The sequence below is a fragment of the Pyrococcus sp. genome (assembly GCF_030153625.1).
GTDB lineage: Archaea > Methanobacteriota_B > Thermococci > Thermococcales > Thermococcaceae > Pyrococcus > Pyrococcus furiosus.
Map to the genome: position 1 here is coordinate 1 of NZ_JASKLM010000001.1, position 88,079 is coordinate 88,079.

General features: G+C 40.6%; 92 protein-coding genes, 1 tRNA gene and 1 pseudogene. 38 read left to right on the top strand and 56 right to left on the bottom strand.

Annotated elements, in window-relative coordinates; genetic code table 11:
- The 4 genes and pseudogenes from PWP39_RS00005 to bpsA all read left to right on the top strand — a co-directional run.
- Positions 1–88 (top strand): annotated as a pseudogene (locus PWP39_RS00005) (IS6 family transposase); the annotation flags it as partial.
- Positions 89–252: 164 nt separating this feature from the next.
- Positions 253–396 (top strand): hypothetical protein, encoded by a 144-nt coding sequence (locus PWP39_RS00010; protein WP_223208968.1) that lies wholly within the window; start codon positions 253–255, stop codon positions 394–396.
- Between the two features lie 6 nt (positions 397–402).
- Positions 403–1,227 (top strand): hypothetical protein, encoded by an 825-nt coding sequence (locus tag PWP39_RS00015; RefSeq protein WP_011012251.1) that lies wholly within the window; start codon positions 403–405, stop codon positions 1,225–1,227.
- 144 nt (positions 1,228–1,371) lie between these two features.
- Positions 1,372–2,421 carry a N(4)-bis(aminopropyl)spermidine synthase gene (bpsA, locus tag PWP39_RS00020; RefSeq protein WP_288071747.1) on the top strand — a complete coding sequence of 350 codons (1,050 nt, stop codon included), beginning with the start codon at positions 1,372–1,374 and terminating at the stop codon, positions 2,419–2,421.
- A gap of 35 nt (positions 2,422–2,456) precedes the next feature.
- On the opposite strand, the gene PWP39_RS00025 is transcribed toward bpsA, so the two are convergent.
- From PWP39_RS00025 to PWP39_RS00035, 3 genes are all read right to left on the bottom strand, one after another.
- On the bottom strand, positions 2,457–5,243 hold the full coding sequence (locus tag PWP39_RS00025) for a CARDB domain-containing protein (protein ID WP_288071749.1): 2,787 nt from the start codon (positions 5,241–5,243) through the stop codon (positions 2,457–2,459).
- 73 nt (positions 5,244–5,316) lie between these two features.
- Positions 5,317–6,531 (bottom strand): alpha/beta hydrolase-fold protein, encoded by a 1,215-nt coding sequence (locus PWP39_RS00030; RefSeq protein WP_011012247.1) that lies wholly within the window; start codon positions 6,529–6,531, stop codon positions 5,317–5,319.
- A gap of 23 nt (positions 6,532–6,554) precedes the next feature.
- Positions 6,555–6,632, bottom strand: a tRNA-Tyr gene (locus PWP39_RS00035).
- Positions 6,633–6,724: 92 nt separating this feature from the next.
- Here PWP39_RS00035 and PWP39_RS00040 point away from each other — a divergent pair.
- Both PWP39_RS00040 and PWP39_RS00045 read left to right on the top strand, forming a co-directional pair.
- Entirely contained in the window at positions 6,725–7,165 is a 441-nt protein-coding gene (locus PWP39_RS00040) for an HIT family protein (RefSeq protein WP_011012246.1), read from the top strand.
- The gene (locus tag PWP39_RS00045) at positions 7,155–8,135 is read left to right on the top strand and encodes an AI-2E family transporter (protein WP_011012245.1); all 981 of its coding nucleotides are present in this window, start codon (positions 7,155–7,157) and stop codon (positions 8,133–8,135) included. Before PWP39_RS00040 ends, PWP39_RS00045 begins: the two co-directional genes overlap by 11 nt.
- On the opposite strand, the gene PWP39_RS00050 is transcribed toward PWP39_RS00045, so the two are convergent.
- On the bottom strand, positions 8,122–8,658 hold the full coding sequence (locus PWP39_RS00050) for a nicotinamidase (protein WP_011012244.1): 537 nt from the start codon (positions 8,656–8,658) through the stop codon (positions 8,122–8,124). The two genes, PWP39_RS00045 and PWP39_RS00050, sit on opposite strands and share 14 nt — an antisense overlap.
- Positions 8,659–8,765: 107 nt before the next feature.
- Between PWP39_RS00050 and PWP39_RS00055 the strand changes: the two genes are divergently transcribed.
- Positions 8,766–9,728 carry a homoserine dehydrogenase gene (locus PWP39_RS00055; RefSeq protein WP_011012243.1) on the top strand — a complete coding sequence of 321 codons (963 nt, stop codon included), beginning with the start codon at positions 8,766–8,768 and terminating at the stop codon, positions 9,726–9,728.
- Here PWP39_RS00055 and PWP39_RS00060 read toward each other — a convergent pair whose 3' ends face one another.
- The 5 genes from PWP39_RS00060 to PWP39_RS00080 form a co-directional block, all read right to left on the bottom strand.
- Positions 9,729–10,562 carry an NAD(+) kinase gene (locus PWP39_RS00060; RefSeq protein ID WP_288071756.1) on the bottom strand — a complete coding sequence of 278 codons (834 nt, stop codon included), beginning with the start codon at positions 10,560–10,562 and terminating at the stop codon, positions 9,729–9,731.
- Positions 10,563–10,625: 63 nt separating this feature from the next.
- Positions 10,626–11,648, bottom strand: coding sequence for a polyprenyl synthetase family protein (locus PWP39_RS00065; RefSeq protein ID WP_288071758.1), 1,023 nt, complete (start codon positions 11,646–11,648; stop codon positions 10,626–10,628).
- A gap of 13 nt (positions 11,649–11,661) precedes the next feature.
- On the bottom strand, positions 11,662–12,981 hold the full coding sequence (locus tag PWP39_RS00070; protein WP_011012240.1) for an RNase J family beta-CASP ribonuclease: 1,320 nt from the start codon (positions 12,979–12,981) through the stop codon (positions 11,662–11,664).
- A gap of 96 nt (positions 12,982–13,077) precedes the next feature.
- Complete coding sequence (locus PWP39_RS00075; protein WP_223208967.1) at positions 13,078–14,004, bottom strand: hypothetical protein; 927 nt, start codon at positions 14,002–14,004, stop codon at positions 13,078–13,080.
- A 493-nt stretch (positions 14,005–14,497) separates the two neighbouring features.
- On the bottom strand, positions 14,498–15,379 hold the full coding sequence (locus PWP39_RS00080; protein ID WP_048059052.1) for an acetamidase/formamidase family protein: 882 nt from the start codon (positions 15,377–15,379) through the stop codon (positions 14,498–14,500).
- 49 nt (positions 15,380–15,428) lie between these two features.
- Here PWP39_RS00080 and taw3 point away from each other — a divergent pair, with 49 nt between their 5' ends.
- The 3 genes from taw3 (at position 15,429) to ileS (ending at position 20,468) form a co-directional block, all read left to right on the top strand.
- Positions 15,429–16,031, top strand: a complete 603-nt coding sequence (taw3, locus tag PWP39_RS00085; RefSeq protein ID WP_011012237.1) for a tRNA(Phe) 7-((3-amino-3-carboxypropyl)-4-demethylwyosine(37)-N(4))-methyltransferase Taw3 — start codon at positions 15,429–15,431, stop codon at positions 16,029–16,031.
- 42 nt (positions 16,032–16,073) lie between these two features.
- Positions 16,074–17,138, top strand: a complete 1,065-nt coding sequence (locus PWP39_RS00090) for an AAA family ATPase (RefSeq protein WP_011012236.1) — start codon at positions 16,074–16,076, stop codon at positions 17,136–17,138.
- Positions 17,139–17,267: 129 nt separating this feature from the next.
- Positions 17,268–20,468, top strand: a complete 3,201-nt coding sequence (gene ileS / locus PWP39_RS00095; RefSeq protein ID WP_011012235.1) for an isoleucine--tRNA ligase — start codon at positions 17,268–17,270, stop codon at positions 20,466–20,468.
- Positions 20,469–20,661: 193 nt separating this feature from the next.
- Here ileS and PWP39_RS00100 read toward each other — a convergent pair whose 3' ends face one another.
- Together PWP39_RS00100 and PWP39_RS00105 are read right to left on the bottom strand one after the other, a co-directional pair.
- A complete protein-coding gene (locus PWP39_RS00100) occupies positions 20,662–20,973 on the bottom strand; it encodes a hypothetical protein (RefSeq protein ID WP_011012234.1) in 312 nt (103 codons plus the stop codon).
- Positions 20,970–21,251 carry a hypothetical protein gene (locus PWP39_RS00105; protein WP_011012233.1) on the bottom strand — a complete coding sequence of 94 codons (282 nt, stop codon included), beginning with the start codon at positions 21,249–21,251 and terminating at the stop codon, positions 20,970–20,972. Before PWP39_RS00105 ends, PWP39_RS00100 begins: the two co-directional genes overlap by 4 nt.
- A 216-nt stretch (positions 21,252–21,467) precedes the next feature.
- Here PWP39_RS00105 and PWP39_RS00110 point away from each other — a divergent pair, with 216 nt between their 5' ends.
- From PWP39_RS00110 to PWP39_RS00150, 9 genes are all read left to right on the top strand, one after another.
- A complete protein-coding gene (locus tag PWP39_RS00110) occupies positions 21,468–21,743 on the top strand; it encodes a hypothetical protein (RefSeq protein ID WP_011012231.1) in 276 nt (91 codons plus the stop codon).
- Complete coding sequence (locus PWP39_RS00115) at positions 21,740–22,870, top strand: hypothetical protein (protein WP_048059051.1); 1,131 nt, start codon at positions 21,740–21,742, stop codon at positions 22,868–22,870. The genes PWP39_RS00110 and PWP39_RS00115 overlap by 4 nt, the downstream gene beginning before the upstream one ends.
- A gap of 1 nt (position 22,871) precedes the next feature.
- Entirely contained in the window at positions 22,872–23,300 is a 429-nt protein-coding gene (locus tag PWP39_RS00120; RefSeq protein WP_011012229.1) for a hypothetical protein, read from the top strand.
- The gene (locus tag PWP39_RS00125) at positions 23,297–23,905 is read left to right on the top strand and encodes an ABC transporter ATP-binding protein (RefSeq protein WP_014835326.1); all 609 of its coding nucleotides are present in this window, start codon (positions 23,297–23,299) and stop codon (positions 23,903–23,905) included. Before PWP39_RS00120 ends, PWP39_RS00125 begins: the two co-directional genes overlap by 4 nt.
- Before the next feature lie 60 nt (positions 23,906–23,965).
- Complete coding sequence (locus PWP39_RS00130) at positions 23,966–24,472, top strand: hypothetical protein (protein WP_014835325.1); 507 nt, start codon at positions 23,966–23,968, stop codon at positions 24,470–24,472.
- Positions 24,472–24,774, top strand: coding sequence for a transcriptional regulator (locus PWP39_RS00135; protein WP_011012226.1), 303 nt, complete (start codon positions 24,472–24,474; stop codon positions 24,772–24,774). The genes PWP39_RS00130 and PWP39_RS00135 overlap by 1 nt, the downstream gene beginning before the upstream one ends.
- A gap of 33 nt (positions 24,775–24,807) precedes the next feature.
- Positions 24,808–25,146, top strand: a complete 339-nt coding sequence (locus PWP39_RS00140) for a DNA-binding protein (protein WP_011012225.1) — start codon at positions 24,808–24,810, stop codon at positions 25,144–25,146.
- Between the two features lie 23 nt (positions 25,147–25,169).
- On the top strand, positions 25,170–25,592 hold the full coding sequence (locus PWP39_RS00145) for a DUF371 domain-containing protein (RefSeq protein ID WP_014835324.1): 423 nt from the start codon (positions 25,170–25,172) through the stop codon (positions 25,590–25,592).
- 133 nt (positions 25,593–25,725) lie between these two features.
- On the top strand, positions 25,726–25,923 hold the full coding sequence (locus PWP39_RS00150; protein WP_394295153.1) for a hypothetical protein: 198 nt from the start codon (positions 25,726–25,728) through the stop codon (positions 25,921–25,923).
- Here PWP39_RS00150 and PWP39_RS00155 read toward each other — a convergent pair.
- Entirely contained in the window at positions 25,910–27,238 is a 1,329-nt protein-coding gene (locus PWP39_RS00155) for an acetate--CoA ligase family protein (protein ID WP_011012222.1), read from the bottom strand. The two genes, PWP39_RS00150 and PWP39_RS00155, sit on opposite strands and share 14 nt — an antisense overlap.
- Positions 27,239–27,284: 46 nt before the next feature.
- On the opposite strand from PWP39_RS00155, the gene coaD reads away from it, so the two are divergent.
- Together coaD and PWP39_RS00165 are read left to right on the top strand one after the other, a co-directional pair.
- Positions 27,285–27,767 carry a phosphopantetheine adenylyltransferase gene (coaD, locus tag PWP39_RS00160; RefSeq protein WP_288071779.1) on the top strand — a complete coding sequence of 161 codons (483 nt, stop codon included), beginning with the start codon at positions 27,285–27,287 and terminating at the stop codon, positions 27,765–27,767.
- Positions 27,764–29,005: a phytoene desaturase family protein gene (locus tag PWP39_RS00165; RefSeq protein WP_011012220.1), complete on the top strand. Its 1,242-nt coding sequence runs from the start codon at positions 27,764–27,766 to the stop codon at positions 29,003–29,005. The genes coaD and PWP39_RS00165 overlap by 4 nt, the downstream gene beginning before the upstream one ends.
- A 699-nt stretch (positions 29,006–29,704) precedes the next feature.
- Here PWP39_RS00165 and PWP39_RS00170 read toward each other — a convergent pair.
- Both PWP39_RS00170 and PWP39_RS00175 read right to left on the bottom strand, forming a co-directional pair.
- Entirely contained in the window at positions 29,705–30,067 is a 363-nt protein-coding gene (locus PWP39_RS00170; RefSeq protein WP_011012218.1) for a hypothetical protein, read from the bottom strand.
- A 4-nt stretch (positions 30,068–30,071) separates the two neighbouring features.
- Positions 30,072–30,788: a hypothetical protein gene (locus PWP39_RS00175; RefSeq protein WP_014835322.1), complete on the bottom strand. Its 717-nt coding sequence runs from the start codon at positions 30,786–30,788 to the stop codon at positions 30,072–30,074.
- Between the two features lie 377 nt (positions 30,789–31,165).
- Between PWP39_RS00175 and PWP39_RS00180 the strand changes: the two genes are divergently transcribed.
- Positions 31,166–32,353, top strand: a complete 1,188-nt coding sequence (locus tag PWP39_RS00180) for a TIGR00529 family membrane protein (RefSeq protein ID WP_288071784.1) — start codon at positions 31,166–31,168, stop codon at positions 32,351–32,353.
- An 18-nt stretch (positions 32,354–32,371) separates the two neighbouring features.
- Here PWP39_RS00180 and PWP39_RS00185 read toward each other — a convergent pair whose 3' ends face one another.
- The 10 genes from PWP39_RS00185 to PWP39_RS00230 form a co-directional block, all read right to left on the bottom strand.
- A complete protein-coding gene (locus PWP39_RS00185; RefSeq protein WP_011012214.1) occupies positions 32,372–33,694 on the bottom strand; it encodes a TldD/PmbA family protein in 1,323 nt (440 codons plus the stop codon).
- A gap of 11 nt (positions 33,695–33,705) precedes the next feature.
- Positions 33,706–35,127 (bottom strand): TldD/PmbA family protein, encoded by a 1,422-nt coding sequence (locus tag PWP39_RS00190; protein WP_011012213.1) that lies wholly within the window; start codon positions 35,125–35,127, stop codon positions 33,706–33,708.
- Between the two features lie 83 nt (positions 35,128–35,210).
- Entirely contained in the window at positions 35,211–35,933 is a 723-nt protein-coding gene (locus PWP39_RS00195; RefSeq protein WP_014835321.1) for a sulfite exporter TauE/SafE family protein, read from the bottom strand.
- Between the two features lie 35 nt (positions 35,934–35,968).
- Complete coding sequence (locus tag PWP39_RS00200; protein WP_011012211.1) at positions 35,969–36,613, bottom strand: DUF4097 family beta strand repeat-containing protein; 645 nt, start codon at positions 36,611–36,613, stop codon at positions 35,969–35,971.
- A gap of 1 nt (position 36,614) precedes the next feature.
- The gene (locus PWP39_RS00205; RefSeq protein WP_288071787.1) at positions 36,615–37,916 is read right to left on the bottom strand and encodes a hypothetical protein; all 1,302 of its coding nucleotides are present in this window, start codon (positions 37,914–37,916) and stop codon (positions 36,615–36,617) included.
- Entirely contained in the window at positions 37,900–38,313 is a 414-nt protein-coding gene (locus PWP39_RS00210) for an ArsR/SmtB family transcription factor (protein WP_288071788.1), read from the bottom strand. Before PWP39_RS00210 ends, PWP39_RS00205 begins: the two co-directional genes overlap by 17 nt.
- A gap of 126 nt (positions 38,314–38,439) precedes the next feature.
- The gene (locus tag PWP39_RS00215) at positions 38,440–39,855 is read right to left on the bottom strand and encodes a DUF7411 family protein (RefSeq protein WP_011012208.1); all 1,416 of its coding nucleotides are present in this window, start codon (positions 39,853–39,855) and stop codon (positions 38,440–38,442) included.
- Between the two features lie 85 nt (positions 39,856–39,940).
- Positions 39,941–40,363: a desampylase gene (locus PWP39_RS00220; protein ID WP_011012207.1), complete on the bottom strand. Its 423-nt coding sequence runs from the start codon at positions 40,361–40,363 to the stop codon at positions 39,941–39,943.
- On the bottom strand, positions 40,341–40,724 hold the full coding sequence (locus PWP39_RS00225; RefSeq protein WP_011012206.1) for a 30S ribosomal protein S8e: 384 nt from the start codon (positions 40,722–40,724) through the stop codon (positions 40,341–40,343). The genes PWP39_RS00220 and PWP39_RS00225 overlap by 23 nt, the downstream gene beginning before the upstream one ends.
- Before the next feature lie 650 nt (positions 40,725–41,374).
- Positions 41,375–42,535 carry an aminotransferase class V-fold PLP-dependent enzyme gene (locus PWP39_RS00230; RefSeq protein WP_014835319.1) on the bottom strand — a complete coding sequence of 387 codons (1,161 nt, stop codon included), beginning with the start codon at positions 42,533–42,535 and terminating at the stop codon, positions 41,375–41,377.
- 56 nt (positions 42,536–42,591) lie between these two features.
- Here PWP39_RS00230 and PWP39_RS00235 point away from each other — a divergent pair, with 56 nt between their 5' ends.
- Positions 42,592–43,350: a Nif3-like dinuclear metal center hexameric protein gene (locus PWP39_RS00235; RefSeq protein ID WP_011012202.1), complete on the top strand. Its 759-nt coding sequence runs from the start codon at positions 42,592–42,594 to the stop codon at positions 43,348–43,350.
- Here PWP39_RS00235 and PWP39_RS00240 read toward each other — a convergent pair.
- The 4 genes from PWP39_RS00240 to PWP39_RS00255 all read right to left on the bottom strand — a co-directional run bounded on the left by PWP39_RS00240 (position 43,345) and on the right by PWP39_RS00255 (position 45,342).
- A complete protein-coding gene (locus PWP39_RS00240) occupies positions 43,345–43,746 on the bottom strand; it encodes a hypothetical protein (RefSeq protein WP_011012201.1) in 402 nt (133 codons plus the stop codon). The genes PWP39_RS00235 and PWP39_RS00240 overlap by 6 nt on opposite strands.
- Positions 43,709–44,743, bottom strand: coding sequence for a diphthamide biosynthesis enzyme Dph2 (gene dph2, locus PWP39_RS00245; RefSeq protein ID WP_011012200.1), 1,035 nt, complete (start codon positions 44,741–44,743; stop codon positions 43,709–43,711). Before dph2 ends, PWP39_RS00240 begins: the two co-directional genes overlap by 38 nt.
- A gap of 31 nt (positions 44,744–44,774) precedes the next feature.
- On the bottom strand, positions 44,775–45,017 hold the full coding sequence (locus PWP39_RS00250; protein ID WP_014835317.1) for a TRAM domain-containing RNA chaperone: 243 nt from the start codon (positions 45,015–45,017) through the stop codon (positions 44,775–44,777).
- Positions 45,018–45,138: 121 nt separating this feature from the next.
- Entirely contained in the window at positions 45,139–45,342 is a 204-nt protein-coding gene (locus PWP39_RS00255; RefSeq protein ID WP_014835316.1) for a MoaD/ThiS family protein, read from the bottom strand.
- A 71-nt stretch (positions 45,343–45,413) separates the two neighbouring features.
- On the opposite strand from PWP39_RS00255, the gene PWP39_RS00260 reads away from it, so the two are divergent.
- Positions 45,414–46,037, top strand: a complete 624-nt coding sequence (locus PWP39_RS00260) for a ZPR1 zinc finger domain-containing protein (RefSeq protein ID WP_011012197.1) — start codon at positions 45,414–45,416, stop codon at positions 46,035–46,037.
- On the opposite strand, the gene PWP39_RS00265 is transcribed toward PWP39_RS00260, so the two are convergent.
- From PWP39_RS00265 to PWP39_RS00315, 11 genes are all read right to left on the bottom strand, one after another.
- The gene (locus PWP39_RS00265) at positions 46,006–47,181 is read right to left on the bottom strand and encodes a class I SAM-dependent methyltransferase (protein ID WP_011012196.1); all 1,176 of its coding nucleotides are present in this window, start codon (positions 47,179–47,181) and stop codon (positions 46,006–46,008) included. The genes PWP39_RS00260 and PWP39_RS00265 overlap by 32 nt on opposite strands.
- The gene (locus tag PWP39_RS00270; protein WP_014835315.1) at positions 47,174–48,442 is read right to left on the bottom strand and encodes a bifunctional L-myo-inositol-1-phosphate cytidylyltransferase/CDP-L-myo-inositol myo-inositolphosphotransferase; all 1,269 of its coding nucleotides are present in this window, start codon (positions 48,440–48,442) and stop codon (positions 47,174–47,176) included. The genes PWP39_RS00265 and PWP39_RS00270 overlap by 8 nt, the downstream gene beginning before the upstream one ends.
- Positions 48,443–48,497: 55 nt before the next feature.
- The gene (locus tag PWP39_RS00275) at positions 48,498–49,730 is read right to left on the bottom strand and encodes a phosphoglycerate kinase (RefSeq protein WP_011012194.1); all 1,233 of its coding nucleotides are present in this window, start codon (positions 49,728–49,730) and stop codon (positions 48,498–48,500) included.
- A 206-nt stretch (positions 49,731–49,936) separates the two neighbouring features.
- A complete protein-coding gene (gene asd, locus PWP39_RS00280; protein WP_288071797.1) occupies positions 49,937–50,941 on the bottom strand; it encodes an aspartate-semialdehyde dehydrogenase in 1,005 nt (334 codons plus the stop codon).
- Entirely contained in the window at positions 50,938–52,122 is a 1,185-nt protein-coding gene (thrC, locus tag PWP39_RS00285; RefSeq protein WP_011012192.1) for a threonine synthase, read from the bottom strand. Before thrC ends, asd begins: the two co-directional genes overlap by 4 nt.
- Positions 52,113–52,991: a homoserine kinase gene (locus PWP39_RS00290; protein ID WP_011012191.1), complete on the bottom strand. Its 879-nt coding sequence runs from the start codon at positions 52,989–52,991 to the stop codon at positions 52,113–52,115. Before PWP39_RS00290 ends, thrC begins: the two co-directional genes overlap by 10 nt.
- A complete protein-coding gene (locus tag PWP39_RS00295) occupies positions 52,942–54,021 on the bottom strand; it encodes an aspartate kinase (protein WP_288071800.1) in 1,080 nt (359 codons plus the stop codon). The genes PWP39_RS00290 and PWP39_RS00295 overlap by 50 nt, the downstream gene beginning before the upstream one ends.
- A gap of 10 nt (positions 54,022–54,031) precedes the next feature.
- A complete protein-coding gene (locus PWP39_RS00300) occupies positions 54,032–55,153 on the bottom strand; it encodes an aspartate kinase (RefSeq protein WP_011012189.1) in 1,122 nt (373 codons plus the stop codon).
- 139 nt (positions 55,154–55,292) lie between these two features.
- A complete protein-coding gene (locus PWP39_RS00305; protein ID WP_011012188.1) occupies positions 55,293–57,893 on the bottom strand; it encodes an ATP-dependent helicase in 2,601 nt (866 codons plus the stop codon).
- Between the two features lie 27 nt (positions 57,894–57,920).
- Positions 57,921–58,271 (bottom strand): DUF192 domain-containing protein, encoded by a 351-nt coding sequence (locus PWP39_RS00310; protein ID WP_014835314.1) that lies wholly within the window; start codon positions 58,269–58,271, stop codon positions 57,921–57,923.
- Positions 58,272–58,276: 5 nt separating this feature from the next.
- Entirely contained in the window at positions 58,277–59,290 is a 1,014-nt protein-coding gene (locus PWP39_RS00315; RefSeq protein WP_011012186.1) for a radical SAM protein, read from the bottom strand.
- 101 nt (positions 59,291–59,391) lie between these two features.
- Here PWP39_RS00315 and PWP39_RS00320 point away from each other — a divergent pair, with 101 nt between their 5' ends.
- A complete protein-coding gene (locus PWP39_RS00320) occupies positions 59,392–60,516 on the top strand; it encodes an alkaline phosphatase family protein (RefSeq protein WP_011012185.1) in 1,125 nt (374 codons plus the stop codon).
- Here the strand turns inward: PWP39_RS00320 and PWP39_RS00325 are convergent.
- The 3 genes from PWP39_RS00325 to PWP39_RS00335 are packed head-to-tail and all read right to left on the bottom strand — an operon-like array spanning position 60,496 to position 63,290.
- Positions 60,496–60,795, bottom strand: coding sequence for an FUN14 domain-containing protein (locus PWP39_RS00325; RefSeq protein WP_011012184.1), 300 nt, complete (start codon positions 60,793–60,795; stop codon positions 60,496–60,498). The genes PWP39_RS00320 and PWP39_RS00325 overlap by 21 nt on opposite strands.
- Before the next feature lie 37 nt (positions 60,796–60,832).
- Positions 60,833–62,590 carry a tRNA guanosine(15) transglycosylase TgtA gene (gene tgtA / locus PWP39_RS00330; protein ID WP_011012183.1) on the bottom strand — a complete coding sequence of 586 codons (1,758 nt, stop codon included), beginning with the start codon at positions 62,588–62,590 and terminating at the stop codon, positions 60,833–60,835.
- Positions 62,591–62,627: 37 nt separating this feature from the next.
- Positions 62,628–63,290 carry an adenylate kinase gene (locus PWP39_RS00335; RefSeq protein WP_011012182.1) on the bottom strand — a complete coding sequence of 221 codons (663 nt, stop codon included), beginning with the start codon at positions 63,288–63,290 and terminating at the stop codon, positions 62,628–62,630.
- 59 nt (positions 63,291–63,349) lie between these two features.
- Here PWP39_RS00335 and PWP39_RS00340 point away from each other — a divergent pair, with 59 nt between their 5' ends.
- Positions 63,350–63,796, top strand: coding sequence for a DUF2258 domain-containing protein (locus tag PWP39_RS00340; RefSeq protein WP_011012181.1), 447 nt, complete (start codon positions 63,350–63,352; stop codon positions 63,794–63,796).
- A 2-nt stretch (positions 63,797–63,798) separates the two neighbouring features.
- Here the strand turns inward: PWP39_RS00340 and PWP39_RS00345 are convergent, their stop codons facing one another.
- Positions 63,799–65,019 carry a V4R domain-containing protein gene (locus tag PWP39_RS00345; RefSeq protein ID WP_011012180.1) on the bottom strand — a complete coding sequence of 407 codons (1,221 nt, stop codon included), beginning with the start codon at positions 65,017–65,019 and terminating at the stop codon, positions 63,799–63,801.
- Positions 65,020–65,104: 85 nt separating this feature from the next.
- Positions 65,105–65,707, bottom strand: a complete 603-nt coding sequence (locus PWP39_RS00350; RefSeq protein WP_011012179.1) for a ferritin family protein — start codon at positions 65,705–65,707, stop codon at positions 65,105–65,107.
- 98 nt (positions 65,708–65,805) lie between these two features.
- On the opposite strand from PWP39_RS00350, the gene PWP39_RS00355 reads away from it, so the two are divergent.
- Complete coding sequence (locus PWP39_RS00355; RefSeq protein WP_014835312.1) at positions 65,806–67,614, top strand: PINc/VapC family ATPase; 1,809 nt, start codon at positions 65,806–65,808, stop codon at positions 67,612–67,614.
- On the opposite strand, the gene PWP39_RS00360 is transcribed toward PWP39_RS00355, so the two are convergent.
- Together PWP39_RS00360 and PWP39_RS00365 are read right to left on the bottom strand one after the other, a co-directional pair.
- Positions 67,568–67,996 (bottom strand): GIY-YIG nuclease family protein, encoded by a 429-nt coding sequence (locus PWP39_RS00360; protein ID WP_011012177.1) that lies wholly within the window; start codon positions 67,994–67,996, stop codon positions 67,568–67,570. The two genes, PWP39_RS00355 and PWP39_RS00360, sit on opposite strands and share 47 nt — an antisense overlap.
- A complete protein-coding gene (locus PWP39_RS00365) occupies positions 67,993–68,748 on the bottom strand; it encodes a phosphoglycerol geranylgeranyltransferase (protein ID WP_011012176.1) in 756 nt (251 codons plus the stop codon). The genes PWP39_RS00360 and PWP39_RS00365 overlap by 4 nt, the downstream gene beginning before the upstream one ends.
- A 70-nt stretch (positions 68,749–68,818) precedes the next feature.
- Between PWP39_RS00365 and PWP39_RS00370 the strand changes: the two genes are divergently transcribed.
- Positions 68,819–69,436, top strand: coding sequence for a hypothetical protein (locus PWP39_RS00370; protein ID WP_011012175.1), 618 nt, complete (start codon positions 68,819–68,821; stop codon positions 69,434–69,436).
- Here the strand turns inward: PWP39_RS00370 and PWP39_RS00375 are convergent.
- From PWP39_RS00375 to PWP39_RS00385, 3 genes are all read right to left on the bottom strand, one after another.
- Entirely contained in the window at positions 69,425–69,643 is a 219-nt protein-coding gene (locus PWP39_RS00375; RefSeq protein ID WP_011012174.1) for a hypothetical protein, read from the bottom strand. The genes PWP39_RS00370 and PWP39_RS00375 overlap by 12 nt on opposite strands.
- 97 nt (positions 69,644–69,740) lie before the next feature.
- Complete coding sequence (locus tag PWP39_RS00380; protein ID WP_011012173.1) at positions 69,741–70,103, bottom strand: RNA polymerase Rpb4 family protein; 363 nt, start codon at positions 70,101–70,103, stop codon at positions 69,741–69,743.
- Between the two features lie 6 nt (positions 70,104–70,109).
- Positions 70,110–70,403: a 50S ribosomal protein L21e gene (locus PWP39_RS00385; protein WP_011012172.1), complete on the bottom strand. Its 294-nt coding sequence runs from the start codon at positions 70,401–70,403 to the stop codon at positions 70,110–70,112.
- A gap of 198 nt (positions 70,404–70,601) precedes the next feature.
- On the opposite strand from PWP39_RS00385, the gene pyrE reads away from it, so the two are divergent.
- The 4 genes from pyrE (at position 70,602) to cutA (ending at position 73,484) form a co-directional block, all read left to right on the top strand.
- Positions 70,602–71,150 carry an orotate phosphoribosyltransferase gene (gene pyrE / locus PWP39_RS00390; protein WP_288071819.1) on the top strand — a complete coding sequence of 183 codons (549 nt, stop codon included), beginning with the start codon at positions 70,602–70,604 and terminating at the stop codon, positions 71,148–71,150.
- Between the two features lie 134 nt (positions 71,151–71,284).
- Entirely contained in the window at positions 71,285–71,935 is a 651-nt protein-coding gene (locus PWP39_RS00395; RefSeq protein WP_011012170.1) for a peroxiredoxin, read from the top strand.
- A gap of 68 nt (positions 71,936–72,003) precedes the next feature.
- Entirely contained in the window at positions 72,004–73,167 is a 1,164-nt protein-coding gene (locus PWP39_RS00400; protein ID WP_014835310.1) for a 60S ribosomal export protein NMD3, read from the top strand.
- A 5-nt stretch (positions 73,168–73,172) separates the two neighbouring features.
- A complete protein-coding gene (cutA, locus tag PWP39_RS00405; protein ID WP_011012168.1) occupies positions 73,173–73,484 on the top strand; it encodes a divalent-cation tolerance protein CutA in 312 nt (103 codons plus the stop codon).
- On the opposite strand, the gene metG is transcribed toward cutA, so the two are convergent.
- Genes metG through PWP39_RS00420 form a run of 3 tightly spaced genes read right to left on the bottom strand, consistent with a single transcriptional unit; the run spans position 73,477 to position 77,542 of the window.
- Positions 73,477–75,690 carry a methionine--tRNA ligase gene (metG, locus tag PWP39_RS00410; RefSeq protein WP_288071836.1) on the bottom strand — a complete coding sequence of 738 codons (2,214 nt, stop codon included), beginning with the start codon at positions 75,688–75,690 and terminating at the stop codon, positions 73,477–73,479. The two genes, cutA and metG, sit on opposite strands and share 8 nt — an antisense overlap.
- Before the next feature lie 36 nt (positions 75,691–75,726).
- Positions 75,727–76,575, bottom strand: coding sequence for a helix-turn-helix transcriptional regulator (locus tag PWP39_RS00415; protein WP_011012166.1), 849 nt, complete (start codon positions 76,573–76,575; stop codon positions 75,727–75,729).
- A gap of 4 nt (positions 76,576–76,579) precedes the next feature.
- Entirely contained in the window at positions 76,580–77,542 is a 963-nt protein-coding gene (locus PWP39_RS00420) for a hypothetical protein (protein ID WP_011012165.1), read from the bottom strand.
- 103 nt (positions 77,543–77,645) lie between these two features.
- Here PWP39_RS00420 and PWP39_RS00425 point away from each other — a divergent pair, with 103 nt between their 5' ends.
- The 3 genes from PWP39_RS00425 to PWP39_RS00435 all read left to right on the top strand — a co-directional run bounded on the left by PWP39_RS00425 (position 77,646) and on the right by PWP39_RS00435 (position 81,267).
- Positions 77,646–78,767, top strand: a complete 1,122-nt coding sequence (locus PWP39_RS00425; protein WP_011012164.1) for a TRM11 family SAM-dependent methyltransferase — start codon at positions 77,646–77,648, stop codon at positions 78,765–78,767.
- Between the two features lie 46 nt (positions 78,768–78,813).
- On the top strand, positions 78,814–80,121 hold the full coding sequence (locus PWP39_RS00430; protein WP_011012163.1) for an NAD(P)-dependent malic enzyme: 1,308 nt from the start codon (positions 78,814–78,816) through the stop codon (positions 80,119–80,121).
- A gap of 87 nt (positions 80,122–80,208) precedes the next feature.
- Positions 80,209–81,267, top strand: coding sequence for a hypothetical protein (locus PWP39_RS00435; protein WP_011012162.1), 1,059 nt, complete (start codon positions 80,209–80,211; stop codon positions 81,265–81,267).
- Here PWP39_RS00435 and cysS read toward each other — a convergent pair.
- A complete protein-coding gene (gene cysS, locus PWP39_RS00440; protein ID WP_014835307.1) occupies positions 81,264–82,697 on the bottom strand; it encodes a cysteine--tRNA ligase in 1,434 nt (477 codons plus the stop codon). The genes PWP39_RS00435 and cysS overlap by 4 nt on opposite strands.
- Before the next feature lie 112 nt (positions 82,698–82,809).
- On the opposite strand from cysS, the gene PWP39_RS00445 reads away from it, so the two are divergent.
- Complete coding sequence (locus PWP39_RS00445; RefSeq protein WP_011012160.1) at positions 82,810–83,037, top strand: Lrp/AsnC family transcriptional regulator; 228 nt, start codon at positions 82,810–82,812, stop codon at positions 83,035–83,037.
- Positions 83,038–83,043: 6 nt separating this feature from the next.
- Here the strand turns inward: PWP39_RS00445 and PWP39_RS00450 are convergent, their stop codons facing one another.
- The 3 genes from PWP39_RS00450 to PWP39_RS00460 all read right to left on the bottom strand — a co-directional run bounded on the left by PWP39_RS00450 (position 83,044) and on the right by PWP39_RS00460 (position 85,680).
- A complete protein-coding gene (locus PWP39_RS00450) occupies positions 83,044–83,712 on the bottom strand; it encodes a TIGR00153 family protein (protein WP_288071828.1) in 669 nt (222 codons plus the stop codon).
- A 4-nt stretch (positions 83,713–83,716) separates the two neighbouring features.
- A complete protein-coding gene (locus PWP39_RS00455; RefSeq protein ID WP_011012158.1) occupies positions 83,717–84,955 on the bottom strand; it encodes an inorganic phosphate transporter in 1,239 nt (412 codons plus the stop codon).
- A 71-nt stretch (positions 84,956–85,026) separates the two neighbouring features.
- Positions 85,027–85,680, bottom strand: coding sequence for a metallophosphoesterase (locus PWP39_RS00460; protein ID WP_011012157.1), 654 nt, complete (start codon positions 85,678–85,680; stop codon positions 85,027–85,029).
- Between the two features lie 409 nt (positions 85,681–86,089).
- Between PWP39_RS00460 and PWP39_RS00465 the strand changes: the two genes are divergently transcribed.
- Together PWP39_RS00465 and PWP39_RS00470 are read left to right on the top strand one after the other, a co-directional pair.
- Entirely contained in the window at positions 86,090–86,878 is a 789-nt protein-coding gene (locus tag PWP39_RS00465) for a nitrilase (protein WP_011012155.1), read from the top strand.
- Positions 86,879–86,883: 5 nt separating this feature from the next.
- The gene (locus tag PWP39_RS00470) at positions 86,884–87,567 is read left to right on the top strand and encodes a fumarylacetoacetate hydrolase family protein (RefSeq protein WP_011012154.1); all 684 of its coding nucleotides are present in this window, start codon (positions 86,884–86,886) and stop codon (positions 87,565–87,567) included.
- Positions 87,568–88,079 lie beyond the last annotated feature (512 nt).

The window sequence follows — 88,079 nt, forward strand, 5'->3', positions numbered from 1 at the left end:
TAATTTTGTTAGGTTTCATTCTCGGTTTGGTTGTCCGCCTGGTGATGTGACTGAGTGGCTTCAAGAGGTGATGCCCCAGTTATCCTGACAGTATCTCCACGTGGAGAGAAAATTTTATAAATAATAAAATTTATTTCAATTGTGACAAATTTATGAGGGAAAAATACAAATGCACTAGCAACAGGCAATATTCTCTCAATGGCAATAAAGGAGAATAAAGTTATTGTAGTTTCTAGTCTTAATAATCAAACTATGATGTTAGAAGGAGAAGTCAAGAAAGTAGAGGATTTCAAATTTAAAGCACTCTACAAATTTGCAGTAGAAAATGGAGTCGACATAAAGAAGTTTATGGAATATTTAAGTAATTATTCATGGAACAATATAGGAGGTAGGTGATTGGTGGTGAGGTATCTTATTTTTACCTTAACTGTTTTTATTTTTATAGTGGGGATAACCTTAGCTTTTCTCTACACCGCTTATCATTCTCAACCCCCTGCACAACAAAAAGAAGGGTGTCTTATAACTAGTGATTCTCGTGTTTTCACTCTCGACTGGGGTTCAGTTGTTCTTCAGGAAGTGAACGATACGAAGGAAGTTCCTTTAGTGAAGTTTATCGTTGACTCCCAAGGCAAGACAAACATCACAGTTGAGAACGTCACAGCTAAAGTGCCAGTTGTCGTTTTGAAGGCTTGTAGCAAGGATGGGGAGCTTCTATGGAGGATGGAGTTTCCAAGTTATTTGTGGGCTTATGAGGACAGCTACGGGAAAGAGAACGGAACTGCAGTTCCAAAAGTTCTAGCAACTCACTCCTATACCTATCTCTACATCATCGTGTATCAGACTGCTCCTCGAGCATATCAAGAATTTAGGGCAAAAGCTCCAAATGACTACCTCTACATCCTGGGAGAGAATGGAACTGTTAAGGTTATTGACTTGGGTAGTAACGTTGTCCCCATTAGAAACGTCTTTCTAACTTCTAATGGCAATTACGTACTAATAGGATTTGAAAAGCCTCAACCCGATGGCTCACCCTATTCTGGTGAAATTATAATCTTAAACAAGACTGAAGTCCTCTTTAGAAAGACCTTCTTCATAAAAGATCCATCCTGCCTCTGTAACATTATACCCGGATGGGGAAGAATAAACAGAGATGGGTGTGCTGTCTTTGGGCTTTATAATGGAAGAGGAGAATACTGCAATGGAAAATTCACATACAAAGAGAGATAGCTCCAGTTTTGTTTTTAATTTTATTCATATGTTTTCTAAAATCGTTTTTTCTAGAGGGGAGATATCTTTAATAGAGTATTCAGAAACCTTTAAAAAGAGGACAGAAAAAGTAAACTAAAAAAGCATTTTTGGAGGTGTTTGGGGATGAAAGAAATTGTAGAAAGGGTAAAAACAAAAACTAAGATCCCCGTTTATGAGAGAAGCGTTGAAAACGTTCTATCGGCAGTTTTGGCAAGTGACGACATATGGAGAATCGTGGACTTAAGCGAAGAACCACTTCCCCTTGTCGTTGCAATTTTAGAGAGTCTTAACGAGCTTGGATATGTAACTTTCGAGGATGGAGTTAAGCTTACGGAAAAGGGAGAAGAGCTAGTGGCGGAATACGGAATTGGAAAGAGGTACGACTTTACTTGTCCTCACTGTCAGGGTAAGACCGTCGACCTCCAAGCCTTTGCCGACTTGCTTGAGCAGTTTAGGGAGATAGTTAAGGACAGGCCGGAACCGCTCCACGAGTTCGACCAAGCTTATGTAACACCGGAGACTACAGTAGCAAGGGTAATTCTAATGCACACTAGGGGAGACTTAGAGAACAAGGATATCTTTGTTCTGGGCGATGATGACCTAACAAGTATTGCTCTAATGCTCTCAGGCCTTCCAAAAAGGATTGCTGTGCTGGATATAGATGAGAGGTTAACGAACTTCATCGAGAAGGTTGCCAACGAGATCGGGTATGAAGACATAGAGATCTTTACCTTTGACTTGAGGAAGCCCTTGCCAGACTATGCCCTCCACAAGTTTGACACCTTTATTACCGATCCCCCAGAGACCCTCGAGGCCATTAGGGCCTTCGTGGGTAGAGGAATTGCCACCCTTAAAGGCCCAAGATGTGCAGGATACTTTGGAATAACGAGGAGAGAGAGTTCCCTAGACAAGTGGAGGGAGATACAAAAGTTGCTCTTAAATGAATTTAACGTTGTTATAACGGACATAATCAGAAACTTCAACGAGTATGTGAACTGGGGTTATGCCGAGGAAACTAGGGCATGGAAGCTAATTCCAATTAAGAAGCTTCCCGATTACAACTGGTATAAGAGCTACATGTTCAGAATTGAAACCTTGGAGGGATCAAGAGGTTACGAAGATGAAATTCCAGAAGAGGACATATATAACGACGAAGAGTCCTCTACAACTTAGCCTTTTCTTTTAAAATTTTAAAAAAAGAAAAGAAATCACTTAATTAGGACTTCTGCAAACTTTGTGAACTTATCAACATCTCCCCACTCGTTGTCGCTGTCCTTGACTGCATCCTGAAGTGGTAGTGAATCCACTGCTGAATCTCCTGCTCCCTGTCCGGTTATGTAGACAACAATTGCTATCTTCTCTGGCTTTCCACCAAGTACTTCCCATGGAACTGCAATTTCCAAGCTCTGGAGTCCATTGCTTCCTCCCTTGTATGCATAGAATCCAACTTTGTCAAGTTGCATGTACTCCCAGGTGCCGTTCTTCCATAGTATTAGGTCGGCAGATGTTATACTGTCCGTTCCTGGGTTTCCAAAGAATTCTCCGTTCCAGAAGAAGTACAGCTGTGCATCAATTCCTCTCTCGAATTCCACTTTTCTCTGCCATCCATCCTGTCCGGTTGTGTATCCCCCCTCCTTGTAGTCCAAGGCAACTCCATATGCTATTCTCCATGATGCTTTGTTGTCCGTTGTGAATGCTATGTAGAGGAAGTTGTCGTCGTAGTCCACGTACAACTCCTTAAGGTTTGCACCATCCTGACCGTACCCTTCTGTATCTACGGCAACTGGATCAACGCTCCAGTCTGAGAGATCTCCGTCAATTGTCTTTGTGAGCTTGCCCCTCATCTCCTCCAACCACTTCTGTCTCTCGAGCTCTCCAGAGGCTATTGCCTGGATGATTTCCTTAAGCCTCTGATTAACCTTTATCATTCCTGTATATGCCCTGTATAGCTTAATTGCATCTGCTAAGCTCATCATTCCCTCCTCTGCAACTTCCTTTCCTTCCTTGTAGAGGGAGAACAGCTCGTCAACCTTCTTCCTTATCTCAATTATCTCTTCCTTGAACTCTTCTGGGATATCCATGTTCGTTATGTTGTTCATGAGCTCTAGATATGTGGCGTATTCTTTCTTGAACCTTGGAATTCCGTAATACTTGGAGATCGTCATGAAGGACTTCACTGCGGCTTGTTGTTGCATCATTATTCTCTCTTCTCTGTAATTAATGACGTCTGCCCCTTCAACTAGATATGTGCCTAGCAGTAGCTTTACATAGTAGTCTGGGATGTTGTCTGAAAGCTCTTCCTCAGTGCCAGCCTCGCTTATCGTGTCCACTATATCGCTCACATCATCGTTTGCAAATGGATCTCCAAAGTTCCATACTGCTGGCCCATAGCTGAAGCCAGTGGCAAGCTGAAGCCTTATCTCATCAGAATTCTCAATGAAGCTTAGTGGAATTCTGACCTCTACTGTGTTGGCATCGAGGTTCACTCCCACCATTGCGTCATCACTTGTAATGAAACTTCCGTCAGCGGATAGAACGTAGAAGAGTGATTCATAGCTTGAACCAGCTTTTGTTGTTGCAACCCTCTCACCACTGAACTGGCTTGAGGCTAAGTTGACTACAACTTGGATGTCCCATTCTAGTATGCTCTTAGTATCCATCTCGCCAGCAAACTCTGTTGCTCCTCCTTCCTTGAAGTCAATTGGAACTGCTATGAAGGTTGCTCCGTTATCTCCGATCTTTATGTTGCTCATGTTCTTGAAGACGAAAAGGAAGTACAGATATCTCTCGTCTTTTGCCACGCCAAATTTAATTAAGTCTGCATGAGATGAAGTTCCTCCTGGGAGGTAGGGATCCTTCTCCGTTCTCTGATCATCTGGAGCATCGCTCCATATGAATACTCCATTCTGTAAGGTAAAGGTGTTGTTGTTGAGGCTTACTTCCGGCCAGTCGCTTGGATCTCCATCGACGCTTATCTTTCCAACCCAGACAACACTAACATCAAATGTTGCAACGTTATTGTTTTCGTTGAGCTCAACGACGGTATTTTCTTCATCTACAGTGGCGTTGATTCTGTACATTCCTTCCTGAGTTGGTGTCCAGTTAAATGTTAGAACTTTCTCTTCTTTTGGTCCAAGAGATACTGTCCAGTTCTTATAGAGTGTTCCGTTTATGTAAACCCTAACTTTTGTTGAAGGAACTCCTATTCCACCAAGGTTCTTCACATGCACCTCATACTCTGCAAGCTTATTCACTCCAACAACATCTGGACCCTTAATCTCGACAGTCAAGTCAGGGAACTCAAATGTTGTTGCCAAGTTAGAGAGCTTGTCATAATCTGTCCATGAGTCTCCTGGAGGCACTTCGGAGTCTGAGGGAGCTGTGTCAACTGCGCTACTTCCATCTCCACCAGCAATCCAAGCAATTATGGCAAATTTTCTTGTAATTCCACCCAATGCGTCCCATGGTATTGCTATTTCTAGGGTTTGTAGTCCTTGGCTTGTGTCTCCAGTGTATGCGAAGCTTCCTCCGACATCACTAATGCTCTTGTAGTCCCATCCTGAGCCAGTCCAGTTTATGAAGTTGTCAGCAGTAATTCCACTACCACCACTCCACCAGAAGTAAATCTCATAATCTATGGCATAGTTGTTTCCAAAGGCTATTTTTCTTCCCCATGCGTCTGAGTCTCCGGTGTATCCGTTTCCACTTCCTGGGTCTACGTCAATTCCAATTCCATAAGCTAGGTCCCAACTCTGGGTATTGTTAGTCTTTATGGCAATGTAAAGATAGTTGTCATCCCAGGCAATGTACAATTTGTCAAGGTTTGCTCCTGGAAGGCCGGAGTCTCTTCCATAAGCAATAGCATCTGCTTTGATCCATTCCTCTAAGTTTCCATCTATTGAAAACGGTGTTGGAGTGTACAGTGCAAGCGCCTTGGGAATTCCTGAAAGTACTAATAAGAGCACCATAGCAAAGACCTGGGCATTCCTTCTCATGGTGTCACCTCAAGTGATATTTAGTCACTGAGAAGTTTAAATATTTTGTTGGGTCTAAATATGTGCATAAAAGCTACTCTTCAAAGAGCCACAGAACGGCTTGAGGGAATCTCTTTCCCCAATAGTACTCGTTATGTAATCCTCCTTTGTCAATCACAACTTTAAGGTTGAATTCCTCCCTATAACCCTTCTCTTTTAAGATTTTGACCATTTTCTCATTGCTTTCAGAAAATGCCTTTGGGTTTCTCCCTTCATTCGTTCCCCAATCAATGTAAATTTTTTCTGGCCCTTTCTTTGCTTCTCTCACGAAGTCATATATCTCGGGATTAAACCAGAATGCCGAGCTCATTGCTCCAACGTATCGGAAGACTTCTGGATATGAAAAGCCTGCATATATAGCCATTAGTCCACCTAGTGAAGATCCCATTATTCCAGTTTTTTCTGGATCTGTCCTATAGTGAGCATCAATATAGGGCTTTAAAGTCTCTACTATGAACTTCACCGTAGCGTTTCCAAGTCCTCCCCTTCTATAATCTCTATTTACCCAGGGAGCATATTCGTCTATTCTCCTATCTCCTCCATTGTCTATCCCAACTACTATGATTGAGAAGTTCTTTTCTTTGTATAGCTTTTCTAAGGCTTCATCAACTCCCCATTCTCCAGCAAAAGAAGTAGCAGCATCAAAAAGATTTTGACCGTCGAACATGTACAGTACGGGATACCTCTTGGTTGAATAGTTATAATCCGGAGGTAAATATATCCATATTCTTCTTGTCGTGTTTAATTGAGGAATAAACATTTCAAAAGTTATCACATTTCCAGTTATGGTGTGCTTTACGTTTTTCTCCACAAAATCTCTCCAGTTATGAACTTTAAACTCGTAAGTTCCAGACTTGGTAAAGGTGAATCGTCTATTTGGTATTTCTTCTCCATTTATTCCTTTTTCCACAGTTTCCCACGAGCCACGGGTAAACTTAAATTGTATCGTTTTTCCATAGGGAAATGTTAAAGTTATTTTCCATCGTCCATCTGGAAGTTTGACGAGCTTATATCTTTCGTCTTTTGGGTTCCAGTTGTTAAAGTCTCCAGCTATGTATATGGAATCATTTTCAGGTGTATATTCTGGAACAGAGACTATAAAAGTGACCGTTATCTGTGGAGAAGTTGTGGTTGTTGTTTGTGTAGGAGAATTTGATTCTAAAGTTTGGGTTTGAGTTTGTTCACTTATACACCCACTCACCACAGCTATCAAAAGAACTGTCGAAAGATACATGATCATTCTCTTCATCTAATCACCGAGAATAATTTTGGTGGTCCCGCGGCCCGGATTTGAACCGGGGACCTGCGGATCTACAGTCCGCCGCCACTACCAGGCTAGGCTACCGCGGGACCCTACTGTGAACCCCAATGGATTTTCATCAGATATGGATTTATAAACTTTTCGCGATGCCTATTTAAGCATATTCACATCTAATCCTTTCATGCCGTGTCCATTTTGCAATCCTCCAGCCGAGAACATTGTCTATGAAGATGATAAAATAAGAATTCTCTTAGACAGCTTTCCCGCTAATCCTGGACATCTTTTAGTCGTCCCAAAGAGGCACATAACCAACATTGAGGGGCTTAATGAGGAGGAAAAAGTTATGCTTATGAAGGGAGTTGAGATGGCAATCAAAGCCTTGAAAGAAGCATTAAATCCAGATGGATTTAATGTGGGAATAAATTTGGGAAAGGCTGCTGGCCAAACGGTTTCTCATCTTCATGTCCATGTTATTCCCAGGTACAAGGGAGATTGTAAGCATCCTGAGGGTGGTATCAGAAAGGCCGTTTTAAATGCGAAGGATGAGAACTTAGGAAGGCAGGATAAGAGGCTTGAAAGTAAGTACGTCGAAATCCTGAGGGGGCTACTTAATGAGAAGTAGCATAGTTTTTGGAGCTCTAGGGGCTGTAATCTTGATTTTAGTTAGTCTAACAGTTAAGCCGTTCTTCTCTTCCTTTTTCTTTGCATTTGTAACAGCTTATGTTCTCTCCCCACTCCACACAAAGCTTTCGGGGAGGTTTGGAGAGAGGCAAAGTGCACTACTTCTCATTTTCGTTCTCCTAGCTGGGGCGGTTGTATTGATGATAATTCTCATATACACCTTAAATCCCGTGCTGAATCAAGCATATGTGTACCTTCAAGATATAGATTCTCTGATATCCCGTGCTCCTCTCCCAAAATCAATATCCGATGCCTTCTTGGGAATCTACCATCAATTAGCACCTAGAGTTCAGGAGTACATCCTTTCTTTCACTTTCTCCATTCCAAAGTACATTCTCCAAGTTGCCGCATACTTGGCATTTGTCTACTACTTCCTTCTTCACGAGAAAGATATTGCTAAATTAATTCCCTTTGAAAGTGATGAAAAAATGAAGAAAATTCTATACAGGGGGAACTTAACGCTCCAGGCTTTAATAAAGGCGTGGCTTCTTCTTAATATTGCCAAGGGGATACTCATGACGATTGGCTTCATAATATTTGATGTTTCCAGTTTACCAACTGCCATACTTGCAGGGATTGTTACGATACTATTTTCTTTTATCCCACTCTTCGAAGGATGGATGGTTTGGCTGGCTGGGTCAATTTACCTCCTTAATTCAGGACATTTTATTAGAGCTATACTTTTGGCTGCATATGGAGCTGCTCTAGTTTCTCCCTTGCCAGATTTCACAATTAGACCAAAAATAGTTGCGAAAGAGGCAAAGTTCGATGAAACTCTCGTGTTGATTGGAATGATTGGAGGAGTATGGGCCATGGGATTAAAGGGACTAATTATAGGCCCAATAGTCCTAAACGTTGCAGTGGAAATGCTGAGGGAGTGGCAAAAACTAAATAGAGCTAGAGAATCTTAACTCCTTTCTCCTCTAACTCCCTCAGGACTTTCTTTTCGTCTTCGGGGTTTATTCCCTTCACGGCATCTTTGAGAAGATAAACTTCGAAACCATGCTTTAGGGCATCTAAGGCCGTAGCTCTCACACAGTATTCAGTTGCAACACCGCAGATGTAAACCCTCTTTACGCCATTCTTCTTGAGGATCTCAGCTAAGTTAGTCCCCTCAAATCCTGAATACGCCTCCTTATCTGGCTCAGTGGCCTTTGAAATTATTATTGCATCCTCCGGAAGATCGACCACTATCTCCGCTCCTGGGGTATTCTGAACACAGTGCTTTGGCCATGGTCCACCTCTTTCCTTAAAGCTTATATGATTTTCAGGGTGCCAGTCTCTCGTCGCAACTATCAAAGCTCCCTTCTCCTTGAATTCTTTTATGTAGTCATTTATTCTGGGAATTATTTTGTCACCTTCAGGTACTGGAAGAGCCCCACCGGGCATGAAGTCTCTTTGCATGTCAACAATAATGAGGGCTTCCTCTGGCATTATGACCACCTCATATGCATTTACCTTTTGTTCTATTTTTAGTTTATGGTCACGGCATCCAAATTATTCCCTAAACATTTTTATTTTTGCTTTGCCACTCTCCATTCATGAAGGAGGTCAAAATTTCTATTTTCGGTTTTGGAACAGTTGGCAGGGCTTTGGCTGAAATAGTTGCCGAAAACTCAGAAGTTTACGGGATTAAGTTGAAGGTAGTCTCAATAACTGACAGGAGCGGGACTCTCTGGGGGGACTTTGACCTACTTGAGGCCAAGGAAGTTAAGGAAGCAACTGGGAAGATAAGTAACATAGGAGATTACGAAGTCTATTATCTTAAGCCAGAAGAGATAATTGAGGAGATAAGACCAGATATCTTTGTTGATGTCAGTAGTTGGGATGATGCGGCGAGGGTTTATGAGTTCGCATTAAAGGAGGGGGTAAGCGTAGTAACAAGCAATAAGCCACCTATTGCCGAAAGTTATGATAAGTTGCTAAAAGCTTCCCAAGAGGGGAATGCTGGATTATTCTTCGAAGCTACCGTGATGGCAGGAACGCCGATTATAGGACTTTTGAGGGAGAACCTGCTCGGAGAGAAGATAGAGGAGATCAAGGCAGTTGTTAATGCAAGTACAACTTTTATTCTCACAAGAATGGAGCAAGGAAAGACATTTGAAGAAGCTTTTAATGAAGCTAAATCCCTGGGAGTGTTAGAGGAGGATCCTTCTAAGGACATAGATGGAATTGATGCCTTCTATAAGGCAAAGATTCTTCACTGGGTGTCATATGGAGCTCCTCCAGAGTTTGAGGAAAGAGTTGGGATTCGAGAAGTTAAGGATGCAAGAAATGTTAGATTGGTGGCTCAAGTCTCTGAAGGAAGAATAAGTGTGAAGCCCATCAAACTCCCGGAGAATAGCCCATTATTGGTTGAAGGAGTACAAAATGCTGCAATAATAAAGACGGACAATTTGGGGGAAGTTGTTCTTAAAGGCCCAGGGGGAGGAGGAAGAGTTACTGCGAGCGGAGTTTTCACAGATATAATCAAAGCTGCCCTAAGGTTTCCAAAGGCTAGGTAATTAATGCCTCTCCTTTATTTTCATCGTGTACTTAGGGTATATCTCTTTTGTAAACCTAACGAACTTTGTTTTCCTGGGGCTTTTTACTACCGTTATCTCAACATCTGGGGGTAAGTATTCGTAGTACTGGCCATCTATAGCAAGTATTATCTCCCTGTCACTAACCACTGTAATGTCGACCCTTGAGCTCCCTGGGATTACCATTGGGACTGAGGTTTTAGGGAGGGGGAGAAGAGGAACCACGAGGATTACATCGAGCCTTGGATCTACAAATGGACCTCCAGCGGACATTGCATAACCAGTAGAGCCGGTAGGAGTTGAAACAACTAATCCATCTGCCCTAACTTCATCCGCTAATCCTCCGTCTACGTAATACTTTAGGTGAATTATCTTTCCTGGGATTCCAGTTAATATTGCAACTTCATTTAATGCATCAGGAACTCTGTTTTCCCCGTTTATATAAGTTCTGACCTTAATTCTCTCATCTATGTAGTATTCTCCTTCTATCAGCCTGCTTAATGCAAAAAAGGTGTCTGAGGGCTCAACTTCTGTAAGAAAGCCAAGAGTTCCCATATTTACGCTCAATATTGGAATATCTTTTTTTGTCATGTGTTCTATTCTGAGTATCGTTCCATCTCCACCAATCGCTATTATGAAATCTACATCGAATTCTTCCAGAGGTATTACGTCTCTCTCATTAAAATATGGGAAATGCTCGTAAGTATCTTTGTCTACAACTACATCATATCCACTAACTTTAAGAAAATCATAGACCCTGTAGGCGAGCTTTAGAGCCTCCTCTTTATCCCTCCTTGCAACTATTCCAAACTTCATGAGAATCGTTTATTTAAGAAATCTTAGACTTAAAAAGATTTATGGAACGTGCAAAAAGGAAAGTTAATACTCCCTTTCAACAATGAATCTAGCTAGCAGTTCTAAATCTTTCCTAGCCTCACTCTCAGGAAGAACCTTAAGGGCTTCATTTGCCTTCTTTACCATCTCTCTAGCAATGTTGGCGGCATAATCTATACTTCCATATTTCTTAAGCAAATCTATTGCCTCCATGACTTCTGCCTTGATGTCTTCCTCTATTATCCCCTCCCCCTTTACATCTCCAGCGTACTTTCCGAAAACTTTCAGGAACTTCTGCTTATCTTTTTCATCGGCGTTTTCGAAGAAGTGGGCAACTATTAGGGTTTTCTTGCCCTTTCTAATATCGCTCCCCACAGGCTTTCCGAGCTTCTCCTCGTCGGCAATCAAGTCAAGGACATCGTCCCAAATCTGAAAGGCTATTCCAACGTTTCTTCCCCAAGTTGATAGTGCATTAATGTATTCTTCGTTGTCAGTCCCAACTATTCCTCCAACCTTTGCAGATGCATCAAACAGAGCCCCCGTCTTCCCGCTTATCATCTTCATGTATTCCTCTATTGTTACGGTGTCCCTATTCTCAAATTCTAGGTCCATTGCCTGGCCCTCACAAAGCTCATTTGATGCCTTTACAACTGTTTCAAGAACTCTTGCCTTCTTTTCCGGTGGTATCTCTGCCCTCGAAATAGCCTCAAAGGCCTTGCTGAAGAGCAGATCTCCAGCTAATATTGCCATGTTGATTCCCCAAACCTTATGAACTGTGGGCCTTCCCCTCCTAGTTTCATCCATATCCATAATATCGTCATGCACTAAGGAGTAATTATGAATTAGTTCTATAGCTACAGCTGGGTATATTGCCTTTTCCCACTCTCCCCCCACAGCTTCAGTTGCCGTTAAAACAACAAATGGCCTAACCCTTTTTCCACCAGCCAGGGGATAGTGCCTTGCGGCTTCATAAAGAATCTTTGGTTCCTTTTCAGGGATTAGAGAGAGCAGTTTTTCATCAACAAACTTAGCCTTCTCCTTTATCTTTTTAAAAAGCTCATCATACATCTAATTCACCCCCCTAAATTGTTATTGCATGACCGTTTCTTGAAATGAAAACATCCTTGCCAATCATATATCCTTCCTCTTCTGCCAATTCTGCATAGTGCGTGAGCATCCTGAACTCCCCATGCGCGGGAACTATGTTCTCTGGGTTGAGCATCCTTATTAAATACCTGTGATCCTCCTTGCTTGCATGACCACTTACGTGCAAATTCTTTATCATTCTTACCCCTTTCATCCTTAACTTTGTCTCTAGGGCATACCTCTGAGCTATATTTAAGGGGTTCGGTATGACTCCTGCCGAAAAGACAACTGTATCCCTCGGCCCTATATCATAGAGCTCTCCGTTAGCCATTCTTGTTAGTATTGCCCCCGGCTCACCCTGATGACCAGTTACCACGAGAAGATAATTTTCTCTCGCCTGTGAAACTTCCTTTAAAACCTTGCTTATTGCATTTGGGCTCCTCAAAACTCTGGAACCTTTCATCTTTATCAAGCCCAACTGCTTTGCTATTCCAGTATACTTGGCTAGAGACCTTCCTATGAATACAGCTTGCCTTCCCATCTTATTTGCTATCTCTATCAGCGCTTGAAGCCTCGTTATGTGGCTCGCAAAGGTTGTAGCTATAAGTCCATCGGCCTCCATCCCCTCATATAGGAAGAAGTCTTCGAGGAGCATCTTCGCAACGGCCTCGCTTGGAGTTTTTGTTTCTTCAGCGACCCTCGTTGATTCAGCTATTAAAACCTTAACTCCTTCTTTTCCAAGCTCTTTTAGCCTTTTGTAGTCGGGTTTCTCCCCGTAGGGGTGATTGTTGTCAAATTTGTAGTCGCAAGCGTAAACGACAGCTCCCTCTGGGGTGTGGATTACAACTATCGAAGAGTGAGGAATTGAATGGGTTATCTGGACAAATTCTATGGCCAGATTCTCGCTTACTTGGACAATCTCCCCATAATTGGTCTCATAGAGTGGGTTTGTGACCTCAAAATACTCTTCTCCCTTTATTTCGCTCTTCGCTAACCTAATCGTGTAGGGGGTTCCATATATTGGAACGTCAGGATAGTGGGGGGCTAGCTTTCCCACTGCCCCTATGTGATCCAAGTGCCCGTGGGAGAGTGCTATTGCAACCACTTTCTTATCCCTGATTGGCCTGTCGTCCGGTATTGCTCCAAGCTTCCTTAGCTCTTTTGAGCTCATCTTCTGGAACTCAACGTCTTCGTGAATCAAAACCCTGTCGAGCCTTATTCCCATGTCTATTATCACTATCTCCCCTTCGTATTCAACAGCAGTCATGTTCTTTCCGACTTCCTCGTAACCCCCGAGAGTGTAGATTTTTATCATGCTCTCTCCTCCCTTATCTCCCCGAGCCACTTGGGCACGGGGAAGAACTGAATTGTTGTTTGAGTTTTGGTTTAAAAAGATGTGGGAGAAAAAGTTTCACTCTCTTGGGATATACTTAAAGGTGCCATTGTAATAAACTCCCACTCCTTCGAAAAGTCCAAACTCCACGTACCCATTGGGAAGAACTTTAGCCTTTCCTGTAAGTAAGTCCATAAGGACAGAGGGATTATCTCTCACAAAGCTCTTTCTAAAGATAATCTTGGAACCTTGGAAAATTAACACTTCGGCATAGTGAGGAGTATTATCTCCGTAGGGAATTTCTATACCAAAGGCCGTGTAATTTCCTGCTGAAATTAGAAAGACGTCCGTTGCCCTATATAGGTTAGAGAAAACAAACTTTTGGATTAATCCCCTTTCTCCGTAGACATACAAGCAGTTTTGCGTAACATTTCTTAGGAGGGGTGGGAGATCGGGGGACTTTCCCCCAATTCCTTGAGGGATTTCAGCTATAAAGAACACTTCGCTATTGTTGGAGAAAAGTATGCGAGGGTAATGTAAAATAGCTCTCCACTTATACGGTGGTTGAGGTTTGTGCTCCCACAAGAGACTCCCGTTGTAGCTGTACGCTTTAATCTTTGTTACCTCGACAACTTCAGTTACGTTCTCAACTCCTTCCTTAATAACTACTTCTACACCTTTGATTGTATCATTTGAGCCTTCTATCCTTCTATAGGTCGTTGTAGTTGTTCTTGTGTAGATGTAAACTGGAATGGTCAAATTTTCATAAGTTTTTTCAATTACTACAAACCCCCAGGGGAAGAAATAAGCCTTTGAAGCGTTGAGGAAGAATCTAGAGTTATTTATGTATATTATATATCCCCGAGTAGCTTTTGCCACTTTAACATTTCCATACTCTCCAATAAGCCCCGTTTCATTTACATCTTCCGGAATTTTCGAAAGAATGGTAATAGGTGTTTCGTGATTCCTGGTATTTGTGTGAGGAGCATTAATACAGCCTAGCAATAAAGGAAAAAAGAAGAGCAGTGTTAATAAAATACTGATTTTTTTATTGATTTTTTTCATGACCACCAGTCCCCCAATCCATGTAACAATTCTTGATGCCAAATATGGGAGCCTAAAGTTATGGTTAGCCCAGTTTCACTCGTCGAACCAAAACTACGAGTTGCAAACATTGGAAATGGTGTATAGAAAGGATATCCAGTTGCTGTTATACTAGCTAATATTACAATTATAATTATTCCTACCTGGAAATATTTTATTCATTGTTAAGTCACCATTATTTATTGAATTTGTAAAATTATATAAAAACTTATTGTTTAAGTTTTTGAATTTTTGTCATATTGAAGTAGGATTTCTATGGCTCTTCTCATAAGTCTTAAAGGTTTAGCTCTGGGGCTTATATTGGGATCGAAAGCTTGTTCTGAATAAGACTAAAATAGAATTGAAAAATGCAATCTCTCTCACCTGTTCTATAAGAGTATAAAAGAACAAAGAACTAGAATAAGGACATCTTAAGATATTGCTTTGGAATTCTAACCCTCACTGTTTTTCTAGGATCAACAAGCTGACTTATTTGGACATCCATAATTAAGCTTGCTAACATATAAGCCTCATCCCAGCTTAGTTCATTTGCTCTTCTCAGAATATCAACGCCCTGCTTTACCGCTTCCCTAACAGCATCTTCAAGGTCTTCCTCTGAAACCAGGATATAGTAAGCATCACTAGTTTCCACTATCGGCCACTCTATGCTCCCACTTAAAACTTCAGTCTTAACTGTAACCTTTCCACTAACTTCACATGCAGAAACACAAACCTCTCCATCGGCCATAACTGCATGTAAGTCACCTAATGCCAAATAAGCTCCATCTTTAAAGATCGGGAAGTAAACCGTTGAGCCCTCAGTTATTAAGTTCGTGTCCATATTTCCCCCATGCCTTCCTGGGGTTCCGGTTGGTATTTCTTCTGGAGAAGCAACGCCTATGACTCCTATCATCGGTCTTACGGGAATCTTAAACTCTCCAAACTGAACAAAGCCATTAGCAATTCTGCATACCTTTGTTTTTGGGGCTTTTACAAGATCTCCAAGAACTCCAGCTCCTGGGGCTGTGACTATAACTCCTCGATCATTAACTTCAATTTCAAGAATCTTAACCTTCAAAATCTTTCCTTTTTCAGCACCTTCAATGTACACTGGCCCTGTGGCAGGATTAACTCTCGAAAAATCTATCTTCTCAACAGTATCTTCTTCACTCCTTATTTGCCCACCAAGTGCATCGAGGGTTTCAAACACTATTATTTCTCCAGGCTTAGCTCTGGCAACTTCCTTCATATCTGGGCCGAAAGAGTACACATGCTTTTCCTTTGGGATAAATATCATGGCTTTCACCATAAATGCTAGGTAGGTTATCTTTAAAAGCTCCGCCTGAATGCTTTTATACATGCAGTTTAGTGAGAACTTCGAAAGGGCAAAAAAGGAGGCTTTAATAAGCCTTGAAATTGCCCTAAGAAAAGGGGAGGTTGACGAAGACATAATCCCTCTTTTAAAGAAAATTAACTCTCTAGACAACTATTTCACTACCTCATCTTGCTCTGGAAGAATCTCCGTAATGGAGATGCCTCATTTTGGAGACAAGGTGAACGCCAAGTGGCTTGGGAAGTGGCACAGAGAGGTTTCCCTCGATGAAGTTTTGGGGGCTATTAAAAAGCATAGGAGTGGACAGCTGTGGTTTCTTGTGAGAAGTCCCATTCTTCACGTTGGGGCTAAGACTCTGGAAGATGCAATAAGGCTTGTAAACTTGGCCGTTTCCTGCGGATTTAAGTATTCTAACATAAAGAGCATAAGCAACAAAAAGCTAATCGTTGAAATTAGATCTACGGAGAGAATGGACGTTCTCCTAGGAGAAAATGGAAGAATACTCGTTGGAGAAGAATATTTGAGGAAGATAGTTGAGATAGCTAATGCCCAGGTGAGAAGGTTTAAGGAGAAGTTAAAGAGACTTGAGTCAAATATTGATGCGCTAAATCGATAAGTATATAACTTACGCCCCCATAAGTTACTTATGGTGGCATAAGTGCTTTTTGACTTAAGACCTAAAGAGAGAAGGGAGGACATCTTTGACAGAGAAAAAGAATTCAAAAAACTTGAGAAAAGTATTGAAGATTACTCAATGACTCTTCTCCTGGGAATTAGGAGGGTAGGTAAAAGCTCCCTTTTAAAAGCTTATCTATCCGAAAACCCAGGAATTCTGATAGACTGCAGAGAGCTCTATGGGGAAAGGGGCCATATTACAAGAAATGATTTAATAAGAAAGCTTCAAGAGAGAGGTAATCTTCTTCAAAAATTACTCTCAAAGTTTAAAGTGTCCTTTGATCTTAAGTTCCTAAAAATTGAGCCCAAAGAAGTTTCCCTTCTGGATATATTTGAGAGTCTTAATGAAGTGGGAAAGAAGATGGGAAAGTTTGTTTTAGCCTTCGATGAAGCTCAATACTTGAGATTTTATGGTTCCAGGGGAGGAAGAGATTTGCTAGCCCTTTTTGCTTATGCATATGACAATTTAGAGAATCTCAAAATAGTGCTCACAGGGTCTGAAGTTGGCCTTCTTCACGATTTTCTTGGTATAAGTGATTATGAAAGCCCTCTATACGGGAGGATTGCAGGAGAGGTCTACGTGGAGCCATTTGATTCTCACTTATCCAAAGAATTCTTAAAGGCAGGATTTAGGGAAGTTAACCTAAACGTTGAGGATGAAATCATAGAAAAGGCAGTCGAAATGTTAGATGGAATTCCAGGGTGGCTTGTCCTCTTTGGAGTGGTGTATATGAAAGAGAAAGACTACGAAAAAGCCATGAAGAGAACTTTTGAGATTGCAAGGGGACTAATACTCGGAGAACTCAAAGAGCTCGAGAAAAGAAGTCGTCGCTATCTTGAAATTTTAAGAGGAATAGCATTGGGTTACAACAGGTGGAGTCTTATCCGTGATTACCTTAGCGTTAAAGGAATTCCCACTCCCGAGCCAAGGCTTTACGAACTTCTCAGTAACCTCAAGAAGATGGGGTGGATCAAGGAAGTTGAAGGTAAATACATGCTGAGTGATCCTCTCGTTAAGGTTGCCTTGAGTGAACGGAAAACCTTATAAAGTAGGATGAGTGAAGGTTAGGCGATATCGATGAGGGGGGATTTATTTATCTCCAGCTCAAATGTTGCCTGAGCTTTCTACACGCTGTTCTAGGTTATTCTTCAATATAAATCCCAGGAGGGTTCTGAGATGATAAAGGAGCCAGAGTTTAGAGACTACACTCCGGGAAAGCTTGAAGAAAAAATAGAGCAATTCTGGAAGGAGAGCAACATATACCAGAAGGTTAAGGAGCTAAGAAAGAACGGACCAAAGTACTACTTCTTGGATGGGCCTCCGTATGTAAGTGGAGCAATTCACTTAGGCACTGCTTGGAACAAGATAATCAAAGATATGATAATAAGATTCAGAACAATGCAGGGCTATAACGTTTGGAGGCAGCCCGGTTACGACATGCACGGGCTTCCAATTGAGGTAAAGGTTGAACAGGCTTTGGGGTTAAAGACGAAGAAGGAGATAGAAGAAAAGATCGGAGTTGAGAACTTCATCCAGAAGTGTAAGGAATTCGCATTAAACAATCTCAGGATAATGACAGAACAATTCAAGATGCTGGGCGTTTGGATGGACTGGGATAATCCCTACATGACCATAAAGAATGAGTACATTGAATCAGCATGGTTCACGCTAAAGAGGGCTTGGGAAAAGGGTTTGCTGGAGAAGGACAAGCGCGTCCTTCACTGGTGTCCCAGATGTGAGACGGCTTTAGCTGAGCACGAGGTAAGGGGAGAGTACAAGCTGAGAAAGGATCCAAGCATCTACGTGAAGTTCCCAGTTGAGGGGAAGGAAAATGAGTACTTGCTAATTTGGACAACCACCCCATGGACCCTCCCAGCGAACTTAGCTGTTTCCGCCCACCCAGATTACGATTATGTAAAGGTGAGGGTTGATCTTAACGGTAGGGAGGAGTACTGGATATTGGCTAAGGCATTAGTAGAGAAGGTTCTGGGAGATATTGGTGTCAAAGGTGAAGTTGTGGAGGAGTTCAAGGGTAAAGAGCTTGAAGGTTTGAGATACGTCCATATCTTAATGGACGAGTACCCAAGGCAGAAGGAGTTCAGGGAGAAGTACGAGTGGGTCCATAGAGTAATACTAGCTGACTTCGTGACGTTGGAGGAAGGTACTGGGCTTGTCCACACAGCTCCTGGGCATGGTGAGGAAGACTTTGAAGTTGGGCAGAAGTATGGACTACCAGTTTACAGTCCGGTAGATGACCAAGGAAAGTACGTGGAGGGCAAGTGGAAGGGAGTATATGTTAAGGAGGCAGATCCTCAAATAATAGAGCATCTCAAAGAGAAGGGCTACCTAGTTAAGGCTGGAGAAATAGAGCACAAGTACCCCCACTGTTGGCGTTGTAAGACGCCACTAATCTTTAGGGCCACAGACCAGTGGTTCCTCAAAGTTAGCAAAGTTAAGGAGAAGATAATCAAGGAGAACGACGAAAAAGTAACTTGGTATCCTGAGTGGGTTAAGATAAGGTTCGACAATGGAGTAAGGGACAGCGGTGACTGGGTGATAAGCAGGCAACGTTACTGGGGAATCCCACTTCCAATATGGCAGAGCGAGGACGGAGAAATATATGTAGTCGGCTCCTGGAAGGAGTTGGTTGAGCTGGCTGTTGCAATAGAGGTCAACGGTGAAAGAATAGACTTGCCAGAGAGCTATGAGGAGAAGCTCAAGGTTATAGAAGAGAAGCTGGGCCCAGAAGACCTCCACAGGCCCTACGTTGATGCATTCATAATAAAGGTCAACGGAAAAGAGATGAGAAGGGTAAAGGATGTGGTTGACGTTTGGTTCGACAGTGGAATAGCGAGCTGGGCCTCCCTGGGATATCCCAGGAACAAGGAGCTGTTCGAAAAGCTTTGGCCTGCTGATTTCATAGTTGAGGGTGAAGATCAAGTTACAAAGTGGTTCTATTCTCAACAAGCTGCCTCAGTGATAGCCTTCGACACAGTCCCATATAGGGCAGTTGCAATGCACGGTTACGTTCTTGACGAGAAAGGAGATAAGATGAGTAAGAGCCTTGGGAACATAATAAGGCCTGAAGAGGTAGTTGAAAAGGCTGGAAGAGATACATTTAGATTTTACATGCTCTGGGCAACCAACCCCTGGGAGAACCTCAAGTTCAGCTGGAAGGGTGTTGAGCAGGTAAGGAGGATGCTCAACATACTCTGGAACGTTTACGTTCTCTCAGCAACTTACATGAGCCTAGACAACTTTGATCCAAGAAATGTTAAGGTAGAGGAACTGGAATTCAGAGAAGAGGATAAGTGGATACTGAGTAGGGTCAACAACTTGATAAAGGAAGTAGAGAACGGAATAGAGACGTTCTACCTAACGAAGGCTACAAGGGCATTATACAACTTCGTGGTTGAGGATTTGAGCAGGTGGTACGTGAGGCTGATAAGGAAGAGGCTCTGGGTTGAGGGTGATGATCCAGATAAGCTGGCAGCGTACTACACTCTCTGGAAGGTCTTTGATGTTCTGCTAAGGCTTATGGCACCGTTCACTCCCTACATAACCGAGGAGATCTACCAGAATATAATGAGGCCATTCACCGGCATCGAGAGCGTTCACATGCTTGACTGGCCAAAGCCAGATGAGAGTGCAGTAGATGAAGAGCTTGAGAGGGAGATGGAATTCATAAGGAGAATCGTTGAGGCGGGCTCAGCCGCAAGGCAGAAGGCCAAGATAAAGTTAAGGTACCCCGTCAGGAAGATAATAATTGAGACCCAGGACGATACTGTAAAGAAGGCAGTGGAGAGGTTAAACTACATACTTAGGGATCAGCTCAATGCCAAGGAAGTCGTCGTTGGAAATGTTGAGAGAGAAATTACCGTTAAACCGAACTTTGCCAAGGTTGGTCCAGAGTTCAAGGGAGATGCAAGGTTGGTGGCTAAGTGGATAAGCGAGCACGGTCTTGAGCTCTACGAGAAGGGAGAAGTCGATGTTGAGATAGAGGGCAAGAAGTTCCACTTAACAAGGGAGCATATAATTGTGGAAGAGAACATCCCAGACTTCCTCGTTGCAGAGGACTTCGAGGGAGGAAGGGTCTACGTCGACAAGACCCTTACAAGAGAATTGCTCGCTGAAGGATTGGCTAGGGAGTTCGTTAGAAGAATTCAAGAGATGAGAAAGAGGCTCGACCTTGACGTCAATGATAGAATTGTTGTCACAATAGAGACCACAGAGGAGAACCGCGAACTCTTGCAAGAGAATCTAGAGTATATAATGCGTGAGACTAGAGCTATCGAGGTTCGCTTTGAAGAGGCCAAGGGTTACGTTGTGGAGTGGCCAGAGGTTCAGGCAAAGATAGGAATTGAGAAGATTGAATGATTTTTTCCTCTTTTCTGTCCTCTAAAAATATTTTAACATCAGCCCGAATTGAAAGAGAAAAAGCTTGAATTAATTGAGTTGAATCTCAAGGATATTTGCTATAGGGCAATAGAAGAATTCTATCTGAGGCAAGAGTAATAGAGGAAGTGAAAAGAACAACCATTTATTTCAGGTAAAGTTAGAATCTCTCGGATTATTGTCCAAGGATAAGGCCTATTAGCGAGATTATAATTCCAATGAGAGATATTTTAATTAGTGATATTGCTTTCTTCTGTTGATCTTTTCTAAGCTTTGAAACTAGTTCCTGCTCCAAAGAGTTAGCAATACGTCCAAGATCTTCTGGAAGGGTGGGAGGAATTTCTCTCTCACTTACTTTGTCGGGGTTTAAAATAACGACTCTCATGGTTTTGTGAATCTTTGGCTTCGAATAGTACCTATACACTCCAGTGGTAAATAGAGATAGAGACAAACCCAGGAGAGAGGCAAATATAGCTGAGAGATTCATTTTCTTTCACCTCTTTGCTCCATAGTTAGACCAATGACCGCTGTAATTACAACTACAATTAACCATGTCCAGGCCACAATTCCCAGGAATGTGGGGGCTCTTTCACTACGAGTTAAGGCTAGGGAGGCAATTAGTATCATAAAGAGTGCCATCTCAAGCTGGAGTATCCATGAAATTTTCCTGCGGTTTGTAAGGACATTTCTAAAGGCTAATAGAATCATGAGGTATACAATCCCTCCAATTATTCCCGCATATGCTCCATCCTCCAACAAAGACATATTTATTCCTCCATTTAATTCTCAAATTGCCCGATTTCTTTCTAACTATATCTGCCATTGTCATTAACGTTAGTAAAATATTTAAAGTTACTTCTTATAAAATAACCAAACAACTGACAAAATTTATTGCAATAATTTAAGGCGCAACTTTTTAAAAGTTACTTATGATAATGTAATTAAAGTACTATTGGAAATTAAAGGAGGGGGTGTTAATTAATGAACTTAAAAATCATCTTGGGGATCATTTCTGTTGTATTGGGCGGAATTGCTTTGGGTTATATGATAAGAATGGCGATATTATATGGTCTAGCGACTTTGATAATAGCAACAAAAAGCGTTCCTCCTGGAAATGGGATATTATTTGAGGCTTCATACTCCATAGAAAGACTATCAATAAAACTAACGCCTCTCACAATCTCTTTATCCTTTGCCTTAGGATTTATTATTGCATGGAGGCTTTTCAGAAAGTACTATGGGGGATTAAGAAAATGAAAGCACTAGGAGGTGTGATTTGGTACCACGTTAACCTTACCATGAGGAACATTAGGTACTGGATAACTACCCTTACCTTCGCTATTTTTATCTTTTATTTGTGGCATAAAGGGGCAATTTTTGATGATCCATCTGTTTTCGTAACATTGGGAATTGCAGTTCTAATGTATTCCCACCTATTCAACCCTGTTAAAATCGGAAAATTGCTCTATTATAAGCCGAATTCGGGTGCTATTGCAATTCTTATCTCAATTATAGCGACTTTTCCCGTGATATTTATGTTTAGCTATGTATATCCTAATTCCTTCTTATTGAACTTTGTAGTCTTTTCTTTGCTGGCTTTACTCCCACTTTCAACTTCCCTAAGGCTTAGAATGGGAATTTCTCTATTTGGAGCGTTTCTCCTACTAATCCTCGATAAGAAGAATATGTTAATTGGATATTTTGTGTTATTGGCACTATATCTAACTGTGATTGTGATCAAAAACAGAATGGTGGGAGTGTACTTTGTTGGAAGTTCATATATCTCTACATTATCTGCAGAAGTAAGGTTGTTGTTACTCATCTTTTCAGTTGCCTATATAGTGGTTGTAGGGTATATAGAAAGTCTTGGAATACCTTTCAGGTGTGGCTTCTGGGAATGTGAAACCAGGTGGCCTCCATGGGTAATTTTAGACCCAAGAAATTATATTTACGTAAAGATTACAGCAATCTTGGCTGCTATTTGCCTTTCTACGCCTTTGCTCTGGCCTTTCCTCCTGGGAATTGACTATTACATGGATTATCATCTTATCTATCTTCATTACCTTAGACCCGAGGGCTACCTAAGAAGATTATTTAAAGAGGTCGTGCTCTTTTCCCTTTCCCTAATCTTGCCAATTATCTTCTATTCTTCCTCTATATCTGTGAATACTCTAGCTGGATTGATTATTACATTTGGTTTTGCGAGAGTTGTGATGTCTCTGATCCTTACAAACTTCGAGGATAACGCTTTCTTAGTTCTATACTCAATCATCGTCGTAGCCCCTTTTATCTGGGCAAAATTCTTTAGTCCATGGCTGGCAATCATTGGAGTTTTTCTAGCCCCTCTTGCTTATAAAGTGAGACTTCAACTGGAGGGAGAGTGAAATGAAGCATTACGTAAGCTTTTTTAAGTCCCTAACATTTTTCACTATCTATCTGGCTGGTCTAATTACAGTAATACCTTTAGGGATCACATATATAGTTGGAGTTAGAACTTTAAGCTGCGTTCTCTCATTCATACTCAAAAATTTTACAATTCCAGTAATTGGAGCTGTTTATCTTCATGAAGTTGCTCAATACCTTCCGATATCCTCACCTGTAGAAGTGAGAATTGACTATAAAAAGTTAGCATTTATATGGATTCCTCAAACTGATATTCCAAACCAGAGATACATTATAGGATGGATCCTTGGATTTTTGTTGCCCTTTGTTTTTGGATTGCTACTTATAGAGATAGGATACGGACTCACTGGTATTATATTTTTGATAATCTCTCTTTCTGGCCTAAGAGGTCTTTGGGAGGGAGCAAAATGAAGCTTGAAATAAGAGAGCTAAGCGTTGGCTACAAGAGGCCCCTTCTAGAAGATATTACACTTGAGCTGGAAAATGGTGATGCAGTAAACTTCTATGGCCCCAACGGGATAGGGAAAACCACCCTTCTAAAAACAATAGCCACTTATCTAAAACCTCTAAAAGGGGAGATTCTCTACAATGGTGCTCCAATAAGGAAGGTTAGAGGGAAGATATTCTTCCTCCCCGAGAGTATTTTGGTCCCAAATAAGGTAAGGGCTAGAGACTATCTTAAGGCAGTAGCCAGTTTATATGGTGTAAACCCAAGTATGGAGGAAGTGGTAAGGGCTCTTGATTTGGTTGGTATTTCCGACGAGAATATAAAGTTTGAAAAATGTTCCCAGGGGATGAAGAGGAGAATTCAGTTGGCTTCAGCTCTACTCGTCAATGCCGAAATATTTGTTCTAGACGATCCGGTTGTAGCTATAGATGAAGACTCAAAGCACGAAATATTAAAGGGAATTGTTGATACTCTTAAGAAGAGGGGCATCGTAATCATATCTTCCAGAGAAAAACTTCCATACTTTCCCATTAATGAGGATGTTGTAAAGTACAAACCTAAGCTCTGAACTACAGAGTTTGACCTGAGTATAAATACCTCTACCTCCATTTAATTTTTGGTGGGATTTATGGAGGGGGTTAAAGAACTAAAAGAAGTACTTGACAAGGTTGAGAAGAAGCTTATGGCCACTTTTCATATATACACTGCCTTGATTTATTCAGCTTGGCTAGCGGGCATGGGAGGCTACCTTTTGGTATTTTTCCTGGCACCTAAATATACGGGCATTTACTGGCCTATCACAATAGCCCTAATAATTCTTGTAACTGTGAAGGTTTACAACAAATATCTAAAAGTTGAGGCCAGTGAGGGAAAAGTAAGCTACGGTTGGATAATTGGTTGGATAATTGGTGGCGTTGCCTTTGGCCTTCTAGGAGATGCAAGAGGGCTAGCCTCTATGATAGCACTTGGCCACCTGGGAATGTACATGTCCTTCAGAGAGAACAGCATGTTAATCCCTCTGTTGGTAATTTTAACGTTTGTAAGTCCCACTTGGGAACTTGCGACAGCATTAATAATCCTTACATACTCAGTTGTGACGTTAATTAACCTATACAAGACCTTTAGGGTGATCTAATGGAAGAAATCAAAGAGATCATGAAATCTCACACCCTGGGAAATCCTGTTAGGCTGGGAATTATGATATATCTCTTTCCCAGGAGGAGAGCTCCTTTTTCTCATATTCAAAAGGCTCTCGACCTAACTCCTGGAAATCTTGATTCCCACATTAAAGTGCTTGAGAAGCATGGATTCGTGAGAACATACAAGGTGATAGCGGACAGGCCTAGGACTATGGTGGAGATAACCGATTATGGCATGGAAGAAACCAGGAAATTCTTGAGTCACTTGAAGACAGTAATCGATGCAATACATTTTTAATTGTTGTTAACAATGTAGAGGTAGGTGAGAGAGATGGCTGAGGACATTGAGGAGATTAGGAGAAGGAAGCTCATGGAATTGCAGAAGAAATACTTAGAGCAGCAAAAGGCTCAAGAAGAAGCAGAGAGGCAACAGGCGTTAATTGAAGCTCAAATCCAGGCGATATTGAGGAGAATTCTAACTCCTGAGGCGAGAGAAAGGTTGGCCAGAGTTAAGCTCGTGAAGCCTGAGCTTGCGAGGCAGGTTGAGCTTATACTTGTCCAGCTTTACCAGGCAGGCCAGATAACCGAGAAGATAGACGATGCAAAAATGAAGAAGATTCTGGCCCAAATAGAGGCGAGAACAAGGAGAGAATTTAGAATTAAATGGTGAACCTTGATTTCCCTTTTTCGCCTATGATAAGGGAAATTATTATATGCAAAGGTCACAGAAACGTCAAGGCGACCCACCGCTCCACTTTTGAGATAACCAGAGAAGATTACCTAACGGAGAGGGGAGACTGTATTATCTGCATATCTGCAGATAAGGCTCTTAAAGATTTATCTCAGGAAGTTAAGGAGGCTATAAGGTCTGGAAAGAAAATTAAAATATTAATTAGAGTTGGCGAGCTTGTTGATGAGGTTACAGCCTATGGGGATCCCAGGCTAACTCTGGAAAGCGAAACTTCTATGGTTATAAGAAAAAGCAACTGGATAGATGGGAGAACGCTTGCAATTAAAGCCAACAAGGCTGCTAAAGATATAGATAGGAGGATCGTTGAAAGGCTTAAAGATCCAAACACCACTGCAGTTATAGAGATTATTGTGGATGATGAGTAGTCGGAAGGCTGAGTTGATGATGAAGGACGCCCACGCCTGACTCTTTTCTATATATTGCTATATAGACTATTGTCTATTACATATTCTATTTTCGAAATGTTTATATATGTATATGGTATCACTTCTAGTGGTGATGGAAATGGAGAGGTATGAGAGCAAAATAGTAATCCTACCACAGTTTTGGAGGATGCTCAACAAGTTCCTCCCAGGAAGAGAAGAGAAGGAAGAGCAAGAAGTAGCCCAACCAGTGGGGCCACCAAACGAAGTGGCAGTGGAATATGAAAAAGCAAAGGTAATGATAACCAGCGTCAACAAGTTCATTCGCTACTAGACCTTAGGCTGAGCCAATACAAAGCTTTTGCTGCCCTCTCTGGAGTTGGGAAGTTCTTTATTTTTTTGCTTTCTAAAATTTTTATTCCCTCCCTTACTAACTCCCCAGCCATGAAGTTTACTATTATTGGCTTATCACAATTTGCCTCGACAACAGCTCTTGCTATCTCCTCGCTGGGTATGAATATTGGTGGAACGCATATCACCAGAATGGCATCCACATTCTCATCCCTACACACAACTTCAATGGCCCTCTTATACCTTTCATAGTCTGCATCCGCTATCAAATCAACTGGATTCTTTACTGAGCACTGGGGAGGCAAAAAACTCCTTAATTCCTCCACTGTTTCTTCAGTCAGCTTGGCAATTTCTAACCCCAATCTCTCAAGCTTGTCAGTAGCCAAAACTCCTGGGCCACCTGAATTGGTTATAATTGCCACTCTCCTTCCAGCTCTTTCGTACATCTCAAAGGCCTTAGCTGCATCGAAAAGCTCTTCCATCTCCTCAACTTCTATTGCCCCAGCCTGCCTGAATGCAGCCCTGTATATTTCGTAACTTCCAGCAAGGGAGCCTGTGTGAGATGCGGCAGCCCTCGCTCCGGCCCTACTTTTTCCCGCTTTAAGGATTATGACGGGCTTTTTTGACGCTGCATAACGGAGTGCATCCAGGAACTTTCTTCCATCCTTTACTCCTTCAATGTAGAGACCAATAACCCTAGTATTTTCATCGTCGGCAAAGAACCTTAGAAAATCACTCTCATCAAGGTCAGCGGCGTTCCCATAGCTAACGAAGGCTGAAAATCCAATGCCTTCTTCATTCCCCATGGCCAATGCTGCTCCTCCAAATGCTCCACTTTGGCTTATCAGAGCTAGCCCTCCCGGATTAACGCGGACTTCAAAGGAACCGTAGAACTTTGCATGAACCCCGAAGATCCCCGCACAGTTTGGCCCTATCACCCTAATTCCAGCTTCTTTTGCAGCTTTTATTAGCTCTTTTTCAAGCTCCACATTTCCAACCTCAGAGAATCCAGCGGAGATAACTACAGCTCCTTTTGTAAGCCCTTTTAGTCCCCTTATCAATTCTGGAACGAGCTTTGCTGGTATGGCTATTATTGAAACATCAACTGGCTCATCGAGCTTCTCTTTTATGTTAAATTTTTTACCCGCCACTTCTACTTCTCCACCTTTGGGATTCACAGGAATTATCTTGCCCTCAAATCCTCCCTCAACTATGTTCCTCAGTATTTCCCTCGCTATTGCTCCCTCTCTGAATGAGCCAAATATGGCCACACTATTTGGGTAAAAGAAGTACCTCATTTCAACCCCCGAGAAGTTTTTATTTAATCAAGATAAAAGGGTAGCGATGAAAAAGAAGTACAAAAAAGTTGTCGTTGGTGGAACTTTCGATAGGCTTCACCTGGGCCACAAGGCCCTCTTGAGGAAAGCATTTGAAGTTGGTGAGACAGTCTACATAGGCTTAACATCAGATGAGATGATTAAGGAAAAACAATACTCCGAGAGAATTCTCCCCTATGAGAAAAGGCTCCTCGACCTCATCAAGTTCTTGGAGGTGAACAAATACAGGAACTATAGGATAATGAAGATTCACAATGCTATTGGATTTACAACTAAAATTAAGAGTTTAGAGGCTATAGTTGTTAGTGAGGAAACTTACAAGGGGGCTGTTCTCGTGAATAAGGCGAGGGAAGAGTTGGGCTTAAGGCCTTTGGACATAGTTGTCATTCCAATAATAAGGAGTAGACTCGGGTGTAAGATAAGCTCTTCCCTCATAAGGGCAGGACTTATAGACCCATTTGGCAACCCAATTAGGAGGGAAGAGAAGTGAGGGCAGTAGTTGTTGGAGCTGGGCTTGGTGGCCTTCTTGCTGGGGCATTTTTGGCGAGGAATGGACATGAAATCATTGTCCTAGAGAAGTCAGCCATGATTGGAGGAAGGTTTACGAATCTCCCCTATAAAGGCTTCCAGCTCTCTACTGGAGCTTTACACATGATTCCTCACGGCGAAGATGGTCCTTTGGCACATCTACTAAGAATTTTGGGGGCTAAAGTGGAAATAGTGAATTCAAATCCAAAAGGGAAAATTCTGTGGGAAGGGAAAATTTTTCACTATAGGGAGAGCTGGAAGTTCTTGAGCGTGAAGGAGAAGGCCAAAGCTCTCAAGCTCTTGGCTGAGATACGGATGAATAAATTGCCTAAAGAAGAGATCCCCGCTGATGAATGGATAAAGGAGAAAATAGGAGAGAATGAGTTCTTGCTGAGTGTTCTTGAGAGCTTTGCTGGGTGGGCAGATAGCGTTTCTCTTAGTGACCTTACAGCTCTAGAGTTGGCAAAAGAGATTAGGGCAGCTTTAAGATGGGGAGGGCCTGGGCTAATTAGAGGGGGATGCAAGGCTGTCATTGATGAGCTTGAAAGAATAATAATGGAAAACAAGGGCAAGATTTTAACGAGAAAAGAGGTCGTTGAAATCAATATTGAAGAAAAGAAGGTTTATACAAGGGATAATGAGGAGTATAGCTTTGATGTTGCAATATCAAACGTTGGTGTAAGGGAAACTGTAAAGCTCATAGGAAGGGACTACTTTGATAGAGATTATCTCAAACAAGTTGATTCCATTGAGCCAAGCGAGGGGATAAAGTTCAATTTAGCAGTCCCAGGAGAGCCGAGGATTGGTAATACAATAGTCTTTACTCCTGGGTTAATGATCAATGGATTTAACGAACCTTCCGCGCTTGATAAGAGCTTAGCTAGAGAGGGGTATACATTAATAATGGCTCACATGGCTTTGAAAAATGGAAATGTCAAGAAAGCGATAGAAAAAGGCTGGGAGGAGTTATTGGAGATTTTTCCCGAAGGGGAACCTCTCCTTGCCCAGGTTTATAGAGATGGTAATCCTGTGAATAGGACGAGAGCTGGCCTACATATCGAGTGGCCATTAAATGAAGTTCTGGTGGTTGGAGATGGGTATAGACCTCCTGGGGGAATAGAGGTGGATGGAATAGCTCTAGGTGTTATGAAAGCTCTTGAAAAGTTGAACTTGGGTAGCTTTTCGGAATGGTATCTATAGGTGAAAATTGATGAAGAATAAGTAAGATAGGTATTGCTTCTCTCCATATAGAATTATGTCATGAAGGTTTCCCACTCAGAAATACCTGTGGTTATCTCGTATTTCTTTGTAAATTCGAAATCTAAGAAGAAAAGAGATTAGAATAGGGGGTTTCACTAATTTAACAATTATAGAGCCCCTAAAGTGTTTAAAAAGCCTGATTATACTTTTCTTGCTATAATGGGGGAGGAAATAAGAGACAGGTAATTATTCCAGCTACAATGCTCATCGTATAGGCTAAATACTTATTAGATGTGTTTCGAGATAAAATGGTTCCAAGTTTATAATACGAGATAGCGAGAGCAACTAATAATACTCCTTGTTCGAGAATTATCCTGATTGTATAGCTTTCCGGAAATATAAGAGAAAGAAATCTTAAGAGGGATGTAATAACTCCATAAAATGTAGCAGGCTTAAAATACTCAATTGTATCAATTGTTAGGAGAGCAGTAGATCTCAAAACAGCGCTCAGAATAAAAATAGGAAGTAGTAAAAATATAATTCCTCGAATAGTATATCAAATACTAGAGACCAAGAATAGCAAGATTATTCCTGTGTACCCTAGTGATGCTCCCCACAGTGAAATAGAAAATATTTGGGGTAGATAAAACATCCAAGCATATAGTGAAATCTTGAACCATTTTGATCTTCTAATAAACATTAGGAACCCTCCATTACCCTATCCAGGATATAGAGACCGGGTAGAATAATAAACAGTACAATAAATCCAAGAGTAGGGTTCGTCCAGTAACTAGTCAGTGCAGGTAAAAGTGAAAGCATAGTTCCTGCACCCAATGTACCAATTACCTTGAGGAATCCCCTAAAGGCTTTTTTGGTCTCTTTCATTTTATGTTCATGAACTAGAGCGCTAAGCAAGATGAAAGACGCAACTCCTATTGGAATTATTAATGTGTACACAAAAGTATCAACAAAATCCGAAGGGAGATGTTGCTTCCAAGTTGATTCAATTAACAACGTCAGTGAAAGAAAAAAGTAAACAGAAAAGAATCTTAAAACTCTCATATACTCACCCCTCTACGTAAACAAATACAATATCTGCGTTGACTCCTGTTTCTATTATTGATACTATGAGTCTAATCAAATTTGAGTTTAATGCAAGGCGCTTAAGAGCACTTAAAGTAAATTTCTTCCCTAGGGATTCAACTAACTTCTTAATCCCATAGAAGGAGGTAACGAGTTTCCCTGCGTCACTGAAAGATGACATTGATGTTCCAATAGTTCCAACAATGGTCCAGCCTGTTTGTGTAAATCTCGTTGGGAGTCTAACTCCAACTTTCCATGTCAACCATCCTTCCTTTTTAAAGTGGAAAGAGTTTTTTGTAAGCCATGGACCAAGATACTCGACCTTTTTGTACTCATTTGAAAGTATTTTCTTCCCATCTAAATCAGTAGCCTCCTTAAGATTCACTTGAGCACTTTCTGGAAATATTACAACAAACTGATACTGGCTACTAAGTGGGATCCTATAGTATTTAACCTCTACTATATAGTCTTTTCCCCTCTGAACTTTCCAAATGTCTATCTCCCTAAGAGTAACTCCAACAGGTCCATAGAGTGGAACAGAGTAGTGTGTGGCTCCTACTATGGATATTGAGACATAAGAACCAAGACCTATGCCACTTTTAGGCTTTGTGTCATCTACTGGACGTGCTGCTACACTTTCGGTATTTGCCCCGATAATTAATAATCCGAGTAGGACTGCTATCAAAGACCTCAACTTCACTTTCACCCCCTCTTTAGTTTTTGTGAACTTTTCATAATATGGTTACGCTAATTATATTTATAAATCTTACTACTTGGATATATCAATGACATGTTATTCAATTTTAAATTTCTATACTTTTTGGATAAAATAGACAACAAAAACCTAAATTTAGTATTTTGACGAGCTTAAAACACATTAATTAACTGTAGCTGGAAATTATTATAATTGTTTTTATTATGAAAATAAAAAATTCTTCAGAAATGTTAAAACACTCAAACAAGATCTGGAAGGTTTCCCTGATGTTAAATTTACTGCTGACTTCTCTAAGATTCTACTGTGAAATTAGTTAGAGTTATAAATTCGACTCTACATACTCTTCGCCCGGTGAAAGAGGAGTGAACGAACTGCTTTATCTTTTACTCTCCTTTGCTATAATTATAGTGCTCATAAGGTTAAGGGTAAATGTAGGCCTATCTATCTTTATAGGCTCTCTTCTCCTGGGAATTCTCTTTAGGTTAACCCCTAAGGAGCTTTTATTGTCCCTGTACACTTCGGCAACAGAGTGGACAACTTTGAGGTTAATTATAATAATCTCCCTAATAATGGCCTTAACAAACGTTTTCTCCCAGATTGGATACCTAAGACTTATGGAAAAAGCTGTGAAAAACTTATTTCCTAGCGAGAAATACTCCTTAGCTGCCCTCCCAGCCCTAATAGGGTTAATGCCAATGCCCGCTGGAGCGCTAGTCTCTGCTCCAATGATAGAGCCAGTCGCAGACAAGCTTAAACTTTTGCCTGAAAGAAAGACCGTCATAAACTATTGGTTTAGGCACGTATGGGAGCTTTCTTGGCCCATGTATCAGGCAATAATCATAACCTCTGCAATCCTGGGAATTACGGTAAGAGAATTTAGCACCAAGATGTTCCCCTTGACTATCATAATGATAATGATTGGATATCTTATCTTTTTGAGACCAATAAAAGCCCAGGAAGACGAAAAAGGAGACTTTAAAGAGGGCCTATTCTTATTTGTAAGGAGCACATATCCAATCCTCGTGATAATATTAATCTCCGTAGTCCTTGGCTACGACATGGTTTATGGAGCTCTTTTTGGATTCCTCTCCGCACTAATTCCCAACTTTACTAGGGTTGACAAAAAGGAGATTGCAAAATATGCCCTTCAGCCAAAGATAGTCTTCCTTCTGATCTCGGTCATGTACTTCAAAAAGCTACTCGAAGTTACAGGAGTTGTTGAGGCATTGCCAAGGACAATTATTGAGCTTAATCTTCCCATAATCCTGATTATAACACTCACACCATTCATAGTTGGGTTGATAACGGGCATAAGCTTTGCCTACGTTGGAATGACATTTCCACTCTTACTTCCTTTCCTAACAGGTTTCGACAAGATAGCCCTTGCATACTTGAGTGGATACATGGGAATGCTATTCAGCCCAGTTCACCTATGCCTGATCTTCTCTGCTGAATACTATAAAGCTGAGTTAGGAAGGGTTTACAAGGTCTTGCTAGTCCCAGGAGTGTTACTGTTTGTCCTTGGTCTCCTATACATCCTACTCCTATAAAAAATAGAGAAAAAGGAATCACTTGGTTGCCCTTGTTATTCCAACATCTTTCACGAGGACGTAGGGTGTTGACACTGGTGTGCTAACTTCCCACCAGTGGATGTGGTATGACTCCCTGCTCAACCCTTGTATATTTGAAAGTATTCTGAGCATGTTATCGCTCACACGTATGTTCCTTATTGGTTTAAGCTCTCCGTTCTCAATTAGGAATATTCCATCTCTGGGTATAGTTGAGAAGTCTCCAGTCATGTAGTTCTGGAATCTTGTGTACCACACGTTTGTGATGTATATTCCCTTCTTTACCTCTTGGAAGAGCTCATCTTTTGTGTAATCACCCGGCTCAAGGACTATATTCCAAGCTCTTGGAGATATTAGCCCAGCATTTGCCGTGGTCTCTCTTCCGTATTTCCTTGCAAAGCTCGTGTTTAGTAGGTAGGTCTTCAGAACTCCCTTATCTATGAGAGTCGTTTCTTTAGTTGGAACTCCCTCGTCGTCAAACTTTCTTGTTCCATATCCATTGGGCAAGTTACCCACATCTTTTATTGTAACGATCTCCGGGGCAAGTTGTTGGTCGAGCTTGTTGGCGAAGTAGCTGAATCCAGCTTCAACAGCGAATGCAGAGAATGCCCATCCCATGTAGCTTAACAGATTGGCAAAGGCTAATGGATCAAATATAACGTCAAACCTTCCTTCTGGTCCTTGTTCTGGATTCTTTGCGAGCTTTGCAATTTCTCCAGCTTTTCTTCCTGCACTCTCTGGATCAAACTTCTTAAGAACCCTAACGGAATTAGTTCCATGACCGCTCTCTAACTCGCCCACAAAGGCTCTCACGCTTATCTCTATTCCAGTTCCCTCGTCAAAAGCCTCAACACCGTTGCTGGTGGTTAGATAAATTTTGTCGTGATCTGTATAAAGCACTCCAGCCACTCTCTTTGCTCCTTCCTCTAGAGCTGCGTTTATGGCAATTTCAACATACTCACTTGGATCATCTAACTCTACTATAGCTTTATCAAATGTCTCTGGAATGTCTTTGTACTTAAAGGGACCCTCGGCAATTCCATAGTAGTCTTCTTTTGGCTTCATCTTCTCTAGGTTTGCCTTTAGAACTTTTAACGTGGCTTCAATGTTTTCGGGGCTTAGCTCTGTAATCGTCGTTGAAGCTATCCTTTTTCCCATCTCAACGAATACCTCGACCTTCTGCTCATGCCAGTGCTTAGCTACAGTAACTTCATTGTTTGCAAATCTTATTTGCCTCCTGTTAGTTTCGTAACTGAGGACTACAACATCTCCAAATCCCATTTCCTTTGCCTTTTTAAGTATGAGCTCGTTAACATCAAACATTTTCCCTCACCTCAAGGCCTTCTTAGTGGAATATCCCTCAATCTCGCATGAGCTCCTCCCATCCACACTGGGACTCCCTGTCCTGGTTCTCCTTTTCCACATGTTCCTGGGAAGAACTCAACCTCCCTGCCAACGGCGTCAACACTGCTCCAGAGACCTTTTGTAGTAATCTCTAGAATGGGCCTCCTTACTGGATACTTTATCTCTCCATTCTCTATGAGATAGGCTTCCCTTCCAATGTATCTCTGCTGATATCTCCTATCATCGATGTTCCACTCGTTAAATGACACCATGTAAACACCGAGCTTTACGTCCTCGATTAGCTCCTCGAATGTGTAATCCCCAGGAGCTAGGTATGTGTTGGCCATTCTGATAATTGGCTCTCTATTGTAATTTATTGCTCTCGCAGCTGCATTTGACTTAAGGCCGAGCTTTGCGGCATATTCTCTGTTCATTAAAAACTCTGTTATAATTCCATTCCTTATCAAGTACCTGGGTCTTGCCTTAACTCCCTCATCATCATACAGATAGAATCCCCAGCTGTTTGGAATTGTGGGGTCTTCAATTACCGTAACCACGTCACTTCCGATTCTCTCACCCAGCATGTCTGGCTTTACGAAGCTCTCTCCTGCCTGTGCGGCTTCTCTTCCCATTATTCTGTCAAGCTCATACGGGTGCCCAACGCTCTCGTGAACTGCAATTCCAACGACTTCTGGTGCTAAAACTAGGTCTACTTTCCCCTCTGGGGGTCTTTTACCCTCTACTATAATTTTCTTTAGCGTCTCTACCTCTCTCCTAGCCCTTTCCCAGGGTTCGTCCTTCTCTATGAGTTCTAATCCTCCGGAGAATGCCCTCTGAACGAATGGGGCCTGCTCCATCTGGCCGTTCTCAAATACAACTAGATTATACATTACCGAGACCCTGGGAATTACACTCTCCACCAAAGCACCCTCGTTGTTCATGAATATCTTATGCCAAATGAAGTCATTGTATCTTAGGAATCTCATTGGTACGTTAGCGTTTGTTGATGTTACTTCCTCTTCTATTTTCTTCAGAATTTCCAACTTCTCCTCTGGCGGGACATCTCTTATGTCCTTTCTCATCTTTACCTCATAGTACACTTCGTGGAAGTCTTCTTCGCTAAATTTTATTGGCTCTTTTCTTAGCTTTGCTGCGGCCTTTGCCATCTTTATTGCTCTCTCCACAGTCCTCGCTATGCTCTCCTTTGTGAGCACATTTGTGCTGGCAAATCCCATTCCCCCATTTACTAGGACTCTCACTCCAATTCCCTTATCTGCTAGGATTCCTAGTCCTTCTGGATTTCCGTTTTTCATTGCAAGAAAAGTTCCCTGCTTTTCTTCGAACCTTGCTTCTGCATAATCGGCACCGAGCTCCAGAGCACGGTTAACGGCGAACTCAACTAGGTCATGCATGTCCTCAACACCTCCTTAATGCAATAATATTGATGAAACATAAGTATAAAAATCTTTTCGTTTCGATGTTTGTCTTATTGATACTAGACCAGCATCCTAACTCCGATTATCAGTAGAAGAGCGGAGAAGAGAACTCTAAGCTTGTCTGAGTGTATTCTATGGGAAACTATTGCCCCAACATAGGCTCCCACTATCAATCCCGGGGCCAAAGCTAGGGCAATGCTTAAGACAACGTTTCCTTCTTTCAGATGAGTTATGGCTCCTGCTAGGGCTGTAAAGAATAAAGCTAAGCTGGATGTTCCAATTGAGTACTTAATTGGTATTCCCACAAAGATTGTGAAAAGAGGGACGTTCAATATTCCTCCACTAATTCCCAGGAGGCCGGAGAGAAAGCCAGAAGCAACTCCCACAAGGGGTACTCTTTCATAGTGTATTTTTGCTTCTTTAGAATCTTTAGCTCTCCTCTTCACTGTTAACCTTACGGCAAGATAAAACAACAACATTGAAAACGCTACCCTTAGTATTTTCTCATTAATGTCATTCGTTAGATAAGCTCCAAGCACGGCAGCTGGAATTGAAAATAATTCTTTCAATATAACAACCTTGATGTGAACTTTTCCCTTTTTGAGATGTGTATAAGCAGAGGAGAAGGAGCTTATTGCTATACAAGCTAGGCTGGTTCCTATAGCTTCATGTATGGAAAGTCCCAAAATGGTTAGAATCGGAACTATTAAAAAACCACCTCCAACTCCAAAGAGCCCTGCAATGCATCCTATAAAAAATCCAAGGAAAGAATATTTAAGCATGAAAAAGATTATTCAGTAGCTTTTAAAGCCTTTTGTCAAAATCTTTCAACGTTGACCTTCCCATTTACACTCGTTATTGTTAAGGTGTATGGAGAGTTCTGGTTGATTAGTGGAATTGACCTTCCCCTCTTAACTGCAATTACATTGACATCACAAACGTCACTTATCCTTAAATGAACACCCCCGTTGACTGTATTAATAACACCATCTCCCTCCATGTCTAGGATGTCCAGCTTTACATACCCATTTACAGAATTGACAGTTAAATCTTCGGCCATTATGCTTCCTGCTATCATTCCGTTAACCGTTGAAATTGACTTAACGTGGGAATTCTTGAGGATTATCGGCCCATTAACTGAGTTTATGCTCTCAATGCTAACCTGGGATGCAGAAATTCCTGCATTGACCGAGGAGACTTCTAAGGTAACGCCCTCGGGAACCTTAATGTTCATCTTAACCTTGCCATCTGATTTCCATGCGAAGAGGTTTAGAAATCTTTTCTCTTTTCCCTTCGTCTCTATTATGAGCTCTGAATCCTCCTTTCTTATTTCAACTCTTGGCTCTCCCTCGAGAATGTAGTATTCAATGTACACATTATCGTCTTCACTCTTTTCTATCTTCAATTTTCCATTTACAATTCTTACATGAACCTTCTTTACGTCCTTAAAGACTTCCTTCATATCAATTCCCTCCCAAGTAGTTCATTAACTCCTCTACGAGTTCCTTAATCTTTCTCCGGACTCTTGTTCTATCAATCCCAAGCCCTTCAATCACCTCCTCACCCTCGATTTTCACAATATCCTTAGCTTTCTCAATGACTTTCTTGTATGCCTCTCTGCTGTTTAGTGTATAGGTCTTCCCTCCTATCCTAATCTTTACTACACCATTCCTTGCCGAAATTATGGAATCTTCGATTCTAAGCTTTGCATAGTCCTTTCCTACTGATACAGAGATTCCATTAGAGCTTATGGCAACGTAATCCTCAGCTATCGTTAATTTCTCTGAGCCACTCCTATAGGAAATCTTGTCATTCTCTATCTCTATGTCATAATCTTCAGTTTTTATTCTCAAATTAGAGCCAATTTTTGTTAGTCGGAAGCCATTTCTGAGTTCCTCGATCGTGACCATTTCCTCATCTATTTTCCTGGGCCTTCCATCCCTGATTTTGAGGGGTCCTATTTTTACCTCTGAACCTGAGGGAGTGTCAACAATTTCCAAGAATGGCATCTTGACGTAAGTATAATTATCAGAGTCGTACACCTTGAGTATTCCGAGGTCTAGGGCTACTTCGTCCTCTCTAACTCTTAGAGATTTTTGGTGTAGTAAAGCCTCTACTGTGCGAACAAAATTTTCATTGGCTGTAACTTTTCTCCCTTTTATATCCTGGGATGTCCAGATAACTACTGGGGAAATTAGTTTCCTTCTTATACTCCCTAAAGGAGTTTGAGCTTCAACTTCAACGCTTCCCTCTATTGCCCATCCGACTCTTTTCCTACCGAATTTTAGTGGATAGGCTTTTCCCTCTCCCCTAACTTTGACATCGCCAAAGTCGAGATCGTTGAATTCGTAAGCTTTCTTTTCTACTTTTGGAATTATGTCCTCTTTTTTCCTTATTCGGGGAGTTTCAATGCCTCCAACTAGAATGCCTGCAATTGAGAGAACTACAAAGTATGCAAATGCCATCTTTGAAGTTACTGGGAAGTCCTCGGGAATTCCAAGCCACTTTCCTACGAATAGGAACAGGGAAATTAGGAAAGCCGCCTTTGCTAGGGAGAAAATTATTCCACTCAGCGTTACTCCAAACCACCTGCCCAGCCCAAGGACTTCCACTATAACTATGAGGCCTATTATTGCCCATACCATGTATTCGTTGTACTTCTCCAATCCCAACCATCCTTTAAATAGCCAGATAACAAGCAGCAGTCCAGTTATGGCCTTTAGGTAGTCTCTAATCTTAAATCTAATTTCACTTATTTTCTTCACCCTCCTCTCCTAAAGCAGAGATTAGCATGAGGATCCTCAAAAACAGCATTCCATCTTGGGTTATTTCGTACTTTTCTCCCTTCCTTACCATCTTGGTCTTCGTGAGAATCTTCAAATGGTGGGAGACAGTTGGACTTTCTACTCCAAGGGCCTCTTTAATCTCCTTAAAGCTCATTGGCCTTTCAGATAGCATCTTCATTATCCTAATTCTGTCTGGGTTTGCAAGGGCCTTTAGGACTTTAGCCGCGTTCTCCTCATTTATCGTGGATATACTTTCTATCTTCTTCCTTAATCTAGCTTTTATGGAGAGCATTACTTCATCTACAGGATCAATGCTTTCCTCAAGTGCTTCAAGCCTCTTTTTCAGCTCTTCAAGCTGTCTCCTTAAGTCCTCCATTTTCCCACCTAGTACAAATTTTTGTAGTACATTTTTCTGTACTAAATTAGGGTGAAAAGTATATAAAAATTTATCTGTCTGTGTAATTACAGAATACAATAATTGTTGAATTATTTAATTGTGCAATTATGTAGAGAATACCTCAGAAAATAACTTCTGGGCGAATTCTCTAAGACTCTTCTTTGCTATCTTAGAGAGTATCTTCTGAGCATTGCTCCCGTATTGTGCGGCCTTTTTCTCCCTAAAGGCAACTTCTTCTGGCAAGCCAAAATCTAGTGCAATTCTCCTCAAAATTGCCTTTCTAACTCCCTCTCTTATCTTTTCTTCTAGGGGAACCCTTAAGGCTAGAGAGACAAAGGGCAAATCCAAGTAGGGGTATCTAACTTCCACACCATTTAGCATTCCCACTTTATCATCTCTACCTAAGTTTCTCTCGGCTATCTCCTCTATATCTTTTCTCATCAAAGAGGGATTCTCGAGATACTTTGCATATCCTCCAAACAGTTCATCAGCACCCTGGCCACTCAAAAGGACCTTAACATCATCCTTCCTAGCAAGCTTTGTGGCAAAATATAGAGGAATTGCAATGGCTAAGTTCATTGGATTTGGCTCCTCTATAGCGAACATTACATTCTTAATCTCCCTCTCAACTTCCTCCCGGGTAAATATATACTCTCTAAGCTCAAGTCTAAGCTCATCACTAACTTTTCTGGCCCACTCAACGTCTTTACTATCCTCCGTTCCCGCAGTGTAGAGAACTACCTTAGAGTATTTTGAAGCTAACAAAGCTATTAATGAGCTGTCCAATCCTCCTGAAAAGAGCACTCCAACTTTTTTAGCTGTCCTTATTCTTACAGCATCTTGAAGTAAATTCTTAAGACCGTCGTAGTATCCTTTTCCAGAACCTTTAATGTCCCAGGGGGAAAGTAGCTTCATCTTCTCTTCTTCTGGCAACTTAACGAGCTCACCTGGGTTAACTGGTATTGCTTCTTCACCTACACTCCACAACACCTTCTTCTCTGACCCAAACCTCCCCCTTGGGGAATAGTAGAGTGGTCTAACTCCAATAGGATCCCTAAACAAATAGATTTTACCATTGAGAGCAAATGCGACGGCGTAGTCTCCCCTCAACATAAGCATCGCTTTTTTAACGGCCTCCTCAACTTTCATCTTTTTGTCAAATATAAAATACTCCAAAAGTCTTAGGATAACCTCACTGTCCACGTCACTCTCAAATGATGCTCCCCTCTCTATTAACCACTTCCTCAAACTTTCGTGGTTATATATCTCTCCATTGTGGACGAGAACAATGTCATTGTAAAAGGGTTGGGTATAGTTTTTAGATCCAGTCATTGCAAGCCTACACTGGGCTAAAACAACGTTGCCCCCTCTAATTTCTTTTATCTCTGAGAAGTCCTCAGATTTTATAACTAACCCATCGCTCCATACGCCAAAAGAATCTGGTCCTCTATGCTTTCCAGTAATTATCATCTTGACGATTTCTTCCTTTGTTAGATTTATTCCTCCGGTTATTAGACACATCGGATCTTACTTTTCAAGAGGACGTAAAAACTCTTGCATTTTCCATGTGGGATAGTATTTAACGGGTGTAAAATACAATGAATGCCTATTCAACAACTATCTTCACTTCTGAAATTTTGTTCTTCTCACTAAGAATCCAAGCTTTGTATTCCCCTTTTTCATTTACAATTAACCAGATGACTGGCCACCTCTTCATCCCTTCCAAGTCTTTTCCACTAGGAATTGGGGGGCAAGCTATGTGAGAATGAAAAATCCCAACAACTTCAAGATTCTCCTGCTCAGCCTCTTCAAGGGCCTTGAGCATTTCTTCTGGATCCATTTCAAATTCAACTGGAGAATTTAGCCTGTTTCTGATGAATCTTACTTTTAAAACCCTGTTCTCTTTACCAAATAGAAAGCCACAAACTTCAACGCTCGATGAAGAAACAACTTTCAAAATGGCCCTTAAGTAATGTTGAGGGATAATAAGGGTGGAAAAAGAAAAATCACTCTTCGAGGAGGATGGCATTTACAACGCCGTCTTGCCCAGGTCTGGAGGTAACCTTTGCCTTTCCAATCTCAGTCTCAATGATGGCTCCCTTGGTTATTATGTTTCTTCTTGCGAACTGCCTATTTGCTGGATTCTCGATGACCCTTATGATTCTAACCTTTCTACCCTTCCCACTCTTGTCAAATACGTTTGCATATGCAGCGGCTGTTAATCTAACCTTCCTGTTGCCACCGTAAGTTCTTATGATCTTTCTCTTGTCTTGCTCAGCTACTCTTGTGTTGGAGGGTTCCCTTCCAAGCTCCCTTTTCCTCTTCTTCCTCGCGAGGACAATCCTTCCACCTGAGGGCTTCTTAAGTGATCTTCCCTGCCAAATCGCCATTTAATCCCACCTCGCTATTGGGCATTAAAGGAAGTAATTTATAAGTTTTTTCGTGAGCTTAATATTCCATATTAATGAACTTTGTGAATGCCGTAAATAACGTGAATGCTATAGCTAACACTAAGATATTCCCCCATGCTAATTGTAGGCTTTCTAATATTTATTGACCTATCCTCGACAAATATGCTAAGGCTAAATATCACTTTACTTATCTGAGGCTTCCGCTGAAGATCATTCTAATAATTTCTTGGTAATGGTAGTTTGGTGAGAGGTATAGGATTCCTTCCGTAGTTTTTACAAGTTCGTTCAGCCATTCCTGGTAAGATGGATCTTGGATTATTAACTCCTGAAGCTCTTCTTCGGTAAAATTTGATGCACCCGCTGGAATGCTTGGGATTAGTGGTAGACCTCACTCTTGGAGCTTTCTTGGTAAGTACCAAACCTTCGTGGAGGAATATTATAGCGGCTATGGGCCCACAGGCATCAGAAAGTTCGGCAATTCAACGTTTCAACCAATTTCGGGGGTGTACTAACTTTTGGAGGTGCAACCCTGTTAATTTTTTAAATAACATGAATTAGAGATAATTTTCCATACTAAAGTTAAGAGTGCCAAAGTCTTTTAGTTGATATAAAAAGAATAAATCTAACTCTCAAAAAAACTTGCTTAGTTCATCAAACAGCGTGACAATGTCATCCTCAGTATTGTAGAGGTGTGGCGAGACTCTTATGCCAAAGATTCCCTTTGCTCCCCTTAAGGAGACCACAATTCCTTTCTCTTCCAAATTTTTCACTATTTCTCTCTGCTTCACATAGTCCACTCCTAATCTCAGAAGAGTTATCTGTGATGAACCTAAAGCAGTTACACCTAGTTCGTATGCGTACTCCCTAACCCTTTTTGCTAGCTTCATGTCGTGCTTCTCGATTTTTTCAATTCCCACACTATTTATGAGCTCTAAGGAAGCATCTAGGGCCACTATGCTAACGTAAGGAGGAGTTCCAGGATCAAGCTTTCTAGCGTCTTTTCTTACAGGAAGAATATCCCAAACATCCTTTCTCTCATCTCCCCACCACTCTGACCATGGAACTTCTGGTTGGGTGTTTAAAAGCCCCAATATAGGTTCGCTAACTTCAATTAATTCCTCCGATATCCACATGACTCCACTTCCCGTATTTGGGTTAAGGAGCCACTTCTCTCCCCCTGCCACGAGGGCATCTACTTCCATCTTCTCTGGATACACCTCTAATGCTCCCAGGGATTGAACTGCATCCACAATAACCCAGGCTCCATGCTCGTGAGCAACTCCGGCAATCTCTTTCGTTGGCATTCTCTGCCCAGTAATCCACTGCACATCACTAAAAACCACGGCAAAGGTGTTATCGTCTATTACCCTCTCTACATCCTCCATGTAATATAATCCCCCTTTGTTTCCGATAACTTTAACTTCCAAACCATGCCTTTTGGCATAGCTTTTTAATATGGCAGAAATCGTGGGGAATTCTAGGTCAAAGGAGACAATCTTCATGCCTTTCTTGGGGGTTAGAGATGTTAGAATTCTCTTTAGGCCATCTGTAGTTTGAAGACTCACTGTTATGTTCTCGGGGTTAGTTTTCATAAGCTTCGCGGCCTTTTTCAACATGGGGTTAAAGTAGAGCTCATCAAGAATCTCAACAGCGTTTATTCCATCCTCGTAGTTTATAACGTCTAAGAGAAATTCATTCACTTTTTGGTAAACTGTTAAGGGCATTAAACCCAGGCCGGCAGTGTTGAGATATGCCCTAAACCTCTTAAGTCCTGGGAATAATTCCTTCATTGGCTTCACCACTAAAACTTTTTGGTGAAGGATAAATAAGTTGTGGAGGTGTAAGAATGGCTGAGCTGTGGGAGATAGTTTCATTTCTAGATGAATACCTCAAGATTTCTGAATATCCTGACAAATCCAGCAACGGTTTGCAAGTTGAGGGGAAGGAGGAAGTTAACACGATAGCATTTGCGGTAGATGCATGTTTGGACACAATAGTTAAAGCTAGGGCCTTCAATGCAGACATGCTCATAGTCCACCATGGCCTAATATGGGGAGGGGTAAAGTACGTGAAGGGGCTTTTTGCAAAGAGAGTCAAGGAACTTTTGAAGAGCAACATGAACCTCTACGCTGCCCACCTTCCTTTAGATGCTCATCCAGAAGTTGGAAATAATGCTCAACTCCTTAAGTTACTTGGGCTTGAGCCGAAAGAAAAGTTTGGGGAATACCACGGTGTTATGATTGGATACATTGGGGAGTTCGAGGAGGAAAAACCTCTTCCCTTAATAGCTCAGATGCTTGCGGAAAAGTTACCAGTCGATTATGTGAAGAGTTATGAATTTGGAGTACAAGAGATAAAGAGGGTCGGAGTTGTCAGTGGTGGAGGAGGATTTGCGGTGGAGGAGGCAAGTGAAAAGGGCGTTGACCTATTCATAACGGGTGAGTTTACACATGAAGACTACAGAGCGGCAGAAGATTTGAGGCTTAGCGTGATCGCCGCTGGCCACTACGCCACAGAGACCCTGGGAGTAAAGGCTCTAATGCCAATCTTAAGAGAAAAGTTTGGAGTGAAGACAATATTCATAGACAGCCCAACTGGGCTATGAGTGCATTGCGTAGTGTATTAACTCATCCCAGTCCAAGTTTAACTCCAATCCCTCTATTCCAAATATTGTTCCCAGGGTTGTAAAGATGAAGTACAGGGAAATGAACGCTATCATGAATCCAAATTCTGCAACGAGAGTAATTAAGATTGCCTCCTTTATTTCAAGTTTTTTGTAAGCTAAAACTGTGAAGAAGGTAAATGCCATTGCTGCCAATATGTTTCCAAACAGAGTAACTAAGGTAGCTCCAACGGAAAGTGCAAATAGGATGAACTTTCTTGGTCTCTTATACGTGAATACTTCAAAGCCCGTCTTTAGAAACTCGTAATACATAATGGTAGACAGTAATATGACAAAAAAGTCAGCGGGTGCTATGAAGGGATATTCCGAGAGGTTCATCTTTCTCCCTCACCCCACCTGGGATCTCATCAAATATATATTCTTCTCTCAACCCCAACAGTATCTCGACTTCCCTTGGAGTTAAGACCGGTTTTCTCCAGTTCTCATAATCATCTATTGGAACCCTCGGGCACGCAACGATAACGTAAGCATCGAAGCTGAATCCTTCAAGTTTCGAGTAGCTTATGTCGTTCATTGCAATTAACTTGGCCTCTCTTCCATGGTCTTTGAGAAGCTTGATTATTCTCTTTGCCTCATTTAGCCTTAACTGTCCTCTCTTGGTACTTATCACAACTCCAAATCTTTTAGCGTCCATAGCCTTGGCTATTTGTGCCCACCTTTTTCTGATAAACCTTTCCGCTAGCTCATTTATCCACTGGCAATCCCCACTATAGGGATTAACAGCTAAAACTCTTTTTCCAGTTGCTAGGGCCAATCCCAGGGGGTGGAAGGTTCCAGAGCCTATGAATAGTATTCCATCTCCCTCAACCTTGGCAACAGAAAAGTTACATCCCAAAACTTGGCTAGGCCAAGATACCCTATTATCTCCCCTCCCCACAACTGGCTCGAATCCCTGGGACTTAAGATACTCTATTGCCCTCTCAAGTTGGTGAATGTGCTGGGCTGTGGTTGTCACGATTATCTTTTTCCCAAGCTTCTTGATCTCGTGAAGGTTCTTTTTCAAGGCTTCAACTACATTAACCTTGGCAAACGCGGGAACGAAAATAGTGGGTACTTCTAAAGATAACATCATGAAGGAGTGTCCCAGGTGTATTAGGGCGTCGCAACCTAGCAATCTAGCTTCATGATCTGCAGGATCACAAGCACCATAATTAATTTCACCGTGAAGTATAACTTCAATTTCATTTTTTTCTAAAAATTCTGCGAGTTCTTCTGCTTCTCGCCTTAACCCTTCGGGAGATTGGATTAGAACTTTCTTTGCCCCTATATTTTTCAACTTTTCGAGAATTTCTTCTTTTGGTATTTCGTGCAACATGAAGAAAAAGAGGGAAAGGAAGTTAAAAACTTCACCCTATAACCTGGGCAAAGGCGTACTTGCTCTTCACGGAGTTTATAACGATCTCCACTTCGTCCCCCACATGTGTATTGGGGACAAAGATTACAAACCCCTTAATTCTGGCTATCCCATCTCCTCCTTTGCCCATGCTTTCTATCTTAACCTTATATCTTTCTCCAACCTTCACTGGTGCTGAGTTTTCAAACCTTCTTCCTTTCCTTTCTCCATCAAACCTTCTTCTATTCCTTCTCATATCTCCACCTTGCATCTCCAACACATCCATCCACAGTTTGGGCAAACACCCCAGAAGAGGTGTCTGCCCAAGAATGGTCTAAGCGTTTGTTTATAAACATTTTTATGGCCACGAAGTTATTTTAACCACCTGAGACGACGGGGATAACTTCCACAAAGTCTCCATCCTTAACTTCATCATCTTCCAGTACAACTTTCCCATTAACCTTAGCTATTGCACTTTCAGTGTTAAATCCCACGGCTCTTAGGATGTCTCTGACTTTCATTCCTTCCCTCCACTCGATTTCCTTCTCTATGTTTCTCCCTATGACCTTCACCTTTATCATTTTCATCCCCAAGGGTAACTTATGGAAAAACTCTATAAACTTAGCTCTTGTTCCACCATTGGGTGAGTTAAGTGGAGGATCTCAGGCCTGAGAGAATTCAGGAAATCGGGAGAACAGACTGCCCTGTGTGCAAAGGGAAAAATACATTAAAATTAATCCAGTTCATTCACAAGATACCCTATTTAGGAGAGGTAATGCTTTCAACCGCAATATGTGATAATTGTGGTTACAGGGATGCCGATGTCATGATACTCGAGGCGAGAGAGCCAAAGTTGTACGAAGTAAAGGTTGAAGAGGAGAAAGATCTCTTTACGAGAGTTGTGAGGAGTAAAAGCGGGACTATTGAGCTTCCAGAACTTGGAATAACAATAGAGCCAGGCCCAAGAGCTGAAGGGTTTATAAGCAACATTGAGGGGGTTCTTGAGAGGGTCAAAGAAGTCCTACTTATGGCGAGAGATTTCAAGGAGCAGGAAAATGATGAAGCAAGTGTGAAGAAAATTGACGAGCTTCTCAGATATATAGAGGAGGTAAAGGAAGGTAAGAAGCCGTTGACTGTAAGGATAATGGATCCCTTCGGAAACAGTGCTTTAATTGGAGAAAAGGTAAAGAGTAGAAGGCTCACGAAAGAGGAAATCAAAAGCCTGAGCACTGGGCCTTATTATGTCATTGATCTTGATGAACTTCCTCAGCAATGACAGCTAATCCCTTAACGTTGAACACGAATGCTCTCTTTTCTCCACTTAAATTGGCTTCAATTCTTCTTCTAATTTTCCAGTATTCCTCTTCTGGAACGCTTATTCTTAAAGTTGCTCTTCCATAACCTTCTTTTCTTAGGAAATCGTTAATTCTAACTGGATGGAAAGGCATTGTTTTTACAACGACATAAGCTCTCTTAAAGTATTTACACTTTATTTCTTCATCGCTCGTCGCCAAAATTCTTCTTTTTTCTCTAAGGAGTAGCTTAAGCTCTCCCCTAACTGTATGGAAAAGCTCATTTATCAAGTCTGCGTAGTCTATTCCCTGGGGAATTTCGTAGATATACCTTCCAGGCTCATCAACTTCCTCCACTATATTCTCCAGATCTGGATTGCTCTCAAGTCTTGCCCCCTGGGGAAGAAGAACAGCACTTCTTTCTGCCTTCGCTAGGGGTTCAGTGTAGAAGGTTAGCCTATTCACGTGCCCATAGAGGTCTATGTACTCAAATTCTCCCTTCCAGGGAACTTTTTCTCTCCTTATTTGTGGGGGAAGGTCAAAGATAAAACTCTCGGTTTTTTCCTTGTAGGCCTCGTAAACCTTAAGGGGGCTTGGAAGTAGATCTTCAAGGTTTCTCTCTGGAACTTCGGGAGGTCTGGCAGGATCTGAGAATATTACCTCCGCATTAATCTTCTCAACAATTTCCGGATCTAGAGAATCCCCAACGATAAACTTGATATTTACCCCATACTTATCTGCGTTCCTCTTCGCGAACTCTATCTTTATGGGATCAATGTCAACACCAATGCTCTCGATTCCATGTTTTGCAAAGAATATCAATTGTATTCCAACTCCACAAGAAACGTCGGCAACGCTCTTAACTCCCTGCTCCTTTAGTCTTTTTCCTCTATAGTCGGCTACCATTTCGTGAGTGGCATACCTGAGGCCTTCTAAGTCAAACCATAAATCGTTCCTTGAGAATTTGTCTTTGGCCTTTATTCTCGCCTTTGCTACTTCCAAGGCTATGTTGAATTCTTCTTCGGGGAGTTTTAGTGCTCTCTTAATCTTTTTTATATCGTATCCTTTTCTTATCATCTCCTCAGCCAGCTTAACGGCTTCTTCGGTGATGAGAGTTAGGTCAACCATTCACATCCCTCCATACTAAGTAGATAGTTATGATCACTCTTAAAGTACTCCACGCGGCTAAGAGCGCAAATAATGGCTTTATTAATCCCAGGAGGGCGAATATCATTGTTACAAATATTCTCTCATCCCTCTTACCTGGGATTTTTCTTAAAGCTGGAACGACCTTGTATGCATCTGCACAATAGGCTCCCCTAAATCTTTCGGTTGAATAACTCACCATTGCCGAAGAGAAGATTGCAATTCCTGCAATTACCCACCATATTGGCTCTCTTATAGTCACGTAGGCTAAGGTTAGGAGGTAAGTAAAGTCTACATACCTGTCGAGAATGGAGTCAAAAAATCCGCCAAACTTGCTAGTCTGCATCCTTGCCCTTGCAATTTCTCCATCAACTCCGTCAAATATCGAGCTTATTTGGTAAAGAATTGCAGCTAAAGGAACGCTGATTAGATTCATTAATCCGGAAAATATGCCAAAGAGAAAGGTTACTATTGTTAACTTGTTTGGGGTTATGTGATCGACGAGAAGGGCCGAGATTCTAGTTGAGATTTTTCTATTAATATATCTACTTATGAATCCATCTCCAACCCCCTTTACCGAGGAGTAAACTATTAACTTTCTCGCCTTCTTCAAATCACCTGGAGTATCCACATCCATCCAATATAGCCCATCTACGTAGCTAACTTTTAATCTCGCCCTCTTAACAACATCCTTAAGCTCTACAACTTCCTTTTCCTTTAAGATATCTTCAATGACACTGAATATTGAGTCATCTAAAATGAAAAACCCTGTATCTACTCCATCCCATGAAGGTATCTCTTTTCCAATGTCAACAACCCTGTCGTTCTCGATTTTAACTTTAGTCGCCTCATCAATGTCCACAAATTTAGGATTTCTATCTACAATGAGGCCTTCTCCCCTCAAGGCTAATTCATAAAACTTCTCCTCATATATGTGATCACTCATCACGAGGACGAATTTGCCCTTCACAAAATCCTTTGCAACATAAAGTGAATATCCATTCCCCTTTTCGGGAAATCTATTCACAGCAAGTTTTACATTTTGCAGGTTGTTCTCTTTTACGAATTCTTCAAATTTTTGAAGGTATCTCTCGTTTGTAACGATGATAAATTCTTTAATTCCGTTTTTTTCGAGGTTCTTAATTGTTCTGTAGAGGATCTCTCTTCCTGCGATCTTTAGTAGTCCCTTTGGTTTCTCTCCCATTCTACTCCCATATCCAGCAGCTAGAATAACCCCTTTCACTTCCTCACCTCCAAGGATATTCACAGGATTCTACTTTTAAATGTCTGGTTAAAAATTAAGAAAGTAAGTTAGAGAACTTTTCGTAACTAATCTTTAGCGCTTCAAGAACTGGCAACTTTTCTCCAGCAAAAAATGTTAGCATAGCTCCCCCACCGGTAGAGATATGGCTTATCCCAGTTATGTTGTACTTGTATATGCTTGCTATTGAATGACCACCACCAATGACGCTAAAGGCTGGACTCTCTCCGATGGCCTTGAATACCCCAATTGTTCCCACGGCAAATTCTTCCCTTTCGAACACTCCCATAGGACCGTTGGCTACTATTATCCTGGCCTTTAAGAGTATCTCCCTATACTTTTCAACTGTTCTAGAACCGATGTCAAGGATTGGATATTCGTCAAAGAGCCTTTTCTCGTCGCTGAGCAAATCTATCTCTACTCTTTCTCCCTTGAAGTCAATGGCAAAGTCTACGGGAGTTCTAACGTAGGGATAAAATTCGTCAAGAATCTTTTCTGCCCAGTCTACGTATTTTAAAATTCCCTTCTTTTCTAAGAATTTAATGTTTTCTCTTCCCAGGTCAAAGCCCTTAGCTAGAGTGAATAATTGGCCAACCAATCCCCCTGTCAGTATGAGATCAGCCTTTTCTTTCCTAAGAACGTTTTCGGCAACTTTTAATGAGTCATCAACTTTTGCACCACCAAGAACATAAACTCTCGGCTTTTCTTCACTTTCATAAGCTTTTGTTAAAGCATCAACTTCTTTTTCCATAAGGAATCCCATTATCATAGGCTTTATTCTTGCAAAACCAACGAGAGATGGCTGACTTCTATGAGCGGCAGCAAAGGCATCGTTAACAACGAGGTCTATTACCTGGGAGAGCTTCCTAACAAAAAACGTCTTTTCGCATTCCTCAATAGTTGCGTTTTTTACTTCTTCTGCAGAGAACCTGAGGTTTTCGAGGACTATAACTTCCCCAGGTTTCATAGCCTTTATTCTCTCCCTTGCATACTTTCCAAAAATGTCTTCAACGTATTCAACATGCATATTTAGGAGCTCAGAGAGAATTCTCGCATGCTCTTCAGTAGTCGAATACTCTTCGCTGTAGGGTTTTCCTTGATGAGTGCCAACAACTACTTTTGCTCCACTCTCTATTAGGTACTTTATCGTTGGAAGGACTGCTCGAAATCTCGCGTCACTTATTATTTTTCCATTACTCATTGGTGAGTTTAAGTCAACTCGAAGAAACACGGTTCTGTTGTAGTATTCAAAATCTCTCAACCTGAACATTTCACCACCATAAAATAGTTGGATGGAGATTTAAGAAAGTTGTGGGGAAGGGGAAGAAAAGATTTGTATAGCCTAAAACATGTTGTTTTAGAAGGGCTGTAAAGCTTGGAAACGTGAATGTTCTAATTGTCCTGAAGGGCTTGTTGTCGCTAGTTTCAGAACTGCCTAAAGGCTTGTAGTATGGAACCTAAAGAAAATAAAAATAATCAGAGATAGCCAAGCCTGTAGGCGAGTTCAGCGTTGAGAACTGAACCTCCAGCCGCTCCTCTGACGAGATTATGACCAAGTGTTACGTACTTCACTCCACCGTTTATTTTCTCGAGTCTACCTACAGTTACAGTTAGTCCTTTCCCCCTATCCCTGTGAAGTCTGGGTTGTGGAACTTCTGAATATACTATCGGTTTCTCATAAGAGGGGAGCTTATAGTCTCTCAATGGATCAAAGCTGTCAAATGCTTCTCTTATCTCTTCAATGTTTACCTTCTCCAACTCCACAAATACTGCCTCCGTATGACCATGAATAACTGGAACTCTCGTTGCTATGGCAGAGATGTCGAAGTCTGCGTTTTCTATTCTCTCACCGTTGAATTTTCCCAATATTTTCTTGCTCTCATTTTCTATCTTCCACTCCTCTCCATTTATGAAGGGAATTACATTGTCATGAATTGCATATGCCGAAAGTCCTGAAAATCCAGCTCCACTAATAGCTTGCATTGTTGCAACTCTAACCTTCTTTATCCCAAATTCAACTAATGGAGCTAAAGATACCGTAAGTATAGCAGTTGAACAGTTGGGGTTTGTGACTATAAAACCATCCCAACCCCTGTTCTTTTTCTGAACTTCAATTATTCCCAGGTGATTCATGTTTACCTCTGGAACCAAAATAGGAACATCTTCGTCATATCTGTGAGCTCTAGCATTTGTAAAAACTGGAATCTCTTGCGCAAGTTTTTCTTCAACTTCTCTGGATATTGAGGCTGGGAGAGCATTGAAGACTATATCAACATCGGGGTCTTTTAAAAACTCCTCTAGGCTGATTATTACATTTTTTCTAAACTCTTTTGGTGAGTCCTCGACTATTTCTCCGTACTCCTTACCTGCAGACTTTTCAGATGCTACAAGCTTACTGACTTTAAACCATGGGTGTCCGCTGAGTAATTTCACGAAAGTCCTTCCTACGAGTCCAGTTGCTCCTAAAACGGCTGCTTTCATTCAATCACCTCCTTAAAAGCTTCTAAAGTTGGGTCTATAGGTTCTGGAACTTGGAAGTTCTTTATGACGATATTTGGATCTTTTAGCCCATGTCCAGTTGTGATTAAAACGTAACTCTCATTCCTGCTTATTTCACCACTTTCAAGGAGCTTAATTAAGCCAGCTAAAGATGCTGCAGAAGCAGGTTCAACAAATAGTCCTTCCCTAGACGCTAGAAGTTTCTGAGCTCTTAGTATTTCCTCATCACTTACGCTCTCAAATAGTCCCCCAGATTCTTCAACAGCCCTCCATGCCTTTATCCAATTTGCGGGGTTTCCTATTCTTATGGCCGATGCAATGGTTTCTGGACTCTCTTCGGGTTGGAATTTTCTTTTCTCTTTCCAAGCCTTCGCTAATGGGGATGCTCCTTCTGCTTGAATTCCTATCATCCTGGGAAGTTCATCTATTACGCCAGCCTCATACATCTCCTTAAACCCCTTCCATATTGCAGAAATGTTTCCTGCATTTCCAACTGGGAGAATAACGTTGTCTGGAACTTTTCCAAGTTGGTCATATATCTCATACGCTATTGTCTTTTGTCCTTCGAGCCTGAATGGGTTTATTGAATTTAACATGTATATCCCAAGTTCTTTGCTTGTCTCCACGACTACTCTTAGAGCATCGTCAAAGTTCCCCTTGATTGGTACAACCCTAGCCCCATAGATTATTGCTTGAGCAAGCTTTCCTAACGCTATCTTCCCACTTGGGATTAGGACATATGCTTTTATTCCTGCTTTTGCAGCATAAGCAGCAAGTGATGCTGAAGTATTTCCCGTAGATGCACATATGACTTTATCCATTCCTAGCTCAAGAGCCTTCGAGACTCCAACCGTCATTCCGCGGTCTTTAAATGAACCTGTTGGATTCGCACCCTCGTTTTTTGCATAGAGCTCTTTTACTCCAAGATCACTTTCAAGATTTAATAACCTATATAGGGGAGTTCCACCTTCTTCCAGACTAACTCTCTTCTTTACGGGTAGCCAGCTTTCATATTTCCACAGCTTTATCTCCTTACCGTTAAAAATGGAAGTATCAACTTTATCTAGATCGATAACAACCTCTAATAGACCTCCACACTCACACCTATACCTAACTTCGTCTTCAGGATACTCTCTCCCACAGACTACACATTTCAGCACCATTTTGCACCCCTACCAACCTTTGTCACCCAGTATTCAGCCTCAATTCCAAAACTTTCAAACGCCTCCTTCATAGCCTTCCCTATTTCTTTGAGGTTCTCCCCAAGAGCAAATACTGCTGGTCCCGAGCCAGATATCATAACCCCATAGGCTCCTGCCTCCTTAGCGGCTTCCTTTACCTTAGGAAACCATGGAACTAGGCTGAGTCTGTATGGGAGGGCTAAATGGTCCTCTAGTAGCCTTCCTACTTCCTCCAGGTTTCCCTCCTTTAGTGCCAGAACTAGAGAAGAGGCGAGGGCTATGTTTTTCACGGCATCTTTGAGAGGGACTTTCTTCGGAAGTACTTTTCTAGCCTCACTTGTAGGTACTTCAACACTGGGAAGGATGACGACTACCTTGAAATCAACCTCAATGTTGTGGACTCTGAGGGGATTTAGGGACTCCACGATTGTGAAGTTTCCATAGTAAGAGGGGACAACATTATCTCCATGAGGGCTTCCAGAGGCTTTTCTTTCCCCTTCGAGAGCCGCTCTTATTATAATTTCATCATCTTCTACTCCTAAAATCCTAGCCGCAGCAACTGCTCCTGCTATTGAAGATGCCCCAGAACTTCCTAGGCCACTTTTTGGCCTAATTCCTTTCTTTAGTTTTAGGTAGATTCCTCCTTCCTCGCCCACAAGTTTAAATAAAGCTTTTGCAGCGACTAAAGCTACGTTTTCGTCATTTTCTGGAACTTTGTAGCCTTCGACCTCTATCCTGAAATCATCACTTTCCTTTGCAATTACAGTATCCCTTGGCGTTTCTATTGCCAAGCCAAAGACGTCAAACCCAGGCCCAAAGTTCGCTATCGTAGCTGGGGCGTAGACTTTCATTTTCCACCACTCTCCTGTGTATATCTTTTAAAACTTCCAAAAACTGCTCCTTGGGAATTTTTATCTTAAAGTAAAAATCTCCTTCCTCATAGACTTCATAGGGGAGAGAAAAGCTCCTTCTAGTCGATACCACGGAAATTTCGGCGTGATCCTCGATCAATTTATGAACCACTACAGGAATCCCCTGGGACTTGTGAGAAATCAAGGTTCCAAACTTCAAATCTCTAGTCTTTCCGAGGATTACGGGTATTCTTCCCTCTACTGGATCAATAGCCCTATGATGAAGGGCTTTCATACCTAGTTTTGCAGCTATTTTCGCTTCTCTGTATGAGATGTAGTGGATTAACTTTGCAGAAGGCACAAGCTTTGGATCTGCCGTGTAAATTCCCTCAACATCGCTCATAATCAAAGTGGTCTTTGCGTTTACTAGTCTTGCTATTGAAGTTGCTGAGTAATCGCTTCCTCCCCTCCCAAAAGTTGCTCTGAATCCATTTAGATTTCCATAGTATCCAGTAACAACGGGGACTATTCCCCTCCTAAGCATGCGATATAGGATGCCTGCTCCATAGACGCTCTTTTTAAAGTCTACTTCTGCATTTCCATAATCCCCCTTGGCAAAGAGTATATCCTTTGAATCAACAGCCTTAGCATTAATTCCGAGTATTTTAAGCCCCTCTGAGAATAGTTCGGCTGAAAATCTCTCTCCAAAGGATGCTATTTCATCCACAAATGCTTCTTTTGATGGAAAGCTTGATTTAGAATTAAGTGTCTTGTGAAGCTGATACATTAAGTGGTCAAGCTGAACGTCTAATTCTTGAGATAGTTCTTCATGTATTTCTTCGATTTCTAGAAGAGCAGACATATCACCATTCGCGAGCCTTAATAAACAATCTGTAACCCCTGCAAGTGCAGAAACGACAACGATTGTTCTTGTATTTTCGTTTAGATTTGCAACTAGCTCTAGTGCTTCTTCAAAGGCGTACCTTACTGAAGTTCCTCCAAACTTTACAACAACAGGTTTCTCCACCACCGATGGTCGTTCACCCAGGAAGGTTAACCTCTTCCTCACTGTAATAAATTTTTCGATTTTCTCCTTGTTCAATTGATATTTTTTCGTTAAATTCTTGAGTTTTTTGCCCATTTTCACTAGATTTGTAAACACTATATTGGATAAATGACGGTTGAAATAATTTTGTATGAAGCTCTCTCATTAAGTGAATTCCCTCTTCTTGGGAAACTTTGTAGAGTTTCCAGAAAGGCCCTTCAGCTATAATCGGATATTTTATCTCTTCAGTTACATTAACAAGTAGCAGCCCATCTTTGTATGTCATAAGCGGCATTCCTGAGCTCCTTTCGCTCATCAAAGTTCCCATTCTCCAGTTCCTAGTCCTTCCAAAGAGGACTGGAATCTTATACTCTTTAGCTAATTCTGCAGCTTTCCATTGTAAAGCCCTCATGCCATGTTTTGAGGATATTATGATCTCATCATAAGAAACGTAGGGAATTAACCTTGCCGAGGGGACTAGCTTTGGATCTGCTGTATAAATTCCCTCGACATCACTCATAATCGCCACTAATTTTGCCTTTCCAAGGACTCCAGCGGCAACTCCCGAATAGTCACTCCCCCCTCTTCCCAGGGTGAGAATGTAGCCATCTTTTCCAGCCGTAAATCCTGGGATAACTGGAATATAGCCTTCTTCAAGCACCTCAAATACTCTCTTGAATTTTTTCTTGCTACTTTTTATGTCTATGAATGCATTTCCAAAGTTACCCTCGGCCTCAAAAATATCCCAAGAGGGGACGAATTTTCCTCCAATTGAGGCTGAGAAAATTACAGCAGAAAGAACTTCGCCCAAAGACAGGATATAATCCCTTAGTGCCTCCTCTGGAAGGTCTGGAAGGTTAAAAAGCTCATCTAAGTAGGGTTTCAATATCACTGGATCTATACCATGGGATTTTGCAAAGCTAACATACTCAGAAGCTATTTTTGTTGCTATTGTCTTATCCAAGGTCTGGGAGTACAGAATCAGCTTATCTGTTATCCCTTTTATTGCAGAAACTACTACAATGACAGCATCATCTTCAAAGAGACTGAGGGCTAAATTTGTTGCTTCCTCGAAGTCATACTTAATTGAGCTTCCCCCAAATTTTAGCACGATCATCTCTCTCCCTCCTCCTATTTTCTCTCCACCCCAATTTTGTCTTCAATTTTATATATCTTTCGACATATTTTCATCAACTAATAATAACCAGCAGTAATATAACTATCCAAAGTAAGAATTTTGGGAAAGTAAAAAAACCTTAGCTTTCGAGCTTATCGTGAATTAGAGCCATAATCTTCTTGTGTAGCTCCTTGATTAATTCCCTCCTATCCTCCATGAGAACGACATCGCTAGCTCCAGCAACTTCCAAGTTGAAGGCGAAGGGGCTTGGATATTTGTGCTCTCTAATAATTACCTCTATTCTTCCCTCTTTAATCCAACCCAAGAAGAGCTCCGCGTTTCCGATGTCCATTTTATCTTCCATAATTTCTCTATAAACCTCTTTTAATAAGGGAAAATCAGGATAGTTCTTTTTCAAAAAGTTTAAAAGAGTCTGTGCATTCATTTGTTGCCTGCTTAGGCTTTTTTCTCTTCCCATATACCTCCTTAGTACTAGAAGACCCCTGTTAGCCACGTGTCTGAACCTCCTTTTAAGAAGCTCTGTGTTATCCAGAGCTTTCTTTAGAACCTCCCTTAAGTTCTCAACACGGAAGAGCTCCAGTATCTCCTCCTGAGACAACTCTTTCTCCCTGGGAACCTTTAGCATGAAGCCGTTGTCAGTAATCGCTACTCCTACATTGCATTTCTTCCTCTTACTTATTAAATATGCAAATGCCCTACTTAAGGCGTCATTGGCCCTTCTTCCTATTAGAGTGTGGAAGAAGTACTTTACCACGTTTCCCTCCCTAACGACTTCCACGAGAACTGTTTCGTCATCGGGAATTATCGAGTATTTAGCTTGTTCCCTAAAGTAGGAGAGGATGGCATTTGCAGTAGTTTCGTCTATTCCGTATTTCCTCATTAAAAACGTTTTAGCCCTCTTGTTATTTAATAACCTCTTTACTTCTTTTCTAAATCTTTGAATGTCTATAGCCAAATCGAAGCTTAAAGGTAGCATTTCAGAGAACCAGGAGGGGATAGTAGGCTTTGCCCCCTCTCTTGGAATAACGTAAATCCTATTCCCCTTACTCTTGACGAACTCATAAGTTCTTCCTGCAAGGACGAAGATATCACCAGGCATTAGGTGCTCCGCAAACTCTTCTTCAACTGTTCCGATATATTTCATATCCATGGTAAAGACGTCAATTTTTGCCTCATCTGGGATCGTTCCAACGTTCATATAATAGATCGCTCTCGTCATCTTACCTCGTCTTCCAAACTTTCCATCTTCGAGCCATATTTTTGCGTACACCTTTTTTTCCTCTAACCCAGCATATTCTCCAGCCAAATATCTAAGAACGTTCATGAAATCTTCAAATGGAAGGTCTCTAAATGGATATGCTCTCCTAACTACTCTGTAAGCTTCTTCTACTTCCCATACTCTTTCTAGGGCCATTCCCAGGACGTGCTGGACTAAAACGTCCAGTGGATTCTTTGGGATTTTAATTCTATCTAGCCTTCTATTTCTAGCATTGTGAGCAAGAACAGTAACTTCCACTAGGTCATCCCTATCTAGAGCAAGAATTACGCCTTCGCTGACTTCATGCAGTCTGTGCCCTGCCCTTCCAATCCTCTGAAGGGCCCTGTTAACGCTCTTCGGAGAGCCAATTAAAATAACGAGGTCTATGGATCCAATATCAATCCCCAGTTCCAGAGAAGTGGAGCTCACAATTATCTTCAATTCCCCTCGTTTTAGTCTTTCTTCAACGTTTAACCTAACTTCCCTGGAAAGAGAAGAGTGATGAGCCTCTATTTTGTCTGCCCATTCAGGAAACATCTTCTTTAGGTGATATACAACCCTTTCAGTTCCGCTCCTTGTGTTCGTAAAGATTAAAGTTGTCTTTCTGTTTTTAACAAGCTCGCCTATTCTCCTATATAGGGCCTCACTTAGAACATTTGCGGGAGTATAAACTAAATCTTCCACAACGCTTTCCACGCTAATTTTTATCTTCTTAGCAAAGCTTACATCAACTATCAACCCTGGTCGGGGCTCCCCGTTATCGTCAAATCCAAATACAAATTTAGCTACCTCTTCTAAGGGATGAATAGTTGCACTAAGCCCTATCCTAACGAATTCCCTTCCAGTAAGCTCTCTTAATCTTTCGAGGGTTAAAGCTAGATGAGAACCTCGCTTGTTCTCAGCTAGGGCATGGACTTCATCAACGATTACCCACTTCACGTCTCTCAGTTTTTCCCTAAATTTGGGGGCGTTAAGGGCAATTGCAAGGCTTTCCGGAGTTGTTATCAGGATGTGTGGAGGTTTTTTTAGCATTTTACTCTTTTCGTAACTTGTAGTATCGCTTGTCCTTACGCTAACCCTTATTTCTGGGATTTCAACTCCCAACTTTCTCGCAAGTTCGTAGATTTCCTGAAGAGGTTCTTGTAAGTTTCTCCTTATGTCGTTGTTTAAAGCCCTAAGGGGAGAGACGTAAACACAATATATTTTATCTTCAAGTTTTCCCTGCCTTCCCAGGGAAATAAGTTCACTAATTATAGAAAGAAAAGCTGATAAAGTCTTCCCGGAGCCTGTGGGGGATGAAATCAATACGTTCTCTCCTTTATGGATTTCAATAACTGCATAGCGCTGAGGAGGGGTGAAAGTTCTAAACTTTCTTCTAAACCATTCTCCAACTATTGGGTCAAGGATTTTGAATATTTCTTCATCTGAATATTCCCTCTTCGCCCACCTTATCCTCTCCATCTCACAATTCAAAACCAAACTTACTTCTTAAATCATTCTGTTCCATTCAAGCCTATCTCCTACCTCCACGCTTAAAGCCTCTATAATTCCCCTAGGCCCCTCTACTATGTATTTAGCTGGCCTTTTTGGGACGTAAAATCTCCATGGCTTTAAAACTGTTAAATCAACCACTTCCTTGTTAGAATTTAGGAAGATTACGTCAATTGCTTCTCTCATAAAAAGACCATGTACTGAGGCATTTATTCTTGTCTCTAGGGGAAGTACAAAAATTAACACATACCTGGGTTTTCTAAACATCAAGCCCAAAAACCTCTTGATAAAATTGTCGGCAAATCTCACCTCTATCCTTATCTCTTTCCCTTTTGTTACGTTTAACATATCATTCACCCAACAAGGGCATTCTTGAAACCGTACTTCTTTACAAGTTTTTCTGCTTTTTCCATTTCCTCTATTGTCAATACTCGTGAAATCTCTTTGTAGTTTTTGGCTTTGTACTCAGGCCTGTATTGGAACATGACATTAACTCGAACATCCCTCCCCAAGTTTTCCGCTATCCACTTGAGTACTGGCTCGGTGCAACACTCTAGATGATTTGGCATTACCAAATGCCTAATGAGGAATTCGGCCCTGAAGTGTTTCTTCGCTAGCAAAAAGTTTCTCGTAACAATCTCCCAATAGTTGGGAATCTTGGAATATCTGCGAGCGCAGTTATTATTTCCATACTTAAAGTCTCCCAGATAAACGTCAACTATACCGTCTAGGAGCTTCATTGCCTCCTCGCTCATGTACATATTGGAATTCCACACAACTGGAATTGGAACATTAACGTATCTTAACGTCTCTAGTATATAGGGTAGATTAGGTGTGGGTTCGCCTCCAACGAAGTTAACGTTTCTCGCACCAAACCTGTATGCCCTTTCAATTTTTAGTGCTAAATATTCTGGCAAAAGTTCAACTCCAACTCTGAACTGACTGATGTCCCAGTTTTGACAGAAAACACATCTAAAATTGCAACCTGAGAAGAATATCGTATAGGAAGGAACAAGCTCTGGCTCTTCACCATAGTGAAGAAAATCACTTGCTATTAGACTTTCCTTAACTCTACAATACCCTACCTGCTCCTTCCTGTTTACACCACACCTAATTTCACAAAGATGGCATTTCTCAATTATTTTTGATGCTATAACGCTCTTTAAGTCAAGCAAATTTTTCTCGGGGTTTTCTGATAGATTATTCTCTCTCAACTTTTCCATTCCTTCATCGTGAATAGCCCAAAGTTCCTCTAGAGGAGAGGAAGGATCAAAATTAACAGCGATTTTCCTTGCTAAGAGGAAGTTAGGCAACTCCTCTCCTTCGAGGATTGAGAAGTACTTTGGTAAGGCCTCCCTCGCTCCCATCAATTAAGTTTATGAAGTAAGGCCGTTAAAAAATTATGGCAGATGATGAGCTACTCCCGGCTGAAAGATGATGAACCACCTACCGGCTGAGGTTATGGAAAATGGAGCGAAGAAAGCTTGTCTTAATAAGTCTAGATGGAAATGGAGTGTACAACTTTAAATATATGCCATTTTTAAGCGAGTTAGCAGAAAATGGAGAATATTTTATCGTGGATTCTATATTTCCAACTCTCACAGATCTTGTTCATACCACTGTAATGACGGGGGTAGAGCCAAGGATCCATTGGGTTGTAGAGAATGGATATTATGATAGGATAACAGGAGTTAAAGTGAAGTTTTACGACTTTAAAGTTGCTTTCAACCCCCATGAGGTGATAAAGGCCCCTCTAATTCAAGATATTTTGAGGCAAAGGGGTGTCAGAATAGCGAGTGTCTCGGGCTACACCATGCCTCCTTTCAGCAATGTTGATGTGAGAATATACCCCCCATTCTTCTCTTCCGACGAGCTTTATAGAAAGCATGGGAGAGATTGGAAAAAGGATTTGTGGGTGTTGAATTCGGCAATTTATCTTTACGAGGAGTGCAAACCAGATCTTCTCCTTGTTCATTTCGCGTCAATAGACGGGATGCAACATGATTATGGGCCCGAAAGTAAAGATGCTTTAAAGGCTATAGAGACTGTAGATTCTGCGGTGAGGAGCTTATGGGAAAGATTAAAGGATGAATACGCTTTCATAATATTTGCGGATCACGGGCAAGAAGAAGTCCACACCTGGGTAAACCTAAGGGAATATTTGAAAAGGCATGGGATAGAAGTGCTTAGAGTATCTTCTGGTGGAGGCGTTCACATCTATCTAAAGAATCCAGAAGAGAAAGAGGAGGCTTATCAGCTCTTAAGGAGAGCTCCAGGAGTGAATGAGATTTTCTTTAGAGAGGATCTTCCTTACCTTAATGTTCCGGTGAGTGGCGACTTAATAGTCTCTGCCAAGAAGGGTTACTGGTTCTGCCACCATAGGGAGTGTCAGAAGGTAAAGGGAAAAAGCTATTGGGTGAAAGGAATGCATGGTTCTAGAAATTCCCAGGTCATGAAGGTTCCTCTTATTATTTGGGGGTTAGATGTAAAAAAAGAAGAGGCAACTTTATATGACATAGCTCCTACAATCTTGGATTTCTTTGGTGTAGGAAAGAAAGGAGAAATGAAGGGGTCATCCCTTCTTAAATCCTAGGTAGAAGCCTGCAACAAATGCTGCTCCTCCTGGGAGAATTCCTAATGCTTTCTCTCCCAAGCTCAAGGTTGTTTGGGCAGCTTCTTTTGTGAGGTTAAAGAGGGCCTCTGTGTTTATTGTTATAACACCCTTTTGTTGAAGCCAGAATAAGCTAAGCACGTAAGCTCCTATTAGAGCCATCACTATCTTCATGAATTTCTTCAATGCATATCCCACTATGAATCCCACTACAGCACCAACGCCTACATCCCCTGTTATGCCAAACATGTTGAACTCCATACTTTATCCCCTAGATAGGATTAGTTATTAGGGTATATCACTTTTTCTCCTCTACACCTCTTCTTGTTTTAACGGCTCTTCCTGAGCTGAACAAAACCATTTCTCTGCCCGAAAGTAGAGCTTGCCCCGTTGCAAGTAACTCATCGTTTTCATTAACAATCAGAACCTCGTCATATGGCCTGATTTTAGGATCTGCAAATTCTACGAACTTGGCGAAGACGTCTTTTCCTTTCCTGGCAAATGGTTCAGCTTCCTTATTAACCACAACTCTCATCACTGGATATGGGAGAAGTTCGTGGAGCCTTTTAGCACCTTCAATTCCCAGGGTTAGCAATCCGTCTTCAGCTCTTACAGTGGCGAGCCTTTTTCCATTTTTCTTTACCTGCCTAGGCATTCCCGTCTTTGCTATCTCAACTTCAGCGTCTCTAAATGCTTCTCCTGCTCCTTCACCAAACTGGTACTCGGCTATTGCCATTATGTAGAGGATTGCGTTCTCTCTTGTTGGTTTTTCTATTTGAAAGTCTTCCTCACTCTCGCTTTGAGCAAAGGGATATGTTAGGCTAAGATATTTGGGAATCTCCCCAAATATTGGATGGGGAATGCTTTCGGGGAACTTTGCCTTTACCTTTTCTGCTCTTTCTTTTGCCCTTCTTGCAATTGGCCATTTTAGGCTTTCCTCACTTATTTTAAAGAATGCGGACTTCTTAGTTATTGGTTCGTATTCCTCCAAATAATGATAATACTCCAGAAGCCTTTTGTAAGCGGCATATAGCTTTGGATGAGCTCTTGCCCTCTCATCAACGAGCCTCCAAAGCTCACCCTCCTTTATTGCCTGTTTTACTCTATTAATTTCCTCTCTAATAACCCACAGATTGTGGAGAGCAAGTAATTTTTCCCTTTCTTCTTTTGGCATTTCTCTTAGTTCTTGCGGAGTGTATTTAGAACAAACGGGACAGGAGCAGGAAAAATATTCGAGCTCTTCTAATCTCTTAGTCCCCTGGGGAGTTAAGTATCTATCATCTTTTGCATAAAGTGCATAACTTGCGGAGTCAAACAGGTCAACTCCCATAGCAACTGCTAAAGCAAAAACCATTGGATGGCCAGCTCCGAAAAGGTGAACAGGCCTATCTGGCCTAAGGCCCATTTTAGATGCGATAACGATGTCCACAACGTCCTTAAATCTATAACTCTCTAGCAATGGAACAACAGCTCCAATTGGATGAATTTCAAAGTTCATTTCGCTTAGCTTTCTTGCGGCAAGTTTCCTTAAGTCCAGGTATGTTGAACCTTGAACTGTGGCATTCATTGGAATTTGCTTTATACTTTCAGCTTCTTTTGCCCTTTCTAGGGTGATCTTCAAATCCTGCTCGGCCTTTTCCCTGGGAGCATCTGGGGGTGTAGGGATGTCGAGAAAAGTCCCTATGTCAACCCCAATTTTGTGCTGAAACTCGACTATTTCCCTGTTCGTAACTTCGACTTTTCCATACCTCATAAGTTGGAATGAGCCTGAGTCAACCTCTATTATGCCATCGTAGTCTAAAAGCCTATGTATGCCTTTTTCTAAAGCCTTTTCCCTCAGTTTTTTGTCTTTATAGATTATATAGGAGTTTGTTATTATTATATCAAATCCCATTCTCTTTAGTTCCTTTGGTTCAACTATAAGCTGCTTAGGGTTAACAACTGGCATTATAGCTGGAGTCTCTATCTTCTTTCCATTGACCTCCAATTTTCCAATCCTTCCAGCAGCATCCCTGTCCTTTATTTCAAATCTTAGCATACTATCACCTCGGCTCATTCGGGCTGGACTTCATCATCGATCAGATTTTCCGGAGTCAAATCATCGCCTCCCTATTGCGGATGTAATCTAATAGAGGCCTTATTCTCTCCCATACTTCGTCAATATTTCCATGTCCGTTTATTTTTACGTAGATCCTCTGCTTCTGATAAAACTTGATTATGGGCTCCATATTTTTCATATAAATCCTATATCGTTTTTCAACAACTTCCGGTCTATCATCTTCTCTCTGAACTAGCTCCGCCCCACATACATCACATCTCCCAGGTATCTTGGGAGGATTGAATTCGACATGATAAACCGCTCCGCACTTGGGACATATCCTTCTTCCAGATACTCTTCTAATACTCTCCTCTAGGGAGACGTATATGTCTATGGCCACATCTATTTTTATCCCATGGTCATAGAGATAATTTTCTAGTGCTATCACCTGCTCGGGAGTTCTAGGATAGCCATCCATTATAAAATCCTTTCTAACCCTCCTGAGCTTTGAGATTATTAAAGTGTTCACTATGGTGTCAGGAATTAGATCTCCTCTGGCAAGATAAGCCTGCATTTCTCGTCCGAGAGGTGTTCCTTCTGCAATTTCTTTTCTTATTAAGTCTCCAGAGGAAATGTAAGTTAATCCATATCTTTCTACAATTCTTCTTGCCTGGGTTGATTTTCCGCTCCCTGGGGGACCAAATATTAGAATGTTCACCTTGGGATCACCAGTTAGTGATTTATACTACAACCTACAAAAATTAATTGGTGAATGCCATGCCCAAGCTAATGACTGGATTCGTTAGGGCTAGTGGATATGCAAACAAAGTTAGAAGGGTACTATTCGCCATAACTAGAGGGAAAGTCTTCCCTGAAGAAGTTGTTAAGGCAGCTGGTGAGTTGAACAAAATTATCTTTGAGAAGCTTCAAGAAATGGGAGTCAAGAAAGAGGATGTTGTGAGAATATCTGTAGATTTTAACATAGAAGATGGGAAAATTGTGTGGAACTTAGATAGCTTAGAAATAGAAACCTACAAGAAGGAGGAAGAAGAAAAGCTAGCTCTTGCAATGGAAGAAGTTGAACACATGGAAAAGATGTTTGAGGAAACTGTGAAGGAATTAGAAGCTCTCTCGGATAAGCTGAGGGAGATAAGTAAAGAGATCAGCGAGCTTGTTGAAAGAATGAAACAGGAATACACTGGACTTAAATTAAGAAGTGAATGATGTTACTTCTCTTCCTTTTCTTCTTCTGAACTTTTAGAATCTGACACTTTCCTTATTACAAACAGACACTTTTCATGTCCTTGGGACTCGCAGGAAATTTCATCACCTTTCCACTCTCCTCCAAGTAACTTCTCGACTATCCCAGCAATTGAACCTGCATAGTTAACATGAGCTGGGTAGGGAAAGTTTTTAAGCCTAGGGAACAGATTCTTACCTTCAATAACTATTATATCATCCTCAAAGCTGACAAAATTGAGTATACCTCCTCCAGTTATTTTTGTTGTCGTGAACATGTCCTCCAAAATTTGCCTTGCTTTTTCTTTTGAGGATTTGGGGAGTTTAAGCTCTTTACTCTCAAACTTTCCCCATTTATAAAGGAACTCCTTTCCCTTTTCTGGTCCTAAGTACATATACACAAATTTGATTAGGCTTGCCTCTGAGAATTCATCTATTATTTGAACTCTAAGATTACCTAGCATTAAAGAGCCGTCTTCCTTTAGTGTAATTGAGTCTCTCATTTGATACACATTGTTGAAAGCACTTTCAACATCAACTATTCCTTTCTTTGACTTGACGTAATTAATTCCCTCAATAGGTGTTGTTAATGGAGAATAAGACCTCTTTACCCTTATTATTCCATTCATAACCTCAACCACGTACTCAAATGGAATTAATATCATTGTTAAATCTTGAATGGGCAGAACATCTTTGTTTATTCCACCGATTACCGAAGCTCCTCTGCTCTTAAGTGAATTAACAAGCCTTATGGTTACCCTTATGTACCCTCTTGGGTCAGGCTGAAGGGGATATAAGGTAGTAATGTCGTCAAGAACTACAAAGTCGTACTTTTCTTTGCTCACGGCATCTCTAATAATAGCTGAGGTTATACTTAAGTCGAGAGGATTGGGAAGTATATCTGGCTTAGATACTTGGGTTTGAGAATAAACATTGGTGAAACCATCAAGAATCCTTAGTTGTTTTCTTTCCATATATTGGGCATAGTCAATTCCGTAATCCTTTAACCATTCGAGAAGGGAGTTTGGATCTTCCCTAAACTCAACTAGGAGAACTTTCTTTCCTTGAGAGAGAATTGAGTTTACTATTTGATGCATTAGCAAAACATAATCGTTATCAATACTTCCAACTAACGCAATGTTACAATTTTCTTTTATCCCCCCACCAAGAATTCTATCTAATGCCTGTATACTCGTTACGATTGACATAGCAGTTTGAATGATAGGTCAGATTATTTAAAAAGTTTACTAAAATTGTCAATATGATAAGTAAGAAGGAATACCTCCGCAAAAGCTATTCGGATTCTATTCTCTCTTTTAACTTTAAAAGTAGAGCTTTGTGCTGATTCTCATTCTGAATTATAGAGCTTGTCAGATCCTTAATTACTGGATGAAATGCTTTTTCGTGAAGCTTGGTATACTTGTCTATCATTTCCTCTTCAATGCTCGTGACCTTTTCTAAGTTTCCTTTAATTTCTTCTCTCTTCTCCTCTGGGATTATTGAAGGTTCAGGCAATGACTTGATGATCTCTGCCAGGATATCCTCCGTTGGTATTCTCCTACCTAACTTTCCAAGATCTAGAGGTAGTAACAACGCTGGAACTCCAGGAATTAGAGCTAGTCCTTGATCAAGCTCTAGGAGGGATTCTCTTATGGGTTCTAGTTCTGGGTAATAAGGCTCAATGTTGTCTCTTATCAATTTAACTGATTTTTCGTAGGCCCTTTCTATGGCCTCCATAAGTTCCCTGTGGAAGATTTTATCTACAGCTAACCTTAAAGTTATTCTTTTGAGGTCAGCATCTTCTGGATCTCTAAGATTCTTGATTAACTCTAGATAACTTTTAAATGCTTCTTCTTCCATATTTTTTAGCTCTTTAATTATTTCAATGAGCTTCATTTTTCATCACCAAATTTTAATAACTTTTAGTGCTTAAAAATTTTAGGTAAATGCATATAAAGAGAATTAAGAGATGCGAGATAAGGAAGGTGAGCGAGATGAAGGTCTTAGTTCCAGACACTAGCGTGATAGTAGATGGGAGATTGACCCAATACTTGGAGAGATTGAAAGAAAAGGTAAAGGTAGTGGTTCCTGAGGCTGTAGTAGCTGAAATAGAGCATCAAGCTAATGCGGGAAAGGCAATAGGGCATACAGGACTAGAAGAGTTGAAGAAACTTAGAGAGATAGCTAATGAAGGAAAAATACTTCTGGAATTCTACGGAGAGAGACCAGATTTGTGGCAAATAAGAAGGGCGAAGTCTGGAGAAATTGATAACATGGTAAGGGAGGTTGCCAGAGAACTTAACGGAGTTCTAGTAACTGGTGATCAAATTCAGAGAGACATCGCCATAGCAAAGGGTATTGATGTAATCTACCTCGAAGCTAAAAGAGAGCCAAGAATGAGACTCGAAGATTTCTTTGACGAGGAAACCATGAGCGTTCACTTAAAAGCAGGAATAAAACCCCTGGCAAAGAAGGGAAGACCAGGGAATTGGAAATTAGTGCCAATAAGAGACGAGCCTCTCAGTGAGGACGAACTGGAGGAAATAGCTGATGATATTGTAGAGAGAGCTAGAAGAGATCCCGAAAGTTTCATTGAGCTTGATGAACCTGGTGCTACGGTAGTCCAACTAAGGAACTATAGAATTGTAATAGCGAGGCCTCCCTTCTCTGATAGAATAGAGATAACTGCCGTGAGACCAATTAAGAAGCTTAGTATAGAGGATTACCAGCTAAGTGAAAAGCTCTTGGAGAGGCTTAGGGAAAGAGCTGAGGGAATACTAGTAGCAGGACCTCCTGGAGCTGGAAAAACAACATTTGTTCAAGCATTGGCAGAGTGGTATGCATCCATGGGTAAGATAGTTAAGACTATGGAAAAGCCCAGGGATTTGAATGTCTCTGAAGAAATTACTCAGTACACAGCTCTGGGAGGAAGTATGGAGAAGACTGGAGACGTTCTTCTCTTAGTAAGGCCTGATTATACAATTTTTGATGAAATGAGGAAGACCAGCGATTTCCTTATTTACGCCGATCTAAGACTTGCCGGGGTAGGGATGGTAGGAGTAGTGCATGCTACCAAGCCTATAGATGCTATTCAAAGATTCATCGGAAGAGTAGAGCTTGGAATGATACCTCAAATAGTGGATACTGTGATCTTTATCAAAGATGGAAGAGTTGCCAAGGTTCTAACACTCGAATACAAAGTCAAAGTCCCCACTGGAATGAAAGAAGAGGACTTAGCAAGGCCTGTAATTGAGGTTAGGGACTTCGAAACGGGCCAACTAGAATACGAGATTTATACGTTCGGAGAAGAAGTAAGCGTCGTCCCAATAAAGAAAGAAGAAAAGGCTCCAGCGCTAAAGTTGGCTGAGAAAAAGCTCAAACAGGAAATCCAGAGGTTTTTACCAGATGTATACACTGAAGTAGAAGTCGTAAGCCCTCACAAGGCAGTTATATACGCTGACGAATTCGATATACCTTTGATTATTGGGAAGAAAGGAAAAAGGATACAAGAGCTTGAAAATAGGCTCGGAATTAGCATTGATGTAAAGAGTTTTTCAGAGAAAGCTCCAGAGAAGCCTGGGGAAAAAATCCCAGTAGAAGTTGAGGAGAAAAAGAAGAGTATAGTACTAAGAGTGTCCCCAGACTATGCCAGAAGACCTTTAAGGTTTTATGCAGATAATGAATATATATTCACAGCTACTCCAAGCAAGAAAGGGGTAGTCAAAGTCGGAAAGAATTCTCCTGTTGGCAAGCTCCTTAAGAGGTATCTTGACGAAGGTCATCAGATTTGGGCTTCCTACTGAGGAATGCCCACACTATTTCTTCAATTTTTTCTGAAGGATCTTTGTCAAAGAAGAATAAATTCCCAGGAACAGAGAGGTCGGAAGAACCGAAGCCTTTAACTACTTTTCCCACCATATTGAGGGATTTAGATAGCTCTTCTTCTATTCTTACTGGAGAGGGTACGAGATAAGCCTTTAGTGGAGTTGCGATCAAAGTTAGATAATCTATATGCCAGTGCAACTTTTTATCCTTTCTAAGATGACGAAGAACTCTACCTTCCAGAGAATTCATTCCAGAACCGACATAAGCGTAATATCCTTTCTTAAGCCTAAATACTTTCCCTTTAGTTTTTATAATAGAGTTTCTTGGAAGATAAAGAAGTAAAATATAGGCTCCTCTCAAATGGAAACCCCTCTTCTAAGATCTTCAAGTTTTTTCCTCGCTTCTTCTATGCTTCCAGCGCTTTCAATTGCAGTTCCTGTAACTATAATATCTGCTCCAGCCTTGACCAATTTTCTTACTTGTTCTCCACTCCTTATCCCTCCTCCGACTATTAGAGGAACATCTATTGCTTTTTTCACGGTTGCTACCATCGTCTCTGGAACGGGTTGCGGAGCTCCGCTTCCTGCCTCAAGATATACAAGTCTCATTCCTAGATACTGTCCAGCTAAAGCATAGGCAGCTGCTATTTTTGGCTTATGTCGTGGAATTGGTTTTGCATCTCCAACCCAACCTGCAGTCTCTCCCGGTTCAACTATTATATAGGCCATTGGAATCGGCTCTAGGTTATACTTCTTGACTCTAAATGCCCCCAGGGCTTGAGCACCTGTTATGAAAAAGGGATTTCTGGAGTTTAGCAAGCTCATGAAGAATATTGCATCTGCATATTTACTAATTCCGCCGTGAGATCCTGGGAAGAGAATGACAGGAAGAGAATAATTCTCCTTTATAGCTTTAACAACCTCATCTAGCGTTTCTCCTTCCGCTCCTGTAGATCCTCCAACCATTATTGCATCAATTTCAAGCTCCTCGCATACTCTGGCGAGTTTCCCAGCAACCTCGGGTGAAGTGTCATCTGGATCTATTAGAACGAAGTGCAGTCTCTTCTTCTCAAGCTTTTCATGAATATATCTTTCTACTTTCCCGATTTTCATAACCATCCCTATTCTCCTCATTAGCAATGTTTTTAAATAATATCCTAAGTTTCTCATTAGGTGAGCCCCTATGAAATTTAAGGGCAGTACTTTTGGAAGGCTGGTTCGCATAGAGTTTGATATTCTTCGCCTTGGCGAGCTTAAAATTGATGACTTATCTGAATTTGACACCAGCGAGATTAAACTCGAAATTAAAGCCACTAGCTCAGGTATAAAATTAGTTGGTGTGTGGGAGGGAGATATAGAGAAGGTTGGTGAAGCTATAAAGAAGGCTCTGGAAGAGAGCATAAAACTTAGAGAGAGAATACTCAGGAAAATGAAGAGTAAGGTAGAAAGAATTAGGAAAGCGTTACTTGAAATGGGGTTTAGAGAGGAGCAATTTGGTTATGGTGAGGCTGTAAAGTTTGTAAAGAAAGTGGGGGATTTCGAAATAGCGATAATAGTCTCATCAAGAGAAGACATAGTAAGAGTAGAGGTATATGGTGAAGGAAACAGAAAAATCATAGCTCCCGAACTTGAAGCTTTCTTTGAGAGCGTAGATATTGAAGAAATTGAGGTATACGATATTGAGGAAGAAGGGAGAGAGGAGAAAGTTGTCATCAACTTAGAACTACCAAAATCTGATGAAAAACCGGAAAAAAGAATTACTGAAGCAGTCAAAATATTGGAGAACATTTTAATGGCTTAATATTTTAGCGTTCTTAATTCTTAATTTTCTTAATTCTCTTAGGATCTTGTCATCTAGAACTTCCAAAATTATCTCATTGTATCCAAAAGCATCTGGAGGGAGCAACTTTGCCTTCGCAACCTTATCTTTAATTAGTTTGCTTAACTTTTTGATAATTTCTCCTTTTTTGTCATAGGGGACTCTAATGTCTACAACAATGTTTTTCATAAATTTCACCCATAGTTTAGTTAGAAAAAGGGATATAAAACCGTTTCCATTCGCCAGAGTAATAAGAAAAATTTAAGGAAAAAACCGGGAGGAATAGTCACTCTCTATACTTGTCAAGGATATCTAAGATTTGCTTCATCTCTTCCTGTGTTGGTTGATATTCTTCCTTGGCAAATATAACTCTTAGATCCATACTGTCTTCTGGCATGATGTCAACTATTTTGCAGGCAATTCTGTCACTCATCCATTCAAAGGCATTCATAAGCTCCTCTACTGCCTCTTTGGCCTTATCTGCTGGAAGCTTTGCAAATCTTTCAGCATGTTCTAAAGCTAACCTCGCTTCATAGTATAGAGGTTCCTCTATTCCAGCTTTTACTTCTTCTTCGCGCCTTTTTAGTAATAATTCCTTTGCTTCAGCTATCGTTATGTACTTTTCCCCGAGTTTGCCTCTCCCTATCATAGCCCGTCACTTCTGTGGTCTGAGATGTACTGGATGAATGAAGAGCGTCTTTACCTTGCTCCCGTCTTTAATTTCCACGATGTAGGCTTCTCCCCTCTTCCCCACCACTGTCCCAGTTCTTCCGTGAAATCTTGGATCTGGCATTCCTTTGTGATAACTGGGCTCTATAACAATATGAACTCTCTGTCCTACTTCAAACTCTTGGAGAAATCTAGTTAGAGGTGGAAGCCCTCTCCTTCTAGGATGTTTACTAAGCTTCTTCCTAGTTTTTCTCCTAAAGCTGTGAGCCTTTTGAACCATATTTACCACCCTCCTATTAACAAATTTTAGGAAATTAGATTAGACAAAACCATATCTTAGAGACGGTGCTTACCCCCTTACCCTTCACCCATGTTGAAAGGTCAGGTATTTATAAAGATTTATCCCAAAGCAAAGTCGAGTATAATATCTCCCATCTAAATTTTTAAAGTTAAGCATAACTTATTCTGAGGGTTCACTATGAAGGAAGAACTAATAAGGATGATACTTGAAGAAGAATGCATAAAGTTTGGCCACTTTATTTTAACTTCAGGGAAGGAGAGCTCCTATTACATAGATATAAAGAAGCTCATAACGAATCCCAAAGCCCTTCGATTAATAGCAAGACTAATCAAAGAGAAGGCAGAAGAAGAAGGAATTCAGTTTGATAAAGTAGCAGGTCCAGAGCTTGGAGCCGTTCCAATTGCAACAGCCTTAGCGTTGGAGACAGATAAGCCCTTGCTAATTGTAAGAAAGAAAAAGAAAGAACATGGAACTGGAAGGCAGATAGAAGGAGAAGTAAAAGAAGGGGATAGGGTTCTTCTAGTTGAAGATGTAACTACAACTGGAGGAAGCGTATTAAGAGCTGCAAAAATACTGAAAGAAGCTGGGGCAGAGATAACTGGGATATTCGTTGTGGTAGATAGAGAAGAAGGTGCCAAAGAGGCCATAGAAAAAGAAGGATTCAAGCTTTATCCTCTAGTTTTGGTTCATGAATTATTTGAAGCTGCTGGAGTCTCTTCTGAGTGACTTTTCTCTTTCTTTTTGCTTTGCTACTTTCTTAATATTGTTCTCTAATTTGTATCTTATTAGGCAAACCGAAAAGTTTATATATTCGAACTATATTAGTTCTTATTGAAAACAAAACTTAGGAGGAATGCAAAATGATAGTGATAGGAGAAAAGTTTCCAGAAGTTGAGGTAAAAACTACACATGGAGTGATAAAGCTTCCAGACCACTTCACAAAGCAAGGGAAATGGTTTATGTTATTCAGCCACCCAGCAGACTTTACTCCAGTGTGTACAACCGAGTTTTATGGGCTTCAAATTAGGCTTGAAAAGTTTAGAGAACTAGGGGTCGAGCCAATAGGCCTAAGTGTAGATCAGGTATTTAGCCACCTCAAGTGGATGGAGTGGATTAAGGAGAAGCTTGGAGTTGAAATCGAGTTCCCAGTTATAGCTGATGATAGGGGAGATTTAGCAGAAAAACTAGGAATGATTCCAAGTGGTTCAACAATAACAGCGAGAGCTGTGTTCATAGTTGATGACAAGGGAATAATAAGGGCTATAGTTTACTACCCGGCTGAAGTAGGAAGAGATTGGGATGAGATTCTCAGATTAGTCAAGGCCCTCAAGATAAGCACTGAGAAGGGAGTTGCTCTTCCGCACAAGTGGCCAAACAACGAGCTCATTGGAGACAAGGTCATTGTTCCACCTGCAAGCAGTGTTGAGCAGATAAAAGAGCGTGAAGAAGCCAAGGCAAAGGGAGAAATTGAATGCTATGACTGGTGGTTCTGCTACAAGAAGCTTGAGTGATCTCTCTTTTATTATCTTTTCTGAAGTAATATTTTTAACTTGGCATCTTACATTCTTTCGAGATGACAATGAGGGTATGCTATAGATGTGGAATATCGGAAGAAGAAGGCGGACCCTTGATTAATGGGTTGTGTCAAGTCTGCTTCAGGAAGGAGAACCCAGTTTTGCTTCTTCCCTCTGAAATTAATACTGAATTATGTCAAAACTGTGGAAGTTATAAAAAGAGGGGAGTATGGATAGATCCGCAAAATTACGAGCTAGAAAGCTTGATATTTGAAGTGGCTGAAAATGCCTTGCTTGAAGCATTGGAGGAATCTTTAGATAAAGTTAAGGAATTTGAAGTTGTTCCTTGGGAAGAACTTGAAAATATAAACAATATTCCAGTGGGAAAGGCATTTGTGGGTTTTATTCCTGTTGACTATCATATCCAGTACTTTCCCGCAGTAATAGTTTATAGGGTAAGGGTAAAGGCAAGGTTGCATGAACTACAACTTGAACCTCATGATGAAATAAAGGAGACAACTGTATATGTTAGGCAAACTGTTTGTCCCAGGTGCCAAAGATTTTTAGCGGGCTATTATGAGGCTATTCTTCAAGTGAGAGTTGAGGACAGGGAATTCACTAAAGAGGAGAGAGAAGCAGTAACAAAATTAGTTCAGGAAAAGGTTGATGAGATAATGAAAAAGGACAGAATGGGGTTTATCCAAGATACCATAGAGAAAGAGGAGGGAATTGACTTCTACATGGGCTCCACAAGTGCCGCTAGAAAGCTTGCAAATGTAATAAGGGAGCACTTCGGAGGAGAGATAAGTGAAGCGTACGAGTTAGTCGGGCTAGATAGAATGACAAGCAAAGAGGTATACAGGACCAGCGTTACAGTAAGGCTTCCAAAGTTCAGGAGGGGAGATATAGTAGAGGATAGACACGGTAGAATATACAAGGTAGAAAACGTTAGTGGAAAAGGAATGAGGCTCAAGAACTTAGAAACCTGGGAAAGCCAGCATTATGACTGGAAAACAATAAAGAGGGAAAAAATTGATAAGGCGGAGCATGAAGAGAAAAAGGCTCTCTTAATAAGTCAAACCCCTAGAGAAGCTCAGTTCATGGATATGTCAACATATGAAACCTTTGAAGTTTTAAAACCAGGGGTTAATCTAGAAGAAGGACAATTGTATAGGCTCGTTAAAGTTAAGGGGAGATTTTACATAAAGGAAAAGGAGGGTGAAGAATGAGTAAGATGATAATTATATATACAACTTTTCCTACCTGGGAAAGTGCAGAAAAAGTTACAAAGGCTCTTTTAGAAGAGAGGCTTGTTGCATGTGCTAATCTGAGAGAACATAAGGCTTTTTACTGGTGGCAAGGTAAGATCGAAGAAGATAACGAGATTGGAGTGATTTTAAAGACTAGGGAAGATCTTTGGGAGGAAGTCAAAAAGAGAATAAAAGAGCTCCATCCATACACTGTCCCAGCAATAATAAAAATTAATGTAGAGGATGTAAACGAGGAATACTTAAAATGGTTATTGGAGGAAACGAAATCTACCTAACTTTTGCTCCCAGCTTTACTTCCTTATCTGGCATTAACAGTGCAACTTTCTCACCATCATCCGCGGCTAGTAGCATTCCTTGGCTCTCAACTCCTCTTAGCTTCTTAGGTTCTAAGTTCGCCACTATAACAACATATCTGTTTAGCAACTCTTCTGGTTTATAGTACTTTTTGAGTCCTGCAACTAGAGTTCTAATCTCCCCTCCAAGATCTACCTTTACCACATAAAGCTTATCTGCATTTGGATGGTCTTGAACTTCAACGATCTTTCCTATCCTAAGATCAATCTTTGAAAACTCCTCAAAGCTTACGTATTGCATTTTTTGCTCACCCTTTTTTTCTCCCTTGTATTTCTCTTTAAATATTTTCTTAAGCATGAATCTTCCGTCCTCTTCTCCAAATTTTTCTATTGCAACTTTCTCCACATCTTCAAGTTTGTAATACTTTTCGAGCAATTCTCTTGCAGCGTCTGGATTGTTCCTTCCCATGTAGTTAAGGATAAAGTAAATTATCTGGTCATCGGATACTTTCTTGAACAATATTTCAGGCTTTCTCACTTTATGTCCAGCTGGGAGCTCTGTAAATCTCCACGTTTTAACTTCCTCTAGGTTTAGGAAATGCCATATCTTTTCGCTTGCATCGGGAAGGAAGGGTTCTAATAATATTCCCAGGGCCTTCACTATTTGTAGGGAAATGTTAATTGTAGTGCCTGTTCTTGTTTTATCCTCCTTTATTGTCTTCCATGGCTCTTTGTAATCAAAGTATCTGTTGCCAAAACCTGCTAGATTCATAACCTTCTTTAAGGCATCTTTAAATCTGTACTCCCTTATAAGCTTGCCAACTTCTTCAAACGTTTTTTCAATTTCCTCTAAGGCTTGCCTATCCAATTCATCTAGCTCTCCTCTTTCAGGAACTATTCCATCGAAGTATCTGTTAACGAAGGTTAGCGCTCTGTACACAAAGTTGCCAAGAACATTGACAAGCTCCTCATTGATCTTTGTCTTGAACTCTGCAAAGCTAAAGTCTGAATCTCTAGTTTCAGGCATTATTGAGGTCAAATAATACCTAAGATAATCTGCCGGGAAGACATCAAGGAATTCATGAATCCATATAGCCCAGTTTCTGCTTGTTGAGAACTTCTTTCCTTCTAGTGTTAAATACTCATTTGCTGGGATATCATAGGGAAGATTCCATTCTGCCTCAACTTCTTCATCCTTATACTTTCCATAGGCCATGAGAAATGCCGGCCAGAATATCGCGTGGAATGGTATGTTGTCTTTTCCAATAAAGTGGATAACCCTAGTTTGACCATCTAAATTCAACCAGTATTTCTTCCACTCATTTGGTTTTCCGATTCTCTTGAAGTATTCTATCGTAAGTGAAATATATCCAATAGGAGCTTCAAACCAAACGTACAGCACTTTATTCTTCATGTCTTCTTCATCCAAAGGAACTGGAATTCCCCAATCTAGATCTCTCGTTATAGCTCTTTCTTCCAATCCTTCTTCTATCCATCCCAGCACCATATTCTTTACATTTGGCTTCCAATCTTTCTCCTTTATCCACTCTTTAAGTTTCTCTTCAAACTCCTGCATTTTTATGTAGTAATGAGTGGATTCTCTAAAGGTTATTGGATTCTTACAGAAGGCACATCTAGGTTCTATTAGAATTTCAGGCGTAAGAGGTCTCCCACATACCTCACACTGATCTCCTCTTTGGTTTTCTGCTCCACAGTATGGACATGTCCCAATAACGAATCTATCTGGAAGAAATCTTTTGTCGTGCTCACAATATGCTTGTTTTGTTACTTTCTTCACAAGATAGCCATTTTCTAAAGCTTTCAGGAAGAATTCTTGACTTAGCCTATAGTGAACTGGAAGCTCCGTTCTTCCAAAGTAATCAAAGCTTATCTTGACCCTCTGAAATGCTGTTTTTATGTGTTCATGAAACTCATCAACAATTTCCCTGGGACTTCTCTTCTCATTTAATGCTCTAAAAGAAATTGGAGTTCCATGTTCATCAGTCCCACATATGAACACAACATCTTCTCCTTTGAGCCTTAGATATCTTACAAAAATATCAGCTGGCAAATAAGCTCCGGCTAAATGCCCCGCATGAATTGGTCCATTAGCATACGGTAAAGCGGCTGTAACCATATATCTTACCATTTTATCACCTCCTTTGTGCTCTTTCTGAAATTGACAAATTTAAATATTACGATGGGTTATTTTAAACTACATGCTTTATATTAATTTTTGCATATCCTCCGAGAGCTCAATCCAATTCTCTCTTCCAACTTTATATACCTTTATAAGCCCCATTTGTTCTAGCCTTTTAACCATTCTCCACGTCGTTGTTTTTGGGAGGTCTAACGCTTTCCTAAGCTCAGACTGGCTGGCTTTTCCTCCCATACTTAATAAAAACCTAAGCGCATTTACTTCTTCGTCATTTAAATTATACTCTTTAGCAATTTTGTTTAAGGTGTCTTCAAAGTGTTTCTTTTTCCTTTCTTTCCTATCTTTTCTTATAGTAAAGAACACAAAAACTAGCAAAAGACTGACTCCCATCAATATGTATTTTGTAAATCCCCTATTTTTAGGAGCTATAATTGACTCATAGGTGTAATATATGGTTATATTTCCAGGTCCAATGAGCACTTTGTTGTGCTCAAGTTTAATTGGTATATCAGAGACACTTACTATAACAGTATCGTTTGGAAAAACTATCGTGGCGGGCACTTCAAGTGAGACATTTAAATACCATACAGCCCCCTTTTTATGAGAAAAGTTCTCTATTGTATACACTATTCTTACAGACCTTAGGGTTGATACGTCAAGTGTGATATAACCCTCTGAATAGATATAAGGGAGGACTGTACCATTCTCAGAGAGAACTAGTATATTAGAGGCCTTATCTGACAATGTAGGAACCTTAATGTGAATTGCATAATCCTGAGGAATAATTGTTTGATCAATTGTAATACTGTTATCTTTCCATACAATTAGTGTGAAGTTCTTTGTGATATATGAAGCGCTAACAGGGGAAGATATAAGGAAAAATAGAACCATTAAGAGGAGCAACATTTTTTTCATACTGTCACACCTCCATAGTTCTGACCAGGTAGTCTAGAATTTTTGAAGCTCTTCTCACTCTTAGGTAAGCTGTTTCATACCTGCCCAAATTTACATCTTTTAAAGCGAGATTTAAGTCCGCAGATGCTATTTCTACAAGTTCTATTTTCTCGGCTTCCTTGACCAGTGATTTTATTCGATTCAGAGAAAGCATAAGTTGTATCAAGTATTCTTTTCTTTCTGTTTCGAATCTATTTTTAATGTAATCAACGTAAATTGACTCAAGCTCATTCTGAAACATTTCTACATATCCAATGTTTCCTTCCAGCTCATAAAGGGCCTCTAAATATCTTTCTGACTCTATCAATTTATCACATCTTTCGATTAATTTCTGAAGATATAGTGCTTCGTAGCTTGTATTGCTTCCAGATGCTATGAAAATTTGAGTTGCATATATTATAGTCCTATTAAACTTTTCTAGCAGGATTATAGCTCTTGTTTTGGGATCGATTTCTAGAGGTTCGCCTGAAGTTAATACATCATCTAATAATCTGTAAGCTTCACTTGTATAGTTTGTTGCTATTTCGATTTTTCCATTCTTCAGCTCTTCTTTCGCAGCGTTAATCTTTTCTTTTATCTTAAGAGTTTTCCTATTAGAGGGAAGTAAATTCAAGTAGTATTCAACTCTGCTTATTCTAGCCTCTAAAATTTCTTTGCTGTCTATTGTGCCCTCTTTGGATTCCAGAATGTGGATAGTTGTTAGACTTAATTTTGAAAGTTTTTCGAAGGCAAATACTAAATTGTCATGCTCTAACTCCGAGGTTATTTCTTCTCTCTTTATCTCAGGGGTATAATCAAACTTGGAAAGAATCTCCTTATTAGTGTCATAAAGTCTAAGGAGAGCATTAGTATCGTAACTTTCTGGAAGTGCAAATACTAAATTAACGATAAGTGTTACTAACATGAGCGGAATAACGTATCTTACCATTATCCTTCCCTTTCAATTGTTGTTTTTAGCCTTTTTAAAAATTCCCAGGTTGTTATAAATTTTTTAAAGGGAGATCCTAAGATGGTGTAAAGGGACAAAGGCTATGAAAGTAGAAAAATATGCGATTATCTTTGGAAAAAATCCTGAGCTTGGACTTTATGAGCTAAAGGCCTTCTCAAAGAGGTTTAAGTTAGGGGTAAGAATATTAGAGATCCGTTTTTATGGTCCAAACAAAAGTTTTGCTATAATCCAGGCTAAAGAAGAAATAGAAAAAAAGTTTAAGTGGTTAGGGGGAGCTTTAAAGTTAGTGAGAATTGTAGGAGAAGGCTTAGATACAATAGAGAATCTCGAATACTCAAAATTGTTTACAGTGAGCTTATATGGGAAAGAAGATTGGAAAGCGTGGAGAAAACTTGGATCTCAAGTTAAAGCAGTTTTTAAGAGGAAAGATTCTTCTAAATTCTTTAAACCTGCTAACGTTTATTCTATGCCTAGCGAATTAATTCTAAAAGGATTTCCAGAAGTCAAAGATGTGGTATTTTTGTTTGTAGATAAGGACAGAGTTCTGGTGGGGGAAACGATAAGGATTACAAATCCCTTTGAACTTAAAAAATTGGATGTAGAGAGACCCATAGTTAGACCTACTCTTTCAATTCCCCCTAGGCTAGCTAGGATAATGATAAATCTCTCAGAAGTTAGAAAGGGAAACGTTCTAGATCCGTTTTGTGGTACTGGAACTATTTTAGTTGAACTCCTCCTTCAAGGTTTAATTGCATATGGGAGTGACATAAGTCAGGAAAGAATAAATGATGCAAGAAAAAACATTGAATGGATCAGAAAGGAGTTTAGGATAAAACAGAACGCAAGTTTGAGGGTTTGTGACGTTAGAAGGCTAAAAAAGTGCTTTAGAACTAGATTTGATGCTATAATTACAGAACCGTATATGGGTCGACCACTAAAAACTAAGCCAACAAGGGAGGAGGCCATTAAAATAGCAAAACAATTGGATCGGTTATATTATCAAGCCTTTGAAAGCTTTTCTGATGTTCTTAAGAGAAATGCTAAAGTAGTTTTCGTATTTCCCGCATTTAATTTAGCTGAGGGAGGAGTTTATAGGAGAAATAGACCCTGGTTAGAGGAACTTGGGTTTAAGGTTGAGTATTCCATTTTAGATATTGATGAAAAGCATAGGATTGGAAGAGATATATACGTGATTAGATACTAGCAATGCTTTTATCCTACCTGGCTCATTGTTCCTGGGTGAAAGTGATATGGCTAGGATCACTGAGGAACAAAGAAGGAAGCTTGCTCAAGATGCGTTGGAGTATCACAGAAATAATTTCCCAGGGAATGGAAAAATTGAAGTGATACCAAAGGTTCCTCTTAGAGATTTCTATGATTTGAGCTTAGCATATACCCCAGGAGTAGCGGAGCCATGTAAAGTAATTGCAAAGAAGGGAAACTATGAAGATTACACTATAATTCCAAATACAGTTGCCGTCGTTACAGACGGATCGGCAATCTTGGGATTAGGAAACATAGGTGTTCTGGCAGGAATGCCAGTTATGGAAGGTAAATGTGTTCTCTTTAAAGCTCTAGCTGGAATAGATGCGTTTCCTATCTTAATTGACACACAGGATGTCGAGAAAATCGTGGAAACAATAAAGCTTATATCAAAGGGATTTGGCGGGATAAACCTAGAAGATATCTCCGCTCCAAGATGCTTCGAAATTGAAATGAGGTTGAAGAGAGAGCTTGATATTCCCGTATTTCACGATGATCAACATGGAACTGCTGTAGTAACTTTAGCGGGTCTAATTAACGCATTAAAGTTAGTGGGCAAAAAATTCAACGAGATAAAAGTTGCTATAAGTGGAGCTGGAGCTGCTGGAATCGCAATAGCAAAGTTGCTCCATCATGTTGGGGTTAAAGAAATATTGCTTGTTGATAGAGCTGGAATAATCTATGAAGGGAGAAAAGAAAACATGAATCCTTACAAAGAGGAAGTCGCAAGGTTCAACATTCATGGGGTTCAAGGAGATTTGGCAAAAGCTATGGAGGGTGCTGATGTTTTTATTGGAGTAAGCGTAGGAGGAATAGTAAAACCCTGGATGATAAAGAAAATGGCCGATGATCCCATAGTGTTTGCAATGGCGAATCCAATTCCAGAAATTATGCCAGAAGATGCGAAAAAGGCTGGGGCAAAAATAGTGGCCACGGGGAGGAGTGACTATCCAAACCAAATAAACAATGTCTTGGGCTTTCCTGGGATATTTAGGGGGGCACTAGATGTTAGGGCTACCGATATAACTTTAAATATGAACATTGCAGCGGCTGAGGCAATAGCATCTGTTGTGAGCGATGAAGAACTTAGTGAGGACTACATAATACCCTCTCCACTACATCCCGACGTTTATCCAAAAGAAGCCAGAGCAGTTGCAGAACAAGCAATTAGGGATGGTGTAGCTAGAAGAAAGCTATCTGGGGAGTGGGTAGAAGAGCATACTAGGAAGCTCCGTGAATTTTATGCCGCACTCATTGAGCCCTTAAATGAAAGAAGGAAACAGTACATTACTTAAACTCTTTCTAACCTTGTGAAGTCTATTTTATATTCAGAAAATTTTATATTTTTTGAAATCCTTATTTATCACCTGGGGGGATATATAGTGCATGAGCTTCTTAAATTAGACCAGGCGAGCGTTTTGGAAATTACCTCGATAGTAAGTAGAAATTGGCCTAATAAGCTAATAGTGGTATTCTCAGGAGAGTACCCAGTCCTCTTTTACTCTAATGGAACGCTAGTAAAATCTTCCTCATCACAAGATGTTCTTCAAGATGTTAAGGTTTGTGAGGTGGATAAGTTTGAATTTCTTGATCTATTTATGAGTGAGCCTAAAGTGAGTCAAGTAGATAGGGCTGAAAAATATATTCCAAAGGTTGTAGAGTTCTCATACTCTCTAGTCGCTCCATCCGAACTTTATCTTAAAATTCTTAATGCCATAGTTGAATTTGCAAAATTCGCTTATCGACGACTGGGGTTATCAATAGAGCTTTTAGATGCAACCTGTAGGTTGGTAAGTGGGAGTACAGGAAGAGACATTTTATCAGTAGATGTGGAGGTATATGGGTACTCAAGTAAGCCAGAAAATGAATTGAGAGAGGCAATAAGGAGCAATTTTTCAAAACTTATAAGAGAGATAGTTGGTTTTCCTGCCCGAATTAACATTAAGGGACTGGAAATTGTCCATACTGAGGAAATTCCAAAAATTAAAATTGAAGAACTTCCAGTCGAGATAAAGGGAGGAAGAGTTGTAGAAATTAATCTACGAGAGGAAATCCCACACAAAATAAAGATAAGAAGAAGACAAGTTGAGGCAGAAGTTGAAAGAATAATTGAAGAAAGTGGTATTAGGGAGATAATATCGAGCATTAAGGATTTGGATAGCGAAAGCAGAATTAACAAGCGTAAAATTGAAGAGAAAGTAAAAGCAAATATAGATAGAACAATTAAGGGAATAAAAGTTAATTGGGCGAAGCTATCAAAAGTAGGCTCATCTTATCAGATATTTATAGGAATTGAGAGAACATCCAGAAGTATTGACGAACTTAAGCTGTCTGATGAAATTAAGAAGCTAATAAAGAATGTCGAAGAAGAAATTAGAAGTCAAGGAAATCCTATTTCTATAGGGAGAGCTATTGTGATCATTGAAAAGGACATTTACTAGGTTATAATTCTCTTCCAAGTTGTTTCGCTTCCCCTATCTTCTAATTGTATGCCTAATTTTTTAAGCTCTTCTCGAATCATATCTGCCAACTCGTATCTCTTTTCCTTTCTAAGTTGTTTTCTGACCTCTACTAAGAGTTCAATTAATTTTTCGGATTCTTCACGTTCTTTTGTTTCCTCTCTGAAATAATCTTCAAATACTCCGAAAACTTCACTAACGATCTTAAAGAATTCGAGAGCCTTCCTAAGTATTGACTCTTTCGGCTTATTAGCCTCCGTTAGATACTTATTTATTGCATTAGCTACCTCAAAAACTGCTTTAAGAGCTTCTGCTGTATTAAAATCGTCATCCATAGCTTCATAGAATTTTCTTTTCCCTTCTCTAATTATCTCATATGTCTTGAATTCCAGTTCTCCCCAGGTATAAGATATTTCGGCATTCCTTAGTGCGACTCTTATGTTTTCAAGGGTATTGTAAAGCCTCTGTAGATTATTCTTTGCGTGTTGAAGTCCTTCTTCTGTATATTCAAGGGGAGAACGATAGTGCTTTTGTAGAACAAAGAACCTTATCACCTCTGGTTCGTATCTCTTTAATAATTCTCGTATTGTGACGAAGTTTCCTAAACTCTTGCTCATCTTTTCTCCTTTTACCATAACAAATCCTGTATGTAACCAATACTTAACCCATTCATGACCAAAGCATGCTTCGCTTTGAGCTATTTCATTTTCATGATGGGGGAATATTAAGTCATTTCCTCCTCCATGAATATCAAAGCTTTCTCCAAGATACTTACTGCTCATGACTGAACATTCAATATGCCATCCAGGTCTCCCCTCTCCCCATGGACTATCCCACTTGGGTTCTCCTGGCTTTGCTTTTTTCCATAGGGCGAAATCTTCAGGGTTTTTCTTCCCTTCACCAGGTTCAACTCTTGCTCCTTTTTGGAGATCCTCAATTTTTACTCCGCTAAGCTTTCCGTATTCTGGAAACTTTTTAACTTCAAAGTAAATTCCATCACTTCCCTCATAAGCATATCCCTTTTCCTTAAGCTTCCCAATGAACTCTATAATATCGTCTATGTGATCTGTAACCCTAGGATAAATATCTGCAGGCTTTACCTTTAATGCTTCCATATCTTCAAGGAATATTTTTATAAATCTCTCAGCTAGCTCTTTTGGGTCTTCTCCCGTCTCTCTTGCTCTTTTGATTATCTTGTCATCTATATCCGTAAAGTTCATCACCATAAGTACGGTGTATCCTTTATGTTCTAAATATCTCCTGATCACGTCAAAGGCTATGTATGTCCTTGCATGTCCCAAGTGAGGATAATCATAAACTGTGGGACCACACACGTACATTTTCACTTCTCCTTCCCTTAGGGGCTTAAATTCTTCCTTTTGTTTCGTTAAGGTATTGTAAACCTTGAGCATATTCTTCCCCCTGGGCACAGTATTAGTTTTGGCTATTTATTAGAGTGTCGATGAGGGCAAGCAAAGGGAACATTTAAATACTAGAGAGCGTAAGTTAATTTGGTGATGAAAAGTGGTTACAGCCTTTATCTTGATGGTAACGGCAGCTGGTAAGGAAAGAGAAGTTATGGAGAAATTACTAGCTATGCCAGAAGTTAAAGAAGCCTACGTAGTCTATGGAGAATACGACCTAATAGTTAAGGTAGAGACCGACACTCTAAAAGACCTTGACCAGTTTATAACAGAAAAGATAAGAAAGATGCCAGAAGTTCAGATGACTTCGACTATGATTGCCATCTGATCTCTTTTATTTACTCATCATTATTCTTATTCTTTCTGCGGCATCCTTTGCTTTATCTGAAATGTTGCTTATACTTCTGCCTATATTAAGGAGGTATATCCCTTCAGTCCAGCTAATGTTAGCATTTAAGACTAGTCTCATAAGTTTGGTGTCTAGACCATCAATTTTGTTTTCTACTTCCTCTATTTGCCTTATGAGGTCGTATTCTTTCTTTATTTCATTCTCAGAAAATCCACTCTCTACTACCATGTCCATCTGCTTTATTGCTTCATAAACTAACTTTGCTGCTCTTATGCTCTCTTTTCCCATTTTTAGAATAATATCTTTGATGTCTTCAGGCACATTCCCTCTATCTCTCACCAGTAGCCACTTAGCTGTATCTTCAGCAGCATCAGCTATTTTATCCTGCATGTGGAGGTATTCTAGAACATCACTCCTCTGAACGGGCATTAAGAGCTTTGCAGTTATGCTTTCCCTAAGTTCCATCTTTATTCTATCAGCAACATCCTCAAGTCTGTCAACTTCCACTGCAAGCTCCTTCATTTTTTCGTAATCTCCCTTAGCCCATGCCTCTAAGGCTTTTTCCAATGTTTCTACAGTCTCAACTACAACCTCTGCATGCTTTATAAGAGGCTTGAATGGACTTTTAGCAAAGAGTTTCGTCCAAACCTGCATGGTATCACCCCATTAACATCATTAAGGCCTTAAATATTATTCCAGCTATTACTCCTGCAGCTGGAACTGTAACGAACCACGAGATTATTATGTCCTTAACTATATCCTTGTTTATCGCTTTTATTCCTCTTGCAAGACCAACTCCAATTACGGCACCAACTACTGTGTGAGTAGTAGATATTGGCATCCCCAACCAAGAGGCAATCAAAACTACCGTAGCTGCTGAAAAGTCTATTGTAAACCCTCTAGTGTTTGTCAGCTCTGTTATTTTCTTTCCAACGGTTTCCATAACTTTATATCCATAAGTTGCGACACCTATTGCTATTCCCAGTCCTCCAAGGGCCAATATCCACCTTGGAACTGGCACCTTTGCTCCAGCAAGACCGAACATTGCCACTGTATAAACTGCTGCCACTGGTCCTATTGCATTAGCAACGTCGTTTGCTCCGTGGGCAAGTGCAACGTATGCTGATGTTATAACCTGCACCCTTCTAAATACTCTCTCAGCTCCAAGATAGGGATCAGTGGCTGGAAATCTCTTTTCCAATATTAAGGAGACTACTATGAATGTTAGAATTCCAGCTGGCATTCCGTATTTGAGAAATCCTTCAAGTAATGAATTACCGTGTAGAACCTTTATGTAGAACATTGTTCCAATGACCACAAATGCTAGCCCTATCCAGAATGGAGACCATCTCTTTGCACTTTTCACAGGGTCCTTGCTTTGAAGAACCGTTTTACTTAGCGCTCTGAATACTAGGTATGCAAAGATTGCTCCGACGATTGGGGAGAGTATCCAACTGAGAACTACTTTAATCATCTTATCCCAATTTACTATTGACATTCCTCCATAAACAATTCCATAACCCACTATCCCCCCTATTATTGAGTGAGTAGTAGATACTGGAAGTCCATATTTTGTTGCGATTACTAGCCATATTGTTGCACCAATTAATGCCGCTATTGAGCCAAATATTAAGACATTTGGATCTGTAATTTTTGAGGGATCGATGATGCCTTTTCTAATTGTCTCTGTAACTGTCTTTCCAAAGAAATAAGCTCCCATAAATTCAAGAACTCCAGCAATTATCACGGCCTGTCTGGGTGTTATTGCTCCTGCACCTACGGCGGTGCTCATGGAATTAGCAGCATCATTTGCACCTATTGCCCAGGCCATTGCAAATCCCAAAAGTATCGTAATTAACAAAATTGGATCAGCAAGCATGGCGAACCCCAGTTGCATGTGTTTCCCTCCAAATAAATATTTTACCGCTATAGAAAATATATAGCTCAGTATTCTATATAGATCGTTGATTAGATATCTATGGTATATTGGCCTAGGTAAATCCCAGGGGGAATAACTACATCAACTGTTTTTACTTCTTTGAGCGTAGGAATCATTTTTATCGCTTGTTTGGTCTCAATTCCCTCGTAAAAGGGATTTATTGTTGGCAAAACTACATACCTTCCAGCTTTTATGAAACATTTTGCTTTTTTCTTAATTCCTTTAACGTTTACATAAATAACAGGGTGAGCATGGCCTAAAAATGCAATCTTAAACTCTATTGGAGGTGCAACTTTGTGACCATGAAAAAATAGAACGTCATCGAGCAAATAGTATTCGACAACATTTATGTTATCGAAGTTTTTAGTGACTTCTTCTATTCTCCCATCATGATTTCCCTTTGTGATTATTACTATGTAATCTTTAAGCTCTAAAAAGAACGACATCAAAATCTTTCGAGTAAAACTGCTCAGTCCAATTTCCTCCTTTATATCTCCTAATATTATTATTGCATCTGGATTCTTGGATTTTATAAAATTTGCAAGTTTTTCTTCTAACCTCGACCTAATTCTAACACCTTTAGCTATTTCAAAACCGAGATGAGGATCTGCAAAAATTAGAGTTTTTCCTAAAGATGTTTCAAATTCTAAAGAATAAAGGGAAAAATCTTCAAAAAAAGCCATCAGATTAGACCTCTCTCTTTCTTCCTCTGTCTCTTCAGCCTCCTTATTCTCTTCTTAATCCACTTCCACCTCATTCTACCTTTCTTTTTCCATTTCCTTGGTCTCCTCTTCATGATCATCACCTCCTTATTTTCCCAATTTTTACCTTCTAAGTCAATTTTTAAGTTTTATTGGTTTTTACATTTTCCCCAAGTTCTTAGGACATTTTGCTTAATTGGCTGGTTATTTGATTATAATCATTGAATGCGATACAGACACAAAAAATTTTCAATCTTTTGTCATCTTAAAACTATTTTATTGGCAAGGCAACTAACAGAATTGAAAAAATGTGATCTTAGGAGATCTGAGAGTTTTTCTTATAATCTAAACATTGAAATACTAAATAAGCAACTAGATATGGGGGGTTATCATGGTTAAGGTTGCCTATGTGCAAATGGAACCTAAAATACTTGAACTTGACAAGAATCTCTCAAAGGCTGAAAAATTAGTAAAAGAGGCAGCAAAGAGAGAAGCTAAACTCATAGTTCTCCCTGAGCTTTTTGACACTGGATACAATTTTGAAAGCAGAGATGAAGTATTTGAAATAGCTCAAAGAATACCTGAAGGAGAAACAACTACCTTTCTCATGGACCTTGCTGGAGATTTAGAGGTCTACATTGTGGCAGGTACTGCTGAAAAATATAACGATCGCTTATACAATTCAGCAGTTCTCGTAGGTCCCACTGGCTACCTGGGAAAATATAGAAAGATCCACCTCTTTTATAGGGAGAAGGTATTCTTTGACCCGGGGGATCTTGGCTTTAATGTATTTGACCTGGGGTTTATAAGAGTAGGAATTATGATATGCTTCGATTGGTTTTTCCCTGAATCTGCCAGAACTCTTGCCTTGAAAGGAGCGGATATTATAGCTCATCCAGCCAATTTAGTTATGCCCTATGCTCCTAGAGCCATGCCCATAAGGGCTCTTGAAAACAGGGTATATATAATAACTGCAGATAGAGTAGGAGAAGAAAGAGGGCTAAGATTCATTGGAAAAAGCTTGATTGCCTCTCCAAAAGCGGAAGTTCTAGCCATGGGAAGCGAAACTGAAGAAGAGGTGGGAGTTGCAGAAGTAGACATCTCATTAGTAAGAAACAAGAGGATAAACGATTTAAATGATATCTTCAAGGATAGGAGGCCGGAATATTACTTTAGGTGATGAGCATGAGTTTTGTTAGGCTTCCTTTTAGAGATAGCTATTATGAGCTAAGGCCAACCAAGATAATAGCTCTAGCAAAGAACTATGCAGAGCATGCAAAAGAGATGGGTGACAATCCACCCACCGAGCCCATAATATTTCTTAAGCCTCCTTCAGCACTAATTGGCCCAGGAGAGCCCATTATACTTCCAAAGATTAGCAAGAGAGTAGACCACGAAGTAGAATTGGGAGTAATTATAGGGAAGAAAGCCAAGAAAGTTCCTGCAGAAAAGGCTTTTGACTATGTGTTGGGTTATACAATTATTCTCGACATAACCGCTAGGGATCTTCAGGAGAAAGCTAGAAAAATGGGACACCCATGGACTGTATCTAAGGGGTTTGACACATTTGCTCCCGTTGGTCCGAGGATAGTTGACAAGAGAGAGCTAGATCCCTCAGACTTGGAGATAGGACTAAAAGTTAACGGGGAAGTTAGACAGCTTGGAAGGACTAGCCAGATGATATTCAAGATTCCTCAGCTCATCGAATACATATCTAATATAATGACCCTCGAGCCGGGAGATATAATTGCTACTGGAACTCCTCCTGGGGTAGGGTCATTGAGGCATGGTGACCACATTGAGGCGTGGATAGAAGGAATAGGAAAGGTCGAGTTCGACGTTTTAGCTGAGGATTCTATCTTATGCTGACTAATTTTTTGTTTATGATATTTGTGGAAATGATGTTTCGTGCCTTAAATCTGTCATGTAGCTTGCCTGCATTTTTGCACTGGGGTTTGTTGGCAAGAGCGTCTGGGAGCGATTAAAGATCTGCTCAAAATTGAGCAAAATATTTGTGAACGGGACGTTGAGTACCTATGCCGTAAACTACTTGAACTTGGGACAATCGTAATAGAATGTGACATGAATTTGAAAGGACTCTTGGTGGATTCCCTTTTCTTTTTCATAATTTCTGCCTTGACAACGCGGAAAATTAAGAATACGCACAGACGTGACTACTTCTGTCTATTCTTATGGGCTGTTTTATAGATAGTTAAAAGCGTTAAGTTTGGGTGGTTTGTATCGTCAAAAAGTTTATAAACTTCTAGAGCCATATGTATGGTGGTGGATGTATGTGGGGAAGATGACTATAGTGATTGATGATGATTTAGAAGAAGAATTCAGAAGACTTGTTGCCCTAAAATACGGGACACGAAAGGGGG

Bases quoted from the DNA above. Each gene is read 5' to 3' on its own strand.
- PWP39_RS00265 (WP_011012196.1), bottom strand. From the start codon at position 47,181: ATGGTTGACCTAACTCTCATCACCGAAGAAGCCGTTAAGCTGGCTGAG.
- cutA (WP_011012168.1), top strand. From the start codon at position 73,173: ATGATAATTATATATACAACTTTTCCTACCTGGGAAAGTGCAGAAAAA.
- PWP39_RS00125 (WP_014835326.1), top strand. From the start codon at position 23,297: ATGAAGCTTGAAATAAGAGAGCTAAGCGTTGGCTACAAGAGGCCCCTT.
- PWP39_RS00290 (WP_011012191.1), bottom strand. From the start codon at position 52,991: ATGAAAGTCTACGCCCCAGCTACGATAGCGAACTTTGGGCCTGGGTTT.
- PWP39_RS00210 (WP_288071788.1), bottom strand. From the start codon at position 38,313: ATGGAGGACTTAAGGAGACAGCTTGAAGAGCTGAAAAAGAGGCTTGAA.
- PWP39_RS00310 (WP_014835314.1), bottom strand. From the start codon at position 58,271: ATGTTAAACGTAACAAAAGGGAAAGAGATAAGGATAGAGGTGAGATTT.
- PWP39_RS00185 (WP_011012214.1), bottom strand. From the start codon at position 33,694: ATGTTTGATGTTAACGAGCTCATACTTAAAAAGGCAAAGGAAATGGGA.
- pyrE (WP_288071819.1), top strand. From the start codon at position 70,602: ATGAAGGAAGAACTAATAAGGATGATACTTGAAGAAGAATGCATAAAG.
- tgtA (WP_011012183.1), bottom strand. From the start codon at position 62,590: ATGAGCCGAGGTGATAGTATGCTAAGATTTGAAATAAAGGACAGGGAT.
- PWP39_RS00070 (WP_011012240.1), bottom strand. From the start codon at position 12,981: ATGATAAAAATCTACACTCTCGGGGGTTACGAGGAAGTCGGAAAGAAC.
- dph2 (WP_011012200.1), bottom strand. From the start codon at position 44,743: ATGTTGCACGAAATACCAAAAGAAGAAATTCTCGAAAAGTTGAAAAAT.
- PWP39_RS00350 (WP_011012179.1), bottom strand. From the start codon at position 65,707: ATGAAGCTCATTGAAATAATTAAAGAGCTAAAAAATATGGAAGAAGAA.
- PWP39_RS00425 (WP_011012164.1), top strand. From the start codon at position 77,646: ATGAAAGTAGAAAAATATGCGATTATCTTTGGAAAAAATCCTGAGCTT.
- PWP39_RS00355 (WP_014835312.1), top strand. From the start codon at position 65,806: ATGAAGGTCTTAGTTCCAGACACTAGCGTGATAGTAGATGGGAGATTG.
- PWP39_RS00400 (WP_014835310.1), top strand. From the start codon at position 72,004: ATGAGGGTATGCTATAGATGTGGAATATCGGAAGAAGAAGGCGGACCC.
- taw3 (WP_011012237.1), top strand. From the start codon at position 15,429: ATGCTTTTATACATGCAGTTTAGTGAGAACTTCGAAAGGGCAAAAAAG.
- PWP39_RS00170 (WP_011012218.1), bottom strand. From the start codon at position 30,067: ATGAGAGTTTTAAGATTCTTTTCTGTTTACTTTTTTCTTTCACTGACG.
- PWP39_RS00155 (WP_011012222.1), bottom strand. From the start codon at position 27,238: ATGAGGTACTTCTTTTACCCAAATAGTGTGGCCATATTTGGCTCATTC.
- PWP39_RS00250 (WP_014835317.1), bottom strand. From the start codon at position 45,017: ATGAGAAGGAATAGAAGAAGGTTTGATGGAGAAAGGAAAGGAAGAAGG.
- PWP39_RS00115 (WP_048059051.1), top strand. From the start codon at position 21,740: ATGAAAGCACTAGGAGGTGTGATTTGGTACCACGTTAACCTTACCATG.
- PWP39_RS00030 (WP_011012247.1), bottom strand. From the start codon at position 6,531: ATGAAGAGAATGATCATGTATCTTTCGACAGTTCTTTTGATAGCTGTG.
- PWP39_RS00060 (WP_288071756.1), bottom strand. From the start codon at position 10,562: ATGAAGTTTGGAATAGTTGCAAGGAGGGATAAAGAGGAGGCTCTAAAG.
- PWP39_RS00375 (WP_011012174.1), bottom strand. From the start codon at position 69,643: ATGAAAAACATTGTTGTAGACATTAGAGTCCCCTATGACAAAAAAGGA.
- PWP39_RS00415 (WP_011012166.1), bottom strand. From the start codon at position 76,575: ATGAAAAAAATGTTGCTCCTCTTAATGGTTCTATTTTTCCTTATATCT.
- thrC (WP_011012192.1), bottom strand. From the start codon at position 52,122: ATGGTGCTGAAATGTGTAGTCTGTGGGAGAGAGTATCCTGAAGACGAA.
- PWP39_RS00040 (WP_011012246.1), top strand. From the start codon at position 6,725: ATGCCGTGTCCATTTTGCAATCCTCCAGCCGAGAACATTGTCTATGAA.
- PWP39_RS00190 (WP_011012213.1), bottom strand. From the start codon at position 35,127: ATGCATGACCTAGTTGAGTTCGCCGTTAACCGTGCTCTGGAGCTCGGT.
- PWP39_RS00450 (WP_288071828.1), bottom strand. From the start codon at position 83,712: ATGCAGGTTTGGACGAAACTCTTTGCTAAAAGTCCATTCAAGCCTCTT.
- PWP39_RS00340 (WP_011012181.1), top strand. From the start codon at position 63,350: ATGCCCAAGCTAATGACTGGATTCGTTAGGGCTAGTGGATATGCAAAC.
- PWP39_RS00220 (WP_011012207.1), bottom strand. From the start codon at position 40,363: ATGCCATCCTCCTCGAAGAGTGATTTTTCTTTTTCCACCCTTATTATC.
- PWP39_RS00225 (WP_011012206.1), bottom strand. From the start codon at position 40,724: ATGGCGATTTGGCAGGGAAGATCACTTAAGAAGCCCTCAGGTGGAAGG.
- PWP39_RS00195 (WP_014835321.1), bottom strand. From the start codon at position 35,933: ATGCTTAAATATTCTTTCCTTGGATTTTTTATAGGATGCATTGCAGGG.
- PWP39_RS00105 (WP_011012233.1), bottom strand. From the start codon at position 21,251: ATGTCTTTGTTGGAGGATGGAGCATATGCGGGAATAATTGGAGGGATT.
- PWP39_RS00200 (WP_011012211.1), bottom strand. From the start codon at position 36,613: ATGAAGGAAGTCTTTAAGGACGTAAAGAAGGTTCATGTAAGAATTGTA.
- PWP39_RS00050 (WP_011012244.1), bottom strand. From the start codon at position 8,658: ATGCCAGAGGAAGCCCTCATTATTGTTGACATGCAAAGAGACTTCATG.
- PWP39_RS00240 (WP_011012201.1), bottom strand. From the start codon at position 43,746: ATGAACCTCTCGGAATATCCCTTCATAGCACCCGCTGACTTTTTTGTC.
- ileS (WP_011012235.1), top strand. From the start codon at position 17,268: ATGATAAAGGAGCCAGAGTTTAGAGACTACACTCCGGGAAAGCTTGAA.
- PWP39_RS00100 (WP_011012234.1), bottom strand. From the start codon at position 20,973: ATGAATCTCTCAGCTATATTTGCCTCTCTCCTGGGTTTGTCTCTATCT.
- PWP39_RS00150 (WP_394295153.1), top strand. From the start codon at position 25,726: ATGGAAATGGAGAGGTATGAGAGCAAAATAGTAATCCTACCACAGTTT.
- PWP39_RS00055 (WP_011012243.1), top strand. From the start codon at position 8,766: ATGAAGGAGGTCAAAATTTCTATTTTCGGTTTTGGAACAGTTGGCAGG.
- PWP39_RS00010 (WP_223208968.1), top strand. From the start codon at position 253: ATGATGTTAGAAGGAGAAGTCAAGAAAGTAGAGGATTTCAAATTTAAA.
- PWP39_RS00215 (WP_011012208.1), bottom strand. From the start codon at position 39,855: ATGTGTCTAATAACCGGAGGAATAAATCTAACAAAGGAAGAAATCGTC.
- PWP39_RS00325 (WP_011012184.1), bottom strand. From the start codon at position 60,795: ATGGAGTTCAACATGTTTGGCATAACAGGGGATGTAGGCGTTGGTGCT.
- PWP39_RS00455 (WP_011012158.1), bottom strand. From the start codon at position 84,955: ATGCAACTGGGGTTCGCCATGCTTGCTGATCCAATTTTGTTAATTACG.
- PWP39_RS00025 (WP_288071749.1), bottom strand. From the start codon at position 5,243: ATGAGAAGGAATGCCCAGGTCTTTGCTATGGTGCTCTTATTAGTACTT.
- PWP39_RS00110 (WP_011012231.1), top strand. From the start codon at position 21,468: ATGAACTTAAAAATCATCTTGGGGATCATTTCTGTTGTATTGGGCGGA.
- coaD (WP_288071779.1), top strand. From the start codon at position 27,285: ATGAAAAAGAAGTACAAAAAAGTTGTCGTTGGTGGAACTTTCGATAGG.
- PWP39_RS00420 (WP_011012165.1), bottom strand. From the start codon at position 77,542: ATGGTAAGATACGTTATTCCGCTCATGTTAGTAACACTTATCGTTAAT.
- PWP39_RS00275 (WP_011012194.1), bottom strand. From the start codon at position 49,730: ATGTTCAGGTTGAGAGATTTTGAATACTACAACAGAACCGTGTTTCTT.
- PWP39_RS00365 (WP_011012176.1), bottom strand. From the start codon at position 68,748: ATGAAAATCGGGAAAGTAGAAAGATATATTCATGAAAAGCTTGAGAAG.
- PWP39_RS00255 (WP_014835316.1), bottom strand. From the start codon at position 45,342: ATGATAAAGGTGAAGGTCATAGGGAGAAACATAGAGAAGGAAATCGAG.
- PWP39_RS00395 (WP_011012170.1), top strand. From the start codon at position 71,285: ATGATAGTGATAGGAGAAAAGTTTCCAGAAGTTGAGGTAAAAACTACA.
- PWP39_RS00305 (WP_011012188.1), bottom strand. From the start codon at position 57,893: ATGGAGAGGATAAGGTGGGCGAAGAGGGAATATTCAGATGAAGAAATA.
- PWP39_RS00145 (WP_014835324.1), top strand. From the start codon at position 25,170: ATGATAAGGGAAATTATTATATGCAAAGGTCACAGAAACGTCAAGGCG.
- asd (WP_288071797.1), bottom strand. From the start codon at position 50,941: ATGAAAGCAGCCGTTTTAGGAGCAACTGGACTCGTAGGAAGGACTTTC.
- PWP39_RS00430 (WP_011012163.1), top strand. From the start codon at position 78,814: ATGGCTAGGATCACTGAGGAACAAAGAAGGAAGCTTGCTCAAGATGCG.
- bpsA (WP_288071747.1), top strand. From the start codon at position 1,372: ATGAAAGAAATTGTAGAAAGGGTAAAAACAAAAACTAAGATCCCCGTT.
- PWP39_RS00320 (WP_011012185.1), top strand. From the start codon at position 59,392: ATGGAGCGAAGAAAGCTTGTCTTAATAAGTCTAGATGGAAATGGAGTG.
- PWP39_RS00065 (WP_288071758.1), bottom strand. From the start codon at position 11,648: ATGTATGATGAGCTTTTTAAAAAGATAAAGGAGAAGGCTAAGTTTGTT.
- PWP39_RS00460 (WP_011012157.1), bottom strand. From the start codon at position 85,680: ATGGCTTTTTTTGAAGATTTTTCCCTTTATTCTTTAGAATTTGAAACA.
- PWP39_RS00300 (WP_011012189.1), bottom strand. From the start codon at position 55,153: ATGATCGTGCTAAAATTTGGGGGAAGCTCAATTAAGTATGACTTCGAG.
- PWP39_RS00235 (WP_011012202.1), top strand. From the start codon at position 42,592: ATGGCTGAGCTGTGGGAGATAGTTTCATTTCTAGATGAATACCTCAAG.
- PWP39_RS00385 (WP_011012172.1), bottom strand. From the start codon at position 70,403: ATGGTTCAAAAGGCTCACAGCTTTAGGAGAAAAACTAGGAAGAAGCTT.
- PWP39_RS00465 (WP_011012155.1), top strand. From the start codon at position 86,090: ATGGTTAAGGTTGCCTATGTGCAAATGGAACCTAAAATACTTGAACTT.
- PWP39_RS00315 (WP_011012186.1), bottom strand. From the start codon at position 59,290: ATGGGAGCGAGGGAGGCCTTACCAAAGTACTTCTCAATCCTCGAAGGA.
- PWP39_RS00045 (WP_011012245.1), top strand. From the start codon at position 7,155: ATGAGAAGTAGCATAGTTTTTGGAGCTCTAGGGGCTGTAATCTTGATT.
- PWP39_RS00120 (WP_011012229.1), top strand. From the start codon at position 22,872: ATGAAGCATTACGTAAGCTTTTTTAAGTCCCTAACATTTTTCACTATC.
- PWP39_RS00470 (WP_011012154.1), top strand. From the start codon at position 86,884: ATGAGTTTTGTTAGGCTTCCTTTTAGAGATAGCTATTATGAGCTAAGG.
- PWP39_RS00135 (WP_011012226.1), top strand. From the start codon at position 24,472: ATGGAAGAAATCAAAGAGATCATGAAATCTCACACCCTGGGAAATCCT.
- cysS (WP_014835307.1), bottom strand. From the start codon at position 82,697: ATGCTCAAGGTTTACAATACCTTAACGAAACAAAAGGAAGAATTTAAG.
- PWP39_RS00130 (WP_014835325.1), top strand. From the start codon at position 23,966: ATGGAGGGGGTTAAAGAACTAAAAGAAGTACTTGACAAGGTTGAGAAG.
- PWP39_RS00140 (WP_011012225.1), top strand. From the start codon at position 24,808: ATGGCTGAGGACATTGAGGAGATTAGGAGAAGGAAGCTCATGGAATTG.
- PWP39_RS00370 (WP_011012175.1), top strand. From the start codon at position 68,819: ATGAAATTTAAGGGCAGTACTTTTGGAAGGCTGGTTCGCATAGAGTTT.
- PWP39_RS00230 (WP_014835319.1), bottom strand. From the start codon at position 42,535: ATGAAGGAATTATTCCCAGGACTTAAGAGGTTTAGGGCATATCTCAAC.
- PWP39_RS00380 (WP_011012173.1), bottom strand. From the start codon at position 70,103: ATGATAGGGAGAGGCAAACTCGGGGAAAAGTACATAACGATAGCTGAA.
- PWP39_RS00345 (WP_011012180.1), bottom strand. From the start codon at position 65,019: ATGTCAATCGTAACGAGTATACAGGCATTAGATAGAATTCTTGGTGGG.
- PWP39_RS00080 (WP_048059052.1), bottom strand. From the start codon at position 15,379: ATGATATTTATCCCAAAGGAAAAGCATGTGTACTCTTTCGGCCCAGAT.